The organism is Microbacterium sp. EYE_78, from assembly GCF_023149035.1.
Classification (GTDB): domain Bacteria; phylum Actinomycetota; class Actinomycetes; order Actinomycetales; family Microbacteriaceae; genus Microbacterium.
Genome location: NZ_JAHXMY010000001.1, coordinates 902809 through 1013428 on the forward strand (window position 1 = coordinate 902809; position 110620 = coordinate 1013428).

The window sequence follows — 110620 nt, forward strand, 5'->3', positions numbered from 1 at the left end:
GCGCCGGTCGGTTCGGCGGGTCAGGGGTGGCGGGCGATCGGCTCAGGGGACGCGAGTTGTCGCCCACGTGCCGAACCAGCGGCAGATCGGGTCCCCGGAGCGGGGGATGCCGGCGTTCGGGGGACGCGAATGGCCGCATCAGCCGGGTCGGCGCGACAGGATGCGTCCCTCGAACCCGGAGGCCCGCGAGCAACAAGCCCGCCGCTTGACGCGCATACCCTAGGGGGGTACCGTATCCAGCATGAACGGGTACGACGCCAACAAGGATGATCTGCAGAAGCGGCTGCGCCGCGTCGAGGGGCAGGTGCGCGGCATCGCGCGCATGGTCGACGAGGACAAGTACTGCATCGACATCCTCACGCAGGTCTCGGCCGCGACGAAGGCCCTCGAGACCGTCGCGCTGTCGCTGCTCGCCGACCACCTCAGCCACTGCGTCGCCGAAGCCAGCGCCGAGGGCGGCCAGGTCGCCGCCGACAAGATCCGCGAGGCGAACGACGCGATCGCGCGTCTCGTCCGCTCCTGAACCCGACAACCCCCGAACCCGGAGGAATGACATGACCGAACGCATCCAGCTCGGACTCACCGACGTCTCCGCGTCAGCGCAGGCCCCCGCATCCGCCGTCAACGTGGACATCCTCGTGACCGGCATGACCTGCGGGCACTGCGTCGCGAGCGTGAAGGAGGAGCTCTCCGAGGTCGACGGCGTCGAGGCCGTCTCGGTCGAGCTCGTGAAGGGCGGCGCGTCGCGGGTCACCGTGCACAGCGCGACTCCTGTCGACGACGACGCCATGACCGCCGCCGTCGAGGAGGCCGGATACACCCGGGTGCACGCATGAGCACCACCGACGTCGAGCTCGACATCTCGGGGATGACCTGCGCGTCGTGCGCCACCCGGATCGAGCGCAAGCTGAACAAGCTCCCCGGCGTCGAGGCATCCGTCAACTACGCGACCGAGAAGGCGCGCGTCCGGTCGAGCGATGTCGACACCGACCGGCTCATCGCGACGGTCGAGGCGGCCGGCTACGGAGCTGCCGTCCCAGCGCCCGAGGTCGCCGTCGACGATGCGGATGCCGACGAGACCCGCCCGCTGCGTGATCGCCTCATCATCAGCGCGGCCCTCGCCCTGCCGGTCGCGGTGCTCTCGATGGTTCCAGCCCTGCAGTTCGAGTACTGGCAGTGGCTCGCGCTCACCCTCACCGCGCCCGTCGCGGTCTGGGGCGCCTGGCCGTTCCACCGCGCCGCCGCGATCAACCTCCGACACGGCGCCGCGACGATGGACACGCTCATCAGCCTGGGCGTCGTCGCCGCGTTCGGCTGGTCGCTGTACGCGCTCTTCTTCGGCGGAGCGGGCATGCCCGGCATGACCATGACGTTCACGCTCGTCGGCGCGCCCCGGTCGGGCGGACACGAGATCTACCTCGAAGTCGCCGCGCTGGTGACGGTGTTCATCCTCGCGGGCCGCTACATCGAGGCCCGCGCGAAGCGGGCGTCGTCCGAGGCGATGCGCGCGCTGCTCGAACTCGGGGCGACGGATGCCGCGAAGCTGCAGGACGGCGTGGAGGTCCGGGTGCCGGTCGCCCAGCTCGTCGTCGGCGACACGGTCGTCGTGCGCTCCGGGGAGAAGATCCCCTCGGACGGGCTCGTCGTGTCGGGGATGAGCAGCGTGGATGCGAGCATGCTGACCGGCGAGTCCATGCCCGTGGAGGTCGTGGAAGGGTCCCGCGTCGTCGGCGCGACGGTCAATGTCGGCGGTCGACTCGAGGTCGAGATCACCCGCGTCGGCGCCGACACCGAGCTCGCGCGGATGCGGCGGCTCATGGAAGAGGCGCAGACCGGCAAGGCGCAGGTGCAGCGTCTCGCCGACCGCGTCTCGGGCATCTTCGTGCCCGTCGTCATCGTGCTCGCGATCGCCGCCCTCGTCGGCTGGAGCCTCGCGGGTGCCCCGTGGGAGCTCGCCTTCACCGCGGCCGTCGCGACCCTCATCATCGCCTGCCCCTGCGCCCTCGGCCTCGCCACCCCGACCGCTCTGCTGGTCGGCACCGGGCGCGGGTCGCAGCTCGGCATCCTCATCCGCGGTCCGCAGGTACTCGAGCAGACCCGCACGGTCGACACGATCGTGCTCGACAAGACCGGCACGGTCACCACGGGACGCATGAGCGTCACCGACGTCCGCCCGGCGCCAGGCGTCGACCGCGATGCGCTGTTGGCGGTCGCCGCCGCCGTCGAATCGGGGTCGGAGCACCCCGTCGCCCGCGCGATCGTCGCGGCGTCGGCTCCGGGGAGTGTCGAGTCGTTCCAGTCGCACGCCGGGTTCGGTGTGCAGGGCGTCGTCGACGGCGCGGCCGTGGTCGCCGGTCGGCCTTCGTGGCTCGCCGAGGAGTGGGCCGTCGCGATGCCCGCCGACCTGCCGGACGGAACGGTCGTGGCCGTCGCGCGGAACGGCGACTACCTCGGCGCGATCGTCGTCGCCGACACGGTGAAGCCGTCGAGCAGCGCGGCGATCGCGCGGTTGCGTGAGCTCGGTCTCGAGCCGATCCTGCTGACGGGCGACACCGAGTCGGCGGCTCGAGGCGTCGCCGCCGCCGTCGGCGTCGAGCGGGTCGAGGCCGGCGTCACACCCGCGGGAAAGCTCGACGCGATCCGCCGACTGCAGGCGGATGGCCGCGTCGTCGCGATGGTGGGCGACGGCGTCAACGACGCCGCAGCGCTCGCCGCCGCCGACCTCGGCATCGCGATGGGTGGCGGGACGGATGCGGCGATCGCGGCATCCGACATCACCGTCGTCTCCGGGGATCCGATGGTCGTCGTCGACGCGGTGCGCCTGTCGCGGCGGACCCTCGGGATCATCAAGGGCAACCTGTTCTGGGCCTTCGCCTACAACGTCGCCGCCATCCCGCTCGCGATGGCGGCGCTGCTGAACCCGCTCGTCGCCGCCGCGGCCATGGCGCTGTCGTCGGTGTTCGTGGTGACGAACAGCCTGCGGCTGCGCGGATTCCGCCCTACGGTGAGGTGATGTTCACCGTCACCGAGTCCGTCCGCATCGACCGCCGGGTGGACGAGGTGTTCGACTTCTTCACCGAGGGTCGCGCCCGCTGGGACGAGTCGGTCATCTCGGAGGAGCTCACCTCACCGCCCCCGGTCGGTGTCGGGTCCACCCTGCACACACGGATGCGGGCGATGGGACGCGAAGTCGACTTCGACTGGCGCGTCACCGCGTACGAGACCGGCTCGCGGATGGCGGTCACCAGCACGAGCGGGATCATGGCGACCAGCTCGGATCTGCAGTTCGCCGACGCGGGCGGGGGCACGCTGGTGGCCGTCCGCATCGACGCGGAGCCCACCGGGATGATGCGACTCGCCGAGCCGATGATCGCCGAGTCGATCCGCTCGACGCTCGCGTCGTCGCTCGGGCGGGCGAAGCGGATGCTCGAAGAGCGCTGACCTACTTCACGAGCGGCCGCACCGCGGTGAACCCGCCGTCGACGGGGATGATCTGCCCGGTGACGCGCGAGGCATCCGTCGACAGCAGCCAGTCCATGACGGCTGCGACCTCGTCTGCGGACTGCACACCGCCGAGGGGATACTGCTTCTCGGCGCCCTCGCGCAGCATCGGCGCTTTCAGCATCCCGGCCGTCAGCGGCGTGTCGGTCATGCCGGGGGCGACCGCGTTGACCCGGATGCCGCGGCTCGCATACGTCGCGGCGGCGCTGCGCACGAGCGCCTCGACCCCGCCCTTCGCGGCGGCGATCGCCTCGTGGTTCGCCACACCGATCCGCGCAACCACCGAGCTCGCGAAGACGGCGGCGCCCGGCTCCTTGCCGATCGCCTCGATCCACGCCTGCAGGATCCAAATGCTGCTCTCGAGGTTGACGCGCAGGATGTCGCGCGCGGCGTCGGCCTTCGTCCGATGCAGCGGGGTGATGAGCGTGCTACCGACCGCGTGCGCGAGCCACGCCGGTGCGTCACCCAGCTCGGACCGGCAGCCCTCGAGCGCCGCGGCGGCACCCTCGGGCGTCGTCACGTCGGCTTCGATGTGCGCGTCCGCATCGACGGAGGCGAGGGATGCGGCATCCCGCCCCACCGCGGCGACGCGCAGACCGCGCGCCCGCAGCCGTGCGACGAGGGCGCTTCCGACACCGCCACGGGCGCCGGTCACGAGGGCGATGTCGGTCGAGGTCATGATGCTCTCCTTGCTCAGGTGTGCGGAACCGCGATGTCGCCGCGCCGGAGCGCGTCGGCGCGCTCACGGATGCCGGTGATCTCGTCGTCGTCGAGGCGCGACACGTTCTTCACCTGCAGCGCCATGCGGTGGTTGGCGGCGAGGGGCTCCTCGTGGCGGATGAGGTAGTCCCAGTACAGAGTGGTGAACGGACAGGCGTCCTCACCGACGCGCTTCGCGGGGTCGAACGGGCACATCCGGCAGTACGGACTCATCCGCTGGATGTACTTGCCCGTCGCGGCATAGGGCTTGCTGCCCATCAGGCCGCCGTCGGCGTACTGGCTCATGCCGAGGGTGTTGGGCAGCTCCGCCCATTCGACCGCGTCGACGTAGACCGCGAGGTACCAGGCGTGCACCTCCTTCGGGTCGACCCCGAGCAGCATCGCGTAGAGGCCGGTGACCATGAGGCGCTGGATGTGGTGCGCGTACCCGTTCTCGAAGGTGGTGTCGATCGCGTCCTTCAGGCACGCCATCGGGACGTCGCCGGTCCAGTACCAGTCCGGCAGCGGCTCGAACGCCTCGAACGCGTTGCGCTCGAGGTATCCCGGCATCTGCGTCCAGTAGATCCCGCGGACGTACTCCCGCCACCCCAGGATCTGGCGGACGAAGCCCTCGACGGCCGCGATCGGCGCCTTCTTCGCACGGTAGGCCGCCTCGGCGGCCGCCACGACCTCGCGCGGCGTGAGCATCTTGAGGTTCATCGACGACGAGAGGTGCGCGTGCCAGAGCCAGGGCTCACCGGGCCACATCGCATCCTGCGTCTCGCCGAATCCCGGCAGCCGCTCCTCGATGAAGAGGTCCAGCGACTCGAGCGCCTGCGCGCGGGTCACCGGCCACGCGAACGTCTCGAGCGAGCCAGGGTGGTCGCCGAAGCGCCGCTCGACGAGCGCGAGCACGTCGCGGGTGATGTCGTCGGGCTCGAACCTCGCGCGCGGCGGGACGAGTCCCGGTCCCTCCTTCGGGAACGAGCCGCGATTGTCGGCGTCGTAGTTCCACTGTCCGCCGAGGGGCGTCCCGCGGGTCGTCATCAGCACTCCGTGCCGCTGACGCATCTCGCGGTAGAAGTACTCCATCCGCAGCGACGTCCGCCCCGCGGCGTGCTCGGCGAACTCGGCGACGGTGCAGAAGAAGTGGCGGTCCTCGCGGATGTCGAGGGGGATGCCGGCATCCTCGGCCGTCTCGCGCACGGCCTCGCGCACGCGCCACTCGCCGGGCTCGGTGACGATGAGCGCCTCGGGTGCGAGCTTCTTCACGTCCGCCGCCAGTTGCGCGGCGAGGGAGTCCTTCGTCGCCCGACCGTCGAGCTTCGCGTAGTGGAGGGGACGCCCGGCATCCGTCAGCTCCGCGGCGAAGTGGCGCATGGCGGCGAGGAAGACGGCGGTCCGCTGCTTGCTGCTCCAGACGTGTTCGGACTCACCGGTCACCTCGGCCATCCACACCGCGTCGCGGTCCGGATCGAAGTCGTCGAACGCGCTCGACTCGTGATCGAGCTGATCGCCCAGCACGATGACGAGGTGTCGCAGCATGGCGCCAGCGTAAGAACGTCATCGGAGGACCCCCACGGGTTGTGCGCGTGGCCGGTTCGCGCTAGCCCGCGTCGAGACGGCATCCTGGGGGCATGCCTGCGACCGAGGACGCCCCCGACGTCGACGTCGAGCACGTCGGCGACGGTCACCGCCGCACCCGCGTGACGCGCGTCGAGACCACCGCCGGGGACGGCGGCCGCCCGTTCGTCCTCGTCGCGGGCGTCGGCGTCGCCGCGACGTACTTCGAGTTCCTCGCGCCCTCGCTCGCCGAGCACGGCGACGTCTTCGCCCTCGATCTGCCGGGCTTCGCGGGGATGCCCCGCCCCGGCGACCAGCCGACGGCCGAGTTCTTCGCCGACCGGGTCGAAGAGGTGCTCGACCATTACGGCCTCGATGACCCTGTGGTCATCGGCCATTCCATGGGCACGCAGGTCGTGACCGAGGTGCTCGTCCGTCGCCCGCAGCTGCGTCACGCAGTGCTCGTGAGTCCCGTCGTCAACGATCAGGAGTCGTCGCTGCCGATCGTCGCGCTCCGCTTCGCGCAGTCGGCCACCCGCGAGACGTTCCACCTCGCGATGACCGCGCTGTCGGCCTACGTCCTCTGCGGGTTCGTCTACTTCGTCCAGGTCCTGCCGCACCTGCTGCGGTACCGGCTGATCGAGCGGCTGCCGCTCGTCGACGCATCCGTGCTGCTCATCCGCGGCGAGTTCGACGCGACCTCGCCGCGCCGCTTCCACTCCCGGCTCGTCGGGGCTGCGCGGCGCGCGCGACGCTGGGAGATCCGGGGTGCGGCCCACTCGATCATCAACGCCCACGCCGTCGGCGCGGCCGATCTCATCGTCAAGCACGCGAACGATTCGCTCGCACCGAAGGGACGGATGCCGGCCGAGAAGGCGGTCGTCCCGCCCCCGCCGCACGCGGGGCTCGACGTCGTGCTCAGCGCGATGCGGGAGCGGTTCGCCGAGTGGTACTGCGCCGCGCGCGGCGACGAGGCGGGCGTCGAGCGGGCCAAGGAACGGCACGCCCGCATCCTGTGGCGCGCGTACTCGCGCTCGGGCGAGGACCCGCGGCGCGAAGCGCGCTGACGCGCTCGACCTGCCGAGCCGGGCGCCCCCGGGTCACCCTGCCGCGCGGTCCGCCCACACGTCGAGCACGCGCTCGCCGGCCGCCGCCACCGCCGCGGAGACAGCACCGGTGACGACCACCTCGCCGCCGAGGGTCGAGGCGACGAGCTCGGGCGCCGGCAGGTCGAGGTCCGTGGGCAGGTAGCGGCGCGCGGCGGCGACGACCTCGTCGACGCCGTCGGCGATCGCACCGGAGACGACCACCCGCTCGGGGTCGAACATGCTGCCCAGGACGCTGACGATGCGGGCGAGGGCCATGCCGACGCGGTCGACGATGCGCAGCGCGTCGGCGTCGCCGCGCGCGGCCATCGCCAGCACCGTCCGCGCGTCGAGGTCGTCGGGCGTCATCGCTCGGAAGCCGGCCGTCGCGTCGCCCGAGCGCGCGAGGTCCGCCGCCCAGGCCGCGACCCGCGACCCGAGACCGTCCGCGCCTCGCACGCCGTCGACGTGATCGAACGCGACCATCTCGCCGACCCCGCCGTGACGTCCCCGCAGCAGGTGCCCGTCGACGACGACGCCCGCCCCGAGGCGCGAGCCCGCGAGCAGCGCGATGTAGTCGTGGCATCCGATCGCGGCACCGACCGACCCCTCCGCGACCGCGGCCAGCGACGCGTCGTTCTCGATCCGCACGATCGGCGCCCACGCCAGGACGTCTGCCAGGTCGGGGTTCATCCGTTCCCAGAAGCGGGTGGGATGCTGCGGCGATCGCCCGCTCCGATCGACCGGTGCGGGGACGCCGGCGCACACCGCCAGCACGTCGGCGCGGGATCGTCCGGCTGAGGTCAGTGCCCGGTCGACGGCGGCGACGACGACCGCTGCGCGGGCGGGCGCGTCGTCCCGGTCGAGCGCGAGGCGGGCGTCGGCATCCGCGATCCGTCGTCCGCGGAGGTCCGCCACCGCCACCGAGACGTGCTGGTGGCCCGCGTCGATCCCGACGACGACCGCAGCGTCCTCGCGCAGGGCGAAGCGCCGGGCGGGCCGGCCCTTGCGGTAGTCGCCGGCGAGGCGGGCGTTGGGCAGTTCCCGCAGCAGCCCGCGTGCGACGAGGGCGTCCGTCGCCTCGATCGCGGTCGACCGCGTCACGCCGGTGGCGCTCATCGCGTCGGTCGCGGTGAACTCGAGCGTCTGCCACGCGAACGCCAGGACGGCGTCCTGACTGGCCGGCCGGGCCGGGGTGGTGACGAGCGTCGACATCGAGTCTTGACCTTTCGGGTTGCGCCCTGCAATATTGCCTGCATCACATTGATTTGGCGACTAAATATATTCGCTCGATCACGCTGGCACCACCTTCGTCCGCAACGACGCGATCGGAATCACATGACACCCACACGCTCACGGGCCCGGCGCCTCGCCGCCGCGCTGACCGTCGCCGCTCTCGGCGGCGCGCTGCTGGCGGGCTGCTCCGCGGACGGCCGAGAGACGCTCCGCTTCACCTTCAGCAAGCGCGAGGCCCTGCCCTTCATGCAGGACGTCGTGCAGCAGTACAACGCCTCGCAGGACGACGTCACCGTCGAGATGGACACCTCGGGTGTCGACGTCGTCTCGGCGAGCTTCGTCCGCGGCAACCCGCCCGACATCATGCTCGCCAACTACAACTACGAGGTCGCCCGCTTCGTGCAGCGGTGCGCGCTCAGCGACATCGGCGACACGGATGCCGCGGCGACCGTGCGCGAGGACCTGCAGCCGCTCATGGAGCAGTACGGCAACTGCGAGGGTCGCACCAGCGCCCTGCCGTACTCCGTGATGGCCTCGTCCGTCATCTACAACACGCAGATCTTCGAGGAGACCGGCCTCGAGGTCCCGACGACCTGGGACGAGCTGATCGAGGTCTGCGACGCGCTCGAGGCCGCCGGCGTCACGCCGTTCTACGGCACGTTCAAGGACGACTGGACGGTGGCGCAGGGCTGGTACGACTACGCCGTCGGGGGCTCGATCGACGTGATCGACTTCTTCGACGGGCTCGCCGCCGAAGGGACCGACGTCGACGCCTCGTCCGACGTCTCGTTCGAGAAGGACTTCACCGGTCCCCTCGAGAAGGTGCTGCAGCTGGCGAGCGACTACACGAACGACGACGCCGACAGCCGCGGCTACGGCGACGGCAACCTCGACTTCGGCAACGGCGAGGCGGCGATGTACCTGCAGGGGCCGTGGGCGTTCAGCGAGATCGCGAAGACCGCCCCGGATGCGCCCCTCGGGACGTTCCCGTTGCCGATGACCGACGACCCGGACGACCGGGCGATCCGCGTGAACATGGACCTCGCGGCGATGATCCCCGACGCCTCCACGAAGAAGGACGCGGCCCGCGACTTCCTCGAGTACCTGTACCGGCCCGAGATCATCGAGGCGTACAACCAGTCGCAGCTCGGGTTCGCCCCGACGACGGATGCCGCTCCGCCCGATGATCCGCGCATCGAGGGCATGCAGACCTTCTACGACGAAGGCCGCATCTACCAGGGGCCGTCGGTCCTCGTCCCCAAGACCATCCCGGTCTTCAGCTACGCGCAGGCGATGGTCTTCGGCCAGGACCCCGCGCGGACCTTCGCCACCCTGGACAACGACTGGTCGCGGCTCGCGTTCCGTCAGCCCGTCCTCACCGATGACGCCGAGGAGGCAACGCGATGACCGTCACCACCGGGGCGACGACGACCCTCTTGACGGCGGGCGACCGCACCGCCCGCCGCAAGAGCACACGAGTCGAGCCGATCTACTACCTGTTCCTGCTCCCGACCGTCGTGCTCTTCACCCTGGCGATCACCGTCCCGGGCGTCATCGGCATCTTCTTCAGCCTCACCGACTCGATCGGGCTGGGGGAGTGGAACTTCATCGGGTTCACCAACTACATCGCCCTCTTCAGCGACCCGGCGATCCTGCAGAGCTACCTCTTCACGGCCGGCTTCGCGATCGCGACCGTGATCGTCGTCAACATCGCGGCGTTCCTGCTCGCCGTCGGGCTGACCGCCCGCATCCGCTTCAAGACGGGCCTCCGCACGATCTTCGTGATCCCCATGGTCATCTCGGGCATCATCATCGCCTACGTCTTCAACTTCCTGTTCTCGAACTCGCTGCCGTCGGCGGGCTCGGCGCTCGGCGTGCCGTGGCTGCAGGAGAGCCTGCTGGCGAACCCCGACCTCGCGTGGGTCGCCATCGTCATCGTCACGGCGTGGCAGGCGATCCCCGGGACGCTCCTCATCTACATCGCCGGCCTGCTCTCGGTGCCGGGCGATGTGTACGAGGCGGCGGACCTCGACGGCGCCTCGAAGCGGCAGCAGCTGCTGCGCATCACGGTGCCGCTCGTCGCGGGCTACGTCGTCATCAACGTGATCCTCGGGTTCAAGGGATTCCTGAACGCGTACGACATCATCGTCGGCCTCACGAACGGCGGCCCCGGCACCGCCACCCGCAGCGTCGCGATGACGATCATCGCCGGCTTCAACGGTGGCGACTACGCCTACCAGATGGCCAACGCGACGATCTTCTTCATCGTCGCCGTCGTGATCTCCCTCCTCCAACTCTCGCTCACGCGCGGAAGGAACCGAGTCTGATGTCCACCACACAGCCCGCGCTCGCCTTCGAACAGGCCGACGCCGTCACCGCGACGAACCGCCCCGCCGATGCCCCGCGCCGCCGGCGCCGAGCGATCGCCGAACGGCCCAGCTGGTCCACCACCGTCATCCTCTTCCTCTGCGCGATCACCGTCCTCCTGCCGCTGTACGTCACCATTTCGATGTCGCTGAAGACCACGGGGCAGGCCGTCGACGGCAACGCGTTCTCGCTGCCGGCCCCGATCAGCTTCGACGGGTTCGTGCAGGCGTGGAACCTGACGCAGTTCCCCGTCGGCGCCGCGATCTCGTTCCTCGTCACCGCCGGCACCGTCGTCGCGACGATCATCCTGGCCGCTTTCGCGTCCTACGCGATCGTCCGCAACTGGGACCGGAAGCTCTTCCGCTACTCGTTCTTCTACCTGCTCGCGGCGATGTTCATCCCGTTCCCCGTGGTCGCGCTGCCGCAGATCCAGCTGACCGGCCGGCTCGGGCTCGACAACCCGTTCGGGGTGATCCTGCTGGCGACGATGTTCCAGCTCAGCTTCAGCGTCCTGCTGTTCACCGCGTTCCTGCGCTCGATCCCGATCGAGCTCGAGGAGAGCGCCCGCATCGACGGCGCATCGACGTGGCAGACGTTCTGGAAGCTGATCTTCCCGCTGCTCGCGCCGATGAGCGCGACGGTCGGCATCTTCGCCTTCCTCTACGCGTGGAACGACTTCATGCTCCCTTCGCTGATCATCTCCGACCCGTCGATGCAGACCCTGCCCGTGCGGCAGAACCTGTTCCAGACGCAGTTCAGCAACAACTACAACGTCGCCTTCGCGTCGTACCTCATGGCCATGGCCCCCGCGATCCTCGCGTACCTCTTCACCCAGCGCTGGGTGATGGAGGGCGTGACGCAGGGCGCCGTCAAGGGCTGACCGACCACCGAACCCCGAAAGGACACCGTGACCTCCGACGTGCAGACCGCACCCGAGACCGCCGACCTCACCGACGCCGAGCTGCCCGAGTGGTGGCGCCAGGCGGTCGTCTACCAGGTGTATCCGCGCAGCTTCGCGGATGCCGACGGTGACGGCATCGGCGACCTGCGCGGCATCCGCTCGCGGGTGCCCTACCTGACGGAACTCGGCGTCGACGCGGTGTGGATGAGCCCGTTCTACCCGTCGGAGCTCGCCGACGGCGGGTACGACGTTGCGGACTACCGCGACGTCGACCCCCGCCTGGGGACGCTCGCCGACGCCGACGCGCTGATCGCGGCGCTGCACGGGGCGGGGATCAAGGTCGTCATCGACATCGTGCCGAACCACACGTCCGACCAGCACGCGTGGTTCCAGGAGGCCCTCGCTTCCGAGCGCGGCTCGGGGGCGCGGGCGCGGTACATCTTCCGCGACGGGAAGGGCGAGAACGGCGAGGAGCCGCCGGCGGACTGGCAGTCCGTGTTCGGCGGGCCGGCCTGGGAGCCGGTCGGCGACGGCCAGTGGTACTTCCACAACTTCGCCGTCGAGCAGCCGGACCTCGACTGGTCGAACCCCGAGGTGCGCGCCGACTTCGTGCGGACGCTCCGCTTCTGGTCCGACCGGGGCGTCGACGGATTCCGCATCGACGTCGCGCACATGCTGACGAAGGATCTGCCCGAGGCGCTGCCGACGCAGGCCGAGCTCGATGCGATGCCGCTGGACGGGCGGCATCCGATGATCGACCGCGACGACGTGCACGAGGTCTACGCCGAGTGGCGGGCGGTCTTCAACTCGTACGACCCTCCCCGCACCGCCGTCGCCGAGGCCTGGGTCGCGCCCGCTCGCATCCCGCTGTACGCAAGCGCCGAGAGCCTCGGGCAGGCGTTCAACTTCGACCTCCTCGAGGCCGACTTCGAGGCGTCGCAGTTCCGACGCATCGTCGCCGACAATCTCGCGCTCGCCGCGTCGTCGGGATCATCGACCACCTGGGTGCTGTCGAACCACGACGTCGTGCGCCACGCGACGCGCTACGGGCTGCCGCATCCGGCACGGGATGCCTCGGGCCGCCCCGCGCGCAAGCACGGCAACGAGTGGCTGCTCTCCGGCGGCACCGAGCCGGCGCTCGACGCCGACGGCGGCCTGCGGCGTGCGCGTGCGGCGAGCCTGTTCGTGCTGGGGCTGCCCGGTTCGGCGTACGTCTACCAGGGCGAGGAGCTCGGGCTGCAGGAGGTGGCGGACATCCCCGACGGCGCGCGGCAGGACCCGACCTACTTCCGCAGTCCGGGGGAGGACATCGGACGTGACGGATGCCGGGTGCCGATCCCGTGGTCCGAGGACGGCCCGTCGTTCGGCTTCGGAGACGGTGCCGCCCACCTGCCGCAGCCGTCGTGGTTCGGGGCGGTGTCGGTCGCGGCGCAGGAGGAGGACCCCGGGTCGACGCTGAACCTGTACCGTCGCGCGCTGCACCTGCGTCATGAGCTGCAGACGGCGGAGGAGCTCGCCTGGGTCGACACCGGGCGCGGTGACGTGCTCGCCTTCACCCGACCGAACGGCTGGACGGTCGTGACGAACTTCGGTGACGAGCCGGTCGACCTGCCCGGCGCATTCGCCTCCGGCGAGGTGCTGGTCGCGAGTGGTGAGCTCGACGGCCGCCGACTGCCGGGCGCGACGACGGTCTGGCTGCGCGCCGCGCGCTGACCGGAGCGGGGGTCCGCCACCTGCCGGGGGACCGGTGGCGGACCCCGGGGGCCGCCACGTCGTCCTGCCGCGGACCGTTCTCCGGATGGAAGCGATCTCCACGGCGTGTGGAGAGCGCCCGGGCCGCAATCGTCCGGAGAACTGACACGCGCGAGCTTCTCCGCCGTGGTCCGCACGACTCGACTGCCGGGTCGGATCACCACTCCGTCGCCGAGTCGCCACCCGGATCCGCGACGATGGATGGTGAGTCGGCACGCGGGTGGTGTTCCGGCGTAGGTGGGGCTTGAGCCGGGGGTGAGCGGATGCCGGAGGGCGACAGCGTGTTCCGGCTGCGGCAGCGGCTGGCCGCGGCATCCGTCGGTCACGGCGTCGTCGCGGGCGAGCTGCGCTCCGGCGCTGCAGCGGGCGCCCCGCTCGCGGGCGTCCGCATCCTCGCGCACGACACGCACGGCAAGCATCTGCTGACCCGGTTCGACAGCGGGCAGACGCTCCACACGCACCTTCGGATGCAGGGCAGCTGGACCGTGACGCGGCCCGGTCGTCGCATCCCCTCGCGCGAGGATCACCGGGTGCGCGTGCGGATGCGCCTCGACGACGGCTCGACGCTCTGGGGCATCGACCTGCCGGTGGTCGAGCTCGTCGCGACGACGGACGAGCCAGGGCTGCTCGGGTACCTGGGTCCCGATCCGCTGCGGGACGACTGGGATGCCGCCGAGGCCGTCCGCCGACTCGCATCACGAACCGAGCGGCCCCTCGTCGCGGCGCTGCTCGATCAGCGGAACCTCGCCGGGCTCGGCAACCTGTGGGTGGGCGAGACCGCGTTCCTCTCCGGCGTGCATCCGTTCGCGCCGATCGGGTCGGTCGACCTCGAGTCGCTCGTCGAGAGGGCGTCGCGGATGCTGCGGATTTCGGCGACCGTGCCGGGCATGTACCAGGTGACCACCGGTTCGACCTGGAAGGGCGAGTCCCACTGGGTCGTCGGCCGCGCCGGGCGGCCGTGCCTGCGATGCGGCACGCGGATCCTCGTGCGCGACGAGGTCGCGAACGACCCGGAGCGCCGTCGCACCTGGTGGTGTCCGCGGTGCCAGCCGGAACCATGAGGGTGCATGACCGCAACCCCTTCGCCGTTGCCTGCCGCTCGACGTAGCGTCACGGCATGGCTTCCACCCCTGCACCCAAGACGTGCGCCTCGTGCGGGCGCGAGATCCAGTGGCGCAAGAGGTGGGAGAACACCTGGGACGACGTGAAGTACTGCTCCGACGCGTGCCGGAAGCGCGGCATCCGTCCCGTCGACGAGAAGCTCGCCGCGTCGATCCGCGAGCTGCTCGACGCGCGTGCGGCGTCGGCCACGATCTGCCCGTCCGAGGCGGCTCGCGCCGTGGGCGGCGAGGAGTGGCGCGACCTCATGGAACCCGCCCGCCGGGCGGCGCGCCGACTGGTCGCGGCCGGCGAGGTCGAGATTACCCAGCGCGGGCAGGTCGTCGACCCGTCCACCGCGAAGGGGCCGATCCGCATCCGGAAGGCCCGGTGACGTGCAGACCTTCGTCCCCTACGACGACCTCGCCCGCGGCGTGGCGGCGCTCGACACGAAGCGGCTCGGCAAGCAACGCGTCGAGACGCTGCAGGTCATGCGGGCGCTGACGATCCCCGACTACGGCTGGCGGCACCATCCCGCGGTGAAGATGTGGCGCGGGCACCGCGCCGCGCTCATGGTCTATCAGGACGTCACGGTCGACGAGTGGATCCGCCGCGGGTTCGCCGACACGACGCGGGCCTCGACTCTGGCGACGCTCGACGAGATCCCCGAGGACGGTGCCGAGTACCGGTCGGGGACGGTGCGGATGCCGCCCTGGTTCGGCCGCGCGGACGTCCACCGCTCGCACCGCTCGAACCTGCTGCGGAAGGATCTCGAGTACTACCGCGCGCAGGGCTTCGACGATCCCGACGACCTGCCGTACGTCTGGCCGACGGCGGACGAGACCTGAGTCAGGCGGATGCCGCCCACGCCCGCACCTGCGCGATGAGGTCCGCCTTGCGCGCGGCATCCGCGAACGACGCCTCGATCGAGTTCGCGGCGAGCTGCGCCAGCTCGGCCGTGTCGAAGCCGAGTGAGGCGACGGCGGCGTAGTTGTCGCCGATGTAGCCGCCGAAGTACGACGGGTCGTCGGAGTTGATCGTCGCGACCACGCCCGCGTCGACGAGCCGCCGCAGCGGATGCGCGGCCAACTCGGGCACCGCCTGCAGGCGGACGTTCGACAGCGGGCACACGGTCAGCGGCACACGGTGCTCGGCGAGATGCGCGAGCAGGTCGGGGTCGTCGACCGAGCGGATGCCGTGGTCCACCCGTTCGACCGCGAGCAGCCGCAGCGCCTCCCACACGTACGACGGGGGCGCCTCCTCGCCGGCATGGGCGACGCGGTGCAGCCCGAGCTCGGCGGCGCGGCGGAAGACGCCCTCGAAGAGGGACGGCGGGTAGCCGACCTCGGCGGAGTCCAGACCGATGCCGAGCAGCTCGTGCGCGCGGGGCGCGATCGCCTCGATGAGCGCCTCGGCCGACGCGACGGGGTGGTCGCGGACGATGCAGACGATGAGTCCGCCGGTGATCCCGAAGCGCTCGGCCGCGACCGCGAAGCCGGCCTGCAGCCCGTCGATCACGACGTCGACCGGCACGCCGTTCGTCGCGTGGACCTGCGGGTCGAAGAACATCTCGACGTGACGCACGCCGTCGGCGGCGGCCTGCTCGAAGTAGGCGACGGCGAGGTCGGTGAAGTCCCGCTCGGTGCGCAGCACCGCCATGCAGGCGTAGTAGAGGTCGAGGAACGACTGCAGGTCCTCGAAGTCGTACCGACCCCGCAGGTCGTCGACGTCGGCGAACGGCAGCGTCACGCCGTTCCGCGCAGCGAGGGCGAACGCCAGCTCGGGCTCGAGCGTGCCCTCGATGTGCAGGTGCAGCTCGGCCTTGGGGAGGGTGCGCAGATCCGTCACGGGGAGCCATCGTACGCATCCGACCCCGGGCGGGTCAGGCGGCGGCGAGCTCCGAGCGCCGCGCCGACAGCTGGTCGAACGTCGGGAACGTCTCGGCGATGGGGTTTCCGGTGAAGTGGCCGACCCAGCCGTCGTCGTCGTGGAAGAAGCGGATGCTGGTGAACTCGGGCGTCGTGCCCATGTCGAACCAGTGCGTGGTGTTCGCCGGCACCGAGACGAGGTCGCCCGCCTCGCAGTAGAGGGCGTAGACCTTCTCGTTCACGTGCAGGTAGAAGACGCCGGCGCCGCGCGCGAAGAAGCGGTCCTCGTCGTCGTCGTGTTTGTGCTCCGACAGGAAGCGCTGACGCGAGGCGTCCTTCACCTCGTCGTAGTTCTCCTGCGAGGGGGACAGGCCGACGATGTCGACCAGGGTGTAGCCCTCGCGCTGCTTCACCTCGTCGACCTCGGACGTGTACAGGTCGAGGACCTGCTCGAGGGTCGCGTCGGCGGCGAAGTCCTTGACCTCCCACCGCGAGAAGCGGGCGCCGAGCGTCGCGAGCTCGGCGCGGATCTCTTCCGCGTCGACGGTCTCGATCACGGGCGTGGACGGATCGGTGTCGTTCCAGACGGTCAACAGGGTCACGTGGGCTCCTCGGGATGCGGTCGCGTGTGCCGATTCTCGCGCGTCGGTGCTCGCGGGGCCACTCGCGCGAGCCCGTCCGTAACATTGCGCAACCCCCATTGGGGGCGCCGGCCCGCACGCTGTCACACTGCAATCCGCGCGGTGCCCCCCGGCATCCGCCCCAGCCTGTGCACCACCCGACCCGCACACCCAGAAGGGGACCGCCCGTGTCCAACCGCTCCCGCCTCCTCGCGCTCGCCGCCGCGACCGGCGCCGCCGCCCTCGTCCTCGTCGGCTGCGCCCAGCAGCCCTCGGCGCAGCCGGTCGCCTCGCAGGCGACGCCCACCGCCGACCGCCCCGCGCCCTTCGACGGCGACCCGATCGACGTCGCCCTCGTGCAGCAGTCGGGAGCCGGCGACTACTTCACGGCGTGGACCGCCGGAGCGAAGGCGCAGGCCGAGGCCGCGAACATCGACCTCACCGTCTTCGACGCGCGCAACGACAACGCCAAGCACGCGTCCGACCTCGAGCAGGCGATTGCCGCGAAGCCCGACGCGATCATCGTCGACCACGGGCAGACCGACACGATCGAGCCCCGCATCCGCGAGGCGGTGGATGCCGGCATCCCCGTCATCGTCTACGACCTGGCGCTCGAGAGCACCGACGGCGTCCTCGTGACGTCGCAGTCCGACGCCTCGATGGCCGAGGGCGTCCTCGACCAGCTCGTCGAGGACAACGGCGACGGCGCGAAGGTCGGTCTCGTCAGCGCCGAGGGCTTCGCGCCGCTCGATCGCCGCAAGGTCGTGTGGGACCAGTACCTCGGCGACCACGACCTCGACCAGCTCTTCTTCACCGGTGAGGTCACCGAGTCGACCGCGACCGACAACATTCCGCTCGTCGACGCCGCCCTCAAGTCGAACCCCGACACCCAGGCGATCTTCGCCCCGTACGACGAGATCGCGAAGGGCGTCGTGCAGGCGGTGCGCCAGAACAATCTGCAGGACCAGGTCAAGGTCTACGGCATCGACATCTCCAACGCCGACATCGAGGTCATGACCGCCGAGGGCAGCCCGTGGGTCGCCACGAGCGCGACCGACCCTGCCGCCATCGGCGCCGCCGTCGTCCGCACCCTGGCGCTGTCCCTCGCGGACGAGCTCGACGAGACCGAGGTGCAGTTCCCGGCCGTCACCGTGACCCGCGACTTCCTGCTCGAGAACGAGATCACCAACGTCGCGCAGCTGCGCGAGGCGGAGCCCACGCTGCTGCTCGACGACGTCGTGACCGCCGACTGGCTGCCCGCCGTCTCGGGATGACCTCGGACGCACGCTCCACCGCTCAGGCGGACGACCTCGCCGTCGTCCGCCTGAGCGGCGTCGGCGTGCGCTACGGCGACACCCAGGTGCTGCAGGGTGTCGACCTGGCCCTGCACCCCGGCACCATCACGGCGCTGCTCGGCACCAACGGCGCCGGCAAGTCGACGCTGATCGGCGCCGTGTCGGGGGCCAATGCGTCGTACACCGGCGAGATCGTCGTCGGGGGCGAGACGGTGCGGCTGTCGTCTCCGACGAAGGCGCGTCGCGCCGGCATCGAGACGGTGCATCAGCGCATCGCCGACGGCATCGTCCCCGACCTCTCGGTCGCCGACAACCTCGCGCTCACGGACCTCACCTCGGGTGGGCACCGCCTCGTCCGGCGTCGGGCCACCGAGCGTGCCGCGCGCGAGGCGCTGGCGCGGCTCGGCCTCGACTGGTCCGACGATGTGCTGCGGGCGGATGCCGGGCGCCTGGGCGCCTCGGATGCGCAGCTGCTGATCCTCGCCCGCGCCCTCCGCTCCACCCCGCGTCTGCTCATCCTCGACGAGCCGACCTCGGCCCTCACCGCGGCCGAGGCGGACCGCCTCTTCGACGTCCTCCGCGCACTCCGCGCGGAGGGGCTCGCGATCCTGTTCGTCAGTCACCGCTTCGGCGAGATCGAGCGGCTCGCCGAGCGCATCCTGGTCCTCCGCGACGGCCGCCTCGAGCTCGACGCCGTCCGGCCGTTCGACTGGCAGGTCGCGCTCGAGGCGATGCTCGGCGTGCCCACCGAACTGCAGCAGCACATCACCGACCCGCTCCCCGCCGGCGACGCGGTGCTCACGGTCAGCGGCGCCACCCTGCTGCCCGGCGCCGCACCGCTCGAGCTCACCGTGCACGGCGGGCAGGTCACCGGCGTCCTCGGGCTGCTCGGCGCGGGCAAGACCGAGCTCGCCGAGCTCGTCGCAGGCGTCCGCACGGATCCGGCGGCATCCCTCACACTCCGGGGGGCGGACTTCCGCCCGCAGAACCCGGTCGTCGCGATCGACGCCGGCGTCGCCCTCGTGCCGGAGGAGCGGCAGCGCCAGGGCATCCAGCCCGGCTGGTCCATCGCCCGCACGGTCGGCCTGCCCGTCCTCCGCGAGATCTCGCGGCTCGGCGTCGTCAGCCCCGCCCGTGAGCGCGCGGTCGCCGACGAGGTGATCGACGCCTTCGATGTCGTCGCGCCGTCGAACGCCGCGACCCTCGACGAGCTCTCCGGCGGCAACCAGCAGAAGGTCATCGTCGGGCGCTGGCTGCGGACGAGCCCGACGCTGGCCGTCCTCGACGAGCCGTTCCGCGGCGTCGACATCGGTGCGCGGCGTCGCATCGGCGCTGCGGCCCGCGATCGTGCCGCCGAGGGTGGGGCGGTCCTCGTCCTCTCGAGCGACGTCGACGAGATCCTCGACGTCGCCGACCGCATAGTCGTCCTCGTGGGCGGCCGCATCGTGCTCGACACCCCTGCCGGGACCCTTGATCGCGCGCGCATCGTGAACGCCCTCCTCGGCGACGCCGAGCACCCGAAGGAGACCGCATGACCGCGCTCGCCGCCGCACCGGCGTCAGCCGTCGCGTCCACCCCGTCGCGCGTCGGCGCCGTCGTCGCCGGCGTGATCGCGAAGTGGGGCTTCGTCGCCGTCACCGTGCTGCTGTTCCTGTTCTTCCTCGTCACCGAGCCCGCCTTCGGGACCCCGGAGAACATCTTCGGGATGCTGAAGTTCATCGCCCCGGTCGGCATCGCCGGCCTCGGGGTCACCCTCGCGATGACCGTCGGCGGGCTCGACCTGTCCGTCGGGGCGAATGCGGGCTTCGCCGTGTCGATCGCCGCGTGGACCCTCGTGATCGCCGGTCAGGTCGGCGGGGTCGCCGTCGGCGTCGTCCTGCTCTCGGGCGCACTCATCGGAGCGCTGAACGCAGCCCTCATCGTGTTCGCCCGCATCCCCGACCTGCTCGCGACGCTCGCGACGATGTTCGCGGTCGTCGGGCTGAAGCTGATCATCGTCGACGGCAAGTCGATCTCGTCGCAGATGACCCTCGCCGACGGGTCGACCGCGCCGGGGCGGTTCACCGAGGACTTCCTCTGGTTCGACCGCGGCACGGTCGGCCCGGTGTCGGTGCCCGTCATCCTGTTCCTCGGGCTGACCCTCCTGCTGTGGTTCGTGCTCGACCGCACCCGGTGGGGGAGGGCGCTCTCGGCGGTCGGCTCGAACGCCGAGGCCGCGCGCCTGGCCGGCGTGCGGGTGCGGGTCTACCGTGCCGCCGCGTACATCGGGTGCGGCGTCCTCGCCTCGATCGCGGGGCTCATCCTCGCCGCACGCATCGGGCAGGGCGACGTCTCGGCCGGCAACTCGCTGCTGCTCGACGCCGTCGCCGTCGCCCTCGTGGGCGTCTCGGTGCTCGGCATCGGCCGGCCGAACGCCTGGGGGACGGCGCTCGGGGCGGTCCTCATCGCCGTGATGGTGACGGGGTTCTCGATGATGAACCTGCCGTACTACATCCAGGACTTCGGCAAGGGCGTCATCCTCCTCATCGCGCTGCTGTTCAGCTTCACCTTCCGCCGCCGCAAGACCACGATCATCGCCGGGAGCACGACCGCATCATGACCGACATCGCCGCCCCCGCCGCCGTCGACGAGCTGCTCCGCGTCGACACCGTCCCCGCCTACCTGCGGGCCCGGCCGAACCTCGCGGGCCCCGTCGACCCCCACGCCATCGAATCGGTGGTCGAGGTGGGCGACGGCAACCTCAACCTGGTCTTCATCGTGCGGGATGCCGCGGGCCGCGGCGTCGTCGTCAAGCAGTCGCTCCCGCATGTCAGGGTCGACCCGACGTGGCCGCTCACCCGCTCGCGGACCAAGCGCGAAGCGGTGGTGCTCGCCGCGCACGAGCAGGTGGACCCCGCGCACGTCCCCGCGCTGTACGGGTTCGACGAGGCATCCCTCGCCCTGTCGATCGAGGACCTCAGCGATCACGCGGTGTGGCGAGGCGAGCTGAACGCGGGACGCATCCACCCGTACGCTGCGGCCCAGCTCGGCACCTACGTCGGCGCCGTCGCCTTCGCCTCGAGCGTGTTCGGCACCCCCGGGCCCGAGCGGCGTCGCGCGATCGCCGAGGCGACGAACCCCGAGCTGAGCGAGATCACCGAGGATCTCGTCTTCACCGAGCCCTACGTCGATCACGAGCACAACGGCTGGCTGCCCGCCAACGACGACGACGTGCGCGAGCTGCGTGCCGATCTGCCGTTCGTCCGCGAGATCGGCCTCGCGAAGCAGCGGTTCCAGGAGAGCGCGCAGAGCCTGCTGCACGGCGACCTGCACACCGGGTCGGTGTTCGTGCGCGCCGAGGGCGAGTCGGTGAAGGCGTTCGATTCGGAGTTCGGCACGTTCGGTCCGACCGGTTTCGACCTGGGCGCGGTGTGGGCGAACCTGCTCATCGCGGCCTCGCGGGCACGCGTGCTCGGTCGGGACGGCGACGCCGAGCAGCTGCTGCGATTGCCGGTCGAGCTGCTCGCGGCCTTCGAGCTCGAGTTCACCCGTCGCTGGCCCGGCCGCGTCGACCCCCGTGTCTTCGGCGATGACGTCCTCGCCGCGACGGTGCAGCAGATCCGTTCGGATGCGGCGATCTACGCGGCGGCGAAGGCGGTGCGCCGCATCGTCGGGTTCTCGAAGGTCGCCGACATCCAGACGCTGCCCGAGCCGGAGCGCGCCGTCGCCGCCCGTCTCGTGCTGCGCGGGGCGCGGGAGCTCGGGACGGGGCGGCTGCGCGACGCGGATCCGCGTCGCCTCGCGGATGCGACCGTCGCCGTCGTCCTCGGCTGATCCGGCGCCGATCCGAGCCGCGGATAGCGGAAAGCGCCTGCCGCCGACAAGGTGTTCCGTCCGCGGGTCGTCCCCGGCACGATGGTGCCGGCGCAACCGCTCCGCGCCGCTTCGCGATCCGCTCGTCACCTGGAGGAACCGATGACCTACGCACCGCCCCCGCAACCGCCCTCGCGCCCCGGCCCCTCGATGGGCCACGCCGGCGAGGCGCCCATCTCGTGGCCGCTCTACGGCGCATCCTTCGCCCAGGCGTTCGGCCGGTACTGGAAGAAGTACGCGACGTTCACCGGTCGCGCGAGCCTCAGCGAGTTCTGGTGGTGGCGCCTGGCCAACCTCCTGATCATCCTGGCGATCTTCGCCATCATGATCGGCGGCGCGCTCGTGGGCGTCACGGTCGACCCGGTGACCGGCCGCACCGAGCCAGGTCCGCTCATCCTGGTCGGCGTGTTCCTCTTCATCGGGTTCGCCCTCGCGACGATCGTCCCGGAGCTCGCGATCACGTGGCGTCGCCTGCACGACGCGAACCTGCCGGGGCCGCTGTTCTTCCTCAGCTTCGTCCCCGGGGTCGGCAACGTCATCCTCGCGGTGCTGTGCCTGCTGCCCACCAACCCTGCGGGACAGCGATTCGACCACTGATGCGCGGGCATCGGCCAGCCGGGGTGCGCGTCAGCGCGTGGCGACCTGGAACCGCAGCAGCCACTCGGTGATCTCGAGGTGCCGGCGGGCGGCCGCGGCATCCTCTCCCCAGGCGTACATGCCGTGGTTCGCCACGATCAGCGCCGGCACCTCGGGCACCTCCGCCGTCGCGGGCGCGTAGACCTCGTCGAACCGCGCCGCTTCGACCGTCATGTCCTGGTCGTTCTCGATGACGGGCACCACGACGGTCTCGTCGTGCGCCCGGTGGCCGATCCCCTTCAGCATCTCCATGTCGCGGATGGCGACGCCGCCCGGCCAGCGGTGCCCCGCCACGACGGCGTCGAAGGCGTGCACGTGGAAGATCGCGTTCGCGCCCGTGCGGGCGGCGATGTGGGCGTGCAGGCCCGCTTCGGCGGACGGCGGCCGGGCATCGGTCGGATCGATGCCGAGGCCGTCCGCCCCGATGAGGACGACGTCGCGGTCGGTCAGCTCGGACTTCTCGAGACCCGAGGCGGTCACCGCCAGCACGAGCGGGTCGCGGCCGACGACGACCGACAGATTGCCCGACGTGCCCCGCATCCAGCCATAGCCCGAGAACCGGCTCGCCTCTGCGGCGAGGACGGCGCCGGCCGCGCGGATCTGCTCCGAGGCGGGGAGGCTCATCGGGTCACCTCGATGTCGGCGAACGTCGACACCGACGGCGCGGCGAACGAGGCGCCGTGCCAGGGCTCGCCGTCGCGGTCGAGTGCCACCACATTCCACCCCGCCGCGAGGGCCGCGCTCACCTCGTCGGGGTGATCGGTGAGGAACAGGATGCGTCCCGCCGGTGCGCCGACGGCGTCAGCGATCGTGCGATACGAGTCGGCGTCCTTCTTCGGTCCGGCGCTGACGGTGTCGAACCACTGCTCGACGAGCGGCGTGAGATCGCCCTGCGGCGCATGGCGGTACCAGGGCACCTGCGACGCGACCGAGCCTGAGGAGTACGACACCAGGCGGATGCCGGCGTCACGCCACGCGTGCAACCTCGGCGGGACGTCGTCGAAGAACTGCGACGTGATCTCGCCCGCGGCGAAGCCTTCGGCCCACAGGATGCCCTGCAGGGTCTTCAGCGGCGTCGACTTCACGTCCGAGGCCATGAGCGCGCGCAGGGCGTCGGCGACCTCGGCGTCGGTCGCGTCCGCTGCCAGTCCCGTCTCGGCGATCGCGTCGGCGCGAGCCGCGCGCACGGTGTCGTCGTCCCGGCCGAGAACCTCGTCGAGGCGGGGCCGGGCGTAGTCGTACAGGTCGCCGAGGATGAACCCGGCGGCGCTCGTGGTGCCCTCGATGTCGAGGACGATCACATCGGCGGAGACGGTGACGGTCATGCGGGTCCTTGCTGTGAGGTGGTGAAGTGGTCGCGGACCCCGGCCGGGGTGAATGCGCCGCGACTCGTGGCGATGCGGGTCACGAGGTGGGGCGGTGTCACGTCGAAGGCGGGGTACCAGGCGTCGGTCACGAGGGGGCTTGCGGTGCGCCGGCCGAGGACCTCGAGCACCTCGGTCGGGTCGCGGTCCTCGATGACGATGTCGGCGGAGGTCGGCGCGGACGGGTCCGGCGCTTCGACCATGGCGTAGAACGGGATGCCGAAGGCCGCCGCAGCGGCGGCGTGGGCGAGCGTGCCGACCTTGTTCACGACGGCACCGTCGAGCGAGACCCGGTCGGCCGCGGTGACGACCGCGTCGATGGGCCCGGTGCCGACGCCGCGCGGTGAGGACAGCGCCGCGGCGGCCATGCCGTCGGTGATGAGGGTGACGCGCTGCCCGAGCTCCCGCAGCGAGTGCGCGGTGAGGCGCGCGCCCTGCAGGTAAGGGCGGGTCTCGGTCGCGACCCACTCGATCTCGCGGCCCGCCTCACGGGCGGCGCCGACGAGGCCGAAGAGGTAGGCGTCGGCCCAGCAGTGCGTCAAGATGCGGGGGTGCTCCGGAAGGAGCGACAGCGCCGACCTGCCGATCGCCGCGCTCGCCTCGCGGTAGTCCCGATCGACGGCGCGGGCTGTCCCGATCGTCGCCTCGACGAGCGCCGTCGTCGATGAGGCATCCGCTCCCGCGCGGAGGATCCGCGCCACCGCGTCACGAGGATGGGCGTTCGTCGGCCTGGCCGAGGCGAGGGCGGCCCCCGCTGCGGCGATCGCGGCGTGCGCCGCGTCGAGGCGGAGCTCGCGCGCCTGCAGCGCCGCGAGCGCCATCCCGGCGGTGGCGGCGTAGAGCGGACCCGAGCTCTGGGTGACCATGTCGCGGATCGCTCGGGCGACGGCATCCGGCGTCTCGGCCGTGACCCATTCCACACGCGCGGGGAAGACGCGTCGGTCCAGGATGCGGACGAGACCCGCGCCCTCATCCAGCACGACGGAGTGCTCGAGGGTCGCGACCCGGGCGGCGGTCATCGGGTTCCTTCCGTGGGTGCGCTCGGGCGCGGGCGTTCGGGGTGCCTCCGCCAGCGTAGGAACTGCGAGCGCAGACGCCGCATCGGACGATACCTGGCGCAACAATCCCGCCGGTACCGCCGCCGCGGTGCCCGATACCCTGGAGGCATGACGATCACGGCCCGCTACCGCCTCGAGCGCGCGCTGCCGTCGGCGATCGGCATCCGCACCCTCAGCGCGCCGCAGCATCCGGGAACGAACGGCTGGGTGAGCGAGTGGGGGACGAACGCGCACGGCGAGATCGCCGGCTGCCCGCCGTCGCGCCGCTGACGCGCGCCGACCCGTCGGTGCGCCCTCAGCGACCCCTCTCACCGACGCCGGAAAGCGATCCGTCATGTCCTCATCCTCCCCTTCCCGCATCGCGCCGCACGAGCTGTGGCGCGGCATCCGTCAGACCGTCCGCACCGACGCGTTCGGCGGTCTGCTCCTGCTCGTCGCGACCGTCGCGGCGCTCGTGCTCGCCAACTCGCCCGCGGCCGGGTGGTACACCGGGCTCCGCGGGACGTCCTTCGGGCCTGAGTTCCTCCACCTGAACCTGAGCGTCGGCCACTGGACCGCCGACGGCCTGCTCGCGATCTTCTTCTTCGTCGTCGGACTCGAGCTGAAGGAGGAGATCGTCGCCGGCCGTCTCCGCTCGCCGAGGATCGCGGCGGTCCCCGTCATCGGCGCGCTCGGCGGCGTCATCGTGCCGGCGCTCATCTTCGTCGCCTTCACCGCGTCGGCGCCCGGTGACGCGGTGCACGGCTGGGCGATCCCGACCGCCACCGACATCGCCTTCGCGATCGCCGTGTTCGCCGTCGTCGCGAAGGGGCTGCCGCCGGCGCTCCGCGTCTTCCTGCTGACCCTCGCCGTGGTCGACGACCTCTTCGCGATCTCGATCATCGCGACGGTCTACACCGATGACCTGCAGCCGCTCTGGCTGCTCGCGGCGCTCGTGCCGCTCGCCCTGTTCGGCGTCGCCGTCCGGTTCGGCGTGCGGCACTGGGCGATCCTCCTGCCGCTCGCCGTCGTCACGTGGGCGCTCGTGCACGCGTCGGGCGTGCACGCGACGATCGCGGGCGTCCTGCTCGCGTTCACCGTCCCCGCGACCGTGACGCGTCGAGCGCGGGTGCAGGTGGCGACGGATGCCGACGGTGCCCCGGTCTTCGACCCGCTCACCGCCCACTTCGCCGACCGCTTCGGCTCGATCTCGACGCTCGTCGCGATCCCGGTGTTCGCGTTCTTCGCGGCGGGGGTGACCGTCGGCGGGTGGGACGGACTCGTGTCGGCCTTCGCCGACCCGGTGACCCTCGGCATCCTGTTCGGCCTCGTGGTGGGCAAGCCCGTCGGCATCCTGCTCGCGGTGTTCCTGCTGACTCGAGTGCCGGCCGTCCGGCGGACCTTCGAGCTGCGCTGGCTCGACCTGATCGGCGTCGGCTTCCTCGCCGGGATCGGATTCACCGTCGCCCTGCTGGTCGGCGAGCTGTCGTTCGGCGAGGGTTCGCTCGCGGATGATCACGCCAAGATCGGCATCCTCACCGGGTCGGTCATCGCGGCGGTCCTCGGAGGGACGATGCTCGCGATCCTGTCGCGGCGGGATCGGCGAGACTAGAGCGGACTCGATGTGCACGGAGGACAACAGTGAGCCGCACGCAGCAGACGCCCGCAATGTATCAGCGGAATGCGCTGGCTCCGAGCCTGCTCGCGGCGGCCGTGCTGTTCGTCGCGCCTGCGCTGCTCGAGAGCGACTGGTTCCTCGCCGTGCGATTCGTCGCGACGATCCTCGGCCTCATCATCGGCTGGTTCGCGGTGCAGGCGAGGCACTGGTGGTGGGTGCCGGTGTTCCTCGCGATCGCGGTGATCTGGAATCCGGTGTTCCCGTTCGAGTTCGCAGGCCCGATCTGGAGCGGCGCCCAGGTCGCCGCCGCATTCGTGTTCCTCGCCGCCGGCGCGACCATCAAGGTCCGCCGAGAGGGCTGAGTCAGCGCAGCTCGAGCCGTACGTCGGGGTGGCCGGCGAAGACCTCGAGCACGAGGTCGAAGTAGGTCGGGCCGGTGCCTGCGAGCACCTCGTCGAGCTGACGACGGATGGTCGCCGAGTCGAAGGTGCCCGGCTGCGCGAGCTTCGCGCGCAGCCACCGCTCGGTCTCGGCCTGACCGAGCGCGTCGCGGCTGTGCGCGGCATCCCACCACACGACGCGCACCGCCTCGTCGCCCGACAGTGCACCGAACCCGCCGTAGAGCAGATCGTCGAGGGCGTCCAGGCTCGCGCCGAGTCGCCAGTCCTCGCTTGCCATGAACAGGCTGTTCAGCTGGGCGTACAGATCAGGGATGCCGGCGATCCGCGCCCCGTCGATGACGTAGTCGGCCACCCGGGTCAGGGAACCTTGTGTCCCGCGGCGGCGATGAGGGAGTACCACTCCGCGCGGGTGAGGGGGATGTCCGAGCCCGCTGCGGCATCGGCCACGCGCTGGGGATTGGTCGTCCCGAGCACGACCTGCATGTGCGCGGGATGCCGGGTGATCCACGCCGTGGCGAGGGCGGTCGGCGTGACGTCGTACTTCGTCGCGAGCCGGCCGAGCAGCTCGTTGAGCTCGGGGTACTCCGGAGCGTCGAAGATCACGCCGTCGAAGAACCCCTTCTGGAAGGGCGACCAGGCCTGCAGCGTGATGCGGTTGATGCGCGAGTAGTCGACGAGTCCGCCGCCGTCGCGGGTGATGGAGTCCTCCTCGCCGATCATGTTGGCGGCGAGGCCCTGCGCGACGATCGTCGAGTGGGTGATCGACAGCTGCACCTGGTTGGCGACGATGGGCTGGGTCACGGCGGTCTTCAGCAGGTCGATCTGGCGCGGCGTGTGGTTCGAGACGCCGAAGGCGCGCACCTTGCCCGAGGACTCGAGGTGGTCGAAGGCGCGGGCGACCTCGTCGGGCTCGACGAGCGCATCGGGGCGGTGCAGTAGGAGCACGTCGATGCGGTCGGTGCCGAGGGCCTGGAGCGACTCCTCCGCCGAGGTGACGATGTGCTCGTACGAGTGGTCGAAGTGCCAATCGCCCGGCACGATGCCCGTCTTGGTCTGCAGCGTGATCTCATCGCGCTCCGCGGGAGCGAGGTTCAAAGCTTCGGCGAAGCGACGTTCGCAGCCGTGCCGCGTGCTGCCGTACAGGTCGGCGTGGTCGAAGAAGTCGACGCCCGCGGAGCGGCACGCGTCGTACAGCTCGCGGATCGCCTCATCGGACATCTCCTCGATCCGCATCATCCCGGCGACCACGTTGGGGACGTGGTGGTCGGTGGGCCCAAGGGGGACGAGGCGCATGGTGCTCCGTTCTGCGCCGATGCGGCGCGATCGAGCTTCCAGCATGACCGAACCGGATACGGGCCTGTCAACCGGGCTGGCTACGCGCGACCGGCCACCGCAGCGGCCACCACGACGTTGTTCACGATCGTGGCGGCGACCGTGCGTGCGACGGCCTGCGCCGCGGCATCCGCTCCCCAGTTGCCCTGCTCGAGCTCCTTCGCGCGAGTGATGACGGCGCTGTTCCAGCCGATCTCGCGGTCGAACTGCGGGAGCGTCCCGCTGCCGGACAGCAGTGCGGCCAGCGCGGCGGTGCGGGCGTCGGGCTGCGCGCCGTCGACGAGCACCGCGCGGACGCCGGCCATCAGCTCGTCGCGCCGGCCGCTCGGGCCGGGTGCGAGCGAGGTGGTGTCGATCAGGCCGAGGAGCTTCCGGGAGGTGCGGGCGATGTCGCCGCGGTCCTCGAGGCGCTCGAGGACGGGCGAGCGGAGTGCGGGCCCGACGGCGGCGAGCACGGTCTGGACGCCGCGCGGCTTGTCGGTGACGTAGTCCCAGGCGGGGCGGAGCAGCGGGTCACCGGGCGGGTGGTCGGCGACGGCGCGGATGCGGAGTGCGCCGGTGGCGCCGGCGGTGTCGGTCTCGACGTTGCCGTCGAGGCCGACCTCGGCGAGGACGGCGCCGGCGAGGACGTAGAAGAGGGTGCCTTCGCCGGCGATCGTGCCGTGGCGCGGCTGGAAGAGGAGGAGGAGCAGGTCCTCGGCGAGCGTGGGTGCGCCGGGATCGGTGTTCGTCGTCATCATGTGCTCAGTCGACACCCTGTTCCCGGAACAGGGTCAAGCGCCGGAGGCGGTCTCGTCGGGTGCGGATGCCTGCGCGGCGGCGATCTGCTCGGTCGCGAGGTGGCTCGCCAGTGCGAGCACGCGGATCTGTGCGGGGTTGTACAGCTCCTGCAGCGCCTCGACGAAGGTCTCCTGGCTCACCCGCTCGCCTCGGGGGAGATGATCGCCCGGATCGCTCAGCCACGGGTAGTCGCGCAGGCTCTGCTCGATCGAAGGTGCCAGCGCGCGTGCGAGGCGGAGCACGGTCTCGTCGCCGGCGTCCGCCGCGAGGGCGTCGATCTCGGCGCGGACCTCGGGCGGGCTCGCGTCCTCGCCGACCATCTTCCGGACGTCGGCCATCGCCTCGTCGTCGTACAGGCGGCCGAAGACGTGGATCAGTGAGCTGTCCGCATCCGAGAGCGTGTCGGCGTACGGCTCGAAGCCCGACGGGCCCGACGCGGGCGCATGCCCGTGTCGGATGGCGGCGAGGTCTGCGCGGGCGCGCTGCAGTCGTTCGATGCCGGCCTGCAGCTCGGCGTCGAGGTCGTCGAGCTCGCGCTCACCGGCGGTGCCGCCGTCGATGAGGTCGGGGACCCGCGAGAGCGGGACGCCCAGGTCGACCAGACGCCGGATCCGCAGCAGGCGCACGAGGTCGGCCGCCGTGTACTGCTTGTAGCCGTTGTACCGCCGGTCCGGCTCGGCCATGAGGCCGAGCCGGTGGTAGTGGCGGACCGTGTTGACCGTCGTGCCGGCGAGCTCAGCCAGTTCCCGCGTGCTCCACGCCATGCGCTCCTCCTCGCCGCGTCACTGTATCCAGGGGATGCCGCGATGTCACCATCCGAGGACGGTGACGAGCCCTGTGGCGGCCGCGGCGACGGCACCGGTCCACAGCACGATGGCGATGATCTGCCAGAGCATGACCCAGCCCTTGCGCACGCCCGAGGCGACGAAGAACGCGGCGGTCAGCTGGGTCGGCAGGGCGAGCGGGGCGAGCAGGCTCGCTCCGGGGACGCCGAAACGCACGAGCCAGCGGCGGAGCTTCGTCTGCCCCTTCGTGCGGCGGGTGGGCTTGTCGTCCGTGGTGGCCTGCTCGTCGACGGTCGCGACCGTCAGCGCTCCGGTCGAGGCGCCGGCGCTGGCGGGCGCGGCGGTCTGCGTCGCTGCGGCCCGCCGCGCGACGACGGATTCCCGGACGCGCGAGCCGAGCAGGACGACGAGCAGGAGCGAGAGGATGTTGCCCGTCGCGCCGGCGATCGCGGCGACGATCGGGTTGATGCCGACGATGATGCCGAGGGTCGCGGAGCCCTCGCCCTCGACGTAGGGGATGGCGCCGGCGAGGGCGACCATCAGGGGCTGGACGAGTTCGGGAAGGCCGGCGACGACATCCTGGAGGCCTTCGTAGGGGCTGGACATGGGGTGCTCACGCTCCGTTTCGATGGGTGAGCACCCATCACAGACCGTGTTCTCACCACAGGGTCAAGCGGTCGTGTCAGCCGTGTCGGCGGCGGTCGTGTCGAGCATCCTCCGGGCGAGCAGCGTCGAGCCTGCGACGGCTGCGGGCATGGCGACGACGGCGCCGAGCGGGATGAGGAAGCAGAGCTGCGTGGCCACGCCGAACCCCAGCACCCGCGCGCGGTGTCCGCGTCGCACGCGGCGGCGGGCGCCGGCATCCAGCCGCCGCGCGGTCAGCGCGCGCGAGGTGAGCTCGTCGGCGAGCAGCCAGCCCGTGAGGAACGCGGCCGTCACGGCACCCAGGACGCCGCCGACGGCGGGGATCAGTCCGACCAGGCCGGCGACGATCGCGGCGAGGAGGCCGCGGAGGATGAGGCTGACGCTGTCACCCACCGAACGCCAGAAGCCGTACTCCGACTCGGGTGCGGGGTCGCCCAGGTCGGTCTCGACGGCCCGCCAGATGCGCTCGTAGAACGGGTCGCCGACGAGCAGGGTGAGCGCGGTGAACGAGACGACTGCGAGGACGACGGCGCCGCCGAGGATCGCCGCGCCGATGCCGAACCGCACGAGATCGGCGCCGAGCGGCGCCCAGGTGTCGGCGAATCCGGTGAGCCCGTCGACGAGGTCGCGGAGCAACACGGCCAGCGTGATGAGGCCCGCCAGCAGCACCAGTCCGACGATCGCGGCGGGGATGATCCCGAGCGCCATCGCCCTCGGCAGTCTGCCCCAGTATCCGAAGCCCCGGAGGAGGTCGCCGACGCCCGAGAAGAACGAGCGGATGCGGCCGGACGGAACGGAGGCGGTCATGCCGTCCATCCTCTCCTGCCGAGTCGTCTGACCGCCGGCATCCGCCCTACACCGCTTCGCCCCGTTCGAGAAGCGGCACCGTCGGGGGTTGCACGATCCATATCGACCCGCTGAAGTGGTGCGATGGCACACGACACGACGGCGGCCCCCGCCGAGAACCAGACCGGCCTGAAGCGGGCAGTCGGCACCTGGTTGCTGTTCGCCTTCATCGTGGGTGACACCCTCGGCGCCGGCATCTACACACTGGTCGGCACGATGGCGACCGACGTCGGCGGGGTCATCTGGCTGCCGCTGCTCATCGCCCTGGTCGTCGCTCTGCTCACCGCGGGCACGTACGCGGAGCTCATCACGAAATACCCGCACGCGGGCGGTGCCGCGAGGTACGTCGACAAGGCGTTCGGGATCCCGTTCCTGTCGTTCATCGTCGGGTTCCTCATGATGGCCTCGGGCATCACGACGGCCGCGGCGCTCGCCAACGCGTTCGCGGGCGACTACTTCGCGTCGCTCATCGACATCCCGCCGGTGCCCGTCGCGATCGCCTTCATCGCGATCCTCACCCTCATCAACCTCCGCGGCGTCAAGGAGTCCCTTGCGACCAACATGGTCGCGTCGATGATCGAGGTCACCGGACTCGTCATCGTCATCGTCGTCGCGGCCGTCGTCTTCGGCAGCGGCGGCGGCGAGCCGTCGCGCATCTTCGAGTTCGCGCCCGATGTGCCCCCGCTCGAGGGCGCCTTCGCGGCATCCATCGTCGCGTTCTTCTCCTTCCTCGGCTTCGAGGCGGCGGCGAACATGGCCGAAGAGGTGAAGAACCCGTCGCGCGCGTACCCGCGGGCGCTGTTCGGCGCGATCCTGACGGCCGCCGTCGTGTACCTGCTCATCGCCCTCGGCGCCGTGATCGTGGTGGAGCCGACGACGCTCGCCGACTCGACGGGTCCGCTGCTCGAGGTCATCACCGCGAGTGGGCTCGCGGTGCCCGGATGGCTGTTCGCCCTCATCGCGCTCGTCGCGATCGCGAACGGGGCCTTGCTGTTCATGGTGATGGCCAGCCGCGTCGGCTACGGGCTGGCCGAGTCGGGGCTGCTGCCGCACGCCTTCGGCAAGGTGCTGCCGAAGCGCCGCACCCCTTGGGTCTCGATCGTCGTCGTCGCCGGCGCGACCATGCTGCTGACGGTCGTCGGTGACATCTCGACGCTCGCCAACACGACGGTGCTCCTGCTGCTGCTGGTGTTCCTGACCGCGAATGTCAGCGTCCTGGTGCTGAAGAAGGACAAGGTCGACCACAAGCACTTCTCGGTGCCGCGCATCGTCCCGATCCTGGCGATCATCGCGAGCATCGTCCTGCTCACGCAGCAGGACTGGCCGGTCTGGGCGGCCACCGGGGGATACATCGTCGTCGGGTCGGTCCTCTTCTTCGTCGCCCGCTTCGGACGCCGGCGCGGCGACCGCAAGATCGCCGAGCGGACGGGCGCCATCGACACCGTGTGAGCGCGGTCGAGAAGTGATGGAGGACGAGCACGAGCACTGACCGTGCCCCCCGCAAGGGGTCGCCGGGGTGCCGGGCCTCGCCCCTAGGCTGGCTCGCATGAGCGACGCTGCAGGAGAGAACTGGTCTCGCAACATCCGCTATTCGGCCGATCGGATCGTCGCGCCGCGGACTCTCGACGAGCTGCGGGACGTGGTCGCGGCATCCGACTCTGTGAAGGCCCTCGGGTCGCGACACTCGTTCACGCGCATCGCCGACACCACCGGCACGCTCGTCTCGACCGCTGAGCTCGACGTCCCGGTGCAGGTGGATGCCGGGCGTCGGCGCGTCCGCGTCGGGGGCGGCGTGCGCTACGGGGAGCTGGCGCAGGCGCTCGAGAAGCAGGGGTGGGCGCTGGCGAACCTCGCGTCGCTGCCGCACATCTCCGTCGCGGGTGCGGTCAGCACCGGCACGCACGGGTCGGGTGTGGCGAACCGTTCGCTCGCCGCGGCGGTCACCGGGCTCGATCTGGTGACCTCGACGGGTGAGCTGGTCCGCTTCACGGAGCAGGACGACACGCTCGCGGGTGCCGTCGTCGGCCTCGGCGCGCTCGGCGTGGTCGCGAGCGTCGAGCTGGCGATCGAGCCGAGCTATGAGATCGAGCAGACCGTCTACGACGACGTCCCGCTCGAGGCGGTGCGGAAGTCGTTCGACGTCATCGCCGGATCGGCCTACAGCGTCTCGTTCTTCACGACGTTCCAGCAGGACGCGTACGTCGATCAGGTGTGGCGCAAGCAGCGAACGGATGCTCCGCCGCTGCCGATCCCGGCGGCGCTGCGCGATCGCGAGGCAAGCGGCCCCCGGCATCCGCTTCCCGGGGTGTCTGCGGCGGCCTGCACCGTGCAAAGAGGTGAGGCGGGCGCGTGGCTGGACCGCTTGCCGCACTTCCGCCTCGAGTTCACGCCGTCGAACGGGGAGGAGCTGCAGTCGGAGTTCCTGCTGCCGATCGAGGATGCGGCGGACGCCTTCGACGCGATCCGGGCGCTGTCGCCGAAGCTGGCTCCCGTGTTGCAGGTGTGCGAGATCCGCACGGTCGCGGGCGATGACCTGTGGCTGTCGCCGAGTTCTGGGCGCGATTCGGTGGCTTTCCACTTCACCTGGCGGTCGGACGAGGAGGGTGTCGCCGCCGCGCTGCCGGCGCTGGAGGGCGCGCTCGCCGAATTCGGGGCGCGGCCGCACTGGGGCAAGGTGTTCACCCCGCGCGATCCCGCGGAGCTGTACCCGCGCTGGGCGGACTTCGTGACGCTGCAGCGGGAACTCGACCCCCGCGGCGCGTTCGTCAACGAGTATCTGCGGGCGCTGGGTCTGTGAGCGTGTGAGTCCATGGCGCTCGCGCGACGGGCGGGGGTGGCCGCGGGCCTCTGTGCGGCGGTCGTCCTTCTCGGCGGATGCACGCAGGGCGTGTCGGGGAGCCGAGCATTCATCTACGAGTCGCTCGACGAGCTGGTGGGCAGTTCGGATCTGATCATCGAGGCGACCGTCGGTGGGACATCGCGTCCCGGCGGTGGGGACGACCCGACCGGCGTCGTCGCGGACGTCGTCACGCAGTACCTCCCCGAGAATCTCGGCACGGCGCCCGTGGATGACGCGCACCCTTCGGACCCGTTGGGCCCGCTCACGACGTCGACGGTGGAGGTCCTGCAGTATGGCGCGGGGTCACCAGGTCAGCCCCCCAGGCTCGAGGACGGCGAGACGTACCTGCTGTTCCTGAACCGGTCGATGCTGTGAGGGGACCTCGCGGATGCCTTCTTCGTCACGGGCGCGGTGGCCGGGATTTGCACGGCGGGGCCGGGCGGGGTGTTCGAGCGAGTGAGCACGGAAGATCCCGGGCTGCCGGCTGAGATCTACGCGGCCGACCTCTCCGCTTGGCGGAGCGTCGCGCCGGGGTGACCGACAGTCGCCGGATGCCGCCGCGCGGGTGCGACGGCATCGGGAAGGGAGTGCGGCTCGGTGGCGCAGCCGGGCTCGTATGGAGCTGCCGCGACCGTCATCGTCAGAACGGTGTGAAGCCGTCCCGGAACGGCCGGTTTCCACACCCTGGAGATGAGACTTCCCTCACCCGGGGGGGGCGGCAGAGGTCACCGAATGCGGAGGAGCGCGCCGGATTCGGACCAGGACGGCCCCCCGCATCCGAATCCGGCGACATTCTCCGAATCCGACGCACGGCGCCCGGCACGCGAGGACCCACGCCCCGCGCACGGCGTCCGGCTTCGGCACATGGGCTGAAACCCGACCCGCCCGACCCCCCATCCCACACCTCACGTGCGGCGGAGCATCACGACCCGTCGGTCTCCACCTCGCCGCTCGCGATGGCGTCGGCGTACTTGCGCAGGTCGGGGCCGGGCTCCCAGTCGATGAACTTGTCCTTCAGCCTGCTCGTGAGTTCGGCGAACGCCTCGTCGGAGGTCATCTCGTTTCCCGAGCCGGCCAGTTCGACGACGGCGTCGCGGAGCACCCGGTCGGCGTCGTCGAGGATCTTCGTGCGTGCTTCGTCGTTCCAGCGGATCTCTGAGCTCTTCATGCCGGGACGCTAACCGCGGGCCCGCCCGGCGGTCCTGGGCTTGCGCTCCGCCCCGCGATGCGCTTGCGTCCCGACCCGCAACGACGCGCGATCAGCCCCGACCCGCAACGACGCGCGATCAGTCCCGACCCGCACCGACCCTTCCGCCCGTACTGCATCGCCCGCGGACTGGCAAGCGGATGTCCGCGCCGCCGCGCCCGGCGAAGGATGGCCCTCCGGAGCGCTCGACTCCGACGGAGGCCCCCGGCATCCGGTCGGGCCCCGCGGGAGGAGTCCGACGTGAGCAGCACCACATCCCGAGGCGTCGCCGTCGTCACCGGCGGCAGCGCCGGCCTCGGCCGGTCGATCGTCCGTGAGCTGGCGGACCGCGGCTGGGATGTCGCCGTCCTCGCCCGCGGCAGGGACGGGGTGGATGCCGCAGTCGCCGAGGTCCGCGCGAAGGGTCGCCGCGCGCACGGCGTCTCCGTCGACGTCGCCGACAACGCGGCGGTCGAAGCCGCCGCCGCCGAGGTGGAGTCGCAGCTCGGCGAGATCGACCTGTGGGTGAACAACGTCATGTCCGGGTCGATCGCTCCGTTCCTCGACACGACACCCGAGGACTACGACCGTGCGACGCAGGTCACGTACCTCGGCACGGTGAACGGCACGCGCGCCGCACTGCAGCGGATGCGGCAGCGCGACCGGGGCCACATCATCCAGATCGGATCGGCGCTGGCTCATCGGGGCATCCCTCTGCAGGCGGCGTACTGCGGGTCGAAGCATGCCGTGCACGGCTTCACCGACTCCGTCGTCTCCGAGCTCACCCACGAGGGGAGCGCCGTCGCGGTCTCCATCGTCGACATGCCGGCGCTCAACACGACCCAGTTCGGCTGGGTGAAGTCGCCGTTCTCGAAGCACCCTCAGCCGGTCCCGCCGATCTACCAGCCCGAGGTCGGCGCGCGCGCCGTGGGGGACGTCGCCGACAGGCCCCGCCGCCGCACCTGGGTGGGCGAGTCGACCGTGGGTCTGGTCCTCGGCACCCGGGTGGCGGGTCGCTTCATGGACTGGTACCTCGCCAAGAACGCCTGGGAGGGGCAATTCGCCGACGACAAGGGGACGTCGACGACCCCGCCCAACCTCTACGAGCCGGTCCCCGGCGATCACGGCGCCCACGGCGCATTCGACGACCGCGCGCGCGGCGAGAGCATCCAGACCCGCGCGCTGCGCCACCGGCGCGGGCTGTACGGCGCGGCATCCGTTCTCGGCGCACTCGGGATCGCGGGGGCGGTCAAGCTCCTGCGACGCTGACACCCGCGCCCGGATCCGCCTGCCGGAAGCGGCACGGGTAGCATCCGTACTCGTGCCCTACTTCGATCGCATCGCTTCTGAACGGACGGATGCGACCAGGTTCCGTCCGACGAGTCTCACCGGGGGAGCCTGGAACGTCGCGGAGCAGCACGTCGCCCCGCCGATCGGCCTGCTCGCCCACGCGATCGAGGTCGACCATACGACGCGCAGCCCGCAGCCGATGCAGCTGTCACGGCTCTCGGTCGACATCCTCGGCGTGATCCCGATCGACGAGGTCGAGGTCACCTGCCGCGTGCTGCGGCCGGGACGCAGCATCGAGCTCGTCGAGGCCACGCTCGCGCACACCGGGCGGCCCGCACTCGTCGCGCGCGCCTGGCTCATGCACACCCGAGACACCGACGCGGTGGCCGGCTCGGCGCATCCGTCGATGCCGCCGCGCGACGCGCTCGAACGCGTCGACCCGTCGTCCGCGTGGCCGGGCGAGTTCATCGCCACGGTCGGCGAGGTGCGTCGTCAGCAGCAGGAGCCCGGCCGCGGCTGGACCTGGATCCTCCCCGTTGTGCCCCTGCTCGACGGCGAGCCGGTGTCGACCACCGCCCGCCTCGTCTCGCTCGTCGACATCGCCAACGGCATCACTCCCCGGGCGGACCCGCGCGAGGTCGCGTTCCCGAATCTCGACCTCACCCTGCACCTCGTGCGCGAGCCCGAGGACGGCTGGATCGGCTTCGACACGACCGTCACCTTCGGCGCCTCGGGGCTCGGCATGACCCAGACCGTCCTCCACGACGAGCGGGGCGTCGTCGGCTCGGTCGTCCAGTCCCTCACCGTCCGGCCCGGCCGATGACCCTCCCGCTCGCGGGCAGGACCGCACTCGTGACCGGCGTCTCGCGCCGCCGGGGCATCGGCTTCGCCGTGGCGTCGCGCCTGGCGGCCCTCGGCGCGAGCGTGTTCGTGCAGCACTGGCGGCCGCACGACCTCGACCAGCCGTGGGGCGGCGACGATCTCGACGAGGTGCGGCACGGCATCCGCTCGGCACTCGTCGACGGTGGGGCCTTCGGCGACGCGGAGGCCGACCTGACGGATGCCGCGGCGATCCCGCGCCTGATCGACGCCGCCTCCGGCCTCACCGGACGCCTCGACATCCTCGTCTGCAACCACGCGAAGAGCGGCGGCGACGGCAGCATCCTCGACATGACCGGCGACCGACTCGACGCGTTCTGGAGCACCAATGCCAGGTCGACCCTGCTGCTCACCGCGGAGTTCGCGCGCCGTCTCGCGCCCCCGCAGTCGGGGCGTCGCCGCCCGGGCGACACGATCGAAGGCGAGAAGCCGTACGCCGAGCCGACCGGGCGCGTCTTCTGGATGACGTCCGGGCAGGGGCACGGCGCGATGCGCGGTGAGATCGGCTACGCCACGAGCAAGGCGGCGCTCGCCGGGATCACCCGCAGTGTCGCGGCCGAGCTGCTCGAACTCGGCATCGTGCTGAACACCGTCAACCCCGGTCCCGTGAACACCGGCTACATGGACCACGACACCGCCGACCGCGACGTCGACGGCCTCGACGAATGGATCCGCGCGACGCCGTTCGGGCGGGTCGGTGTGCCGAGCGACCCCGCGGCGCTCATCGGCTGGTTGTCGACCGCCGAGGGCGCGTGGATCGTCGGGCAGGTGCTCACGAGCGACGGCGGCTTCAGCCTGTAGCGACGCCGTGCAGCGCGAGGCCCCCTGCGCGCCCATCCGCACGCCCCACGCACGCCCGTGATCGCACATGTCCGCGGATCGTGCGATGATCCGAGCGTGAGCGAGGATCCAACCCGAGTGCCGGTGCGGTCGAAGGACCTGCTCGAACAGTGGGTCGCCGAGTTCATGGCCACCTGGCACAGCAACGCGACGACCATCAAAGTCGCCGTGCAGGACGGTTCGGACGGACGGGACACCGGCCTCGTGGTCGTGCACCTCGTCAACGCCAACGCCGACATCTACATGGAGCCGGTCGGCATCGACAGGGCCGAGTGGGCGACGACCCTCACCGCCCGGCCGTCGGACGCGACACTCTCGCCGTACTCCCTCGTCGCCCTCGGCGCCGAGGTGACGATGGCCGGCAACCTCTGCATGTTCCTGCAGTTCAAGTCCCTCGAGTGGGACCGTATGACCGGGATGCACTGAGTGACGACGGATGCCGCGGACGCGATCGTCGTCGGCGCGGGACTGGCCGGGCTGGTCGCCGCATCCGAACTCCTCGACGCCGGCAAGCGGGTGCTCATCGTCGAGCAGGAGCCCGAGGCAAGTTTCGGCGGGCAGGCCTGGTGGTCCTTCGGCGGCCTCTTCCTCGTCGACTCACCGGAGCAGCGCCGGCTCGGTGTGAAGGACTCGCTCGAGCTCGCCCGGCAGGACTGGCTCGGTTCCGCCGGCTTCGACCGGCCCGAGGATCGCTGGCCGCGCGCCTGGGCGGAGGCGTACCTCGAGTTCGCAGCGGGTGAGAAGCGCGCCTGGCTGCGCGAGCGCGGCATCCGCTTCTTCCCGGTCGTGGGATGGGCCGAGCGCGGCGGCGACCGCGCCACGTCGCACGGCAACTCCGTGCCGCGATTCCACATCACGTGGGGTACCGGCCCCGGCGTGCTCGAGCCGTTCGTCCGCCGCGTGCTCGAGGGTGCCGCGGCGGGCCGCGCGCACATCGCATTCCGCCATCGCGTCGACCGCGTCGACGTCGCCGGCGGACGGGTCGTCGGTGTCAGCGGCGCCGTCCTCGCCCCCGACGACGCGGAGCGCGGCGCCCCGAGCAATCGCGACGAGACGCGCGAGTTCACCTTCCGCGCTGGGGCCGTGCTCGTCTCGAGCGGCGGCATCGGCGGCAACCACGACCTCGTCCGGGCGCAGTGGCCCGCGCGGATGGGCCCCGCGCCCGAGTCGATGCTCTCCGGTGTACCGGCCCACGTCGACGGACGGATGCTGGGCGTCGCGGCCGAGGCGGGTGCGCGTCTCATCAACGGCGACCGCATGTGGCACTACGTCGAAGGCATCCGGAACCACGATCCGGTGTGGCCGCGCCACGGCATCCGGATCCTTCCCGGACCGTCGTCGCTGTGGTTGGATGCCACCGGTCACCGCCTGCCCACGCCGCTGTTCCCGGGGTTCGACACGATCGGCACCCTCGAGCACATCGTCCGCGCCGGCCACGACCACAGCTGGTTCGTGCTCAACCAGGCGATCCTGCAGAAGGAGTTCGCCCTGTCGGGCAGCGAACAGAATCCCGACCTCACCGGGAAGGACGTCCGGCTGCTCGCACAGCGCCTGCAGCGCGGGCGCGCGACAGCTCCGGTCGAGGCCTTCAAGGCACGCGGCGCGGACTTCGTCGTCGCCCGCACGGTGCCGGAACTCCTCGAGCGGATGCGGGAGGCATCCCCTCTGCTCGACGTCAACCGTGTGCGGCTCGAACTCGACGCGCGCGACCGCGAGATGACGAACCCGTTCACGAAGGACGCGCAGGTCACCGCCGTCCGGCAGGCGCGGCGGTATCGCGGCGACAAGCTGTTGCGGGTCGCGACGCCCGGCCCGATCGCCGACCCGAAGGCGGGGCCGCTGATCGCGGTGCGGCTGCACGTGATCACGCGCAAGAGCCTCGGGGGCATCGAGACCGACCTGTCCGGGCGGGCCCTCGCCGCGTCGGGGGAACCGGTGCCGGGTCTGTACGCTGCAGGTGAGGCGAGCGGCTTCGGCGGCGGCGGCGTGCACGGCTACCGCGCGCTCGAGGGCACGTTCCTCGGCGGCTGCATCTTCTCCGGTCGCGTCGCGGGCCGCGCGATGGCCGCCGCCGTCTGAGCTCGCACGGCGCGACCGTCGGGGCGCGCCGGCAGAGGGACGTCGCTACGCGACGGCTTCGGTCGGCGGAACCTGCGCCAGGGGCGCGCGGGGGAGCGGCACGGGCGCGGTCGGCGGGCGCATCGCCGCGCGCAACCGTTCGAGGGCGGAGCGCGTCCGCGACTTGACGGTGCCGAGCGGGTCGCCCGTCAGGGCTGCGATCTCGGACTGGCTGTATCCGCCGAAGTAGGCGAGTGCGATCACACGCTGCTGCTCGACGGTGAGGTCGGCGAGGTGGAGCCGCAGGGCGGCGGCCTCCACGCGCAGGTGGACGTCGTCGGCGATGTCGCCGCCGGTCGCGGCGACCGCCCGCATCCCGTCGGATCGGTCGCGCTCGCTCGCAGCCCGCACCGCGCGGACGCAGTCGACGGCGCGGCGATGGACGTGCATGAGCACCCAGGTCCGCGGCCGCCCGCGTTCGACATCGAAGCGCCCGGCGTGGTGCCACACGTGGACGTAGGCCTCCTGCAGCACCTCCTCGGCGAGGTGGTGATGACCCGTCACACGCACGGCGAGGGCGTAGGCCGCGCCGCAGGTCAGGTCGTACAGGCGGGTGAACGCGGCGACGTCCTGCGACGCCGTCCGGGCGATGAGGCCCGTGAGCTCATCGTCCGTCACCGGAGGGGATGTTTCCGACATGTCTGCATCCTGCGCCCCGCGCCCCGCGCATCGCAGCGCTTGCCGAGCGGCCCCGATGGTGCTAGCCGATTTCCACTCATCTGAATGCATCGTCGGCGGCAACACCGACCCACCTCGAAGGGACCCGTCATGACGCACGTCGTCGGCGACACCGCCACACTCCTCGGCCGGTCGCTCCGGCACGTCCTCCGCAGCCCCGACACGATCGTCACCACCGCAGTGACGCCGATCGCCCTCATGCTGCTGTTCGTGTTCGTCTTCGGCGGCGCGATCGACACCGGAGCCGAGGCCTCCGTGGACTACATGCTCCCCGGCATCCTGCTCATCACGATCGCCTCGGGCGTGGCCTACACCGCCTACCGGCTGTTCCTCGATCTGCAGGGCGGCATCGTGGAACGGTTCCAGTCGATGCCCATCGCCCGGTCCGCGGTGCTCTGGGCGCACGTGCTGACCTCGCTCGTGGCGAACCTCGTGTCGCTCGCGCTCGTCGTCGGTGTCGCGTTCGTCGCCGGCTTCCGCCCGGCGGCGGGTCCGCTCGGCTGGCTGGCGGTCGTCGGCATCCTGGTCGTGTACATCGTGGCGCTGACATGGATCGCGGTCATCGCCGGGCTCTCGGCCAAGACGGTCGACGGGGCGAGCGCGTTCTCGTATCCGCTCATCTTCCTCCCGTTCATCAGTTCGGCGTTCGTGCCGACCGCGACGATGCCCGGCCCCGTGCGATGGTTCGCCGAGCACCAGCCGACCACCTCGATCGTGAACGCGTTGCGCGACCTCCTCACCGCACGCCCGGTCGGCTCGGACGTCTGGGTCGCCCTGGCGTGGTGCGTCGGCATCCTCCTCGCGGCCGCCGTCATCGCGGTCGTGACGTACGGGCGCCGCGTGCGCTGAGCGGCGGGCGCGCGGCTTCGTTGCCCCGCCCCGCTGCCCCGCCCCGCGCCGCCCCTGTCCACATCATGTGCTCTCGCCGACATCACATGTCCTGTACCGCGCACGACGTGTGTACTGGTTGCCAGTACATGATGTGGATGCTTAGGGGTGACCCCCGGCCCGACCGTTGCCGCATCCGGCGCGCCGCGTCAAGGCGTGCGATGGCGGCGGATGCCGGTGCCAAGGTGGACGCCATGACCACCGTTCCCACTCTCTCCCTCAATGACGGACACAGCATCCCCCAGCTCGGCTTCGGCGTCTTCCAGGTCGACCCGGCGGAGGCCGAGCGCATCGTGAGCGTCGCGCTCGAAGCCGGCTACCGTCACATCGACACGGCCGCCGCGTACCGGAACGAGGAGGGTGTCGGCCGAGCGATCGCCGCCTCCGGCATCCCGCGTGACGAGCTGTTCATCACGACGAAGCTCTGGAACTCCGAGCAGGGCCGGGACACGGCCCGGCCCGCCATCGAGGCGAGCCTCGAGAAGCTCGGGCTCGACCACGTCGACCTCTACCTCATCCACTGGCCGCGGCCCGACAAGGACGTCTACGTCGAGACGTGGCAGCAGCTCGAGGCGTTCAAGAGCGAGGGCCTGTCGCGCTCGATCGGCGTCTCGAACTTCCACCAGCAGCATCTGCAGCGTCTGTTCGACGAAACCGACACGGTGCCGGCGATCAATCAGATCGAGCTGCACCCCGCGTTCGCGCAGCGCGAGCTGCGTGCGTTCCAGGAGCCGAAGGGCATCCGCACCGAGGCCTGGGGCCCGCTCGGTCAGGGCAAGTACGACCTGTTCGGTGAGCAGGCCGTGGCCGACGCCGCGGAGGCGCACGGCGTGAGCCCTGCGCAGGTCGTCATCCGCTGGCACCTGCAGGAGGGCCTCATCGTCTTCCCGAAGTCCTCGACGCCCGAGCGCATCGCGACGAACATCGACGTGTTCGGGTTCGAGCTCACGGACGACGAGGTCGCCGCCATCAACGGACTCGACCGCGGACTGCGCGTGGGCTCCAACCCGGAGACCGCGACCTTCTGATCCACTCCGGAACGGGGGCGTCGCGCGAGCGGCGCCCCCGTTTCCGTGCGCGCACTCTTCCGTTGTCCAGGAATGCTTCGATACACTCGAGTGTCTCTCCGAATCGATTCGAAAGCTGCGTTGAATCCGATTCCGGTCCTCCTCCGAACCCCTCGAAAGCTCGAATGGCCACCTCGCTCACGACGGGCCGCCCTTGGCGTGTCATCCTCCTGTTCACCGTGCCGCTGATGATCGGCAATGTGGTGCAGCAGCTGTACCACTTCGCCGACACGATCGTCGTGGGACGCCTCCTCGGCGTCGACGCGCTCGCCGCGGTCGGCGCCACGGGCAGCCTCCTCTTCCTGCTCCTCGGCTTCGCGTGGGGCCTCACCTCCGGCTTCGCCATTCCCACGGCGCAGGCCTACGGGGCGCAGGATGCCGCGGCCGTCCGCCGGTCCGTGGCCACCGGTGCCGTCCTCAGCGCGATCACGACGGTGCTGCTGACGGTCGGCGCACCGCTGCTGGCCGAGCCGGCGCTCGTCGCCCTGCGAACCCCGCCCGAGCTGCTCGCCGACGCGACGATCTTCACGCAGATCAGCTTCCTCGGCGCCGGCGCGCTGATGTTCTTCAACTTCCTCTCCGCGGTCATCCGCGCCATCGGGGACTCGCGCACACCGCTCGTCTTCCTCGTGATCTCGTGCGCGCTCAACGTGGTGCTCGTCATCGCCGCCGTCGCCTGGCTCGGTCTCGGCGTCGCCGGCGCAGCCCTCGCGACCGTCCTCGCCCAGGCGGTGTCGGTGCTCCTCTGCCTCGAGTTCGTGCGCCGTCGCATCCCCGAGCTGCACCTGCGCCGCGACGACTGGCGCATCACCCGCGACGACGTGGTCTCGCACCTGCGTCTCGGACTGCCGATGGGGTTCCAGGCGTCGATCATCGCGATCGGGGCGCTCATCGTGCAGGTGGCGCTCAACTCGATCGGCGCCGACGCGGTCGCGGCCTACACCGCGGCATCGCGTGTCGACGGTCTCGCCGTCGCCCTGCTGCAGTCGATGTCGCTCGCGGTCTCGATGTACGTGGCGCAGAACTACGGCGCCGGCCGGCCCGACCGCATCCGCAAGGGCGTCGTGCAGGCGACGTGGATGGCCGTCGGCGGGGCGGTGGCCCTCGGCATCCTGCTCATCTCCTTCGGTGCGCCCATCGTGCGGGTCTTCATCGGCGACGGTGCGGACGACGTGGTGCACATGGCGGTGTCGATGCTCGTCATCAACGGCGTGAGCTATACCGCGCTCGGCGTGCTCTTCGTCACCCGCGGCGCCCTGCAGGGACTCGGCAACGCCGTGATCCCGACCGTCACGGGCGTCGTCGAGCTCTTCGCGCGCGCTGCGGCCGCGATCGTGCTGGGCGCGACGATGGGGTTCGTGGGCGTCGCCTGGTCGAACCCGCTCGCCTGGTTCGGCGCGGCGGTCATCCTGATCCCCGCGTACGTTCGCGCGCACCGGATGCTCGCGACCATGCCGAGCGCGCCGATGACCATCACGCCGACGACGCCGATCGCAGTCCTCGGTCCCGTCGACGGCTCGATGACGGTCGAGACGGTCGTGACCCAGCCGGTGCGGCTGCCGCAGCCGACCTCGCGGATGCACCGCGCCCTGCGTCGTCGCCCCGGCGCGTCGCGGCGTCTCGCGCGCAGGCGCTGACGGTCTGAGCCCTCGTACGCAAGGCCCGCGTCACGATGCGTGCGGAGGGCCTGGTCGGGTGCACAATCGGGGCATGTCCTCTCCCTTCCCCGCGCTCACCGAGATCCCCGACCCGCGGTTCGTGATGGTCGGCGACGGCTACCGGGTCGCGACGTACGAGTGGGGCGAGCCGGATGCCACGACCGTGCTGCTCGTGCACGGGTTCGCGTCGAGCGCGCGCGACAACTGGGTCAACACCGGCTGGGTGCGCGACCTGCTGCGAGCCGGCTACCGGGTGCTCGCCGTCGACCAGCGCGGCCACGGCGCCAGCGACAAGCCGCACGAGTCCGCGGCCTATGCGCTCCGCACGATGGTGGCCGATGTCGAAGCGGTCCTCGACACCTACCTCGTCGACGAGGCGCTGTACGTCGGGTACTCGCTCGGCGCCCGTGTCGGCTGGGAGGTCGCGCGCGATCTCGAGCCGCGCATCGACCGCGTGGTGCTCGGCGGTGTGCCCGACGGGGTGCCGCTCGGCCGGTTGGACCTCGACCAGGTGCAGGCCTACGTCGACGAGGGGACCCCGGTGACGGATGCCGTGACCGGCAACTACATCGCCCTCACCGAACGCGTGCCGGGCAACGATCTGCGCGCGCTGCTCGCGATCGCCCGCGGCATGCGCGCGACCGGCACGGTCGACCCCGACCCGAGCCGCGCGCCCGGCCAGCCCGTGCTGTTCGCCACCGGGTCGAAGGACGGCATCATCGAGGGCTCGAAAGCCCTGGCATCCGCGACCCCGCAGGGCCGCTTCGTCGAGATCCCCGACCGCCATCACTTCAACGCGCCGGGATCCCGCGCGTTCCGCGAGGCCGCGCTGGCGTTCCTCGCCGAGGGGTCGCCCGTGCGCTGACGAGGTCCCACTCCGGCCGGGAATCGCCGCACCGTACCCGGCCGTATCGGGACCTCGCCCGGCGGTACGCTCGCGCCATGACCGATCTGCCGTCCTGGGGCGTCGCGTCGGACTCCCCGACCGCCGAGCACTACCGCACGTTCGGTGCGCTCGAAGCACGCGGATCGTCGGCGACCTACGAGGAGTGGGCTCTCGGGGTCGCCGATGACGCCGAGGTGCTGGCGCTGCTGGGCGAGCTGCCGCGCGAGAAGCGGCAGGCGAACCTCGTGTTCGCGGCGGCCCGGGTCGCCGGGGTTCCGGTCGCCCCCTGGCCGCTGGCGCGCGCCGAGGTGATCGCGCGATGGCCCGCCATCCGCCGGACAGCGATGACCCGCGCGACGCAGACCAACGAGGCCGCGCGCTGCGCCGTGCTGCTGCCGCAGCTGAGCGACATCCCGGGCCCCCTCGCCCTGCTCGAGGTCGGCGCCTCGGCGGGACTGTGCCTGCACCCCGACCGCTACGCGTACCGCTACACCGACGCCGCAGGCACCGTCACCGTGCTGGACCCCCAGGGTGGCAGCGGTGTGCGCATCGACTGCGCGATCGCGGATGCCGCGACCCCGATGCACCTGCCGGAGGTCGTGTGGCGGGCGGGCATCGATCTGCACCCGCTCGATCCGGCAGATCCCGACACCCTCGCGTGGCTCGACGCCCTCATCTGGCCGGAGCACGAGGACCGGCGTGAACGGCTGCGGGCCGCGGCGGCCGTCGCGGCAGCCGACCCTGTGCAGATCCGCGCCGGCGACCTGAACGACCTGATCGCGGATGCCGCGGCATCCGCCCCCGCCGGTGCGACGCTCGTCGTCTTCCACACCGCGGTGCTCGCCTACCTGACGCCGGAGGACCGTGCGCGATTCCGCCGGACCATGGCGGACACGGATGCCGTGTGGCTCTCGAACGAGGGCGTCGGCGTCTTCCCCGAATTCGATCGCGTCGCCCCGCCGGAGGAGCGGCACCGCTTCATCCTCGCGAGGGACGGCGAGCCCGTCGCGCTCACGCATCCGCACGGCCGCAGCTACCGCGCGCTCTGACCCGTCCCGGGGAGGCAATCGGTCGCGTCCGTAGCCTGCGGCGACACTTCGCGTCCCCTGAACGCTGCCGGCCCCGCTCCGGGGACCCGATGCGCCGCCATGCTGTCCGCCCGACGACGATTCGCGTCCCTCCGACGGCTCGGCGCCGGCCGCCCCCTCGCCCGACGCCCTCGCGGGTGGCACGATCGGCATGAGACCGGAAGGAATCACCATGGCAGGCAAGACCAGCGAGGGCGTCGGCTTCAGCGACGCCGAGAAGGCGGCGATGCAGCAGCGCGCCGAGGAGCTGAAGGCGATGAAGGGGCTGAAGGGCCTCGCGAAGATCGAGAAGGAGAACCAGGCCTGCCTCGACGCGATCGCAGCGCTCGAGGGCACCGACCGCATCATCGCCGAGCGCGTCCACGTCATCGTCCTCGAAGAGGCGCCGCACTTGAACCCCAAGACGTTCTACGGCTTCCCGGCCTATGCGAAGGACGGCAAGGTCGTCGTCTTCTGGCAGCCGGCGTCGAAGTTCAAGACCCGCTACGGCACGGTCAGCTTCGACGAGACCGCGCAGCTCGACGACGGCCCGATGTGGCCCGTCTCGTTCGCCGTGATCGAGATGACGGATGTCGTCGAGCAGCGCATCCGCGAACAGGTCAGGCGCGCGGCACCGCGAGACTGACGATCCGGTCGTCGCCGTCCCGCGGCGAGCCGCGCCCGTCCGTGTTGTTCGTGAGGACGAAGAGGGTGCCGTCGGGACCGGCGACGACGTCGCGGAGGCGACCGTACTCGCCGGAGAGGTCCGTCGAGGTCGAGGGATCGGCCACGGGCACGGCGCGCAGCACTTCGCCCCGGAGGTTCGCGATGAGGATCGTGTCATTCACGATCGCGATGCCGCTGGGGCTCGCCGCATCCGTCGACCAGGTCTGGACGGGGTCGATGAACCCGTCGCCTTCGCCTCCGGTGCCTTCGACGTAGGGCCAGCCGTAATTGCCGCCCGGCTCGATGATGTTGAGCTCGTCGCGGTAGTTCCGACCGAACTCGCTCGCGAACATCGTGCCGTCGGTCGCCCACGCGAACCCCTGCACGTTGCGGTGGCCGAGGCTGTACACCGGCGAGCCCGCCACGGGGTTGTCCCGGGGGACCGAGCCGTCGGGGCCGATCCGCAGGATCTTGCCCGCGAGCGAATCAGGGTTCTGCGATGCCGGCTCGTCGCTCGTGTCGCCATTCGCGATGTAGAGCATGCCGTCGGGTCCGAACGCGATGCGACCGCCGTTGTGGTGGGTGCCCGCCGGCATCCCGTCGATCACCGACGTCGGTGCGCCGAGCCGGTACGACCCCGGCTCACCCGACAGCGCATAGCGCTGCACGCGGTTGCCGCTGCGCGCGGTCGAATACACGTAGAGCGCGTCGCCGTCCGTGGCCAGACCCAGCAGGCCGCCCTCGTCGCTGTGCACGACGCCCTCGACCGTGACCAGCTCGCGGGTGTCGCCGGCGGGGGAGGTCTCGAGGATGCGGGCGCTGTCGCGCTCGCTCACGAAGACGGTCTCGCCCAGCACCGCCATCGACCACGGAGCGTCCAGTCCGCTCACGACCGTGCGCGGCGTCTCGGGCACGGGCGTCGGGGTCGGCGTCGGCGTCGAGGTCTGCGTCCGGGTCGGCGTGGGGGTGGGGGTCGGGGTCGCCGTCGCTCCGGGGGACGCCGCCTCGGGCTCGTCCGGTGCCGCGCAGCCCGTCAGCGCGAGCGCTGCGGCGAGGCCCAGACCGGCGGCGGAACGGACGGATCGGCGGCGGGAGGACATGCGCCAAGTCAACCGCATCCGGCTCACGCGCAGGCCGTGAGCAGGCTGACGACCTAAACTGGAGGCATCCCGTCCCTCTCCGTGAGAAGCATCCGCATGCCCGAGACCGCCCCCCGCTCCTTCGAGGTGCGCCACCTGCAGATGGCGCGCGCCTTCTTCGCGGCGATCGCGGCGGTCATGATCACGTTCTCGATCGATCACTCGGCCGCAGTCGGCACGTCCGTCTTCAGCGGCTTCGGCGTGGCGACCGCCCTCGTGCTGCTGCTGTCGGCGTGGCTCGTGTTCCCGGCCGGTGAGCGGTGGCAGGCGGTCCTTCTCGGCATCCTGACGCTGATCCCGGCGATGATCGCGACGCTGCCCGCGCTGCGCACGACCGATGGATTCTTCTGGGTCGTGCTCGTCTGGGCCCTGGTGACGGGCGTCGCCGAACTGATCATCGGCCTCGTCGGGCGACGCCGCGGCACCGAAGGTTCGCGCGAAGCGGTGTTCGTCGGCATCCTCACGACCATCCTCGGGATCGCCCTCGTCGTCATCCCGCGCACGTACTCCCTCGACTACTTCGTCGACGAGGCGGAGCGCTCCTTCACCCTCACCGGAACCACCATCGGCGTCGGTGTGTTCGGGGGCTACGCCGCCATCGTGGCCGTCTACCTCGGGATCGCGGCGTTCTCGCCGCGGCCCGCCGCAGCCGCTGAGCCGGTCGAATCGGATGCCGCTGGAGGCCGCGCATGAGCGAGAAGAACCCCACCCGTCGCGACCTGATGCGTCCTGTGCAGCTGCTCGGCTTCGCCCTGATCGCGGCGGTCTTCGCGGGCATCGTGACCCTGGTGTCGATGGGCGTCCTGCAGGAGGGACGTCCCGGTCAGGACGTCGACCAGCAGCTGCGAGCCTGGGCGGTGGGCGGCATCGTCGCGGGCATCACCTTCATCGCGACGCTCGTCATCATGGCGCTGCTGCTCCTGGTCATCGACCCGGCGCAGGTCGCCAAGCCCGTCGACCGCGGCCTGCTCCTCGACCCCGAGGACGACGCCGACGCCCGCCCCGAGGGCGACGGCGACCGCGGGGCGGCTCCGCCCCGCGGGCACTGACCGCAGGCACGGCGCAGCGCGCCGGCGCCGGTCAGCGCAGCAGGTCGACGAGCCGGTCGGCGAGGCCTGCGTAGCCGGCGGGCGTCAGGGCGAGCAGACGCTGCTTCGCGGCATCCCCGATGTCGAGACCGTTCACGAACTCGGCGAGTTGGGGTGCGCCGACGCGCCGCCCACGGGTCAGGTCCTTCAGCAACGCGTACGGATCGGTGATCTGCGAGCGACCCGCGACGATCTCGGCGCGGACGACGGTCTGGATCGCCTCGGCGAGGACCTCCCAGTTCGCGTCGAGGTCGGCGAGCAGCACATCGCGCGACAGCGAGATCTCGGTGAGGCCGCGCTGCAGGTTGTCGAGCGCGAGCAGCGAGTGGCCGAAGGCGACGCCGATGTTGCGCTGCGTGGTCGAGTCGGTGAGGTCGCGCTGCTGGCGCGAGGTCACGAGGGTCTGCGCGAGCGTGCTCAGCAGGCCGCCGGCGATCTCGAGGTTCGCCTCGGCGTTCTCGAACCGGATCGGGTTGATCTTGTGCGGCATCGTCGACGAGCCGGTCGCGCCCGCGACGGGGATCTGCGCGAAGAAGCCCATGGAGATGTAGGTCCACACGTCGGTGGCGAGGTTGTGGAGGATGCCGCCGGCGTGCCGCACGCGGTCGTAGAGCTCGACCTGCCAGTCGTGCGATTCGATCTGCGTCGTCAGCTCGTTGAAGCCGATGCCGAGCCCCTCGATGAAGCCGCGGGAGAGCGCGGGCCAGTCGACGTCCGGCTCGGCGACGAGGTGCGCCGACCAGGTGCCGGTCGCGCCCGAGAACTTCGCGAGGTACTCGCCGCCGGCGATCTGCGCGGCGACGCGCTGCAGGCGCCAGGCGAAGACGGCGAGCTCCTTGCCCATGGTCGAGGGCGTGGCCGGCTGACCGTGCGTGCGCGAGAGCATGACGGCATCCCGGTGCTCTTCGGCCAACTGCGTCAGCGAGGCGATGACGGCCTGCAGCTTCGGCAGCCAGACGCGCTCGACGGCGCGCTGGACGGTGAGGGCGTACGAGGCGGAGTTGATGTCCTCGCTCGTGCAGGCGAAGTGCGTGAGCTCGGCGATCGCGTCGAGCCCGAGGGACGAGAGCCGGTCGCGCACGAGGTACTCGATCGCCTTGACGTCGTGACGGGTGACGGCTTCCTTCTCGGCGAGCCAGCCGATCTCATCGGCGCCGAAGTCGCGGTAGAGGGCGCGGAGCGACTCCTTCTGCGCGTCCGTGAGGGCCGACGAGCCGAACAGGCCGCGGTCGGTGAGCGTGATGATCCACTCCACCTCGACTTCGACGCGGGCCCGGTTGAGCCCAGCCTCCGAGAGGAACTCGGTCAGCGGCGCGACCGCGGGGGCGTAGCGTCCGTCGAGGGGACTCAGGGACATCGAGGGCAGGGAGGACACGCGACTCCGTTCGGTGGGGGTGCGCTCACCGGCGAAGCGCGGGTTCGAGCTGCCGGAAGAGCGCCCGGCTCGCGCTCTCGATCATACCGAGCACGTCATCGAACATCTGGGGGCCGCCGTAGTACGGGTCGGGCACATCCAGCACGCCGTCGCGGCGCGCGTCGAAGCTCAGCAGCAGCGAGAGCTTGTCGGCGTCCGCGGGGCTCCGCGCCCACTCCGAGAGGATCCGCTCGTGCGAGCGGTCGAGCGCGATGACGAGGTCGTTGCGATCGAAGTCATCGGGGCTGAACTGGCGAGCCCGGTGCCGGGTGCCGTCGTAGCCGCGACGGTCGAGCGCCTCGAGCGTGCGCTCGTCGGCGCGCTCACCCACGTGCCATTCACCGGTGCCGGCGCTGGTCGAGATCACGCGGTCGCCGAACCCCGCCTGGTCCACGAACCAGCGGAAGACGACGTCGGCCATGGGCGACCGGCAGATGTTGCCCGTGCACACGAACACGACGCGGAAGGCATCCTCGGGCGCAGACACCCCTCCATTGTGCTGACCGACGCGCCTTCTGCACAGGCCGAACATCGGATGCGGCATCCACGTCGCGCGGCGCACGGCGCCGACGGGCGGATGCCGGGGGCGAGAGTCTCGGCATGTCGCACCCGGCCACGCCCTCGCCGTACCTGTGGGGAGCCCCGCTCGAAGAGCGTCTCGCCGCGCTCGACGCCGCGATCGCCCTCCTCCGGCAGGCGGACGACCAGGCGCTGCAGCTGCTCGGCGCCGTCCGACGGCTCGCCCACCTCGTCGATTGGCGGGCCTCCGCCGCCGATGCGTTCCGCAGCGCCGTCTCCGCGTGGGAGGGCGAGGCGCTTCGACTGTCGATGTCGATCCAGTCGACGCTCGCGCAGGTACAGTCCGACCGCAGCTGGCTGCAGGCGACCGGCTGATGGGCGACATCGAGATCCGCGGCGGTCGCGTCGTCGCAGTCGACACCGACACGCTTCGCCACGCGGCTGCGCAGGCGAGCCTGGCCGCCGCCGACGCCGAGACGCTGCGTGAGACGCTCGCGGCCGCCGACCGCATGCTGCGCGGCGTGCTCATCGGCGGGGCGGGGGCCGCGCACCCCGCCGCCACGGCCGAGACCGTCCGCGACCAGGGTGGCCACCTCGTCACCGCGCTCCGCGACACGGCCACCGCGTACGAGCTCGTCGAGCTGCAGGCGCGCCAGACGATGATGCGTGGCGACGACGCACATGATCGCCGGGATGCCGCGCTCATCGCCCGGCGGATCGACGAACTCGGGGCATCCTCGCCGGCGGCCGCGGAGATCGCCGAGCGGGCGATCGCCGAGGCGCCGAACCCCTTCGCGACGGTGGGGGCGCAGCTGTACTGGGGCACGATCGGCACCGGTGTCACACCGCTGCTGATGACAGCGTTCGTGCTGGGGGCGGGGACCGTCCGCAGGGCCGGACTGGGAACGATCCCCGAGGGCAGCAGGCTCATCGGCTCGGGCCCGGCACCGACCGTCTCGCTCGTACAGGCCCGGCAGGGCACCGCCCCGACCTCCATGGCGGCCATCGCCCGTCGGCTGCCGTCGACGGAGGGTGTGGGCGCCATCCGGGTCGAGCGGTACACGATGCCGGACGGCGGCAGACGGTTCGCCCTCTACCTCACAGGCACACGGATGCAGGGGGACGTGGGGGCCTTCGGGATGTCGTCGAACACCCCGCTGTACGCCGGGATGGCGTCACCCTCATACGAGTCCGCGCGGACCGCGCTGCAGAAGGCCGGGGCACGGCCGGGTGACTCGGTGATGGTGAGCGGCCACTCCCAGGGCGCGATGGTCGCGAGTCGCCTCGCGCTCGAGAAGGAGTACGACGTGCCGATGCTCGTCGGCTTCGGCAACCCGGTCCAGGCGGATGTGGGTGCCGGGACCACGCAGATCGACTTCCGCCACAGCGATGACCCGGTGCCCCTGTTGGCGGCGGGAGGTCACGATGCCTCGATCGGCGCGGCGGGCAGCATGGTGGTCGAGCGTAACGCCGATCCGCTGCCCTCCTTGGGTGACCTCCGGGTCGTCGCCCATCAGATGGACGCCTACACCGAGACCGCGCAGCTGCTCGACGCGTCGTCGGATCCGCGGATGGATGCCGTGCGCGACCGCTTGGCGGAGTTCCAGGCGGCCGAGTCGGTCGAGGTCTTCGTCTACGAGGCGCAGGAGGGCGTCACTCCCGCGTCTGCGGACGCAGGATGATCCCGAACACGAAGTTGATGATCGAGATGACGAGCGCGGCGACCACGCCGAGCCAGAACGACTCGACGGTCAGACCCCAGCCCCACCACTCGGTGAACCATCCGGTCAGCCAGAACAGGAAGCCGTTGATCACGAGGGAGATGAGGCCGAGCGTGAGGATGTAGAGCGGGAAGGCGAGAATCTTCAGCACGGTCCCGATGACCGTGTTGACGATCGCGAAGACGGCGGCGACGGCGAGCAGTGAGAGGACGAGCTGCAGGGTCTCGCCCGGTGCGAACGGGGTCACCTCGACTCGGAGCGGTTCGATGAGGGTCACGACCCAGATCGCGAACGCGTTGATCACGACACGGATGATGAAGCGCATGAGCGAAGTCTGGCATGCGCGATACCCGGCGACGACGGGGCATGCCGGGCACCTGCGCGCGGGCCCGCGCTCGTAGACTCATCCCGTGACCGACATGCCCGTCCGCGTTCGCCCCGAGATCGCCGCGCTGCCCGCGTACAAGCAGGGGAAGCAGGCGGGGCCGGCCGCCTACAAGCTCTCCAGCAACGAGAACCCGTTCGATCCCCTGCCGGGCGTCGTCTCGGCGGTGCGCGACGCGGTCACCTTCAACCGGTACCCCGACGCGCTCGCCGCCCGCCTGCGCAGCCGGCTCGCCGACCGCTTCGGCGTGGCGGACGACCGCATCCACATCGCGGCAGGATCGGTGTCGATCCTGTACCAGCTGGCGCAGGCAGCGGCATCCGTCGGCGACGAGATCGTCGTGCCGTGGCGCTCGTTCGAGGCGTACCCGGGGATCGTGACCGTGACCGGTGCGACCCCGGTGATGGTGCCGTTGACGGATGCCGCCGCGAACGACCTGCCCACGATCGCCGCCGCCGTGACCGACCGGACGCGGATGGTGCTGGTGTGCACGCCGAACAATCCGACCGGTGCGGTCGTCTCGCAGCAGGACTTCGACGCGTTCGTCGCCGCCGTGCCGAGCGACGTGCTGATCGTGCTCGACGAGGCCTACGCCGAGTTCGTCACCGATCCCGCCGCCGTCAACGGCGAGACGGTCGTCGCCGCGGGTCACGACAACGTCGTGCTGCTGCGCACGTTCTCGAAGGCGTACGGCCTCGCGGGGCTCCGCATCGGCTACGCGGTCGGGCACCCCCGCATCCTCGACGCCGCGCGGAGCGCCGGCATCCCGCTCTCCGTCACGGCCCAGGCCGAGGCGGCGGCCCTTGCGAGCCTCGACGCCGAGGACGAGCTCCGCGAGCGCGTCGCCGTCGTGGCCGAGCGGCGCGACCGGCTCGTCGCGCGCCTGCGCGAGATCGGCTGGGACGTCCCGATCGCGCAGGGCAACTTCGTCTGGCTGCCGGCGGGCGACCGGTCGCTCGAGGTCGCCGCGGCGTTCGAGGCCGCCGACCTCGTCGTCCGCCCGTTCGCAGGCGACGGCGTGCGGATCTCGGTGGGCGAAGAGGAGTCCCTCGACCGCGTGGTCGAGGTCGCGGCAACCGTTCGCGGCTGACCTGCTGATGCTCCGGGGACCCGGTCTGTCGCCCGGGTGCCCGACGCTCGACGATTCGCGTCCCCCGAAGCCGCGCGGGCTGACGCTCCGGGGACCGCAGGTCAGCGTCCTGCGCGCTCCTTGGGCTTCCGGACGAAGAGCGTCTCGGTCTGCTCGAGCTCCATGCCCTTCGTCTCGGGCACGCGCCAGGCGACGTAGACGAATGACAGGGCCGCGAACAGGGCGTACATGCCGTACGTCAGCGGGAGCGACCATCCCGACATCGCCGGGAACGACACCGTGATGAGGAAGTTCGCGATCCACTGGGCGCCGGCGGCGACGCCGAGGGCCTTGCCGCGGATGCGGCTCGGGAAGATCTCGCCGAGGAGCACCCAGACCAGCGGTCCCCACGATGCGCCGAAGCCGACGACGAACAGGTTCGCCGCGACGAGCGCGATCGGGCCCCAGGCGCCGGGGAGCGACACCTCGCCGTCGACGGTGACGGCGAACGCGAATGCGATCGCCATGGTCGCGAGCGACAGGGTCATGAGCACCGAGCCCGTGAGCAGGATCGGCTTGCGGCCGACGCGGTCGACGAGCCAGATCGCGATCAGGGTGACGACGACGTTCGTGACCGAGGTGATGACGCTGATGAGCAGCGAGTTGCTCTCGTCGAAGCCGACCGCCTTCCACAGCGTGGTCGAGTAGTAGAAGATCACGTTGATCCCGACGAACTGCTGGAACGTCGACAGGATGATGCCCACCCAGACGATGCCCTGCAGGCCGAGGACCGGTCCGCGCAGCGAGGCGCCCTTGCTCTTGCGGTCGTCCTCGATCGCGTTCCGGATCTCGTTGACCGACTTGTCGAGGTCCGCCTGCGGCACCAGCCGCGCGAAGATCTCGCGGGCCTCGTCGGTGCGGCCCTTCGCGAGCAGGTAGCGCGGTGACTCGGGCATCGTGAAGGCGAGGATGCCGTAGACCGCCGCCGGGACGATGCCCACCAGGAACATCCATCGCCACGCCTCGAGTCCCAGCCACAGCTGCTCCGAGGCGCCGCCCGCTGAGTTCGCGAGCATCGCGTCGGACAGGAGGGCGGCGAAGATGCCGAGCGTGATCGCGAGCTGCTGCAGCGACGCGAGGCTGCCGCGGATCTGGCGCGGTGCGATCTCGGCGATGTAGGCGGGTGCCACGACCGAGGCGATGCCGATCCCGATGCCACCGATGATGCGCCAGACGATGAGGTCGGGGACGCTGAAGGTGAGCCCGGACCCGATCGACGAGACCAGGAACATCACGGCGCCGAGCATCATCGTCTTCAGGCGGCCCCAGCGGTCCGAGAGACCGCCTGCGAGGACGGCACCCGCGGCACATCCGAGGAGCGCGACGGCGACGACGAAGCCGGTGAGGACGCTGTTCAGCTCGAAGTTCTGCTCGATCGAGTCGACGGCGCCGTTGATGACGGACGAGTCGAAGCCGAAGAGGAACCCGCCGACCGCCGCGGCGACCGAGAGGCCGATCGCTCGGCGCCCGTAGGGGCTCTTCATCGAGAACGCGTCGGCAGGAATGGTCCCGGTAGTGCTCATGAGCGGTCACGGTACTCCGGCACAGGCGCGCCGCGCCTGGTCTTGCGCGCGCGCCGAAAACCGATACGGACGAAGGATGCCCCTGCCGGCGGAGCCGTCGTCGACGGAGCTCTCGCCGACGCCCGGCGACCCCGAACCCGCGCGTCACGCCCGAGAGGAGCCGCAACCGTCGCGACTCGTGCGCCTGTGGCGTCGCCCCGGGGTCCGGCCGGCGCTGTGGATCGCCTCCGTCGTCATCGGTGCCGTCATCGGCGCGGGTGCGGCGTACGGCGCCGCGGTGATCACCCCCGTGCCGAGCTCTGCCGGCGTGCGGCAGACGACCACCTTGCGACCGAGCACCGGTGTCGTGGTGCCGGTGGGGTTCTTCGGGCGGACGGAGGGCGCTCCGGTCTTCGAGTACGAGGGGCTCACGCTCTTCGTCTCGAGGCTCGAGTTCGGCGAGGGCGAGCGGGTCGAGTGTCTCGACGTCCTGCCGACCGAGCTCGTCCCTTCGCCGCGGGAGTTCGACCCCGCCGCCGGCGTCGAGGGCCCGCTTTCGAGCGACTGTTCCACGGGCGTCTTCCCGGCCACGGTCGTCTTCCGACTCGACGACGACCAAGCGGCGCAGTACGAGGATCTCCCCGAGGGGCGCGCGGTCCAGTTCGTCCTGCGCGGCGATCGCGTCGGCGTCTTCCTGGATCGCGGCTGACCCGTTCGCCTGTTGCGATGTGCGGTGCCCCGCGGCGTGTTGCGACAGGGGGAGGGGATGCCCCTGGCCGGGGACCCCGCCTCGCGCCTCAGGCCGCGGTGAAGCCGAGCTTGTCGGCGCCGCGGGCGATCCACGGATGCCGCGAGAAGGCATCCCACACCAGTGTCGACCCGAGCGCCGCAGCGCCCAACAGCGCCGTCGCCCCCTTGTTGAGGCCGTACCGCGGCTCGGCGTACCAGGGTTCGTCGCCCTCGAGGTTCACGCCGTCGGTCGCACCCCACTCGTTCCACGCGCCGGGGTGCTCGTCGCGCAGCACGCGGAGCGCCGGCGCGACCGCCTCGGGCGCGAGCGGCAGCGCCCCGAAGAGCGACACCGGCGGGATCGTCCCGTCGCCTCGCGGCTCGTGCGCCGCCGGCCGGGCGCCGTTCACCACGTAGCCGCCGGGACCGAGCCCCGCGGCCGGCCCCCACAGCCCGGAGGCGAAGGTCCGCCACGTCCCGGCCTGGTCGGCGCACCACGCCTTCGACGCGAGCGATGCCTCGCGCGAGTTCGCCCACCAGTCCCGCCCGTCCCGGTCGCGCACCCGCTGGAACGGGTAGAACGCCAGCGGGAAGTGGTAGGTGAACAGCGTCCCGCCCGGCTCGTACACGCACTCGTGCCCGCCGTACGAACCGACCGGCTTGTCGAAGCCGTCCCAGAGCGCCTGCGCGTGCTCGGCGGTCACGTCCGGGTGCCCCGCCGCGAGCAGGTACATCGTCAGCTGCTCGGCCGTCATGCTCCACGCGCTCACGAAGCCCGCGTCGTCCGCACCCTCGGCGTAGTCGTCGCCGGCGGAGCCCACCCACGCCATGCGCAGTACGGTCCGCCCGTCGGGCCCGGTGGCCGACAGCCAGTTCCAGTCGATGCGCGCCAGCATCCGGTCCACTGCGGCCGACACGTCGGCGTCGTCGAAGAAGGATGCCGCGACCACCGCGCCGCACAGCGCGAGGGACGTGTCGATCGTCGAGTACTCCGACCGGCCTTGGCGCTCGCCGGTGGCGGCATCGACGAAGTGCGCGAGGAAGCCGTTCTTCTCCGGCACCGTCTGCTCGAGGGTTCGCATCGTGCCGCGCACGCGCTCGAGGACCTCCGCCCGATCGAGGATGCCCCGCTCGACGCCCACGCACCACGCGGCGAGCGCGAACCCGGTCGCCGCGACGGTGGCGACGTCCGGCAGGTCGTCGCGGTCGAGGACGAGGCCGCAGCCGGGCCCCGACGGCGTCGAGAACCGCCAGAGCCAGCGGATCGAGGCATCCACCTCCTGCTCGGTCAGCTCGCGGATGTCTGCGGGCAGGGTCTCCACGGCGGGGGGCGTCATGCGGCGGACCTCTTCTCGAAGGGGTTGGGGATGGCGTCCAGCAGCTGCCGGGTGTACTCGGCCTGCGGGTTCTCGATCACCTGCTCGGCCGGGCCGGACTCGATGAGCGCACCGTCCTTCAGCACGAGGGCGTGGTTCGCGAGGCTCTTGGCCGAGAGCAGATCGTGGGTGATGTACAGCATCCCGACGCCGTGGTCGGCCACGAGCGACTGCAGCACCTCGAGGATCTCGGCGCGGATCGACACGTCGAGGCTCGCGATCGGCTCGTCCGCGATCACGAGGCGCGGCTCGGCGGCGAGCGCGCGGGCGATGACGACGCGCTGGCGCTGACCGCCCGACAGCTCGTGCGGCAGGCGCCCGATGAACCGGCCCGCCGGGGTGAGCCCCACGGTCTCGAGCAGACTCGCCGACCGCTCGATCGCCTCGCGCCGCCCGACGTGCAGGAAGTTCACGAGCGGACGCGCCAGCGAGTAGCCGACCGTCAGCGTCGGGTTGAGCGCGGCGTACGGGTCCTGGAACACGTACTGCACGTTGCGGCGGTACTCCCGCGCGATCTTCCCGCGGAGCGACGCGATGTCGTGCATCTGCCCATCCGCCTTCGCGGCGTAGCGCACCGAGCCGGAGGTCGGCACGTCGATGCGGGTGAGGATGCGGGCGATCGTCGATTTGCCCGAACCGGACTGCCCGACCAGCGCGGTGACCTCGCCCTCGCGCAGGGTGAACGAGACGTCCTTCACCGCGTCCACGTGCTCGGTCTTGAGCCCTTGCCGCTTCGCGAACCGGCGGCCGAGGTCCTCGACCTCGAGCACCGTCCTGCCCTGGATCGGCGACTCCTGCGAGACCTCGTCGGGCTCCTCGAGCTCCGCCCCGGTGTATCCCGCGACATCCTCGCCGAGCAGTTCGGCGTACGACCCGACCAGGTGGATGGAGTACGGATGCTTCGGGCCCTGGCTCACGGCATCCGACGCCGTCATGTCCTCGACGATCTCGCCCTCGTACATGACCGCGACGCGGTCCGAGAAGTCGAGCAGCGTGCCCATGTCGTGCGTGATGAGCACCGCGCCGAAGCGCTCCCGCTCCTGCAGCTCGCGGATCTTGTCGAGGATCGACTTCTGGACGACGACGTCGAGGCCGGTGGTCGGCTCGTCGAAGAGCACCAGCTGCGGCTGCAGCGCGAGGGCGAGGGCGAGGTTGACGCGCTGGCGCATCCCGCCCGACAGCTCGTGCGGGTACATCCCGAGGAACCGTTCGTCGACGCTCACGAGGTCGAACAGCTCGCCGCAGCGCTCGCGGATCTGCTGATCGCTGAGGTCGGTGTGCTCGTGCATGACGTCCTCGAACATGCGCCGCACGCGGACGACGGGGTTCAGCGAGTTCATGCTCGACTGGAACACCGTCGAGACGTACGACCAGCGGTACGGGCGCAGATCGTCGCCCGAGAGGTCGGTGACGTCCTGGTCGCCCCAGCGGATCGTCCCGCCGGTGATGCGTCCGGGACTGCGCAGCAGCTTCAGCACTGCCTGCGCGAAGGTCGTCTTGCCCGAGCCGGACTCGCCCGCGAGCCCGACGAACTCACCCGGCGCGACCTGCAGCGAGGCGTTCTTGACGGCGTCGACGGTCGCGCCGACCTTGGGCCGGTACTGCACCGACAGGTTCTCGACCGAGAGTACGGATGCCGCAGTGTCCATCACTTCTCCTCCTCTTCGCGCAGGTGGGGGTTGCTCAGCATGTCGACGCCGAAGTTCACGAATGTCAGCGACGTCATGAGGAGCGCGAGCATGACACCGGGGGCCACGAGCCAGACCCACAGGCCCTGCACGAGGGCGCCGTTGGCGTTGGCCTGGGCGAGCATCTGCCCCCAGCTGACGGTGTTCGGGTCGCCGAAGCCCATGAACGACAAGCCGGCTTCGGCTGCGATGGCGGCGGTCGCCGCCCCGATGAAGCCCGAGACGATCAGGGACGACATGTTGGGCATGATCTCCCGGAACACGATGCGCAGCATCCCGTCGCCGCCGAACCGCGCCGCCGTCACGTAGTCGCGGTTGCGCATCGAGATGATGAGCGCGCGCATCTCCCGGGATGCCCCGGCCCAGCTCGTGATCGCGACGACGAACACCAGCAGGGCCAGGCCCCGGGTCTCGCTGTACGCGACGATGACCATCATCAGCGGTAGGACCGGAATGACGAGCGCCAGGTTGGTCGCGAACGACAGCACGTCGTCGAGCGCGCTGCCCTCGCGGTACCCGGCGAGGAGCCCCACCACGATCGCGATCACGATGGTGGCGAGTCCGCCGAGCACGCCGATCGCGAAGGAGAGTCTCGTGCCGTGGACGAGCTGCGTGCCGATGTCGTAGCCGAGGGTGTTGGTGCCCAGCCAGTGGGCCGCGCTCGGATCCTGCGACGGGGCGAACGACGCGTCGGTGGGGCTGTACGGCGTCAGGATGTCGGCCAGGATCGCCACGAGGGCGAAGACCGCGAGCATCACGAGGCCGACACGCGCCTTCCGGCTGGACCAGATGACCTGGTACCAGCGCGGCGGTCGCACGACCGCGACGACCTCTCGCGTCGAGGCATCCGCCTCGGTGATGCGGCGTCGGAACGTCCGCACCGGCTCGGTGCGATCGGGCAGCACGCCGCCCGCGGGCTGCGGCATCGCTGCCGGCTGCGGGAGGGGGGTCTCTTCAGGAGCCATGATTCGTCACCCGACTTTCAGACCGACGCCTTGCGGGCGCGGGGGTCGATGAGCGGATAGATGAGGTCGACGATGAAGTTCGCCGTGAGGACGATGACGATCGTCGCGAGCAGGATCGCCTGCATGAGCGGGAAGTCGCGGTTGCTCGTCGCCTCGCCCATCAGCCGGCCCATGCCGGGGTAGTCGAAGACGGTCTCGATGAGGATCGATCCGCCCATGAGGACGCCGAGCGAGAGCGCGAACCCGGTGATCACCGGCAGCAGGGCGTTGCGGGCGGCGTAGCCGAGCGCGAGCGTCCGCTCCTTGAGGCCGGCGGCCGAGGCCAGGCGGATGTAGTCCTCGCCGAGCACCTGGACCATCGTGTTGCGCATCGACAGGATGAACCCGATCGGCGCGGTGACCATCAGCGTGAGCGCCGGCAGGAAGCCGTGCGCGATGACGTCGGCAGCGTGCTCAGGCGTGCCCGGATCGGTGTAGCCGTAACCGCCCGTGGCCGGGAACCAGCCCAGCGAGTAGGCGAACAGGAACACCACGATGAGGGCGATCCACACCGACTGCAGGTTGCCGACGAAGGTCGAACCTACCGAGATGGTCGTGTCGAACCGGCTGTTGCGGCGCCACGCGGCGATCGCTCCGAGGAGCGTCCCGAGCAGGAACGACAGGATCTGCGTGATGCCGACGAGCACGAGCGTCCACGGGAGCGCCTTGCCGAGCACCTCGAGCACGGGTGCGGGGAAGTACGTGAACGAGATGCCGAGGTCGCCGGCGAACAGCTGCTGCAGGTACTGCCAGTACGCGACGAACACGTTGTCGTCGCCGTAGCCGAGCATCGTCCGGATCGCCGCGACCTGGGCCGGGTCGACCTCACCGCGACCGGTGAGCTGGGTCACCATGATCTCGGCGGGGTCGCCCGGCTGCAGGCGCGGGATGATGAAGTTCAGCGTGATCGCCGCCCACAGCGTGAGCAGGAAGTACCCGGTCTTGCGTGCGTAGTAGACCACGGCTCAGTCCTCCCCGGATGCCGCGGCGTCGCCGGCGGGGCGCAGCTCGGTCGCGAGCCGGATCACCTGATCGATCGGATACGGGTCCTCTTCGCTGGGCCACCCGACCGCGTTCTCGGTGCGGTAGATGAGACGGCTGGGTGCGTACTGCAGGGCGATGTAGGGGAACTCCGTCATGAAGACGTCGATGATCTCCTCTTCGATCTCCTGTGCACGGCCCTCGTCGGTGACGTTGGCCCACTCGTCGACGAGCGCGTCGACCTCGGGGCTCGAGTACCGCGCCCGGTTGAGCAGCAGGTCCTTGTCCTTCGAGATCTGCGACGACTGCAGGCGACCGCCGAGGTCTCGTGCCCGCTGGCATCCGCCGCCGACGAAGTCGACGACCATGTCGAAGTCGCCCGATCGCTGCATGCCGTCGACGGCGTTCGGATCGGTGGTGACCATCTTCACCTGCACCCCGACGTCTTTCGCGTTCCGGACGATCACGTCGGCCATCGCGATGATGTCCATCCAGCCGGCCTGCACGCTGAAGACGAACGACAGCGGCTTGCCCTCGTCGTCCACACGCCACCCGTCGGCGTTCTTCTCGTACCCGGCGGCGTCGAGCTTCTCGTTCGCCTGGTCGGGGTCGTAGGGGATGTACGCCTTGTCGCCGCTCCACTTCTCGGGGATGTCCTGCTCCTGGTAGGGCAGGAGCAGCATCGTCTGGCTGGCGGGCTCCATGATGCCGAAGCTCGCGCGCTCTGTGATCGCCTCGCGGTCGATCGCGTAGGCGAAGGCCTCGCGGAACTTGGGGTCGTTCAGCACCGGGCGCTCGTTGTTGATCGCGAGGACGGTGGTGGCGTCCGGCGGGTAGAAGAAGTGCGCGTTCTCGGGATCGGGCGCGACGACCGACCGGTTCGGATTCGGGATGTCGCCCCGGTACATGTCGAGCGCACCGCCGCGCAGCTTCAGCGCGCCGGAGTTCGCGTCGTACTGCCCCTCGAGCGAGATCTGCTGGATCTTCACGTCCTCGGCGGCCCAGTAGTTCGGATTGCGCTCCATCACGAGCCGGCGGCCGTTGTAGTCCTTCGGCACGAACGGTCCCGTCCCGACGCCGACCTCGTCGACGTAGAGGGTCGGGTCGCCCTGCTCGGCGTAGATGTGCTCGGGCAGGATCCGCATCGTCGAGAGGATCGCGTCGGTCTTCGGCACGGCGGCGCCGGCGAACTGGATCTCGACCGTGTGGTCGTCGAGCGCCGTCACGGTCTCTGCCGCGGCCCCGAAGAACTCGCCCCACAGGCCCGCGCGGTCTGCCGCGGGGAACTCCTTGCCGACCATGAAGGAGTAGACGACGTCATCGGCGGTGAACGCCTCGCCGTCGCTCCACTCGACACCCTGCCGCAGGTCGATGACCATGCGATCCGGCGTCGTCCACTCGTACGACGTGGCCAGCCACGGGATCGCCTCGCAGGTGAACCGGTCCCGGATCATGAGCGGCTCGAACAGCCACGTCTGCACGGTGGCGTTGGGCGAGAGCCAGTTGTAGTTCAGGATGCCCTGCACCGAGCCGGCGGCCTCGGACGGCATCCGGATCTCGGCGATCATGCCCTCTTCTGCGGGCGGCGCCGGCTCGAGCCCGATGTTCGCGCAGGCGGACGTCGCCAGCAGTGCGGACACCAGCGCGGCGCTCGCCGCGATTCTCGTGCGTGGTCTCATCGGAACCTCCTCGTTCCATTTCGGGTGCGGGCGCGCAGCGCCCCGTCGTCAGTCCTGCGGGTCTCCGGTCGCCGAGCCGGTCGACGTGCTGCAGCCGCACGACTCGCGGACGACCAAGCGGGTCGGCAGCAGCGTGCGGTCGTCGAGGTCGTCGCCGAGGGCTCCCGCAGCGGCGCGTGCGCCCAGCTCGGTGACGGGTTGGTGCACGGTGGTCAGGCGGGGCGAGGCGATCTCAGCCAGCGACTGGTCGTCGAATCCGGTGATGGCGACATCGCCGGGGATGCGGTGGCCGAGGCCCGGCAGCGTCGCGAGCAGCCCGATGGCGAGCTCGTCATTCGCGCACACGAGGGCCTCGGGCAGGCCGTTCTCGTCGACCTGGCGGGCCGCGAGCGCACCGCTGCGGACATCCAGTCCGTATCGCAGCGGCTCGTCCGCCTCGACGAGGCCCGCTCCGGCGAGCGCGTCCCGGAAGCCGTCGTATCGAAGGCTCGTGTCGGGCGAGCCGGTCGGCTCGCCGACGAACTGCAGTCTCGTGTGCCCGTGCACCTCGATGAGGTGACGGGTGAGTTCGGATGCCGCGGCCCGTCCGTCGGTGAGGACCGCCGGCGCCTCGGCGCTCTCTCCCGCGACGACGACGACTCGACCCATCTGCGCAAGCCGGGCGATCTCCTCGTCGGGCACCGTGCCGCCGGCGACAATCAGGCCGTCGGTGCGGGCTGCGAGCTGGCGGACGGATGCGACGGCATCGGGGCGGAGGTGCGTTCCCAGCACATTGATCGCGACGCCGCGCTCGACGGCGATGGACTCGGCGCCTTCGATGAGTGCGGCGAAGTAGGGGCCGCCGAGGCCGGGGAGGACGATGCCCAGGGTGTTGGTGCGCTGGTACGACAGCGCGCGACCGAGGGAGGACGGCGTGTACCCGAGGCGGTCGATCGCCTCGCGCACGCGCTCCTTCGTCTCGCCCGTCACCCGCGGATCGTCGTGGGTGACCCGCGACACGGTGGCGACCGAGACGCCGACCTCGCGCGCGATGTCGCGGATGGTGGGTCGTGCGCCGCCGTGGGCGCGACCGCGGGGCCGGGTGCTGTGACCGTCGGACGCCGTCATGATCGCTCGCCACCTCCTCGTGATGCGGGCTCCGGCCCACATGTAACCGGATACATCGCAGGACTGTAGCGGAAGGTAACCGGTTACATCAAGACCTTGTCCGCAGCGGTGATCACGAGGACAGTCGGCGGAGGGCGTCTCCGAGCCACCGGTCGTACGCCGGCCACGGGTCACCGAACCGGTCCCGCACCTCGTCCACGTGCGCCGCCAGCGGTCCGGTCAGCGTGAACCACTCCCCGCCCTCGCGGAGCTCCGCGAACTCGCGGTGGCGGCGCTGCTCGACGGTCCGGTCGCCGGGCTCGAAGGCCAGCACCTCGTCGTGCATGATCGCGGTCAGTCGCCGACGGGGCGTCGCGGACGTGCCGATCTTCACGCGGTCCCGGTATCGCAGGTAGTACACGACGTCGACGCGGGGGAGCGGCAGATCGGCGTCCGGTGCGTCGCCGAGCCGCCAGCCGCAGCGCGCGCAGTGCCAGACGTCGTCCTGGCGCGTGCCCGTGTCCCCGCCGCAGACGCGGCACGGCGTGGGGAGCGGCTCGGGCACGATGCCATCCTCCCGCCGGCCCCCGACATCCGTCCCGTCGGCAGAATGAGAGGGTGTCCACGCTGATCGTGATCGCCCACCCCGACCCGTCCTCGCTGACCCACCACGTCGCCGCACGACTCGCCGCCGCACTCCCCCCGGGCGACGCCGAGATCGCCGATCTCACCGCCGAGGGGTTCGACCCCCGGTTCGCCATGGGCGATCGGCATTCCTACCGCGTCGCGGGCGAGTACCCCGAGGATGTGGCATCCGAGATCGCCCGCCTCGAGCGAGCGGAGCATCTCGTGCTCGTCTTCCCCGTGTTCTGGTGGTCGATGCCCGGCATCCTGAAGGGCTGGATCGACCGCGTGTTCGTGAACGGCTGGGCTTTCGGCGTGGGTGAGGGCGGCGGCATCCGTCCCGGTCTGCAGTGGCTGACGACGCATCTCGTGCCCATCGCCGGATCCGACGAGGCGCTGTACGAGCGCCGCGGCTACGACCGCTCGTTCTCGACCCAGATCGAGACCGGCATCGTGGACTACTGCGGCAGTCCGCGGGGTCTGACCGAGTTCCTGTACGACGCGGATGCCGGTGGCGCGGCGGCGGACGTGGACGCCGCCGTCGACCGCCTCGTCGCAGCGATCACGGGCTGAGGTCGCGCGCAAGGCCCCGGATCGGAGCCGACGGGGGGACGACTCGACGACCCGGGGCCCGGATGCGTCGCCATGACCTGGGGAGACGGATCCCGCGCGGACAACCCGGGGGCCTGGGATGCCGGCGACGATACGCCGCTCACGGGCGAGGCGACACCCCTTGTGCGGAACCCGGCTGGAGTGGGGTCGCCCCCAGGCCCCAGCCGGGTCCTGAATGCTGTAGCGAAAGCCCGCACGCGGGTACGCCTGGAATCCCCCAAAGACCAGACGGGTTGCGGGCTACCCAGCTCCCCATCTGTTGGTCTACAGCACTTGGAGAATACGCCGATGGTCTCTCATTTTGTCCCCCTTTCGGGGGACATCGCGGCTGTGGTACCAATGACGCCCACTTTTTCCGCAGGCGTTGGATGTAACCGGATACATGGGGTACGGTCTCGGAGGTAACCGGTTACATCACCCCGCAGCGCGATGCCGCGCGGCGACCGACCGGGCCCGGCAACGACGCAGGAGGATCGCCATGACCGTCTCGACGCTCGCCGACCGCCTCGACCGTGCCGTGCTGTACCAGGTCTATCCGCAGAGCTTCGCGGATGCCGACGGTGACGGCATCGGCGATCTCGACGGTCTCGCGGGTCGGCTCGACCACCTGTCGTGGCTCGGCGTCGACGCGGTGTGGATCAACCCGTGCTTCGTCTCACCGATGCGCGACGCGGGCTACGACGTCGCCGACTTCGACCACGTCGATCCGCGGTACGGCGGCGACGCGGCCCTCGATCGCCTGGTCGCGGAGGCGGATCGCCGCGGCATCGCCGTGCTCCTCGACCTCGTGGCCGGGCACACGTCCGACGAGCACCCCTGGTTCCGCACCGCGGTCTCCGACCCCGACGACGGCCGCTACGTGTTCTCCGAGCGGGCTGCGGAGGGGTTCGAGCCGGTCCCCGGCTCGCGCGGCGGCTTCTACAAGCCGAACTTCTTCGCCTTCCAGCCCGCGCTGAACTTCGGCTACGCCAGGACCCACCCGGACGAGCCGTGGCGGCAGCCGGTCGACGCCGAGGGGCCGCGGCGCAACCGCGACGCGCTCGTCGACATCATCCGCCGCTGGTACGACCGCGGCGTGCAGGGGTTCCGGGTCGACATGGCGGCCTCGCTCGTCAAGGACGACCCCGGCCACGTCGAGACCGCGAAGCTCTGGAACGACATCCGCTCGCGCCTCGACGCGACGCATCCCGGCCGCATCCTCATCTCCGAGTGGGGCGATCCCGCGCGGGCGATCCCGGCGGGCTTCCACAGCGACTTCTTCCTGCAGTTCGGCGGCGACAGCGACGGCTGGCCGCTGAAGTCGCTGTTCAACGACAACGCCGGCACCGTCCACGAGGCGTGGAACCAGACCGAGGTCTGGGCCGGAGCGGACGGCACCGGCGACGCGGCGGACTTCGTCGCCGCCTGGCGGGAGGCCTCGGGCGCCATCGCCCGCGACGGCCGGGGCGGCGTCGTCGGGCTGCCGACGGCGAACCACGACTTCACGCGTCTGGTCAGCGGTCCCCGCGATGCCGCGCAGGCCCGTGCGGCGCTGCTGCTCGTGCTCACCTGGCCGGCGATGCCGTCGATCTACTACGGCGACGAGATCGGGATGCGGTACGTCCCCGGGCTCGGCCCGCTGGAGGGGTCCTCGCTCGGTCCCCGCTACGAGCGAGCCGGGTCGCGGACGCCGATGCAGTGGGGAGCGGTGGGCGACGGCATCCACCCCTCGCAGTACCTGCCCGAGGACCCCGATCCCGAGCGGCCGACCGTCGCCGATCAACGGGGCGACCCCGGCTCGCTCCTGACCTTCGTCCGCGACGCGATCGCGCTCCGGCGCAGCGACCCGCGGCTGTCCGCGTCGGCGGACGTCGAGGTCCGCACCACGGCGTATCCCTTCACCTACGTGCGGGGCGGGTCGCTCCTCGTGGCGCTGAACCCCTCGCGCACGCCGCGGACGGTCCCGGATGCCGCCGGCCGCCTCGTCCACGGATACGCCGCGCGACTCGACGGCGACACCCTCCACCTCGACGCGTTCGGCTGCGCCGTCGTCGAGCTCGACCAGACCACGGCCGCGGCACCCGCGGCATCCGATGAAAGGAACCCCGCATGACGACGCACACCGGACCGACGACCCCCGCGCCCGAGGGATTCCTCTGGGGCGCCGCGACGGCCGCGCACCAGATCGAGGGCGGCAACGTCAACACCGCGCACTGGGAGTTCGAGCACGCCGCCGACACCACCGTCGAGCAGCCCTCGGGCGACGCGTGCGACTCGTACCACCGCTACCCCGAGGACATCCGCCTGCTCGCCGAGGCGGGCCTCGGCACCTACCGCTTCTCGATCGAGTGGGCGCGCATCGAGCCCGAGAAGGGCGTGATCTCGCGGGCGCAGCTCGACCACTACCGCCGCATGATCGACACCTGCCGGGATGCCGGCATCGCCCCGTTCGTGACGCTGCACCACTTCACGGTGCCGCGCTGGCAGGGCCGCGACGGCGGCTGGTACGCCGACGACGTCGTCGACCGGTTCCGCCGCTACACCGAGACCGCGACCAGCATCCTCGACGACGTCGAGCACGTGGTCACGATCAACGAGCCCAACATGATGGTCAACCAGACCGAGGCGAAGATCGACACCGAGCAGGGCGTCAACTTCCCGGGGCCCTCGCCGCACGTCGCGCAGGTGATCGCCGAGGCCCACCACGCGTCGCGGGAGGTGCTGTCGGGCCTCGGACACGTGAAGAGCGGGTGGTCCGTCGCGAACCAGGTGTATCAGGCGGTGCCCGGGTACGAGAAGGAGCGCGACGAGTGGGGCTACTGGCGCGAGGACTACTACCTCGAGCAGGCGCGCGACGACGACTTCATCGGCGTGCAGTCCTACCTGCGCACGATCATCGGCCCCGACGGCCCGGTGCCCTTCCCCGACGACGTCGAGCGCACGCTCACGGGCTGGGAGTACTACCCCGAGGCCCTGGGGCACGCGCTGCGCCACACCCACGAGGTGACCGGCGGCATCCCCATGATCGTCACCGAGAACGGGATGGCGACGGCCGACGACACCCGGCGCATCGACTACACGACCGGCGCCCTCCAGGGTGTGTCGGCGGCGCTCCGCGACGGCCTCGACGTGCGCGGCTACCTGCACTGGTCGCTGCTCGACAACTACGAGTGGGGCTCGTACCGGCCGACGTTCGGGCTCATCCACGTCGACCACGAGACCTTCGCGCGGACGCCCAAGCCGAGCCTCGCCTGGCTCGGCGACCTCGCGCAGCGCGGGGTGATCCCGACCGCCTGACCCGGTGCGCGCGGCTGCCCGCGACGGCGCTTCGCGGTGCTGATCTAGTCGCTTCGCGGTGCTGATCCAGTCGCTTCGCGAGGAGATGTCGCGTCCAGCGGTCGGATTCCGCGCCATTCCTCCTCGGGAAGCGTCATCTCCTCGCGAAGCGCTGCGCCGCTGAGTCGGCGGGACGCGCGCAGGCGCGGATCCCGAAGGACCCGCGCCTGGAGCGAGGAGGATGCCGCGTTGCGGCATCCGGTCAGTCGTCGAGTTCGGTCGTGATGACGGTGCCCGACGCGTCGAGGGTGACCTCGACGATCTGGCGGTCGCCGGTGAGGATCGAGACGTCGAACGGCGAGCGGTTGTCGTCGTCGGCGTCGATGTCGATGATCCGACCCGGCTGCTCGGCCAGCGCGGCGTCGACCATGGTCGCCAGGGTGCGCGCGTCGAGGACGTTCTGCGGCGCCCGGTCGTCGCCGTCCGCCGCCTCGGTCTCGCGGACGACCGCCTGACCGTCCGAGCCCACGAGGACCTCGGTCTCGGAGCCGTCGGCGCCGCGCAGGGTCACGTCCCAGCTGCCGTCGCGGTTCGCGTCGATCGCCGTGACCTCGCCGTCGGCGACGCCCTTCGCCGCCTGGCCGATGGTGTCCAGCTCGTCGGCCGTCGCCGCGCCGAAGTCGCCGGCGGCCGCGGTCGGGGCGTCCGACGGGCCGTCGTCGTCCTGCGCGTCGTCATCGGCATCGACCCCGCCGCCGGTGCCCTGATCGGCGGTGCCCTGGCCGGCGGTGCCCTGGCCGTTCGCGCCCTGGTCGGTCCCGCCCTGATCGGCGTCCGTCTGCTGACCGGTGACGACACCGCCGAGGCGGTCGTCGTCGTCCTCGTCGGCGACCGTGGCGCCGATGGCAGCGCCGCCGCCGACGAGCAGGATCGCGCCGAGCGCGGCTCCGCCGGCGATGAGGGCGGTCTTGCCGCGGCGCTTCGCGGGCTTCTGGGTGGGCGCCTCGGCGACGGGCGCGTACTGCTGGGTGGGTGCCGTCGCGTTCGCGTCGGCGGCGGGCGTGTGGTCGGGGGTGCTGGTGTTCTCGCTCATGCCCTCAGGATGCCGAGGGGGCACTGAAGCCTTCCTGAAGCAGCCTGAAGCCGTCTTCAGGAAGCGGTGATGACATGATCGACGGATGCCCGAGAACCCTCCCGTCGCTGCCGCCTTCCCGCTCGACCGAGACGCCGCCGAACGCATGTGGGCCGCCTACGCCGAGGCCCACCCCGAGGCTGCGGCAGCGGGATCCGAGTACACGATCGAGCACTTCGGCGACAGTCCGCGCCTCGCCGATCAGCTGCTCGAGGTCGTGCTGACGGGGGCGAAGCGGGCGACCTCCGAGCTCGTCGCCGAGTACCTCCTCGACGGCGGCGCCGTGCCGCGGATCGGCTCGCACTGGATCGCCTGCGACGGCGCCGGCGCGCCCCGCGTGATCATCCGGAGCATCGAGCTCCGCATCGGCTCGTTCGCGAGCGTCGACGCCGCCTTCGCCGCCGACGAGGGGGAGGACGACCTGTCACTCGGGAGCTGGCAGCGCGAACACCGCCGGTACTTCACCCGTGTCAGCGCGGCCCGCGGTGCGACCTGGACGGAGGACGACGAGATCGTCTTCGAGCGCTTCCGCGTGGTCTGGCCGCCCGAGCACGCTGACTGAGTCTCAATCGGATGCGGCCGGCAGCCGCACCTCGAAGCGGGCGCCCCCGAGCGGGGAGTCCGTGACGGCGACCGTACCGCCCGACGCGCGCACCACGCCCGCGACGATCGCGAGGCCGAGGCCGCTGCCCCCGGCATCCCGAGCCCGCCCCTCGTCGAGGCGCACGAAGCGCTCGAACACGCGCTCCCGCTCGGCCTCGGGGACGCCTGTGCCGTCGTCGTCGACGGTGAGCACCGCCTGCGCTCCGTCGACCCGGACGCCGAACGCGACCCTGGATGCCGCGTGCCGCGCCGCGTTGTCGGCGAGGTTGCGGACGACGCGGCCGAGCAGCCGCTCGTCTCCCGCCACCTGCGCCGCGCCGACCTTGGTCGCGTCGACCGCCACGCCGGCCGCCCGCAGTCGTGACGCCTCGGCGAGGGCGAGGTCGTCGAGGTCGACGGTGCCGCGGCGTTGCAATGCCGTCTCGTCGAGGCGGGTCAGGACGAGCAGGCTGTCGACGAGGTCCTGCATGCGCAGGCCCTCGTCGCTCACCACGTCGGCCAGGTCGTCGAGGGTCGTCGCATCGGGGTGGGCGCGCGCGAGCTCGGCGTGCTGGCGCATGGTCGCGAGCGGCGAACGCAGCTCGTGGGAGGCGTCCGAGACGAACCGCCGCTGCGCGGTAGCCGAGGCGTCGAGGCGCTCGAGCATCCGATTCATCGTCGTCGCGAGCGCCGCGATCTCGTCACCCGATGCCGGCTCGGCGACGCGCCGGTCGAGCCGGTCCGCGGTGATGTCGTCGACCTCCCGCCGGATGCGTTCGACCGGACGCAGCGCCCGCCCGACGACCCACCAGGTCACGCCCGCGACGACCACGAAGACGAGGAGACTGGATGCCGCCAGCAGCCACCCCGTGGTCGCGAGCGTCGCGTCATCGTCCTCCACGGGGACGGCGAGGACGATGACGCCCTCCCGCGACGGTCCGTCGTCGTCATCGTCGTCGTCTTGCCCGCGACCGTCGTCGTCGAGGTCCTGCGTGACGACGAGCACGCGCTCGCCGTCGTACGACACGATCTCGCCGCCGCGGTCGGAGGGGAGCGGCCCGGCATCCGCGTCGTCCGACGCCGCCGCCACGCGCCCGGAGGCGTCGACGACCTGCGCGATGTCGTCGTCCAGGTCGCCGACGGCGTCGGCGCCGAACTCGTCGACGCGGAGGGCGATCTCCTGGGCGCGGGTCTCGGCGGCTCGCATCGTGGCGTCGCGCACCTCGGCACTCAGCACGGCGGCGAAGGCGATCGACATGAGCACCATGACGACGCCGACGATGAGGGCGGCCGCCGCCGTGATGCGCGCGCGGAGCGACTGCGGCATCCGACCCTTCCGCGGCTCAGCCACCGTTCGCCGCCAGCCGGTACCCGGCGCCGCGCACCGTCTCGATCGCGCTGCGACCGAACGGCCGGTCGAGCTTGCGCCGCAAGTGCCCGACGTACACCTCGACGATGTTCGGATCGCCCTCGAAGTCGTCGTCCCAGACGCCCTCGATCAGGTCGCGCTTCGAGATGACCTGTCCCTTGTGGCGGATGAGGTGCAGCAGCACCGCGAATTCCCGCGAGGTGAGCTCGACGGGCGTGTCGCCGCGGTGCACGCGCCGCGACGCGGGGTCGACCCGCAGGTCGCCGGCGTCGAGGGCCACGGGACGCTCGACGCCGCCGCGCCGGATCAGGGCGCGCAGCCGCGCGACGAGGACGGGATAGGAGAAGGGCTTCGTGACGTAGTCGTCGGCACCGGCGTCGAGGGCGTCGACCTGGTCCCATTCGCCGTCCTTCGCCGTCAGCATCAGCACCGGTGTCCAGTTCTCCTCGGCGCGCAGCGCCTCGCACACCTTCCACCCGCTCATGCCCGGCATCATCAGGTCGAGCACGATCGCGTCGTACCGGTTCTCGCGCGCACGCCACAGCCCGTCGACGCCGTTGTGCGCGACGTCGACGGCGAACCCCTCGGCCTCGAGTCCGCGCCGCACGCCGTCGGCGAGGCGCACTTCGTCGTCGACCACCAGAACACGCATGCGCCCAGTGTGACGTGCGCGTCCTGAAGCGGCGCTGAAGCGCGGCATCCGTTGTCCTTCCCGCACGGCGAATCGCGGCATCCGTTGTCGACCTCATGCAGAACCCGTCATACGGCGGGGTCTAGCGTGGGAGGGTGACCCCCTCGTTCGAGGCTCCGGCCGAAGCATCCGACGTCGTCCGCGTCCTCGCCGCCGACGGTTCGTACGCCCCCTCGCCGATCGCGGAGCGGTATCTGCCCGTGATCGACGCCCTCACCGACGCAGAGCTCGAGACGTTCTACCGCGACATGGTCGTGGTGCGCGCCTTCGACCGGCAGGCGACCAACCTGCAGCGCCAGGGGCAGCTCGCCCTGTGGCCGCCGTCCTTCGGGCAGGAGGCCGCGCAGGTCGGCTCGGTGCGCGCGGCCCGCGCGCACGACCACGTCTTCCCGTCGTACCGCGAGCACGTCGTCGTCACGACGCGCGGCGTCGACCCGATCGACATCATCCGCCTCATGCGCGGCCTCACCCACGGCGGCTGGAACCCGGCCGCGCACCAGAACACGCACATCTACACGCTCGTCCTCGGGGCACAGACGCTGCACGCGACGGGCCTCGGCATGGGCCTCGTCTTCGACGGCCGCACCGGCACCGGCGACCCCGAGAAGGACGAGGCGGTCATCGTCTACTACGGCGACGGCGCATCGAGCCAGGGCGACGTCCACGAGGCGATGGTCTTCACGGCCAGTTACCAGACGCCGCAGGTGTTCTTCCTGCAGAACAACCACTGGGCGATCTCGGTCCCCGTCTCGACGCAGTCCCGCGTGCCGCTCGTCCGGCGCGGCGAGGGCTACGGCATCCCATCGGTGCGGGTCGACGGCAACGACGTCCTCGCCAGCTACGCCGTCAGCAAGCTCGCCCTCGACGAGGCGCGCGCCGGCGGCGGCCCCCGCGCGATCGAGGCGCTCACGTACCGGATGGGCGCGCACACGACGAGCGACGACCCGACGAAGTACCGCACGAGCGACGAGGAGCAGTCGTGGGCGGAGCGCGACCCGATCGCGCGCATGCGGGCGTTCCTGCAGGCGCGGGGCGCGTCGGCATCCTTCTTCGACGAGGTGGATGCCACGGCCGCCGCCTACGCCGACGACGTGCGCGTGCGCACCAACGCGCTCGGCGACATCCCGACGGGCATCATGTTCGACCACGTCTACGGGGACGTCCACCCGCTCGTGCAGGAGCAGCAGCGCTGGCTCGCCGAGTACGAGGCATCCTTCGAGGAGGGGAACGCGTGAGCGACATCCAGACCCTGCCGTTCGCGAAGGCGCTGAACGCGGGCCTGCGCGCGGCGATGACGGCGGACGACCACGTCCTGCTGATGGGCGAGGACATCGGTCCGCTCGGGGGCGTCTTCCGCGTGACCGAGGGGCTCCACGCCGAGTTCGGCTCGCAGCGCGTCCTCGACACCCCGCTCGCCGAGTCCGGCATCGTCGGCACCGCGATCGGCCTCGCCATGGCCGGGTTCCGTCCCGTGATCGAGATCCAGTTCGACGGCTTCGTCTTCCCCGCCTTCGACCAGATCACCTCGCAGCTCGCCAAGCTGACGAACCGCCACGAGGGCACCGCGAACTTCCCCGTCGTCATCCGCATCCCGTACGGCGGGCACATCGGCGCCGTCGAGCACCACCAGGAGAGCCCCGAGGCGTACTTCGCGCACACCCCGGGGCTGCGGGTCGTGTCGCCGTCGACGCCGAACGACGCGTACTGGATGATCCAGGACGCGATCGCGTCGCCCGACCCCGTCATCTTCCTCGAGCCCAAGGCGAAATACTGGATGAAGGGCGAGGTCGACGTCGCCGAGCGCGCGCTCCCGCTGCACGCCTCTCGCGTCGTCCGCAAGGGCACCGATGTGACGCTCGTCGGCCACGGCGCGATGGTCACGACGCTGCTGCAGGCGGCCGCGCTCGCCGAGGGCGAGGGCACCTCGTGCGAGGTCATCGACATCCGCTCGCTCGCCCCGATCGACTACGAGCCGATCATCGAGTCCGTCCGCCGCACCGGCCGGATGGTCTACGCGCAGGAGGCGCCCGGCAACGTGTCGGTCGGCTCCGAGGTCGCCGCGACCGTCATGGAGAAGGCGTTCTTCGCGCTCGAGGCGCCGGTCCTCCGGGTCTCGGGCTTCGACGTCCCCTTCCCGCCCGCGAAGCTCGAGGGCCAGTACCTCCCCGACGCGGACCGCATCCTCGAGGCCGTCGACCGCGCCCTCGCCTACTGACCCCCGCCGATGCCTCCCGTACCCGCGACCCCCTCACGTCCGCGAGACTGCACGTGTGCGTCGAGACTGCGGCGTCACGCCGCTGTCTCGACGCGCGGATGCAGTCTCGCGGGGATGGAGATGACATGAGCACGCAGACCTTCCACCTGCCGGACGTCGGCGAGGGCCTCACCGAGGCTGAGATCGTCCAGTGGCGTGTGGCGCCCGGCGACACCGTCGACGTCAACGACGTCCTCGTCGAGATCGAGACGGCCAAGTCGCTCGTCGAGCTGCCGTCGCCGTTCAGCGGCACGGTCGGCGACATCCTCGCAGGCGAGGGCACGACGGTCGAGGTCGGCGCGGCCATCATCACGATCGCCGGTGGTGAAGGGCAGCCGGATGCCGACATCGGCCGCTCCGAGCACGGTGAGAAGCCGGCCGAGGAGTCCGGTGGCTCGGTGCTCGTCGGCTACGGCACCGGCGGCGAGGTGAAGTCGCGCCGCCGCAAGCCCGCCGAGAAGCCCGTGACCAAGGCGGTGGGCGTCGTCGCGAAGCCGCCGATCCGCAAGCTCGCCCGCGACCTCGGCGTCGATCTGGCCGACGTGTCCCCGAGCGGCGCGGCCGGCGAGGTGACCCGCGAGGACGTCGTCCGTCACGCCGAGCAGGCGTCGGTCTTCCGCAACATTGCGACGCCGGCGATCCCCGAGGAGCGCGAGCGGTCGATTCCCGTCGCGGCACCTTCGGCATCCGTCTCCGCTCCGGCCGCGCCGCCCGTCGACGCCCGTGAAGAGGCGATCACCGTCAAGGGCGTCCGCAAGGCGACCGCCAATGCGATGACGTCGAGCGCCTACACGGCGCCGCACGTCTCGGTCTGGACCGACGTCGACGCGACCCGCACGATGGAGCTCGTCAAGCGGCTGAAAGCCTCGCCGGACTTCGCCGACGTGAAGATCTCGCCGCTCCTGATTTTCTCGCGGGCCGTCATCTGGGCGCTCCGGCGCACCCCGATGATCAACGCGGCATGGGTCGAGACCGAGAACGGCGCCGAGATCCGGATGCGGCACTACGTGAACCTCGGCATCGCCGCCGCGACGCCGCGCGGCCTGCTCGTCCCGAACGTGAAGGACGCGCAGGACCTCAACATGCGCGGCCTCGCTCGGGCCCTCGAGAAGCTGACGATCACGGCGCGGGACGGCAAGACGACGCCCGCCGATCAGCAGGGCGGCACGTTCACGATTACGAACATCGGCGTCTTCGGGATGGATGCCGGGACCCCGATCATCAATCCGGGTGAGTCCGGCATCATCGCGATGGGCACGATCCGGCAGAAGCCGTGGGTCGTCGACGGCGAGGTGCGCCCCCGCTTCGTGACCACGGTGTCGGGGTCGTTCGACCACCGCGTCATCGACGGCGACGGCATCAGCCGGTTCATCGCCGACGTCGCCTCGGTGCTCGAGGAGCCCGCGCTCCTGCTCGACTGAGCGGGTCAGCTCCCGCCGCGCACGTCGGAGAGCTGCTCGGCCACGAGGCGGATGCGGGAGAAGCGGGCGACCGCGGTCTCGCCCGTCGGCGCCTGCGACATGATTCCGACCCGCAGCCGGTTCGGGGCGTCGAGCCGGAACTGGCGGACGAAGTGCCACGTCTCCCCGTCGAGCGAGTAGTGGTAGGCGTACGCTTCGCCGATGCTCGCCACCCGCAGCCACACCTCGCCGGCGGTGATGATCGGGCCGTTCGCGTCGTCCGAATACGTGTCGGTCACGACGCTGACGACCATCTCCTCGCCCTGAGGCGAGCACTCGAAGCAGAGCTTCGCCCAGTGGTCGGCGTCGCTCCACAGGGTCAGGGCGGCCGCGTCGAACGTGGTCCGCGGGCCGTCGACCGAGACGAGCGCCGAGAACTGGAACGGATGCGGGGGCACCACCGACAGGCTGGTGGAGGTCTGGTGCGGGGTCGCGCCCGCGGCGTCGTTCGTCCAGTCCACGCCGGCGTCGGCGACGAGGATGACGTCAGCACCCTCCACGCGCAGGTGACCCTCGCCGTGGGTCCATTCGGCGCCGGGCAGTCCCGGTACGTCTGTCGACATGGTCGCTCCTGTCGCCTCTCCGCCGATCGGTCAGTCGCGTCCGGCGCCCGCCCGATCGCGGAACCAGCCACCGAGCGCGTCGGCCGACTCGCGGGTCGAACGCGCATCGGCCGGGCCTTGGAGGGCGTCGATCGCGGCGTCGGTGTCGCCGCCCTCGGGTGTCGGCTCGTAGCCCATCGACCACGTCGAGAAGGTGCGCTCGGTGACCTGCTCGTCGAGGAGCACGCGGACGTCGGTGTGGCGAGGATCCCGCCCGATGCGCTCGAGCAAGGCGCGGACCGCGGCATCCGGGCCCTCGAGCATCTGAATGAAGTCCGGGTGACGGTAGACGAGCATGCCGGTGATGTCGTCGCGCGCGTTGTTCGTGCGGCTCTCGGTCAGCAGTTCGACGAGACGGTCGTGATCGAACGGCTCGGCCGCGGTGCTCGCGTAGACGATGAAGGTCAGCGGCTCGGTCATGCGGGGACTCCCGGAAGGTGAACGCCGGGGGTGCGGGTGCCGCCCGGTGCGATGACCATAACACCCGGTCGAACCCGGTTCCGCGCTCTTGCGCAACCCCGTGGCGCGCCGGTACGGCGGCCACGACACTCGCGGGATGAGCGATGACGATCAGCAGCAGGTGAAGAAGGACTTCGATGATGCGGTCAACATGACGGCGAGCGAGATCGAGCACTGGCTCGACACCGACGAGTCGAAGTCGGTGGGACAGAAGTCGGGTGGTGGTGAGTCCACGGGGCATGCCTCGGGCCGGAAGATCGTCGGCATCCTGGGGAAGAAGAAGGACGACCTGACGGATGCCGACTACGCCCACATGAAGAAGGTGCACGGGTACGTCGCGCGCCACACGAAGCAGCGGCCAAAGGGCGACGTCGAGGACACCGATTGGCGGTACTCGTTGATGAACTGGGGTCACGACCCGCTGAAATGAGACGCGGGAAGCGTCCGATTTGAGAACGATTATCAACACCGCGTAGAATCGGCGGCATGACCTCCCGTGTGCCCGCCCTCCTCGCCCTGACGGCCGGGTCCGTCCTCGTCCTCGCCGGCTGCGCGACGGCGACCGGGGCAGCCTCGACGAGCGGCGACGACCGCCTGCAGGTCGTCGCCTCGACCAATGTCTACGGCTCGCTCGCCGCCGCGGTGGGCGGCGACGACGTCGAGGTCACCTCGATCATCGACTCGCTCTCGCAGGACCCGCACTCCTACGAGGCGTCGGCCCGCGACCAGCTGACCGTCTCGCAGGCAGACCTCGTCATCGAGAACGGCGGCGGGTACGACTCCTTCCTCGACGGCCTCGTCGACGCGACCGGGACCGACGCTCCGGTGCTCACCGCCGTCGAGTTCTCGCACGACTTCCCCGGCAACGAGGGCCACGCCGGGGACGAGCACGCCGAGGAGGATCACGCCGAGGGCGAGGACCACGCCGAGGAGGATCACGCCGAGGGCGAGGACCACGCGCACGAGGAGGCGGGTCACGACCACATCGAGGGCTTCAACGAGCACATCTGGTACGACCCGCACACCGTCGAGCACCTGGTCGAGGACATCGCCCACGAGCTGAGCGAGTTGGATGCCGCGAACGCCGAGACCTACGAGGCCAACGCGAAGACCCTGATCGATGACATCGCGGGGCTCGAGGCATCCCTCGAGGACATCAAGACCGGCCACGCCGGCGAGAAGATCTTCGTGACCGAGCCGGTGCCGCTCTACCTGACGGCAGCCGCAGGGCTCGAGAACGCGACGCCCGAGGCCTTCAGCGAGGCCGTCGAAGAGGGTCAGGACGTGCCGCCGGCGACGTTGCTCGAGGCGACGAAGATCCTCGACTCGGGCGAGGTCCGGACGGTCATCGTCAACGCGCAAACCGGCGGCGCCGAGACCACCGAGGTGCAGAACCTGGCCGAGCAGAACGACATCCCGGTCCTCGAGTTCACCGAGCTCCTGCCCGACGGCCTCACCTACGTCGAGTGGATGCAGCAGAACATCGACGAGCTGGCCGGTAGCCTGACTCGGTGACCCGGCCCGACGTCCCGCCCCTGCAGATCAGGGGTGCAGCGCTCCGCCGTGGCGGGCGCGAGCTGTGGAGCGGGCTCGACCTGGACGTGCAGCCGGGCGAGCTCATCGCGGTCCTCGGGCCGAGCGGCTCGGGGAAGACGACGCTGCTCCGCGCCATCCTCGGGCTCGAGCACCTCAGCGAGGGGTCGATCTTGGTCGCGGGCGCGCCGGTCCGGCGGGCCGGAAACCGCGGGGTCGGCTATCTGCCGCAGACCCGACCGTTGCCTCGAGACACCGCGCTCCGGGGCCGCGACCTCGTCGCCCTGGGTGTCAGCGGGCACCGGTTCGGTCCGCCGATCCCGCGCCGCAAGGATCGCGAGCGCGTCGACGAGCTCATCGCGGCGGTCGGCGCAGAAGCATTCGCGGACCAGCCCGTGGGCATCCTGTCCGGCGGTGAACAGCAGCGTCTGCGCGTCGGTCAGGCACTCGCCGACGACCCTCGCCTGCTGCTGTGCGACGAGCCGCTCACGAGCCTCGATCTCGCCAACCAGCAGGCCGTCGTGAAGCTCATCGACGAGCACCGCCGCGGCGGCGCCGCCGTGCTCCTCGTCACCCACGACATCAATCCGCTCCTCGGCAAGGTCGACCGCATCCTCTACATCGCGAACGGCCGCTTCACCCTCGGCAAGCCGAAGGACGTCCTCACCTCTCCGGTGCTCACCGATCTGTACGGCGCCCCGGTCTTCGTGCTCCGCGCGGGTGACCGCCTCGTCGTCGTGGGGGCGCCGGACGCGGAGGCATCCCACCACCATCACGAGGACCACGCATGAACTGGGACGACGTCGCCGACGCCATGTTCGGCGGGATGCCGGTCTACGGCGAGATCCTCGTTCTCGTGCAGAACTCGGTGTGGGCGGGTGCCGTGCTCGGCCTCGTCGGCGGGCTCATCGGCGTCTTCGTCCTGCAGCGGGACATGGCGTTCGCGGTCCACGGCATCAGCGAGCTCTCGTTCGCCGGGGCCGCTGCGGCGCTCCTCATCGGTGCCGACGTCGTGACGGGGTCGATCGTCGGCTCGATCGTCGCCGCCGCGCTGATCGGGTGGCTCGGCTCTCGCGCGCGCGACCGCAACTCGATCATCGGCGTGCTCATGCCGTTCGGTCTGGGACTCGGCATCCTGTTCCTGGCGCTCTACGACGGACGCAGCGCCAACCGGTTCAGCCTGCTGACCGGGCAGATCGTGTCGGTGCAGTCCGGCCAGCTCACCTGGCTGATCGTGATCGCGGCGATCGTGCTCGTCGCGCTGCTGCTGATCTGGCGACCGCTGCGCTTCGACTCGCTCGATCCGCAGTCCGCCGCCGCGCGGGGCGTGCCGACCGTCGGCGTCTCGCTCGCGTTCATGCTGCTCTTGGGGCTCACCGTGGCGGTCGCCGTCCACATCATCGGCGCGCTGCTGGTCATGGCGCTGCTGGTCACCCCGGCTGCTGCGGCGGTCCGGGTCGCGACCGGTCCGGTGGCGGTGCCGCTGCTCGCGGCGGGCTTCGGATTCGTGTCGGCCGTCGGCGGCATCCTGCTCGCCGTCGCAGGCACGCTCCCCGTCAGCCCGTACATCACCACCATCTCGTTCGCGATCTACCTCGTCTGCCGCATCGTCGGCTCACGGCGGGGTCGCGTGCAGCGGGCGGATGCCCCCGGTCGCCGCGTCCGCCCCGGCGGCGCCCAGCGCGCGGCCAACCTGCACGGGTAACATCCCGGTCATGGCCCAGCGCAACACCTGGCAGCGCGAGCGCGTCCGCTCGGCGCTGTCCGACGCCCCCGGGTTCGTCAGCGCCCAGGATCTGCATGCGGCGCTGCGCGACGAGAACACCGGCATCGGCCTGGCGACCGTCTACCGCGCGCTCGCGACGCTCGCCGCCTCCGGCGAGGCCGACCAACTGCAGTCGCCCGAGGGCGAGGCCATCTATCGGGCCTGCGCCAGCACCGGCCACCACCACCACCTCATCTGCCGGGTGTGCGGCAAGGCCGTCGAGATCCAGGCCGACGAGGTCGAGACGTGGGCGCAGCGCACCGCGGCGTCGCACGGCTTCACCCAGGCCGAGCACGTCGTCGACATCTTCGGCACCTGCGCCGAGTGCACCGCCGTGCAGGCGGCCGCCGGGGCCCGTGCGGACTGAGGTCCGCCCCGCGGCATCCCGCCCCGCGTCGACCCCCGAGCGGGGGTCGACGCTCCGTGCGACCGTCGCCCTCGCGATCGCGGCGCTCGCCGCGCTCGCGCTCGTCGGTGTCGCCGTCTGGAGCCCGTCGCCCGAACTGCCGACGCGTGCACAGGACGGGCTGACCCTCTCGCTGAGCGTGCTCATCGAGTCGCTGCCGTTCGTCGTGCTCGGGGTCGTGCTGTCGATCGTCGTGCAGGTGTGGGTGCCGCCGGGGGTCATCGAACGCTGGATGCCGCGGAACGCCTGGGCCCGCCGCGCGGTCCTGTCGTTGCTCGGCATGCTGATTCCGGTGTGCGAGTGCGGCAACGTCCCGTTCGCGCGGGGCCTCATGATGCGCGGCTTCTCGGTCGCCGAGACGATGACCTTCCTCATCGCGGCACCGATCGTGAACCCGATCGTGATCATCACGACGCACCAGGCGTTCGGCTTCGACGACGGCGTCCTCGTCGCCCGGCTGCTCGGCGGCTACCTCATCGCCAACGTCATCGGGTGGCTGTACAGCCGGCATCCCGACCCCGATTCCCTGCTCACGGACCGGTTCCGCGACGCGTGTCTCGCCGAGCAGGGCGCGAGCGGCGGCAAGGGGCGCCGGAGCCTCGCGCAGTTCGTCGTCGAGCTGCGGGCCGTCATGCCGGCGCTCGTCATCGGGTCGGCGCTCGCGGGCGCCGTGCAGGTGCTCATCCCGCGCGACGTGCTCCTGTCGATCGGCTCGAACCCGGCGCTGTCGATCGCGGCGATGATCCTGCTGGCGATGGTGGTCGCGATCTGCTCGAACGTCGACGCGTTCTTCGCACTGTCGTTCGCCTCGACGTTCACGCCGGGCGCGATCGTGGCGTTCCTGCTCGTGGGGCCGCTCGTCGACGTCAAGATGCTCGCGCTCCTGCGCACGACGTTCCGCACGCGGGTGCTGGGGGTGCTGGTGGTCGCCGTGATCCTCGCGGCCGCCGCGATCGGCGGGGTGGTGAACCTCCTTGCGTGACACCGTCTGGTTCCGGATGCTGGGCGTCGGTGCGGCATCCCTCATCGCCGCCGTGACCGTCGCCCTCGCCGTCACCGGCCGACTCGGCCTCTACATCAACCCCGACTCCGCGTGGTTCGCCGTCTCGATGGCCGTGCTCGCGCTGGCGGGGTCCGTCGCGAGCGTGCTGCTGCCGCTCGGCGCGGCCGAGGACCACGGGCACGACCACGGCGACGATCACGCGTCTGCGCCGGTGTCGCGGATTCGGAGATCGTCGCCGGATCCGGACCGGAACGCGCTGTCTGATCCGAATCCGTCGCACATCTCCGAATCCGGTGCGGATGCCGGGGCCCACGACGCCCACGCCCACCACGCCCACCCCCACCACGCTCCCCGCCCGCGCCGCCAGCTCGTCGGCGCGATCGCGACCGTCGCGGGCGGCGCGCTCGCGCTGGGTGTGGCGGGGACGATGCTCGTCACGCCGCCGGCGACCCTCTCGGCCGAGCTCGCCATGTCGCGCGACACGGGTGCGGCGCCGCTGTTCCAGGGCGCCGACACGGTCGCGCTCGCCATCACCGGCGACACCGGGTCGTTCGGCATCGGCGACTGGGCGAGCGTGTTCGCGACCGCGACCGACCCCGAGGCGTTCGACGGCACCGAGATCGAGCTCACCGGGTTCGTCGCGCCAGGGGAGTCGGGCTTCGACCTCACCCGGCTGATCATCACGCACTGCGTGATCGACGCGCAGCCGGCCAGCCTCCCGGTGCAGACCGACGACATCCCCGACGGCGGGCAGTGGGTCACCGTGACCGGCACCATCCGGGACGTCGGGGGCGACCTGCGCGTCGAGGCGGCCACGGTCGAGCAGATCGACGAGCCCGAGGACCCGTATGAGTTCTGACGACCGCCGGGCCCGCCGCCGCAAGCGACAGGCCCGCGGATTCTCGCTGCGCCTGGTGGCGGTCGTCGCCGTGCTGGCCGTCATCGCCGCCGTCGCCGCGATCGTCACGACGCTGCAGGGACCGCGGGTCACGTCCGTCGAGTCCGACCCGTCTGCGGCCGTCACGTCCGCGGGCGCGCGGGTCATCTTCGAGACCACCCAGTCGCTGCAGGAGGTGGATGCCTCGCAGGTCACCGTGACACCGGCGGCATCCTTCACCGTCGACACCTCGGGACGCAGCGTCGGCATCCGCTTCACCGATCCGCTCTGGGACGAGACGACCTACGCCGTCCGGATCGACGGCGTGACCGGTGTCGGGGGAGGCCCGGCATCCGTAATCGACGAGGAGTTCACGACCCCGCGGCTGCACGGCTACGTGCTGCAGCGGGGGGAGGACGACGACACCGTCTTCCGCGTCGACCTGGCCGGCGACGCCGAGCCCGTCTTCACGCACCCGCACATCGAGGACTTCCGCGCCACCGCGGGGCACCTGGTGATCTCGACGCTCGAGGACGACGTGTCGCACCTGGTCGTGACCCGCACAGACGGGTCCGCACCGCGCGAACTCGCCCTCCCCGGCGAGGGGCTCGTCACGAACCTGCAGAGCGCCGAGCGAGGCAACACGATCGGGTACACCTTCACGGATGCCGACATCTCCGCCGACGGCGGCCGCGAGAGCCTGCTGTTCACCGGGTCGACCGCCGACCCCCACGCGGACCCGGTCGAGGTCGCGCGCACCGGCGGTGACGCACGGGTCGAGGATTGGTGGTTCGTGCCGGGGACCGACAGCATCCTCATGCTCACCTTCGACGGCGCCCTCAGCCTCATCGCGGCAGACGGCTCCGACCCGGTCGAGCTCGGCAACGCGACCGGCATCGACGACATCGCCGGCACCACGGCGTTCATCGAGCGCGTCGACGGCCCGGCGGTCGTCGACCTCACCACGGGCGAGGAATCCGCCCTGCCGCCCACCGACGAAGCGCTCGGCCAGACCGGCGAGATCCTCGCGCTCGCCGACGGGTCGACCCTTCGGGCGCTGACGCCCCTCGACGGGCTGACCCCGCTGTCCACGACGCTGACGCAGGTGGATGCCGACGGTCGGGCCACACCCATCGCCGAGATCGCGCCGACCGACGGCCTGCTGCAGACGTGCGTGTCGCCGAGCGGCCGGTACGCAGCGGTGACCGTCGCACCCGACGTCGTGTCGAACACGTACGACGGCTACCTGCTCCCGCTGCCCGAGCAGATCGAGACGCGGATCTACACCCTCGACGGCTCGGAGGTCGTCGCGATCCGCGGCTTCGATCTGTCGTGGTGCCGCCGGGGGCCGAGCCTGTGACGGGCCTCGTGCCGGCGACGCGCGAGGCGCTGGCCGGTCTGCCCGCCGAGGTCGCGCCGCGCCTGCTGGGCGGCGTGCTGCGCGTCGAGGTGGGCGGCGATGTCGTCGCGGTGCGGCTCACCGAGGTCGAGGCGTACCACGGCCGCGGCACGGGACCGGTGCCCGACCCTGGATCGCACGCGCGGATGGGCCCGACCGCCCGCAACGCGACGATGTGGGGCGAACCCGGACATCTGTACGTGTACCTCAGTCACGGCATCCATTCGTGCGTCAACGTCGTGTGCGGCCCCGACGGGGTCGCGGGCGGAATCCTGCTGCGCGGCGCCGAGGTGATCGAAGGGCAGGATGCCGCGCACGCCCGCCGGCCCGCGGCGCGACTCGCGCGTGATCTGGCCCGAGGGCCGGGGCGCCTGGGTGACGCGGTGGGGCTGCGGCATCCGGTCCACGACGGCATCGACGCCGTGACGGGGGACGAGCGCGCCGGCGCGATCGCGCGACTGCACCTGCCCGCCTCGCCGCTCGTCGGTGTCGAGGCGGGGCCGCGCGTCGGTGTCGCGGGGGTGGCCGGTACGGATGCCTTCCCGTGGCGGTTCTGGATCGCTGGCGACCCGACGGTGTCGGCCTTCCGCTGGGGCCGCGGCGCGCGCGAGGCCGCGCGCTGACGCGGGGCTTCGCGAAGGCTTCGCGAGGAGATGACGGTTCCCGAGGGTCGGATGCCGTGGTTCGCTCCTCGCGACGCGGCATCCCCTCGCGAACGCACGGGAACACCCGCGCATGCCCTGACGTTCAGGACGGGGTGGGATGCCGCATCCCGCCCGACCCCGTGAGGTGATCCCCATGACCGACGCTCCGATCGACGCCGCCGCCCGGCTCGAGGCCGCCCTCGCGTCGCTCGATCCGTCGTCGCGCGTGCAGGCCGCCATGACGGCGGGGACGCACCCGCGGTCGGAGTACATCCCGGTGCTCGTGGCGCAGTGCCGGATCGAGCCGCAGTTCCTGGTTCGCGAGATGCTCACGTGGGCGCTGACCCGACATGACGCCGACGAGGTGCTCGACCTGCTGATCGGAGAGCTCCGCTCCCGCGGCGCGCAGGTGCGTGCGCAGGCGCTGCACACGATGTCGAAGATCGGCGGCTCGCGCGTTTGGCCGACGGTCACGACCGAGCTGTTGACGGATGCCGACGACACCGTCGCGCGCACCGCGTGGCGCACCGCGGCGCGGCATGTGCCGGCAGTCGAGGCATCCGCTCTGGCCGATGTCCTGGCGACGCAGTTCGCACGCGGCGAGGACGACACCCGCCGGAGCCTCAGCGAGGCGTTCGCGACGATCGGCGAGCCGGCACGCCCGCAGGTGGACTGGGCGCTCGCGACCGGCGGGCCGTACACGCGCGCGCACGCGGCGGTGACGGCGCACCTCATGGACGACCCCGAGCTCACGTTCCCCGAGGCCGTCGCCGCGGTGGCCGAGTCGGCCTGAATCAGGGCGACACGCCCGGCCGTGCTAGACTGACTCTTCGTCTGCGCGCACTCCAGCACGCAGTTCGCATCCCACCTCCAGAAGACGGCTCTCGAGCTGTGTCCGGAAGCGGGGTGCAGACAAGGGATCTTGGGTGGGGCCGTCCGGCTTCACGGTACTAAGGAGACATCACCATGGCAGCAGTGTGCCAGGTGACTGGAGCAGTTCCCGGCTTCGGTCACAACATCTCGCACTCGCACCGCCGGACGAAGCGCCGCTTCGACCCGAACGTGCAGAAGAAGACCTATTTCGTTCCTTCGCTTGGTCGCAAGATCACGCTGAACGTCTCGGCCAAGGGCATCAAGGTCATTGACGCCCGCGGCATCGAGTCGGTCGTGAAGGACCTCCTCGCGAAGGGTGTGAAGCTCTAATGGCGAAGAAGGCTCAGGACGTCCGTCCGATCATCAAGCTGCGTTCGACCGCCGGCACGGGGTACACCTACGTGACGCGCAAGAACCGCCGCAACAACCCCGACCGCATCGTGCTCAAGAAGTACGACCCGGTGATCCGCAAGCACGTCGAATTCCGAGAGGAGCGCTGATCGCATGGCCAAGAAGAGCAAGATCGCGCGCAACAAGCAGCGTGAGGTCGTCGTCGCTCGCTACGCCGAGAAGCGTGCCGAGCTGAAGAAGACCCTCGTCGACCCGAACGCGACCGACGAGGCCCGCGAGGCCGCCCGCGTCGGCCTGCAGAAGCTTCCCCGCAACGCGTCGCCGGTCCGCCTGCGCAACCGCGACGCCATCGACGGACGCCCCCGCGGCCACCTGTCGAAGTTCGGCATCTCGCGTGTCCGCTTCCGCGAGATGGCGCACCGTGGCGAGCTGCCCGGTGTCACCAAGTCGAGCTGGTAAGCGACAGCATCCGTATGAAGCCCCCGTCCTCGGACGGGGGCTTCGTCGTTCGCGGGGAGTCTCGACGACGACGCCCCGACGATGAACAATGTCCGCATGCGCGCGCAACGGGCGGTGTGGATGCCTCTGATGCTGTGCGCGCTGCTGGCGGGATGTTCCCCGGCGCAGACTGCGCCGACGGCGTCAGCCTCTGCCTCTCCGACGGCGTCCGACACCCCGGACTGGGCGGGCGGATGCGGCGACGCGCTGCGGGGCCCACTCCTCACGATGGCGGAGCACGATCAGCTTGGCCGCACCGGCGGCGACGACCCGGAGTCGGACCAGCAGCGCACCGATCGACTGCGGGACATGATCGCCCAGTGCGGGTGGCCGGGCTTCGATGACGTCGGCGAGGACGGGGAGGATGCCGCCTGGCTGATCGCGCAGCACTCCGATCTCGATCCGGACTTCCAGGCGACTGCCGTCGAGCTGCTGCGCGCAGAAGTCGAGCGCGAGAACGCCACACCCGCGAACCTCGCCTACCTCGAAGACCGCGTCCTTTCCGGTCGGGAAAAGCCTCAGGTGTACGGCACGCAGGTGTCGTGTGGACCAGACGGACTCGAGCCCGCCATCGGTCTGATCGACCCGGAGGAGGTCGACGCACGGCGCGCGGAGGTGGGGCTGGAGAGCCTCGACGAGTACTACGCCTCGTTCGGAGAGGACCCCTGCGGCGAGTGATGGGCGCGGAATCGGCATTGCGTGGACCGATCGACGCTGCGAGGCTCGCGCCATGGGAGACAGGTGCGATCAGTGTCGGAATCGGCTCCGGGGTCAGGGTCAGCAGACGGCGACCCGCACGCTCTGCGACGCGTGCTACCGCGAGTTCAGCGGTCTCGTCGCGGGGTACGTCACGGGCGGCACGGTCGAGAACGCGATCAGCCTGGCCGGGTGGGCGAAGCGCCTCGGGCGGAAGAAGGACTGACGCGCGGTCACCGCGGAGCGGCGAGCATCCTCTCGATCGCGCTCAGCACGAGAGCTCCCACCAGGCTGACGAAGCCGAGCGCCATCACGCCGACGCCCCACACCACTTGCGCGCCGCGCCGGGCCGCTTCGCCCGCGGCGTCGTCCCAGCCCGGCGATGTGTCGATGAGGCCGACGAGCAGAAGGACCAGGCCGACGGCGAAGGCGACTCCTGTGAGCCCGTAGAGGAGGCCCAGTTCCTCGCTTCGTGCGGGTGCCCGCCGCGCGTCGGGGTGGGTGGTCATGCGGTGAGGCTAGCGGAGCGTTCTCGAGCGGGCCAGGGTGCTATCCCGGCTCTCCGTGTGCGTCCTCGCGGCGCTCGCCGTCGTGCTCCGATAATGCGCCAAGAACTCGGCATTCGAGGCGAGTCGCCGTGTACATTCCGGGTCATGAGCTCACGCCGCTTCGTCGTGCCCGCGCTTGCCGTGACCGCTGTGATATTGACGGCGTGCGCGCCCGCGGAGTTCGCGAGGGAGCAGACTGCGGAGGATCGCCCGGACTCCGTTGTCGAGGGGTCTGCGGACGATGTCGACGTGGCGACGCTTCGCTACGTCGGGAAGGCCGATGCGTACGACGTCTACCTGGCCCGCGGATCCGACGATGCTGACACGCTGTGCCTGTCGCTCGTCCTCGGCGGCGTGTGGCAGGGCATTGAGTGCGAAGAAGACGCCGTGTCCATCCGGATCAGTGACAGCGCCAGCGTGGCGGCCGATCTCAGCCACCGCGGAGGGGAGGTCCGGGACATGATCTCGGAGAACGTCTGGGTCAGTCGCAAGTAGCGATACGGCGCGGGCACCTCGTCAGGTCAGGAGTCAGACGCAGAATCGGCCCTCTGGCTGCGGGCGACGGCCATCCCGACAGTCGCGGTCCCTGCGATCACCAACCCGGCACCGAGCGCGATGATGATTGCCTGCAGCCAGGTTCCGGCGATCGGCGAGTCGTGGGTCGTCCCGATCGTCGCGGCTGCGATCACGAACGCACCGAACACGGCGGCGACGACACCGAGAAGCAGGGCAAGGGTGTTCTTTCTGGTCATGCCGCATCGTTGCACGGGCTGGCTTGGCGGCTGCGGTCGAGTGGATCGAGTGAGGTGGAGCCGGCCCCTGCCTCGACGCGCGAGCTGGGTGGCTATCCTCGAACGATCGGAGGGAGCCGCATGCCACTCGACCCGTTCTTCCGCGAACGGCTGCGCACGCACCGTCGGTACCTCGCGAAGAAGGCGTCGACCGAGCTGACCGCGCGGTTCCGATCCGCGCCGGCTGCGGCCCCGGCATCCGCCCCGGGGAAGAAGGCCGCGACGCCGCTCTCCCCGCGCGAGCGACACCGCCGCGCGGCACTCAACTGGGACCGCATGGAGCTGCGCACCGCAGGCACCCCGGGCCCCGACATGCAGACGAGCGAGCACACCATCGCCGTCCCGGGGCACCCCGACGTCCGCGTCCGCGTCTACCGCCCCGCGACCGCGCAGACTCCGGCACCCGCGTGCCTGGTGATCGGCGGCGGAGCGTTCCGCATCGGGGGCATCGACTACCCGACGGCGGATGCCTCGTGCCGCCGTCGCGCCGACCGTTCCGGCGTCGTGCTCGTCTCGGTCGGGTACTCGCTCGCGCCTGAACACCGGTACCCGACGCAGATCGAGCAGGTGCACGCGGCGTGGACGTGGCTGCACGCGCACGCGGATGAGCTCGGCATCGATCCGAGCCGGATCGGCCTGAACGGTGCGTCGGCGGGCGGATGCCTCGCGGCATCCCTCACACTCATGAACCGCGACCGCGGCACGAGGCAGCCCGAGCTGCAGATCCTCGAGGTCCCGGTCACCGACCTGACCGGCCGGTGGATCGACCTGCGGGCCACGTATGCGCTGGGCGTCCCCGCTGCAATCGCGCTGCGCGAACTGCGTTCGGTCGCCACCACCTACCTCGGCGACCGGCGACGCGCGCACGATCCATACGCGTCGCCGATGCGCGCGTCGTCGCACGCCGACCTGCCGCCTGCGGTCATCCTCACCGCCGAGTACGACCCCCTCCGCCGGGATGGCGCGACCTACGCCGCGAAGCTCCGCGCCGCCGGCGTCGACGCCAGCGCGACGCGCTATCTCGGGGTCACCCACGACACCCCGCTCTATGTCGGTGCCCTCCCGGCCGCGCGCCGCTGGGAGGACGAGGTCGTCGCCGCCCTGCGCCGCCTCTGACAGCGCTGGTCGCGGTCGGTCCGGCTGGTAGCGTGCCCGACGTGCACCCGCCGATCGAACCCCACGCCTCGGGCATGCTCGACCGCCCGGACCGTGCCCGCCTGCACTGGGAGGTGTCGGGCGCCGATTCCGGCCGCGCCGCCCTCTATCTGCACGGCGGTCCCGGCGGCAGCCTCGGCAAGGGCGGCTACCGACGGGTGTTCGATCCGGAGCAGTACCGGATCGTCGGTCTCGACCAGCGCGGATGCGGCGGCAGCACGCCGTGGGCGATCGACGATCTCGCGCACCTCGACGCCAACACCACACCCGCTCTGATCGCCGACATCGAGGCGCTCCGCGAGCACCTCGGCATCGACCGCTGGCTCATGTACGGCGTCTCGTGGGGCTCGGCCCTCGCCCTCGCGTACGCCCAGGAGCACCCCGAACGCGTGAGCGAGGTCATCCTGCTCGCCGTCACCTCGGGCGCGCGCGACGAGATCGACTGGATCAGCGACGGCGTCGGACGCATCTTCCCGGAGGCCCGCGAACGGCTGGGCCAGCTCGTCCCGCCCGGCGAACGCGTGATCGAGGCGTACGCACGGATGCTGCGCGACCCCGACCCGGCGGTCCGCACCCGCGCGGCCGACGCGTGGGATGCGTGGGAGTCGGCGCACATCGCCCTGTCGCCCTGGGTGGGCCCCGGCCCGCTGCACGACGATCCCCGAGTCCGCGAGAACTTCGCGACGCTGGTCACCCATTACTGGTCGCACGACTGCTTCCTCGAGGTCCCCATCCTCGAGCGGATGGAGCGGCTCGCGGGCATCCCCGGCGTGCTCATCCACGGTCGACGCGATGTCAGCGGTCCGGCGATCACCCCGTGGCGTCTGCATCGCGCCTGGCCGGGCAGTCGGCTGCACGTCCTCGAGGACGAGGGCCACGGCGGGTCCGCATCCGTGCAGCTCGCCTGCGACGCCGCCGACGGGTTCGCACGCCGCTGAGGCCCGTTCTCCGGTCGGACGGGGCGGCGACGCGGTGCGCGGGCGGCTGCGGTGGCATCCATCCGGAGAACGGTCCGCGAACGCAACCCCCTCCGCGGAATTCCGCGGAATCCGGCCGATTTGACCTCAGGAGCCCCAAAAACCACATCTGACACGCGACACGCCGGGGCAATCTGCTTCGAGACGCCATGAATCCGCGGAATTCCGCGGTTCGTGGGTATATTCGGGACCGGTCGCATCGACCAGCCGGCGGTCACCCCGTCGGTCCGAGTAACTGAAGACGGCGATCCGCCGTCTGGAGGAGCACCATGGCCATCACCAAGACCGAACTCGTTGCCAGCATCGCCAGCGCCACCGGCGAGAGCCAGGCCACCGTCTCGCGCGTCGTCGACGGCCTGTTCTCGTCCGTCTCCGAGGCTGTCGCCAAGGGCGAGAAGGTCTCGATCCCGGGCTGGATCGCGTTCGAGCAGGTCGAGACCTCCGCTCGCACGGGCCGCAACCCGCAGACGGGTGCCGAGATCAACATCCCCGCCGGCAAGCGCGTCAAGGTCAGCGCCGGCTCGAAGCTGAAGGCTGCCGTCAAGTAAGTCGCTGCAGACGTACGAAGGGGGATGCCGCGAGGCATCCCCCTTCGGCGTTCCCCCACCTGCTCGCGCGTAGGCTTGACGGGTGAACCCGCGCGCCCTCCGCCTCGCCGGGCCTGCGATCCTCGTGGGCACGGCGCTGCTCGCGCTCATCGCCGGGCTCGCCTTCGGCGGCGGATCCGCGCCGCTCGTCATCGGCGATCCGGGGCCGCTCGTGCGGTGGGGGCTGCCCCTCGCCGAGCTGGTCGTCAACCTGTCGGCCGCGCTGCTCGTCGGCTCGCTCGTGCTCGCCCTCTTCGCCCTCGTCGCGGGGACCCGCGAGTTCGACCTGGCGCTGGATGCCGCCTCCGCCGGCGCAGCGATCCTCACCCTCGCTGCGGGGACCACGGCGTATCTCACGTTCCAGAACTCCTTCCCGACCCAGGTCAGCGCCGACGCCGCCTTCGGTGCCCAGCTGGGGCGGTTCCTCGTGGACACCGAGCCGGGGCGCGCGTGGCTGCTTACCACCATCGCCGCCGCGGTGCTCACCGTGCTCACCTTCGCGGTGCGCGGCTGGCTGCCGACCCTCCTGGTCGGGCTGCTCGCGGTCGCTGCGATGGTGCCGATGGCCACCGCCGGACACACCGGCAGCGAGGCCAACCACAACACCGCGGTCACCTCGCTGGCGCTGCACATCATCGCCGCCGCGGCCTGGCTCGGCGGCCTGCTGCTGATCGTGCTCCTGCGCCCGGTGCTCGGCCGCGACCGCCTCGCCGACGTGCTGGGCCGCTACTCGAGCATCGCGCTCGCCGCCTTCGTCGTCGTGACCCTGTCGGGCATCGCACGCGCCGTCGTCGGGATCGTGACCTTCGAGCACCTCTTCTCGCCGTACGGCGCACTCCTCATGGTCAAGGTCGCGGCCCTCATCGCGATGGGCGTGCTCGGTGCGTTCTACCGGCGCCGGCTGATCTCCCGCATCCGGGATGCCGCGACCGCCGCGCGCTTCTGGCTGCTGGTCGGCGTGGAGGTCGCCTTCATGGGCATCGCCTCTGGCGCCGCCGTCGCCCTGTCGGTCACACCGCCCCCGGTCGACACCGCCCTGCCGACTGACTCGACCCCGGCGGAAGTGCTGACGGGATCGGTCCTGCCGCCCGAGCTGACCCTCACCCGCTACGTCACCCAATGGGACGTCGACCTCCTCTGGGCGTTCGCCGTCGGCTTCGGGCTGTTCTTCTACCTCGCGGGCGTCCGCCGCCTCGCGGCGCGCGGCGACCGCTGGCCGGTGTGGCGCACCGTGCTGTGGGTCTTCGGGCTCCTGCTGCTGCTGTACGTGACGTGCGGACCCGTCAACGCCTACCAGGACTACCTCTTCAGCATGCACATGGTGGGCCACATGCTGCTGTCGATGGCGATCCCCATGTGCCTCGTCTTCGGAGCGCCCGTGACGCTCGCCTCACGGGCGATCCGCAAACGCGACGACGGCACGCGCGGCGGCCGCGAGTGGATCCTCTGGGCGGTCCACAGCCCGTACGCCCGCGTCATCACGCACCCGCTCGTGGCGGCGGCCCTGTTCATCGTGTCGCTGTGGGCCTTCTACTACACCGACCTCTTCAGATGGACGCTCTACGAGCACCTCGGACACGAGTGGATGATCGTCCACTTCCTGACCACGGGATACCTCTTCGTCCTCTCGCTCGTCGGCATCGATCCGGTGCCGTACCGCCTGCCGCACGCCGGACGCCTGCTCACCCTCATCGGCGTCATGGCGATGCACGCCTTCTTCGGCATCGCCATCATGATGTCGTCCGGGCTGTTCGTCGCCGAGTGGTTCGGCTCGATGGGGCGCACGTGGGGCCTCGACCCGCTCGCCGACCAGTACCTCGGCGGCGGCATCGCGTGGTCGATCGGAGAGATCCCCACCCTCATCCTCGCGATCGTCGTCGCGGTGCAGTGGAGCCGGTCGGACGAGCGGCGACAGCGATCCGCCGATCGTCACGCCGAGCGCACCGGCGACGCGGAGCTCGCCGAGTACAACGCCCGCCTGGCGAAGATCGCCGAGCGCGACGCCCGCGACGCCGCACGTCGCTGACCCGGGCCGCTCAGTCCGCTGCGGAGACGGCGATCGAGGCGGTGCCGTCGGGGAGGATCGTGATCGTCCCCGTCAAGAAGAACGGGACGAGCTCGGTCACGTCGTAGACCGAGCCGTCGAAGATCGACTGGATCTGCACATCGATCTTCGCGACGGCCTGCGTGCGGGTGATGGCCCACCCCGCGCCGTCGGGCTCAAGGGTCACGACCGGGTTCTCCTCGATCGACCAGGACGGCGGCTCGACGATGCGGTTGCGGACGTAGTAGCCGAAGGGGCATCCGGTGGGCTGCAGCACCTGCTGGGTCGCGCAGTCGGCGAGGAAGGCATCCACCTCCTTCTGCACCACCTCGATGAAGTCCTTCGTCGGCTCGGCCTGGAACGACACAGGGATGTCGGCGAGCGGGGTGTCGGACAGGACCGCGACCCCTGGACTGGTGGTCGCGGCGGTGTCGACGGTGATCGAGTACAGCCCGGGCGAGAAGGCAAGCAGCGGGATCGGCTCGAGCGGATCGGCGTCGACGCCGTCGGGCGACACCTGGCGCTTGTCGATCTCGAAGCCGTTGACGTCGAACTGCATCGACCCGCGCACGGCGAGCTCGATGACGGCGAGCGGACTCTCCGCGAAGCGCCAGCGCGGCAGGATGCCGTCCTCGCCGTCGCGCTCGACCTCGAACGTGGTCTCGCCCGCGTGGCCGGCGGCGCGGTAGGAGACCGTCACCCGAGTCACGCCGTCGTCGCCGGTCGTCTCCGACACCGCCTCGACGTCCGACAGCGGGGTGAGCGTGTCGCTGCGCAGCAGCGCTCCGCTCGCGTCGCCGGGCAGGTCGGCTGCGGCCAGCGTGGACGCGGTCGCCGACACCCCGGGGACGAGGAGCGCGTCGGTGGCACGACCGTCCGCGAGCAGGTCCAGGTAGTCGAGGACGAACGCCGTCGGGCTGTAGAGCTGCCGGTACAGCACCCCCGCCGTCGCGCCCAGCGCGCCGATGAGCAGGACGCCCACCACGCCGAGGACCGTCAGATCGAACGCCAGGCGCCTGCGACGACGCGGCCCCTTGACGGTCTCGGTGCGCGTTGGGACACCCGCGGCATCCTGCACCGCGGCATCCACCCCGCCCCCGACGTCGTCCACCCGCTCAGTCTATGAAGCCCCGCTGGTAGCTAGCATGGTTCCGGTGAGCACGCCGCCCCTGTCTGCCGAGCAGGACGCGCTCTTCCGCCTCATCGAGGACACCCGCGAGCACGTCTTCGTGACCGGCCGTGCCGGCACCGGCAAGTCGACGCTGCTGCAGCACCTGGCCTGGAACACGCACAAGCAGATCGCCGTCTGCGCGCCCACGGGCGTCGCCGCTCTGAACGTCGACGGGCAGACGATCCACTCCCTCTTCAAGCTGCCGATCGGCCTCATCGCCGACAGCGAGCTGGAGCAGACGGATGCCACGCGCAAGATCCTGAACGCCATCGACACGCTCGTGATCGACGAGGTCTCGATGGTCAACGCCGACGTCATGGATGCGATCGACCGGTCGCTCCGGCAGGCGCGGCGTCGCCGGTCCGAGCCGTTCGGCGGCGTGCAGGTCGTCATGTTCGGGGACCCCTATCAGCTCTCGCCCGTGCCGCCCCGCGGCGACGAGCTGCGCTACATCCAGGACCACTACCGCTCGTTCTGGTTCTTCGACGCGCAGGTGTGGGCGGGTCCACGGGCGGATGCCGGTGCGATCCGCTCGGACGGCCTGCTGGATCTCGGACGGGTCGGGGCTCCTCTGCACATCGCCGAGCTGCGTGACATCCACCGCCAGTCCGACGACGCGTTCAAGGGCATGCTCAACGCAGTGCGTCACGGCGTCGTCACGGCCGACATCGCCGGAGCGCTGAACGCCGCGGGGTCGCGCACCCCGCCCGAGCCCGTCGAGGGCGAGGTGCCGATCATCACCCTCGCGACGCGCAACGACATCGTCACACGCATCAACCAGCGGCACCTCGACGCGCTGCCGGGCCCGGTCCAGACCGCCCGCGCCGAGATCAGCGGTGACTTCGGCCGCGGCGATGCGTCGTACCCGGCGGACCAGGAGCTGCAGCTGAAGGTCGGCGCGCAGGTGATGTTCCTGCGCAACGACATCGGCGGCTTCGGTGGCGACGGGCCGCGGTGGGTGAACGGCTCCATCGGCACGGTCACGCGCATCGCGGGGGCGAGCGTGCGGGTCGAGCTCGACGGTGAGGAGCACGACGTCGAGCCGACGGTGTGGGAGAAGTTCCGTTACGCCTACGATCCCGCCACCCGCAAGCTCACGCGCGAGATCGTCGCGGAGTACACGCAGTTCCCGCTGCGGCTCGCGTGGGCGGTCACCATCCACAAGTCGCAGGGCAAGACGTACGACCGAGCCATCGTCGATCTCGGGAACGGGGCCTTCGCCCCCGGGCAGACGTACGTCGCCCTCTCGCGGCTCACCTCGCTCGAGGGCCTGTACCTCTCGCGTCCGCTCCGCCCCGCCGACATCCTCGTCGACCGCGACGTGCGCAGATTCATGGCCGGGGTGCGCGCGGCGGCACAGGCCGCCGGCTGACGCCCGGCATCCGTCCGTTCAGGCCGCGGCGGCCTTCTTCGCGGCGGCGAGGTCGACAAAGAGTTCGGTGTTGCAGCGGTAGGCGAGCAGGACCTCGGCGATGACACGCTCGCGCTCATCGGCGTCCCATGGTGCGGCGTCGAGCTGCTCGCGGTAGACGTCCTTGAAGGCGGCGGGGTCTGCGATCTCGTCGAAGAGGTAGAAGCCGATGCCGTTCGTCTCGAAGCCGAACTGCCGCGACAGCACACGTCCGATGAACTGCCCGCCCGACAGGTCGCCGAGGTAGCGCGTGTAGTGGTGGGCGACGAAGCCGCCCGGCCACGCCGTGCCCACCTCGGTGATGCGCGCGACGTACCTCGTAGTGGCGGGCAGTGGCGCGATCCGGCTACGCCAGTCGGGCCCGATGAGGAACTCGAGGTCGGCTTCGAGGGCGGGCAGGCGGGTCAGCTTGTCGCTGACGAAGGCGGATGCCACCGGATCGTCCGCCATGCGGGCCGCCGCAGCCTCGAGTGCCTCGTAGATGAACCAGTGCTGCGCGACGAGGGCGACGTAGTCCTCGCGCGTGCCCTTGCCCCGCATGAGGTCGGTCATGAAGTCCGCCCCCTCGCTGGACGAGTGCGCTCCGGATGAGCGTTCGCGGACGACGGCCGAGAAGGCGACGGGTTCGGGCATGGCCCCGAGCGTACAGTAAGGGTCAGCTAACCTGAAGGTCTGATTTTCATCGACTGCGGGTCAGTGCGGACGCGGTTCGACGCCCAACCGGTCGCAGGCCGCGTCGTAGAGCGCGACGATCTCGCGCCGCACCTCGGGTCGCTCGGTGATGGTCCCGCCCGGCCAGGGGATCCGGACGACCTCCTCGGCACCGTCGGCGCCGATGACGTGCCACTGCCCGCCGGCGCCGTCGAAGGTCGTCATCGTCGAGGCGACGACGTCGGGGACCGGCGAGAACGCGCGGGCGATGAGGACGTTGTCGTCGCGGTGGTCGTCGTTCATGTGGTGCAGGACGGCGCGGACGACCGCGTCGTCGAAGACATGGGCCATGCGGGTCAGCCTAGGCACAGGCGGCACGGCCCTGCCGGGCCGGGGCGGAGGCCTCCGTGTGCTTCAATCGAGAGAGGTTCAAGACGGGGGTGATCTGGCGCGTGAGAGGTCGTGTGTCGAGGCGGGTGATCGCTGCCGTCGCAGCCCTCGGCCTCGCCGTGGGTCTCGCCGCCTGTTCGCCCGAGGTCGAGACCGTCGAGCTCGGCATCGACCAGGTCGACGGGGCACTCCCCGACGACGCCGTCGCGCAGATGCAGGGACTCGTCGAGACGGCCATGACCGGTGCCGGCGCGAGCGGGGGCATCGTGAGCGTCTCCGTCCCGTGGGCAGGGCAGTGGATCGCCGGCCTCGGTTCGTCGACGCCCGACGGCGGCACCGTCGACCCATCGATGACCTTCAAGGCGACGAGCATCACACGGTCCATGACGTGCGACGTCCTCTACGGGATGGCCGCCGAGGGCACCGTCGCACTCGACGACACCGTCGGCGAGTGGCTCGACACCTACCCGGGTGAGAGCGACCTGACCCTCGAGCAGCTCTGCGACAGCACCAGCGGACTGCATCCCTACCTCGACGAGATCTTCCCTCGGCTGCTGACGACACCGGACCGCGTCTGGAATCCCCGCGAACTGGTCGCCTACGGCCTCGGACAGGGACCGGTGTTCCGCGCGGGGTCGCGCTTCGGTGATTCCGACACGGGCTACACACTGCTCGGGATCGTCCTCGAACGCGCCGCGCAGCGACCGCTCGCCGAGCTGTACGACCGGTACGTGTTCGAACCGCTCGGCATGACGCACAGTTCCTTCCCCGCCGGCGTCGGTTCGATGGCCGACCGGCTCGCGGGTCTGTACTCGGCGAACACCGACGGTGCGGTGGACTGCGCCGCCCCCCGGGACCTCACCGATCTCACGTCCAGCGCCGGCGCTGCCGCGGCGGGTGCCGTGTCGACCGTGTCCGACCTCGCGACCTACGTCCGCGCGCTCGCCGTCGGAGCTCGGAGCTACGACTCAGAGCAGCGCTTCGCCGACCCGCGCCCGACGGGAACCTCGCAGGCATCCTGGTTCACCGCCGACGGCGGTGCGTACCAGGCGGGCTCCCTCGTCGGGCAGTACGGCTCCCTCCCCGGCTACATGACGGCGGCCTTCGCCGACCGTGAGACGGGCATGTCGGTCGTCGTGGTGCTCAACAACTCCCGCGCGTCCGCCACCGTCGCTCGCGTGCTCGCGTGGCAGCTGGCGGCCGTCGCGTCGAAGACCCCCGCAGCCGAAGGGCGAGAGACGCCGCAGGTCGGCCTGCCCTGGACGGCCGAGAGTCTCGCAGCGCAGATGGCCGATCTCGCCGTCTGCGGCGAGTGAGCGCGCGGCCGGTCCCGACGACCGCCGTCGGCCTCGTCGTCGCCGGGCTGTGCTGCCAAGAGGTCGGCGCCTCGCTCGCGGTGCTGCTGTTCCCCGAGGTCGGCCCGCTCGGCATGGTCATGCTGCGCCTGGTGTTCTCGGCGATCATCCTCTGGCTCATCGCGCGCCCCTCCCTGCGTGGCCACAGCCGATCGGCGTGGGTGGCCGTCGTGCAGCTGGGAGTTGCGCTCGCCGTCATGAACGGGTTCTTCTACCTGGCCCTCGAGCGGCTCGCGCTCGGGGTGACGGTGACGATCGAGGTGCTCGGCCCACTCGCTTTGTCGATCATCGCGAGCAGGCGTGCGTCAGCGTGGCTCTGGGCGGGTCTCGCGCTCGCGGGCGTCCTCGCCCTCGGCGGCGGTGGATTCGACCGCCTCGACGCGCTCGGCGTCGTCTTCGCGCTCGGGGCCGCAGTGAGCTGGGCGTTCTACATCCTCGCGTCCGCCAGGGTCGGCGCAGCGTTCCCGAAGCTCGACGGGCTGGCACTCGCGATGGCGGTGGGCGCCGTGCTGTTGCTGCCGTTCGGCGTCGCGAACGCGGGTGATGCGCTGCTGCGTCTCGACCTCGTCGCGCTCGGCGCGGCGGTCGCCCTGCTGTCGTCGACGATTCCGTACACGCTGGAACTCATCGCCCTGCGGAGGCTGCCGGCAGCGGCGTTCTCGATCCTGATGGCGCTCGCGCCGGCGACGGCGGCACTCGCGGGCGTCCTGCTGCTCGGCCAGCACCTCGCCCTGCTCGAGGTCGTCGGCATCGGCCTCGTCATCGCCGCGTCGATCGGCGCCGTCCGCGCAGGGGGCCGCCGCGCGGACGACATCGCCGAGCCGACCGGCTGACGCTGCGCTTGACTGGGCGCATGACCGTCGTCGTCTGCGGGCCCGCCGCGTGGAATCACCTCATCCTGCTCGATCGCCTCCCCGAGCCCGTCCCGCACATGCAGTTCGCCTCCGCGTCGGTGCGAACCGTGGGAGGCACGTCGGCCGGAAAGGCGGTGCATCTGGCGGATGCCGGCGTGACCGTTCGACTGCACGCCCAGCTCGGCGAGGACGCCGAGGGCGCGGCGGTCGCCGAGGCGCTGCAGCGCGCCGGCGTCGACGTGGTACCTCACCCGAGCGGGGTCACCGAGCAGCACGTGAACCTGATGACCGCGGCGGGCGCTCGGGTGTCGCTGTACGTCGCCACGCCGTCGCCCGCTGAGGAGTCCGCCGTCGCTGCGGCACTCGCCGACCTGGCGACCGCCGAGGTCGCGGTCGTCGATCTCGGCGTCTTCGGGGCCGAGCTGATCCGGCGTGGCCCGGGCGCCCCGGTCTGGACCGACCTGCACGACTACGACGGGTCCTCGGCATTCCACGAGCCGTTCCTGCGCGCCGCCGAGGTCGTCTTCATGAACGACGACGCGGTCGGCGACCCGTGGGCGCTGCTGCGATCGTGCGTCGACCGCGGCCCTCGCTTGGCGGTCTGCACGCGCGGTGCGGACGGGGCGATCGCGCTGGGCGCGGACGGCACGCGATACGCCGTCGCCGCGGCATCCGTCGACCTCGTCGACACCAACGGCGCGGGCGACGCCTTCTTCGCCGGATTCCTCGCCGCCCATCTGGCGGGCGCCGACGTGGACGGATGCCTCGCGGCGGGCGCGCTGCAGGCGGTCGTCGCGCTGGAGTCCGCTCATCTGCACCCCGCGCTCGGCTGAGCGCGCGCCGCACCCGTCGCCGAGCGCGCTGGTTCGTGCCGGGCGCGTCCTCGGATGCCGCGCAGCGCGCAGCGCGCTCGGCGCGAAGGGGCGCTTTCGCGGGGGTCGGCTCGCCGCGCGGCGGCGGGTCAGGTGATGCGGCTCAGGCGGCGCGGGCGAGGGTGTCGGCGGCGGCGAGGTAGCGTTCCGCGACGATGCGGGCGACCGCGTCGTCGGGAGCCAGCGGCGCGGTGACGACGTCGGCTCCGCCACGGGCGATGACGTCGGCGAAGTGGCCCGGCGCGAGGACGTAGCTGGCCGCGACGACGCGGCGGGCACCGGCGGCGCGCGCCTGCGCGACGGCGTCGCCGATGCGGATGCCGGCGCCCGCCGCGAAGGCGACCGAGACGGACGCGTCGAGGTGGTGCCGCAGCAGGTCGGCCATGCCGGCGACGTCGACGGATGCCGCGGGGTCGCTCGATCCCGCGGCCGCGAGCACGACGGCGTCGCCCGCCGACAGCCCCACCTCGTGCAGGCGGGTCGCGAGCAGCTCGGCCAGCAAGGGGTGCGGTCCGAGCGCCGCGGTCGCCGTCGCGCGGCCCCCGGCATCCGTCACCGCGCGGGCGATGTCGACCTTCGTGTGGAACCCGGTCGACAGGAGCAGGGGCACGACGACGGCGGGTCGAGGCGAGACGGCGCGGACGACGTCGTCGATCTCGGGCTGCTGCACGTCGACGAAGGCCTCTTCGACCGAGACGTCCGGCAGCAGCAGGCGCACCTTCTCGACGGTGGCGGAGATGGCGGCGCGGCCGTCCGGCGAGCTGGTCCCGTGCGAGCAGGCGATGAGGACGGGGGTCATGCGAGGCCTTCCGGGGAGGCGACGTCGAGCCGGTACCCGCGCTTGACGACGGTGCGGATGAGGGTCGGGATGCCGAGCGCGTCGCGCGTGCGGCCGATCGCCACGTCGACGGCATGGGCGCTGTCGGAGGGCGCGCCACCCGACCGAGGGAGGGCTGCGGCGAGGTCGGCACGGGCGACGACACCACCGCGGGCGTCGAACAGCGCCCGGAGGAGCGAGAGCGACGCGCGCGAGAGGGGGAGCACCTGCCCGTCGAGCACGGCGGCGGTGCTGCGGAGCTCCAGGCGGCCGGCGGCCGTGTCGAGTGAGGGCGCGGAGCCGCCGCCGAAGTGGGTGACGACCGCGCGGACGAGCGACCCGAGGCGTCCGCGTTCGGCGATGAGGGGGTCCGCGCCCGCGTCGAGGACCGGCCCCGCGGTGATCGGTCCGACGGCGGCGAGCAGGAGGCGCCGATCGGCGGCGCGGTCGACGATCGCCTCGAGCGCGCCCTCGCGCCGTGCGGTCGCCAGCCATTCGGCCGCGCCGGGCGCCGACGTGAAGAGCACCGCATCCACCTCGCCCTGCGCCGTCTGCGCGACGGACCGGGCGACCGCGGCGGCGTCGGGCGGCGGGCCCCAGCGGTAGACCGTCAGACTCACGACGTCCGCGCCGGCGTCGGCGAACAGTTCGTCGAGGCCATCGGCGCCCGACCCGTGGTGCTGGACCGCGACCCGGCGGCCCGCGACGCCCTCGGCGAGCAGGAACGACCCGAGCTCCTCGCTCGTCTCCGATTCGGCCACCCAGTCGGCGGTCAACCCCGCCTGCTGGATCGCGCCGCGCGCCTTGGGGCCTCTCGCGACGATCTGCGCACCTGACAGGGCGTCGTGCAGCTCGGCCTGCAGGCCCGCCTCGTCGGCCGCCTCCATCCACCCGCGGAACCCGACCCCCGTCGTCGCGACGACGACGTCCGGCGGCGCATCGATCAGCTGCCGCGTCGCCTCGACGAGGGACTCGTCGTCGATGTGCGACACGATCGTCAGGGCGGGCGCGTGCCGGACCGTCGCGCCGTGCCGCTCCAGCGCCGTCGCGAGCTCGGCTGACCGACGATCGACGGCGATGACGATCGTGCAGCCGCCGAGCGCGGCGGACAGGGCGGGGCGGACGGCGGAGTTCACCGGGACGGGTCCCCCGATCCGGCGATCACGGCGGCATCGGGGAGCAGGAGCCCGGCGGCGGCGACGTCGCCGATGACGATGACGGCGGGGTTGCTGACGCCGGCCGATGCGGCATCCGTCACCGCATTCGCGAGCGTCGTCCGGGTCGTCCGCTGCGTCGGGGTGTGCCCGCGCTCGATGATCGCGACCGGTCGGTCGGCGGGGGCGCCGGCGCCGAGCGCCGCGGCGACGAGCTTGGGCAGTGCGGCGACGCCCATGAGGACGACGGTGGTGATGGTCGCGTCCGCCAGTGCCGCCCGCGTCGCGGGGGAGACGGGACCCTGGCCGATGGTGACGTGCAGCCCCGCGGCGGTGCCGCGGTGGGTGACGGGGATGCCGGCCGCCTGGGGCACGGAGACGACGCTCGTCAGCCCGGGCACGACCTCGACGGGGATGCCGGCGGCCAGGCACGCGGCGACCTCTTCGCCGCCGCGCCCGAAGACGAACGGGTCGCCGCCTTTCAGCCGGACGACGCGCTTGCCGGCCTTGGCGTGCGCAACCAGCAGGGCGTTGATCTCCTCCTGCGGCACGGGGTGGTGGCCGGGCGCCTTCCCGACGTCGATGATCTCGACGTCGGGGTCGAGATCGCTCAGCACATCGATGGGCCCGAGTCGGTCGGCCACGACGACGTCGGCCTCGGCGAGCAGGCGCCGGCCGCGGATCGTCATGAGGTCGGCCGGGCCTGGCCCGCCGCCGACCAGGTCGACGCGTCCGGCGGCCCTGCGCCGTCGTCGCAGGGGCAGCGTCCCGTCGCGCAGCGCCGCGCCGATCGCGTCGCGCAGGCGCGCGGAGCGGCGCGGGTCGACCCCGGCGTCCGAGGCGACGGCGACGATGACGTCGCCCGAGCGGGTCTCCGCCGTGAGCCGCGCCGTGCCGTGTGCACCGTCGGACGCGTTGACGCAGAACACCCGCGCGCGCTCGCACCACGCGGCGACGGCCGCGTCGACGGATGCGACGGCCGTCGCGGCGTGGACGAACCACGCATCCGTCACATCCGCCTCGCGGATGCCGCGGGCAACCCAGGTCACGCGGCCCGCGTCGACGTGCGCGCGCATCGCGTCGCCGAGCGCGGGGGCGACGACGGTCACGAGCGCGCCCTCGTCGAGGAAGCGGCCCACGCGGCGGGCGGCGACCGCTCCGCCGCCGGCGAAGACGACCCGACGGCCGGTGAGCGAGAGCCCGAGGGTGGTGGTCATGACTGCTCCCGTCGGACGTAGACGATGCCGCCCTCGACGGCCGCGGGCCAGACCCGCAGCGTCTTCGGATCTTTGCCCTGCGTCTCGAGGCAGACGCCGGTGCGCAGGTCGAACACCTGCTTGAACATGGGGGACGCCACGGTCGGCACATCGGCCCGGGTGCCGACGATGCCCCGCGAGATGACGTGCGCGCCGCTGTACGGGTCGAGGTTCTGCACGGCGTGCACCCGGCCGACGTGCGTGAGGAACAGCGCGATCTGCTCACCGTCGTCGAGGAGCGCCGCCCGCCCGCGCTCGACCTCGAGGTCGCCGAGCGCGCAGACCGCGGTCCAGCCGGCGGGCACCGCGGCATCCGTCTCGTGGGCCACCATCGTCATCGCCGCACCTCCAGCGTCGTGCCCGCGATGAGGACGCTGCCGTCCTCGCGCTCCTCCGCTGTGGCAGGGCGAGCCTGGCCGCGCTCGGTCGTGTACGCGAGCGAGGGGTCGGGGGTGGTGGGGGCGTTCACGAACGAGGCGAAGCGGCGGAGCTTCTCGGGGTCCTCGAGGGTCGCCTTCCACTCGTCCTCGTAGTTGTCGAGGTGTCGGGCCATTGCGGCATCCAGGTCGTCGCAGATGCCGAGCGAGTCGTCGAAGATGACGCGGCGCAGCTCGTCGATGCCGCCCTCCAGCGCCTCGAACCAGGGGGCGGTCCGCTGCAGCCGGTCGGCGGTGAAGACGTAGTACATGAGGAATCGGTCGATCGCCTGCAGCAGCCCCGCGTCGTCGAGCCCTTCGGCGAGCAGCACCGCGTGGCGCGGCGTGAACCCGCCGTTGCCGCCGACGTACATGTTCCAGCCTGCCTCGGTCGCGATGACGCCCACGTCTTTGCCCCGGGCCTCTGCGCACTCGCGCGCGCAGCCCGAGACGCCGAGCTTGATCTTGTGCGGCGAGCGGAGCCCGCGGTACCGCAGCTCGAGCTGGACCGCCATGCCCACCGAGTCCTGCACGCCGTACCGGCACCACGTCGATCCGACGCACGACTTCACGGTGCGCAGCGACTTGCCGTAGGCGTGCCCCGATTCGAACCCGGCGTCGACGAGGCGCTGCCAGATGTCGGGCAGCTGCTCGAGGCGGGCCCCGAACATGTCGATCCGCTGGCCACCGGTGATTTTCGTGTACAGCCCGAAGTCCTGCGCGACCTGCCCGATGACGACGAGGCCCTCGGGGGTGATCTCGCCGCCCGGGATGCGCGGGACGACGGAGTAGCTGCCGTCCTTCTGCATGTTCGCCATGACGTGGTCGTTGGTGTCCTGCAGGGTGGCGTTCTCGCCGTCGAGGACGTGGCGGCCGGTGAGCGTGGAGAGGATGCTGGCGAGCGCGGGCTTGCAGATGTCGCAGCCGCGGCCGGTGCCGAAGCGTTCGATGACGGCGCTGAAGGTCTGCAGACCAGACACGCGGACGGCGTCGAAGAGCTGGCGGCGCGACATCGCGAAGTGCTCGCAGAGTGCCGTGCTGAGCGTCGCACCGGTCTTCGCGAGCTCGGACCCGAGGATCTTCGTGATCATCCCGACGCACGATCCGCACGCTGCTCCCGCCTTCGTGCAGGCCTTGATGCCCTTCACATCGGTGCAGCCCTCGTCGTGGACGGCCGAGCGGATGCCGCCGGCTGTCACGCTGTTGCACGAGCACACGAGGGCGTCGTCCGGCAGCTCGCCCGAGGGCGCCGCGACGCCGTCCTGCGGCATCAGGTAGGCGACCGGGTCGCCGCCGAGGGCGCTGCCGACGAGGGGACGAAGCGATCCGTACGCCGAGGCGTCGCCGACGAGGATGCCGCCGAGCAGCGTCTTCGCGTCGTCCGAGACGACGAGCTTCTTGTAGACGCCCGCGACCGGGTCGGCGTAGACGACGTCGAGTGCGCCGGGGGTCTCGGCGAACGCGTCGCCGAAACTCGCGACGTCGACTCCCGAGAGCTTCAGCTTCGTGGACTCGTCGAAGCCGCCGAATGCGGCCTCGAGGCCCAGGAGCCGCGCCGCGGCGACCTCGGCCATCGCGTAGCCGGGTGCGACGAGGCCGACGCAGCGTCCGTCGAAGCTCGCGACCTCGCCGATGGCGAGGATGCGCGGGTCGGAGGTGTCGCACCCCGCGTCGATGACCACGCCGCCGCGCGGATCGACGGTCAGGCCGGCGCTGCGGGCGAGCTCGTCGCGCGGGCGGACGCCGACGGTGAAGACCACGACGTCGCTCTGCTCCCACGTGCCGTCCCGGAACTCCAGGCCGACGACCTGGCCGCTGCGGTCGGCGTCCAGACGCGTGGTCAGCGACGACGTGCGCACGCCGATGCCCCGTGCCTCGATGAGGCGGCGCAGCGCGTCACCGGCGGGGAGATCCAGCTGCGCGGACATGAGGCGGTCGGAGGACTGCACGACCGTGCAGTCGACGTCGAGTCCCTGCAGGGCGCCGGCCGCCTCGAGCCCCAGCAGGCCCCCGCCGATGACCGTGCCGACGAGCCGCCGGCCGAGTTCGGCCGAGCGGCGCTGCACGAATCGCTCCAGCGCCTCGACGTCGTCGAGCGTGCGGTAGACGAAGCATCCGTCGTGGTCGTAGCCGTCCACCGCGAGCCGCGCGGCGTACGAGCCGGTGGCGAGGACGAGCCGGTCGTAGCCGATGCGCTCGCCGCGATCGGTGCGCACCTCGGCGGCGTCGCGGTCGATGCGCGTCACGGTCGCGCCGCGGAGGAAGCGCACCCGCTCATCCGAGAGTGGTGCCGCGTCGAGCGCGAGGTCGTCAGCCGACGCGCCTGCGAAGAACGAGGTGAGTCCGACGCGGTCGTACGGATGCCGGGGCTCTTCGCCGATGACGGTGATGCGCCACGGTTCGTCGGTGCGGCTGAGCAGGCTCTCGACGAAGCGGTGGGCGACCATCCCCGCCCCGACCACCACGACGTGGGGTGGGGTGGGGCCGGTGGAGCTCATGCCGTGACCGTACGCGGGAGACGTTGCGGCGGCGTTCGCGGAGTGTTGCGGGCTGTTTACGGTGCGCGCCATGGCTCGCGCCCCTTCCTGGTCGAGCAACAGGTTGCTGGTGGTCGAGAGGTGCCCCGCCCGATGGGCGGAGCACCTCTCGCGGAGACGACGCGGACGTCAGCGCGCGGCGCCGACCTCCACCGGGGCCGGCGCCGCCGCGGCGGCGGCCTTGTCGCGGCGCGAGGCGCGCACCCGGCGGGGCGCCGAGGGGCGACCGTAGGTGAGGTAGATCGGCAGTCCGACGAACAGCAGGCCGCCGACCAGGTTGCCGAGCACGGTCGGGATCTCGTTCCAGATCAGGTAGTCGACGATCGTGAAGTCGCCGCCGAGCAGCAGGCCGGACGGGAAGAGGAACATGTTCACGATCGAGTGCTCGAAGCCCATGAAGAAGAAGAGCATGATCGGCATCCACATCGCGAAGATCTTTCCGATGACGTCCTTCGACACCATCGCGAGGACGACGCCGGTGGCCACCATCGCGTTGCAGAGGACCGCCCGCACGAACAGCGTCAGCATCCCGTTGGCGCCGTACTCGGCGTAACCGACCGTGCGACCCTCGCCGATGTGGCCGATGGCCTCGCCGACGGCGTTCGGGGCGGTTGCGAAGCCGTTGGTGAACACGATCGCCATCAGCACCGCGATCGCGAACGCGCCGATGAAGTTGCCGAGGAAGACGAGTCCCCAGTTGCGGAGGATGCCGCCGAGGGTGACCCCGGGGCGCTTCGCGAGCCACGCGAGCGGAGCGAGGACGAACACGCCGGTCAGCAGGTCGTAGCCGAGCAGGTACAGCATGATGAACCCGATCGGGAACAGCACGGCCCCGAGGAGCGGGCTGCCGGTGGTCACGCTGATGGTGACGGCGAAGGCGGCGGCGATCGTGAGGACCGCCCCGCCCATGATGGCGCGGACGAGCGTGTCGCGGGTGGAGAGCAGTACCTTCGACGCGCCGGCGTCGAAGATGTTCTGGGCGAGGTCGGTGGGGGTGACGTAGGTCATCGCGGGTCCCTTCGGTCGTGGAGCCGGGGTGTGTGGGCTCGACGCTAAAGGGCGGGTGTTTCGCGCGGCGTCACCGGGATCGACCGCTTTGGTTACCTCTTCCTCTCAATCGGAGAGGACGCGATGTGAGGTCAGTCCGTGGATTCCTCATGTCCGACCGAGCGGGCCTCGAGGTACGCGCACAGCTCGGCGGCCACCGCCAGTTCATGCGCCATGGCCTGCAGCTGGTGGCTGCTGAGGATCGTCGTTTCGGGCTGCGGCTCGATGGTGATCCGCCAGTGGGCGTCGCCGACTTCGAGCGGTTCCATGAAGACCGAGACGGTGTTGTCGGCCAGCGGCACGACGACGAGTCCGGTGTCGCCGCCGTCGGATCCGTCCTGGACGACGACTTTGATCAGGTCGCCGGCCTTGCGGGCGGCGTGGAACTCATCGACCCAGCGCTCGAGGGTCTCTTTGCTGCGGAACGGCATGGGGGATCCCTTCGTGGCGATCGGCGAGGGTAGCGGATGCCGGGACACGGCGCCACAGCCCCGGAGCGGGCCCCTCGCTTCGATTATGGTCGATGGGTCGGCGTATTCGGCGCCTGATCGGAGTGAATGTGGCGGACGTCGGCGCGCAGGCTGCAGAGGGTTCGACGGCGTCCGTCGGGTACTGGTACGACGAGGCGCCCGGTCAGCGCGATCGTGCCCGCCGCGTGCTCGAGGCGCTGCGCACCTACCGCGCCGCCGAATCGGCGATGCGACGTCGCACACGGGACTCGATGGCGATGGGCGAGAACGAGCTGCTCGCGCTGCGCTACCTGCTCCGGCAGCCGGATCACTCTGCGCGTCCGTCGGAGCTCGTGAAGTACCTGGGCGTCACGTCGGCATCGGTGACCACGATGCTCGACCGTCTCGAGAAGACGGGGCGCGTGACCCGTGCCGCCAACCCCAACGACCGCCGCAGCATCTTCGTCACCGCGACCCTGCACGCGAACGAAGAGGTGCGCGAGACCCTCGGCCGCATGCACGACCTCATGTACGGCGTCGCAGTGGGCATGTCGCCCGACGCACAGGAGCACGTCGTGTCGTTCCTGCAGCAGATGGCCGACGCCGTCGACGGCGTCGAACCCGCCCCCGCTGTCGCGGACTGAGGCCGGTCGGCGGCGCCCTATCCGCCATGGCGCCCGAGCGCAACGCCTCGCGAGAATCCGATCGAGACCGCATGGTGGTCGGATGAGATGCATCACGTACGCCGGCGAGACCGTGGTCACGACCGATGACGTCGCGGAGGCTCTCGTCGAGCTGACCGCGGCGGTGGCCGAGCTCGGCAGGGCGGATGCCGTGACCATCCCCATCATCTTCGAGAAGAACCACCAGCGGGGTGAGGCATCCCTCGTCATCGGTGTCGGCAACGACGTCCTGTCGGTCGCCACCGACTGGGAGGGCGAAGAGCCGGACTTCTCGTTCGCCGCGGCGCAGCTGCGCCGGCACCCGCACTACCCGCGCGAGGAGGCCGGATCGGGCGAGGCCGCCTACGAGGACGGGCCGGAGATGTTCTGGGACCCCGACCTCGACGGGTTCGGACGAGCCTGACCGGAATGATGTCGGAGGTCCCGGGTAGAACGGACTGATGCGCCCGGCATCCGCTCTCCTCGACGTGCGTCGCATCTACGCGGAGCCCGCGGCGGCCGCGTCTGCCCGTGGGCTCGAGATCCTGGCGCGGTGGCCCGACGCGACGGTCGTGCCGATCGCCTCGCACTGGCAGATCCCCGAGGTGCACGGCGATGAGCGCAACGTCGCGCGGTGGGTGCGCATCAAGACCGAGGCCCTCGTCCTCGGCGAGAAGAAGAGCGTCGCGACGCGGGTCAACGGACGGTCGGCCGACTTCATCGCGCCGTCGACGGCGAACGGCTGCGCGATGGCGTGCGCCTATTGCTACGTGCCGCGCCGGAAGGGATACAGCAATCCCGTCACCGTCTTCACGAACATCGAGCGCATCACCTCGCACCTCGCGCGCCACGTGCAGACGCAGGGCGCGAAGGTCGAGCCGAATCAGTGCGATCCCGACGCCTGGGTGTACGACATCGGCGAGAACAGCGACTGCTCGGTCGACGCGATGATCAGCGACAACGTCCGGGACCTCTGCGATCTGTTCCGGATGCTGCCGACCGCCAAGGCGTCGTTCGCGACGAAATACGTCAATCGCGACCTGCTGGAGTGGGACCCGATGGGGCGCACCCGCATCCGCTTCTCGCTCATGCCGCACGAGACGGCGAAGGTGACCGACATCCGCACGTCGCCGATCGCCGAGCGGATCGCGGCGATCGATGACTTCGTGGCGGCCGGCTACGAGGTGCACCTGAACTTCTCGCCGATCATCCTGACGCCGACGTGGGTGCGGGACTGGTCGCAGCTGCTGCAGCACCTGGCCGACGTCCTCACACCTGCGACGAAGGCCCAGCTCGCCGCCGAGGTGATCTTCCTGACGCACAACGAGCAACTGCACGAGGTGAACCTCGGCTGGCATCCGAAGGCCGAGGAGCTGCTGTGGACCCCCGCGCTCCAGGAAGCGAAGGTGTCGCAGAACGGCGCGGTGAACGTCCGCTACCGGGCGCAGGCGAAGGCCGCGCACATCGAGACGTTCCGCGGACTCGTCGCCCGGTACCTGCCGGAGTGCCGCATCCGCTACGCGTTCTGACGCTCAGTCGTTGCCGCTGGCGGGCGGCTCCCCGAGCGCGTCGACCGCGTCGAAGAACGCGTCGGGGACCTCGGCGTCG

The 110620-nt window shown here is 71.2% G+C and carries 120 protein-coding genes (1 of these 120 cut by a window edge); 74 read left to right on the forward strand and 46 right to left on the reverse strand.

The genetic code is table 11. From position 1 onward, the window contains the following. The first annotated feature begins 241 nt into the window (after window positions 1-241). The 4 genes from KZX17_RS04325 to KZX17_RS04340 are packed head-to-tail and all read left to right on the forward strand — an operon-like array spanning window position 242 to window position 3441. Window positions 242-523, forward strand: a complete 282-nt coding sequence (locus KZX17_RS04325) for a metal-sensitive transcriptional regulator (protein ID WP_064002763.1) — start codon at window positions 242-244, stop codon at window positions 521-523. 31 nt (window positions 524-554) lie between these two features. Continuing rightward, on the forward strand, window positions 555-836 hold the full coding sequence (locus KZX17_RS04330) for a heavy-metal-associated domain-containing protein (protein WP_248170559.1): 282 nt from the start codon (window positions 555-557) through the stop codon (window positions 834-836). After that, window positions 833-3013, forward strand: coding sequence for a cation-translocating P-type ATPase (locus KZX17_RS04335; protein ID WP_248170557.1), 2181 nt, complete (start codon window positions 833-835; stop codon window positions 3011-3013). The genes KZX17_RS04330 and KZX17_RS04335 overlap by 4 nt, the downstream gene beginning before the upstream one ends. Then, window positions 3013-3441: an SRPBCC family protein gene (locus tag KZX17_RS04340; RefSeq protein ID WP_248170555.1), complete on the forward strand. Its 429-nt coding sequence runs from the start codon at window positions 3013-3015 to the stop codon at window positions 3439-3441. Before KZX17_RS04335 ends, KZX17_RS04340 begins: the two co-directional genes overlap by 1 nt. A gap of 1 nt (window position 3442) precedes the next feature. Here KZX17_RS04340 and KZX17_RS04345 read toward each other — a convergent pair whose 3' ends face one another. Beyond that, window positions 3443-4180 carry an SDR family NAD(P)-dependent oxidoreductase gene (locus KZX17_RS04345; protein ID WP_248170553.1) on the reverse strand — a complete coding sequence of 246 codons (738 nt, stop codon included), beginning with the start codon at window positions 4178-4180 and terminating at the stop codon, window positions 3443-3445. 14 nt (window positions 4181-4194) lie between these two features. After that, complete coding sequence (locus KZX17_RS04350; RefSeq protein WP_248170551.1) at window positions 4195-5745, reverse strand: cryptochrome/photolyase family protein; 1551 nt, start codon at window positions 5743-5745, stop codon at window positions 4195-4197. 92 nt (window positions 5746-5837) lie between these two features. Here KZX17_RS04350 and KZX17_RS04355 point away from each other — a divergent pair, with 92 nt between their 5' ends. Continuing rightward, entirely contained in the window at window positions 5838-6830 is a 993-nt protein-coding gene (locus tag KZX17_RS04355; protein WP_248170549.1) for an alpha/beta fold hydrolase, read from the forward strand. A 33-nt stretch (window positions 6831-6863) separates the two neighbouring features. Here KZX17_RS04355 and KZX17_RS04360 read toward each other — a convergent pair whose 3' ends face one another. Then, the gene (locus KZX17_RS04360) at window positions 6864-8063 is read right to left on the reverse strand and encodes an ROK family protein (protein ID WP_248170547.1); all 1200 of its coding nucleotides are present in this window, start codon (window positions 8061-8063) and stop codon (window positions 6864-6866) included. Between the two features lie 123 nt (window positions 8064-8186). Here KZX17_RS04360 and KZX17_RS04365 point away from each other — a divergent pair, with 123 nt between their 5' ends. The 7 genes from KZX17_RS04365 (at window position 8187) to KZX17_RS04395 (ending at window position 15050) form a co-directional block, all read left to right on the forward strand. Continuing rightward, window positions 8187-9491, forward strand: a complete 1305-nt coding sequence (locus tag KZX17_RS04365) for an ABC transporter substrate-binding protein (RefSeq protein WP_248170545.1) — start codon at window positions 8187-8189, stop codon at window positions 9489-9491. Next, a complete protein-coding gene (locus KZX17_RS04370) occupies window positions 9488-10411 on the forward strand; it encodes a carbohydrate ABC transporter permease (RefSeq protein WP_248170544.1) in 924 nt (307 codons plus the stop codon). Before KZX17_RS04365 ends, KZX17_RS04370 begins: the two co-directional genes overlap by 4 nt. Then, entirely contained in the window at window positions 10411-11331 is a 921-nt protein-coding gene (locus KZX17_RS04375; protein WP_248170543.1) for a carbohydrate ABC transporter permease, read from the forward strand. Before KZX17_RS04370 ends, KZX17_RS04375 begins: the two co-directional genes overlap by 1 nt. Window positions 11332-11358: 27 nt before the next feature. Further along, complete coding sequence (locus KZX17_RS04380) at window positions 11359-13065, forward strand: glycoside hydrolase family 13 protein (RefSeq protein WP_374107900.1); 1707 nt, start codon at window positions 11359-11361, stop codon at window positions 13063-13065. A 302-nt stretch (window positions 13066-13367) separates the two neighbouring features. Continuing rightward, window positions 13368-14165 carry a DNA-formamidopyrimidine glycosylase family protein gene (locus KZX17_RS04385; protein ID WP_248170542.1) on the forward strand — a complete coding sequence of 266 codons (798 nt, stop codon included), beginning with the start codon at window positions 13368-13370 and terminating at the stop codon, window positions 14163-14165. Window positions 14166-14221: 56 nt separating this feature from the next. Beyond that, window positions 14222-14596: a DUF2256 and DUF3253 domain-containing protein gene (locus tag KZX17_RS04390; RefSeq protein ID WP_248170541.1), complete on the forward strand. Its 375-nt coding sequence runs from the start codon at window positions 14222-14224 to the stop codon at window positions 14594-14596. 1 nt (window position 14597) lies between these two features. Continuing rightward, the gene (locus KZX17_RS04395) at window positions 14598-15050 is read left to right on the forward strand and encodes an MSMEG_6728 family protein (protein WP_248170539.1); all 453 of its coding nucleotides are present in this window, start codon (window positions 14598-14600) and stop codon (window positions 15048-15050) included. 1 nt (window position 15051) lies between these two features. Here the strand turns inward: KZX17_RS04395 and KZX17_RS04400 are convergent, their stop codons facing one another. Both KZX17_RS04400 and KZX17_RS04405 read right to left on the reverse strand, forming a co-directional pair. Further along, window positions 15052-16050, reverse strand: coding sequence for an adenosine deaminase (locus KZX17_RS04400; protein ID WP_248170537.1), 999 nt, complete (start codon window positions 16048-16050; stop codon window positions 15052-15054). Between the two features lie 34 nt (window positions 16051-16084). Beyond that, window positions 16085-16672, reverse strand: coding sequence for a cupin (locus KZX17_RS04405; RefSeq protein ID WP_248170536.1), 588 nt, complete (start codon window positions 16670-16672; stop codon window positions 16085-16087). Between the two features lie 206 nt (window positions 16673-16878). On the opposite strand from KZX17_RS04405, the gene KZX17_RS04410 reads away from it, so the two are divergent. From KZX17_RS04410 to KZX17_RS04430, 5 genes are all read left to right on the forward strand, one after another. Further along, on the forward strand, window positions 16879-17964 hold the full coding sequence (locus KZX17_RS04410) for a substrate-binding domain-containing protein (RefSeq protein WP_248170534.1): 1086 nt from the start codon (window positions 16879-16881) through the stop codon (window positions 17962-17964). Then, window positions 17961-19520: a sugar ABC transporter ATP-binding protein gene (locus tag KZX17_RS04415; RefSeq protein WP_248170533.1), complete on the forward strand. Its 1560-nt coding sequence runs from the start codon at window positions 17961-17963 to the stop codon at window positions 19518-19520. Before KZX17_RS04410 ends, KZX17_RS04415 begins: the two co-directional genes overlap by 4 nt. After that, complete coding sequence (locus KZX17_RS04420) at window positions 19517-20584, forward strand: ABC transporter permease (protein ID WP_248170532.1); 1068 nt, start codon at window positions 19517-19519, stop codon at window positions 20582-20584. The genes KZX17_RS04415 and KZX17_RS04420 overlap by 4 nt, the downstream gene beginning before the upstream one ends. Next, window positions 20581-21798 carry an S-methyl-5-thioribose kinase gene (gene mtnK / locus KZX17_RS04425; RefSeq protein ID WP_248170531.1) on the forward strand — a complete coding sequence of 406 codons (1218 nt, stop codon included), beginning with the start codon at window positions 20581-20583 and terminating at the stop codon, window positions 21796-21798. The genes KZX17_RS04420 and mtnK overlap by 4 nt, the downstream gene beginning before the upstream one ends. Before the next feature lie 141 nt (window positions 21799-21939). Continuing rightward, entirely contained in the window at window positions 21940-22434 is a 495-nt protein-coding gene (locus tag KZX17_RS04430; RefSeq protein ID WP_248170530.1) for a DUF805 domain-containing protein, read from the forward strand. 30 nt (window positions 22435-22464) lie between these two features. On the opposite strand, the gene mtnB is transcribed toward KZX17_RS04430, so the two are convergent. The 3 genes from mtnB to KZX17_RS04445 are packed head-to-tail and all read right to left on the reverse strand — an operon-like array spanning window position 22465 to window position 24856. Beyond that, window positions 22465-23097 (reverse strand): methylthioribulose 1-phosphate dehydratase, encoded by a 633-nt coding sequence (gene mtnB, locus KZX17_RS04435; RefSeq protein ID WP_248170529.1) that lies wholly within the window; start codon window positions 23095-23097, stop codon window positions 22465-22467. Continuing rightward, a complete protein-coding gene (mtnC, locus tag KZX17_RS04440) occupies window positions 23094-23798 on the reverse strand; it encodes an acireductone synthase (RefSeq protein ID WP_248170528.1) in 705 nt (234 codons plus the stop codon). The genes mtnB and mtnC overlap by 4 nt, the downstream gene beginning before the upstream one ends. Next, window positions 23795-24856 carry a hypothetical protein gene (locus KZX17_RS04445; RefSeq protein WP_248170526.1) on the reverse strand — a complete coding sequence of 354 codons (1062 nt, stop codon included), beginning with the start codon at window positions 24854-24856 and terminating at the stop codon, window positions 23795-23797. Before KZX17_RS04445 ends, mtnC begins: the two co-directional genes overlap by 4 nt. 147 nt (window positions 24857-25003) lie before the next feature. On the opposite strand from KZX17_RS04445, the gene KZX17_RS04450 reads away from it, so the two are divergent. The 3 genes from KZX17_RS04450 to KZX17_RS04460 all read left to right on the forward strand — a co-directional run bounded on the left by KZX17_RS04450 (window position 25004) and on the right by KZX17_RS04460 (window position 26854). Continuing rightward, window positions 25004-25165: a hypothetical protein gene (locus KZX17_RS04450; protein ID WP_248170524.1), complete on the forward strand. Its 162-nt coding sequence runs from the start codon at window positions 25004-25006 to the stop codon at window positions 25163-25165. Window positions 25166-25229: 64 nt separating this feature from the next. Next, window positions 25230-26486 carry a Na+/H+ antiporter NhaA gene (nhaA, locus tag KZX17_RS04455; protein WP_248170522.1) on the forward strand — a complete coding sequence of 419 codons (1257 nt, stop codon included), beginning with the start codon at window positions 25230-25232 and terminating at the stop codon, window positions 26484-26486. Between the two features lie 29 nt (window positions 26487-26515). Then, window positions 26516-26854 (forward strand): DUF6804 family protein, encoded by a 339-nt coding sequence (locus KZX17_RS04460; RefSeq protein ID WP_248170520.1) that lies wholly within the window; start codon window positions 26516-26518, stop codon window positions 26852-26854. Window position 26855: 1 nt separating this feature from the next. On the opposite strand, the gene KZX17_RS04465 is transcribed toward KZX17_RS04460, so the two are convergent. The 6 genes from KZX17_RS04465 to KZX17_RS04490 form a co-directional block, all read right to left on the reverse strand. Then, entirely contained in the window at window positions 26856-27245 is a 390-nt protein-coding gene (locus KZX17_RS04465; protein WP_248170519.1) for a ribonuclease inhibitor, read from the reverse strand. A gap of 5 nt (window positions 27246-27250) precedes the next feature. Further along, window positions 27251-28186, reverse strand: a complete 936-nt coding sequence (locus tag KZX17_RS04470; protein WP_248170518.1) for an aldo/keto reductase family oxidoreductase — start codon at window positions 28184-28186, stop codon at window positions 27251-27253. 80 nt (window positions 28187-28266) lie between these two features. After that, complete coding sequence (locus KZX17_RS04475; protein ID WP_248170517.1) at window positions 28267-28965, reverse strand: GPP34 family phosphoprotein; 699 nt, start codon at window positions 28963-28965, stop codon at window positions 28267-28269. 33 nt (window positions 28966-28998) lie between these two features. Continuing rightward, entirely contained in the window at window positions 28999-29769 is a 771-nt protein-coding gene (locus KZX17_RS04480) for a MerR family transcriptional regulator (protein WP_248170516.1), read from the reverse strand. Between the two features lie 45 nt (window positions 29770-29814). Next, window positions 29815-30396 (reverse strand): small multidrug efflux protein, encoded by a 582-nt coding sequence (locus KZX17_RS04485; RefSeq protein ID WP_248170515.1) that lies wholly within the window; start codon window positions 30394-30396, stop codon window positions 29815-29817. A gap of 63 nt (window positions 30397-30459) precedes the next feature. After that, window positions 30460-31242, reverse strand: coding sequence for an EI24 domain-containing protein (locus KZX17_RS04490; protein WP_248170514.1), 783 nt, complete (start codon window positions 31240-31242; stop codon window positions 30460-30462). A 123-nt stretch (window positions 31243-31365) separates the two neighbouring features. On the opposite strand from KZX17_RS04490, the gene KZX17_RS04495 reads away from it, so the two are divergent. The 3 genes from KZX17_RS04495 (at window position 31366) to KZX17_RS04505 (ending at window position 34495) form a co-directional block, all read left to right on the forward strand. Beyond that, complete coding sequence (locus KZX17_RS04495; RefSeq protein WP_248170513.1) at window positions 31366-32730, forward strand: APC family permease; 1365 nt, start codon at window positions 31366-31368, stop codon at window positions 32728-32730. A gap of 97 nt (window positions 32731-32827) precedes the next feature. Further along, a complete protein-coding gene (locus KZX17_RS04500) occupies window positions 32828-34078 on the forward strand; it encodes an FAD-binding protein (RefSeq protein ID WP_248170512.1) in 1251 nt (416 codons plus the stop codon). Between the two features lie 12 nt (window positions 34079-34090). Next, complete coding sequence (locus KZX17_RS04505) at window positions 34091-34495, forward strand: hypothetical protein (protein WP_248170511.1); 405 nt, start codon at window positions 34091-34093, stop codon at window positions 34493-34495. Between the two features lie 547 nt (window positions 34496-35042). On the opposite strand, the gene KZX17_RS04510 is transcribed toward KZX17_RS04505, so the two are convergent. Further along, window positions 35043-35288, reverse strand: coding sequence for a hypothetical protein (locus tag KZX17_RS04510; RefSeq protein WP_248170510.1), 246 nt, complete (start codon window positions 35286-35288; stop codon window positions 35043-35045). Between the two features lie 279 nt (window positions 35289-35567). On the opposite strand from KZX17_RS04510, the gene KZX17_RS04515 reads away from it, so the two are divergent. The 5 genes from KZX17_RS04515 to KZX17_RS04535 all read left to right on the forward strand — a co-directional run bounded on the left by KZX17_RS04515 (window position 35568) and on the right by KZX17_RS04535 (window position 40394). Next, window positions 35568-36575 (forward strand): SDR family oxidoreductase, encoded by a 1008-nt coding sequence (locus KZX17_RS04515; RefSeq protein ID WP_248170509.1) that lies wholly within the window; start codon window positions 35568-35570, stop codon window positions 36573-36575. A gap of 52 nt (window positions 36576-36627) precedes the next feature. After that, a complete protein-coding gene (locus KZX17_RS04520; RefSeq protein ID WP_248170507.1) occupies window positions 36628-37419 on the forward strand; it encodes a thioesterase family protein in 792 nt (263 codons plus the stop codon). Beyond that, window positions 37416-38276 carry an SDR family oxidoreductase gene (locus tag KZX17_RS04525; RefSeq protein WP_248170505.1) on the forward strand — a complete coding sequence of 287 codons (861 nt, stop codon included), beginning with the start codon at window positions 37416-37418 and terminating at the stop codon, window positions 38274-38276. The genes KZX17_RS04520 and KZX17_RS04525 overlap by 4 nt, the downstream gene beginning before the upstream one ends. Before the next feature lie 96 nt (window positions 38277-38372). Then, window positions 38373-38741, forward strand: a complete 369-nt coding sequence (locus KZX17_RS04530; protein WP_248170503.1) for a hypothetical protein — start codon at window positions 38373-38375, stop codon at window positions 38739-38741. Next, on the forward strand, window positions 38742-40394 hold the full coding sequence (locus KZX17_RS04535; RefSeq protein ID WP_248170501.1) for an FAD-binding dehydrogenase: 1653 nt from the start codon (window positions 38742-38744) through the stop codon (window positions 40392-40394). Window positions 40395-40439: 45 nt separating this feature from the next. On the opposite strand, the gene KZX17_RS04540 is transcribed toward KZX17_RS04535, so the two are convergent. Further along, window positions 40440-41072, reverse strand: coding sequence for a sigma-70 family RNA polymerase sigma factor (locus KZX17_RS04540; protein WP_248170499.1), 633 nt, complete (start codon window positions 41070-41072; stop codon window positions 40440-40442). Between the two features lie 129 nt (window positions 41073-41201). Between KZX17_RS04540 and KZX17_RS04545 the strand changes: the two genes are divergently transcribed. The 6 genes from KZX17_RS04545 (at window position 41202) to KZX17_RS04570 (ending at window position 47323) form a co-directional block, all read left to right on the forward strand. After that, window positions 41202-41960 carry an ABC transporter permease gene (locus KZX17_RS04545; RefSeq protein ID WP_248170497.1) on the forward strand — a complete coding sequence of 253 codons (759 nt, stop codon included), beginning with the start codon at window positions 41202-41204 and terminating at the stop codon, window positions 41958-41960. A gap of 233 nt (window positions 41961-42193) precedes the next feature. Further along, a complete protein-coding gene (locus KZX17_RS04550) occupies window positions 42194-43027 on the forward strand; it encodes an aldo/keto reductase (RefSeq protein ID WP_248170496.1) in 834 nt (277 codons plus the stop codon). Window positions 43028-43191: 164 nt separating this feature from the next. Further along, window positions 43192-44703: an MATE family efflux transporter gene (locus KZX17_RS04555; RefSeq protein ID WP_248170494.1), complete on the forward strand. Its 1512-nt coding sequence runs from the start codon at window positions 43192-43194 to the stop codon at window positions 44701-44703. Between the two features lie 73 nt (window positions 44704-44776). Further along, the gene (locus KZX17_RS04560; RefSeq protein ID WP_248170492.1) at window positions 44777-45589 is read left to right on the forward strand and encodes an alpha/beta fold hydrolase; all 813 of its coding nucleotides are present in this window, start codon (window positions 44777-44779) and stop codon (window positions 45587-45589) included. A gap of 77 nt (window positions 45590-45666) precedes the next feature. Next, window positions 45667-46659, forward strand: a complete 993-nt coding sequence (locus KZX17_RS04565; RefSeq protein ID WP_248170490.1) for a DUF2332 domain-containing protein — start codon at window positions 45667-45669, stop codon at window positions 46657-46659. 211 nt (window positions 46660-46870) lie between these two features. Beyond that, window positions 46871-47323 carry a hypothetical protein gene (locus tag KZX17_RS04570; RefSeq protein WP_248170489.1) on the forward strand — a complete coding sequence of 151 codons (453 nt, stop codon included), beginning with the start codon at window positions 46871-46873 and terminating at the stop codon, window positions 47321-47323. On the opposite strand, the gene KZX17_RS04575 is transcribed toward KZX17_RS04570, so the two are convergent. Then, window positions 47298-48443 carry a sorbosone dehydrogenase family protein gene (locus KZX17_RS04575; protein WP_248170488.1) on the reverse strand — a complete coding sequence of 382 codons (1146 nt, stop codon included), beginning with the start codon at window positions 48441-48443 and terminating at the stop codon, window positions 47298-47300. The genes KZX17_RS04570 and KZX17_RS04575 overlap by 26 nt on opposite strands. 96 nt (window positions 48444-48539) lie before the next feature. On the opposite strand from KZX17_RS04575, the gene KZX17_RS04580 reads away from it, so the two are divergent. Next, the gene (locus tag KZX17_RS04580) at window positions 48540-49175 is read left to right on the forward strand and encodes an acyl-CoA synthetase (RefSeq protein WP_248170487.1); all 636 of its coding nucleotides are present in this window, start codon (window positions 48540-48542) and stop codon (window positions 49173-49175) included. Further along, window positions 49172-49531 (forward strand): hypothetical protein, encoded by a 360-nt coding sequence (locus KZX17_RS04585; protein ID WP_248170486.1) that lies wholly within the window; start codon window positions 49172-49174, stop codon window positions 49529-49531. The genes KZX17_RS04580 and KZX17_RS04585 overlap by 4 nt, the downstream gene beginning before the upstream one ends. A gap of 31 nt (window positions 49532-49562) precedes the next feature. Here the strand turns inward: KZX17_RS04585 and purB are convergent, their stop codons facing one another. Together purB and KZX17_RS04595 are read right to left on the reverse strand one after the other, a co-directional pair. Further along, window positions 49563-50927, reverse strand: a complete 1365-nt coding sequence (gene purB / locus KZX17_RS04590; RefSeq protein WP_248170485.1) for an adenylosuccinate lyase — start codon at window positions 50925-50927, stop codon at window positions 49563-49565. Window positions 50928-50970: 43 nt separating this feature from the next. After that, window positions 50971-51405: a low molecular weight protein-tyrosine-phosphatase gene (locus KZX17_RS04595; protein ID WP_248171654.1), complete on the reverse strand. Its 435-nt coding sequence runs from the start codon at window positions 51403-51405 to the stop codon at window positions 50971-50973. 179 nt (window positions 51406-51584) lie between these two features. Between KZX17_RS04595 and KZX17_RS04600 the strand changes: the two genes are divergently transcribed. Together KZX17_RS04600 and KZX17_RS04605 are read left to right on the forward strand one after the other, a co-directional pair. Next, entirely contained in the window at window positions 51585-51878 is a 294-nt protein-coding gene (locus tag KZX17_RS04600; RefSeq protein ID WP_248170483.1) for a hypothetical protein, read from the forward strand. After that, entirely contained in the window at window positions 51878-53185 is a 1308-nt protein-coding gene (locus KZX17_RS04605; RefSeq protein ID WP_248170481.1) for a hypothetical protein, read from the forward strand. Before KZX17_RS04600 ends, KZX17_RS04605 begins: the two co-directional genes overlap by 1 nt. Here KZX17_RS04605 and KZX17_RS04610 read toward each other — a convergent pair. Next, the gene (locus KZX17_RS04610; protein WP_248170479.1) at window positions 53157-53549 is read right to left on the reverse strand and encodes a phage holin family protein; all 393 of its coding nucleotides are present in this window, start codon (window positions 53547-53549) and stop codon (window positions 53157-53159) included. The two genes, KZX17_RS04605 and KZX17_RS04610, sit on opposite strands and share 29 nt — an antisense overlap. Window positions 53550-53634: 85 nt before the next feature. Between KZX17_RS04610 and KZX17_RS04615 the strand changes: the two genes are divergently transcribed. Continuing rightward, window positions 53635-54699: a histidinol-phosphate transaminase gene (locus tag KZX17_RS04615; protein WP_248170477.1), complete on the forward strand. Its 1065-nt coding sequence runs from the start codon at window positions 53635-53637 to the stop codon at window positions 54697-54699. A gap of 101 nt (window positions 54700-54800) precedes the next feature. On the opposite strand, the gene KZX17_RS04620 is transcribed toward KZX17_RS04615, so the two are convergent. Next, the gene (locus KZX17_RS04620; RefSeq protein WP_248170475.1) at window positions 54801-56261 is read right to left on the reverse strand and encodes a sugar porter family MFS transporter; all 1461 of its coding nucleotides are present in this window, start codon (window positions 56259-56261) and stop codon (window positions 54801-54803) included. A 76-nt stretch (window positions 56262-56337) separates the two neighbouring features. Here KZX17_RS04620 and KZX17_RS04625 point away from each other — a divergent pair, with 76 nt between their 5' ends. Then, entirely contained in the window at window positions 56338-56949 is a 612-nt protein-coding gene (locus tag KZX17_RS04625; protein ID WP_248170474.1) for a hypothetical protein, read from the forward strand. An 88-nt stretch (window positions 56950-57037) separates the two neighbouring features. On the opposite strand, the gene KZX17_RS04630 is transcribed toward KZX17_RS04625, so the two are convergent. The 7 genes from KZX17_RS04630 to KZX17_RS15165 form a co-directional block, all read right to left on the reverse strand. Further along, window positions 57038-58306 (reverse strand): glucoamylase family protein, encoded by a 1269-nt coding sequence (locus tag KZX17_RS04630; protein ID WP_248170472.1) that lies wholly within the window; start codon window positions 58304-58306, stop codon window positions 57038-57040. Then, a complete protein-coding gene (locus KZX17_RS04635) occupies window positions 58303-59994 on the reverse strand; it encodes an ABC transporter ATP-binding protein (RefSeq protein ID WP_248170471.1) in 1692 nt (563 codons plus the stop codon). The genes KZX17_RS04630 and KZX17_RS04635 overlap by 4 nt, the downstream gene beginning before the upstream one ends. Then, complete coding sequence (locus KZX17_RS04640) at window positions 59994-60998, reverse strand: ABC transporter permease (RefSeq protein ID WP_248170470.1); 1005 nt, start codon at window positions 60996-60998, stop codon at window positions 59994-59996. Before KZX17_RS04640 ends, KZX17_RS04635 begins: the two co-directional genes overlap by 1 nt. Before the next feature lie 17 nt (window positions 60999-61015). Further along, a complete protein-coding gene (locus KZX17_RS04645; protein ID WP_248170469.1) occupies window positions 61016-61999 on the reverse strand; it encodes an ABC transporter permease in 984 nt (327 codons plus the stop codon). 3 nt (window positions 62000-62002) lie between these two features. After that, on the reverse strand, window positions 62003-63697 hold the full coding sequence (locus KZX17_RS04650) for an ABC transporter substrate-binding protein (protein WP_248170468.1): 1695 nt from the start codon (window positions 63695-63697) through the stop codon (window positions 62003-62005). A 48-nt stretch (window positions 63698-63745) separates the two neighbouring features. Beyond that, the gene (locus tag KZX17_RS04655) at window positions 63746-64804 is read right to left on the reverse strand and encodes a LacI family DNA-binding transcriptional regulator (protein WP_248170466.1); all 1059 of its coding nucleotides are present in this window, start codon (window positions 64802-64804) and stop codon (window positions 63746-63748) included. Window positions 64805-64916: 112 nt separating this feature from the next. Beyond that, window positions 64917-65348: a GIY-YIG nuclease family protein gene (locus KZX17_RS15165; RefSeq protein WP_248170464.1), complete on the reverse strand. Its 432-nt coding sequence runs from the start codon at window positions 65346-65348 to the stop codon at window positions 64917-64919. 53 nt (window positions 65349-65401) lie between these two features. Here KZX17_RS15165 and KZX17_RS04665 point away from each other — a divergent pair, with 53 nt between their 5' ends. The 3 genes from KZX17_RS04665 to KZX17_RS04675 all read left to right on the forward strand — a co-directional run bounded on the left by KZX17_RS04665 (window position 65402) and on the right by KZX17_RS04675 (window position 69295). Beyond that, entirely contained in the window at window positions 65402-65980 is a 579-nt protein-coding gene (locus KZX17_RS04665; protein WP_248170463.1) for an NAD(P)H-dependent oxidoreductase, read from the forward strand. A 517-nt stretch (window positions 65981-66497) separates the two neighbouring features. Then, window positions 66498-68111 (forward strand): alpha-amylase family glycosyl hydrolase, encoded by a 1614-nt coding sequence (locus KZX17_RS04670; RefSeq protein ID WP_248170461.1) that lies wholly within the window; start codon window positions 66498-66500, stop codon window positions 68109-68111. Further along, window positions 68108-69295, forward strand: coding sequence for a glycoside hydrolase family 1 protein (locus tag KZX17_RS04675; RefSeq protein ID WP_248170459.1), 1188 nt, complete (start codon window positions 68108-68110; stop codon window positions 69293-69295). The genes KZX17_RS04670 and KZX17_RS04675 overlap by 4 nt, the downstream gene beginning before the upstream one ends. Window positions 69296-69536: 241 nt before the next feature. Here KZX17_RS04675 and KZX17_RS04680 read toward each other — a convergent pair whose 3' ends face one another. Next, the gene (locus KZX17_RS04680; protein WP_248170457.1) at window positions 69537-70367 is read right to left on the reverse strand and encodes a hypothetical protein; all 831 of its coding nucleotides are present in this window, start codon (window positions 70365-70367) and stop codon (window positions 69537-69539) included. Between the two features lie 85 nt (window positions 70368-70452). Between KZX17_RS04680 and KZX17_RS04685 the strand changes: the two genes are divergently transcribed. Further along, entirely contained in the window at window positions 70453-70968 is a 516-nt protein-coding gene (locus KZX17_RS04685) for an ASCH domain-containing protein (RefSeq protein WP_248170455.1), read from the forward strand. A 3-nt stretch (window positions 70969-70971) separates the two neighbouring features. Here the strand turns inward: KZX17_RS04685 and KZX17_RS04690 are convergent, their stop codons facing one another. Both KZX17_RS04690 and KZX17_RS04695 read right to left on the reverse strand, forming a co-directional pair. Next, entirely contained in the window at window positions 70972-72339 is a 1368-nt protein-coding gene (locus KZX17_RS04690; RefSeq protein ID WP_248170453.1) for a HAMP domain-containing sensor histidine kinase, read from the reverse strand. Continuing rightward, the gene (locus tag KZX17_RS04695) at window positions 72332-73009 is read right to left on the reverse strand and encodes a response regulator transcription factor (protein WP_248170451.1); all 678 of its coding nucleotides are present in this window, start codon (window positions 73007-73009) and stop codon (window positions 72332-72334) included. The genes KZX17_RS04690 and KZX17_RS04695 overlap by 8 nt, the downstream gene beginning before the upstream one ends. Before the next feature lie 134 nt (window positions 73010-73143). On the opposite strand from KZX17_RS04695, the gene KZX17_RS04700 reads away from it, so the two are divergent. From KZX17_RS04700 to KZX17_RS04710, 3 genes are all read left to right on the forward strand, one after another. Then, the gene (locus KZX17_RS04700) at window positions 73144-74283 is read left to right on the forward strand and encodes a thiamine pyrophosphate-dependent enzyme (protein ID WP_248170449.1); all 1140 of its coding nucleotides are present in this window, start codon (window positions 73144-73146) and stop codon (window positions 74281-74283) included. A gap of 56 nt (window positions 74284-74339) precedes the next feature. Then, on the forward strand, window positions 74340-75263 hold the full coding sequence (locus KZX17_RS04705) for an alpha-ketoacid dehydrogenase subunit beta (protein ID WP_248171653.1): 924 nt from the start codon (window positions 74340-74342) through the stop codon (window positions 75261-75263). Window positions 75264-75388: 125 nt separating this feature from the next. Continuing rightward, window positions 75389-76723, forward strand: a complete 1335-nt coding sequence (locus tag KZX17_RS04710) for a dihydrolipoamide acetyltransferase family protein (RefSeq protein ID WP_248170447.1) — start codon at window positions 75389-75391, stop codon at window positions 76721-76723. Window positions 76724-76728: 5 nt separating this feature from the next. Here the strand turns inward: KZX17_RS04710 and KZX17_RS04715 are convergent, their stop codons facing one another. After that, window positions 76729-77325: a DUF1349 domain-containing protein gene (locus KZX17_RS04715; protein ID WP_248170445.1), complete on the reverse strand. Its 597-nt coding sequence runs from the start codon at window positions 77323-77325 to the stop codon at window positions 76729-76731. A gap of 30 nt (window positions 77326-77355) precedes the next feature. Continuing rightward, window positions 77356-77784, reverse strand: a complete 429-nt coding sequence (locus tag KZX17_RS04720) for a BLUF domain-containing protein (protein ID WP_248170443.1) — start codon at window positions 77782-77784, stop codon at window positions 77356-77358. A 136-nt stretch (window positions 77785-77920) separates the two neighbouring features. Here KZX17_RS04720 and KZX17_RS04725 point away from each other — a divergent pair, with 136 nt between their 5' ends. From KZX17_RS04725 to KZX17_RS04795, 15 genes are all read left to right on the forward strand, one after another. Further along, a complete protein-coding gene (locus KZX17_RS04725) occupies window positions 77921-78253 on the forward strand; it encodes a DUF3140 domain-containing protein (RefSeq protein WP_248170441.1) in 333 nt (110 codons plus the stop codon). A 56-nt stretch (window positions 78254-78309) separates the two neighbouring features. Further along, on the forward strand, window positions 78310-79338 hold the full coding sequence (locus KZX17_RS04730) for a metal ABC transporter solute-binding protein, Zn/Mn family (protein WP_248170439.1): 1029 nt from the start codon (window positions 78310-78312) through the stop codon (window positions 79336-79338). After that, window positions 79335-80147, forward strand: a complete 813-nt coding sequence (locus tag KZX17_RS04735) for a metal ABC transporter ATP-binding protein (RefSeq protein WP_248170437.1) — start codon at window positions 79335-79337, stop codon at window positions 80145-80147. Before KZX17_RS04730 ends, KZX17_RS04735 begins: the two co-directional genes overlap by 4 nt. Continuing rightward, a complete protein-coding gene (locus KZX17_RS04740; protein WP_248170435.1) occupies window positions 80144-81061 on the forward strand; it encodes a metal ABC transporter permease in 918 nt (305 codons plus the stop codon). The genes KZX17_RS04735 and KZX17_RS04740 overlap by 4 nt, the downstream gene beginning before the upstream one ends. A gap of 10 nt (window positions 81062-81071) precedes the next feature. Continuing rightward, the gene (locus KZX17_RS04745; protein WP_248170433.1) at window positions 81072-81488 is read left to right on the forward strand and encodes a Fur family transcriptional regulator; all 417 of its coding nucleotides are present in this window, start codon (window positions 81072-81074) and stop codon (window positions 81486-81488) included. Then, a complete protein-coding gene (locus KZX17_RS04750) occupies window positions 81478-82509 on the forward strand; it encodes a permease (RefSeq protein WP_248170431.1) in 1032 nt (343 codons plus the stop codon). The genes KZX17_RS04745 and KZX17_RS04750 overlap by 11 nt, the downstream gene beginning before the upstream one ends. Window positions 82510-82525: 16 nt before the next feature. Next, window positions 82526-83389 (forward strand): DUF1980 domain-containing protein, encoded by an 864-nt coding sequence (locus KZX17_RS04755; protein WP_248171652.1) that lies wholly within the window; start codon window positions 82526-82528, stop codon window positions 83387-83389. Beyond that, complete coding sequence (locus KZX17_RS04760) at window positions 83379-84767, forward strand: hypothetical protein (RefSeq protein ID WP_248170429.1); 1389 nt, start codon at window positions 83379-83381, stop codon at window positions 84765-84767. Before KZX17_RS04755 ends, KZX17_RS04760 begins: the two co-directional genes overlap by 11 nt. Beyond that, window positions 84764-85429 carry a DNA-3-methyladenine glycosylase gene (locus KZX17_RS04765; protein WP_248170427.1) on the forward strand — a complete coding sequence of 222 codons (666 nt, stop codon included), beginning with the start codon at window positions 84764-84766 and terminating at the stop codon, window positions 85427-85429. Before KZX17_RS04760 ends, KZX17_RS04765 begins: the two co-directional genes overlap by 4 nt. 175 nt (window positions 85430-85604) lie before the next feature. After that, window positions 85605-86243, forward strand: coding sequence for a HEAT repeat domain-containing protein (locus KZX17_RS04770; RefSeq protein ID WP_248170425.1), 639 nt, complete (start codon window positions 85605-85607; stop codon window positions 86241-86243). A gap of 173 nt (window positions 86244-86416) precedes the next feature. Then, a complete protein-coding gene (gene rpmB, locus KZX17_RS04775) occupies window positions 86417-86653 on the forward strand; it encodes a 50S ribosomal protein L28 (RefSeq protein WP_018187658.1) in 237 nt (78 codons plus the stop codon). Continuing rightward, a complete protein-coding gene (gene rpmG / locus KZX17_RS04780; protein WP_005051772.1) occupies window positions 86653-86823 on the forward strand; it encodes a 50S ribosomal protein L33 in 171 nt (56 codons plus the stop codon). Before rpmB ends, rpmG begins: the two co-directional genes overlap by 1 nt. Window positions 86824-86827: 4 nt before the next feature. Continuing rightward, on the forward strand, window positions 86828-87133 hold the full coding sequence (rpsN, locus tag KZX17_RS04785; RefSeq protein ID WP_064002676.1) for a 30S ribosomal protein S14: 306 nt from the start codon (window positions 86828-86830) through the stop codon (window positions 87131-87133). A 96-nt stretch (window positions 87134-87229) separates the two neighbouring features. After that, window positions 87230-87850, forward strand: coding sequence for a DUF6624 domain-containing protein (locus tag KZX17_RS04790; RefSeq protein ID WP_248170423.1), 621 nt, complete (start codon window positions 87230-87232; stop codon window positions 87848-87850). Window positions 87851-87902: 52 nt separating this feature from the next. Continuing rightward, on the forward strand, window positions 87903-88094 hold the full coding sequence (locus KZX17_RS04795) for a hypothetical protein (RefSeq protein WP_248170421.1): 192 nt from the start codon (window positions 87903-87905) through the stop codon (window positions 88092-88094). Between the two features lie 7 nt (window positions 88095-88101). Here KZX17_RS04795 and KZX17_RS04800 read toward each other — a convergent pair whose 3' ends face one another. Further along, a complete protein-coding gene (locus tag KZX17_RS04800) occupies window positions 88102-88377 on the reverse strand; it encodes a hypothetical protein (protein WP_248170419.1) in 276 nt (91 codons plus the stop codon). Between the two features lie 288 nt (window positions 88378-88665). On the opposite strand from KZX17_RS04800, the gene KZX17_RS04805 reads away from it, so the two are divergent. After that, a complete protein-coding gene (locus KZX17_RS04805) occupies window positions 88666-88911 on the forward strand; it encodes a hypothetical protein (RefSeq protein WP_248170417.1) in 246 nt (81 codons plus the stop codon). A gap of 26 nt (window positions 88912-88937) precedes the next feature. Here KZX17_RS04805 and KZX17_RS04810 read toward each other — a convergent pair whose 3' ends face one another. After that, entirely contained in the window at window positions 88938-89168 is a 231-nt protein-coding gene (locus KZX17_RS04810; protein ID WP_248170415.1) for a hypothetical protein, read from the reverse strand. 120 nt (window positions 89169-89288) lie between these two features. Between KZX17_RS04810 and KZX17_RS04815 the strand changes: the two genes are divergently transcribed. The 4 genes from KZX17_RS04815 to KZX17_RS04830 all read left to right on the forward strand — a co-directional run bounded on the left by KZX17_RS04815 (window position 89289) and on the right by KZX17_RS04830 (window position 93952). Continuing rightward, window positions 89289-90323 (forward strand): alpha/beta hydrolase, encoded by a 1035-nt coding sequence (locus KZX17_RS04815; RefSeq protein ID WP_248170414.1) that lies wholly within the window; start codon window positions 89289-89291, stop codon window positions 90321-90323. Window positions 90324-90364: 41 nt separating this feature from the next. After that, window positions 90365-91300, forward strand: a complete 936-nt coding sequence (locus KZX17_RS04820) for an alpha/beta fold hydrolase (RefSeq protein WP_248170412.1) — start codon at window positions 90365-90367, stop codon at window positions 91298-91300. A gap of 308 nt (window positions 91301-91608) precedes the next feature. After that, window positions 91609-91887, forward strand: a complete 279-nt coding sequence (locus KZX17_RS04825; RefSeq protein WP_064002669.1) for an HU family DNA-binding protein — start codon at window positions 91609-91611, stop codon at window positions 91885-91887. Window positions 91888-91969: 82 nt separating this feature from the next. Next, the gene (locus tag KZX17_RS04830) at window positions 91970-93952 is read left to right on the forward strand and encodes a cytochrome c oxidase assembly protein (protein WP_248170410.1); all 1983 of its coding nucleotides are present in this window, start codon (window positions 91970-91972) and stop codon (window positions 93950-93952) included. A 10-nt stretch (window positions 93953-93962) separates the two neighbouring features. On the opposite strand, the gene KZX17_RS04835 is transcribed toward KZX17_RS04830, so the two are convergent. Then, entirely contained in the window at window positions 93963-95081 is a 1119-nt protein-coding gene (locus KZX17_RS04835; RefSeq protein ID WP_248170407.1) for a hypothetical protein, read from the reverse strand. A 34-nt stretch (window positions 95082-95115) separates the two neighbouring features. On the opposite strand from KZX17_RS04835, the gene KZX17_RS04840 reads away from it, so the two are divergent. After that, window positions 95116-96513, forward strand: coding sequence for an ATP-dependent RecD-like DNA helicase (locus KZX17_RS04840; RefSeq protein ID WP_248170405.1), 1398 nt, complete (start codon window positions 95116-95118; stop codon window positions 96511-96513). Between the two features lie 18 nt (window positions 96514-96531). On the opposite strand, the gene KZX17_RS04845 is transcribed toward KZX17_RS04840, so the two are convergent. Both KZX17_RS04845 and KZX17_RS04850 read right to left on the reverse strand, forming a co-directional pair. Continuing rightward, the gene (locus KZX17_RS04845; RefSeq protein ID WP_248170403.1) at window positions 96532-97185 is read right to left on the reverse strand and encodes a heme oxygenase (biliverdin-producing); all 654 of its coding nucleotides are present in this window, start codon (window positions 97183-97185) and stop codon (window positions 96532-96534) included. A gap of 60 nt (window positions 97186-97245) precedes the next feature. Continuing rightward, a complete protein-coding gene (locus KZX17_RS04850; protein WP_248170401.1) occupies window positions 97246-97554 on the reverse strand; it encodes a DUF2470 domain-containing protein in 309 nt (102 codons plus the stop codon). A gap of 125 nt (window positions 97555-97679) precedes the next feature. Between KZX17_RS04850 and KZX17_RS04855 the strand changes: the two genes are divergently transcribed. From KZX17_RS04855 to KZX17_RS04865, 3 genes are read left to right on the forward strand one after another with little or no spacing between them, the layout of a single operon-like run. After that, on the forward strand, window positions 97680-98909 hold the full coding sequence (locus KZX17_RS04855) for a serine hydrolase domain-containing protein (protein WP_248170400.1): 1230 nt from the start codon (window positions 97680-97682) through the stop codon (window positions 98907-98909). Next, window positions 98906-99781 (forward strand): DMT family transporter, encoded by an 876-nt coding sequence (locus tag KZX17_RS04860; protein ID WP_248170399.1) that lies wholly within the window; start codon window positions 98906-98908, stop codon window positions 99779-99781. The genes KZX17_RS04855 and KZX17_RS04860 overlap by 4 nt, the downstream gene beginning before the upstream one ends. A 20-nt stretch (window positions 99782-99801) precedes the next feature. Continuing rightward, the gene (locus KZX17_RS04865) at window positions 99802-100635 is read left to right on the forward strand and encodes a carbohydrate kinase family protein (RefSeq protein WP_248170398.1); all 834 of its coding nucleotides are present in this window, start codon (window positions 99802-99804) and stop codon (window positions 100633-100635) included. A 142-nt stretch (window positions 100636-100777) separates the two neighbouring features. Here KZX17_RS04865 and KZX17_RS04870 read toward each other — a convergent pair whose 3' ends face one another. From KZX17_RS04870 to KZX17_RS04900, 7 genes are all read right to left on the reverse strand, one after another. After that, window positions 100778-101473, reverse strand: coding sequence for a sirohydrochlorin chelatase (locus KZX17_RS04870; RefSeq protein ID WP_248170397.1), 696 nt, complete (start codon window positions 101471-101473; stop codon window positions 100778-100780). After that, window positions 101470-102627 (reverse strand): uroporphyrinogen-III synthase, encoded by a 1158-nt coding sequence (locus tag KZX17_RS04875; RefSeq protein WP_248170396.1) that lies wholly within the window; start codon window positions 102625-102627, stop codon window positions 101470-101472. The genes KZX17_RS04870 and KZX17_RS04875 overlap by 4 nt, the downstream gene beginning before the upstream one ends. Next, entirely contained in the window at window positions 102624-103862 is a 1239-nt protein-coding gene (cobA, locus tag KZX17_RS04880; RefSeq protein WP_248170395.1) for a uroporphyrinogen-III C-methyltransferase, read from the reverse strand. Before cobA ends, KZX17_RS04875 begins: the two co-directional genes overlap by 4 nt. Beyond that, the gene (gene nirD, locus KZX17_RS04885; RefSeq protein ID WP_248170394.1) at window positions 103859-104239 is read right to left on the reverse strand and encodes a nitrite reductase small subunit NirD; all 381 of its coding nucleotides are present in this window, start codon (window positions 104237-104239) and stop codon (window positions 103859-103861) included. The genes cobA and nirD overlap by 4 nt, the downstream gene beginning before the upstream one ends. Continuing rightward, window positions 104236-106815, reverse strand: coding sequence for a nitrite reductase large subunit NirB (nirB, locus tag KZX17_RS04890; RefSeq protein ID WP_248170393.1), 2580 nt, complete (start codon window positions 106813-106815; stop codon window positions 104236-104238). The genes nirD and nirB overlap by 4 nt, the downstream gene beginning before the upstream one ends. A gap of 168 nt (window positions 106816-106983) precedes the next feature. Then, complete coding sequence (locus KZX17_RS04895) at window positions 106984-107862, reverse strand: formate/nitrite transporter family protein (protein WP_248170392.1); 879 nt, start codon at window positions 107860-107862, stop codon at window positions 106984-106986. A 131-nt stretch (window positions 107863-107993) separates the two neighbouring features. Further along, window positions 107994-108332 (reverse strand): hypothetical protein, encoded by a 339-nt coding sequence (locus tag KZX17_RS04900; protein WP_248170391.1) that lies wholly within the window; start codon window positions 108330-108332, stop codon window positions 107994-107996. A 128-nt stretch (window positions 108333-108460) separates the two neighbouring features. Between KZX17_RS04900 and KZX17_RS04905 the strand changes: the two genes are divergently transcribed. The 3 genes from KZX17_RS04905 to KZX17_RS04915 all read left to right on the forward strand — a co-directional run bounded on the left by KZX17_RS04905 (window position 108461) and on the right by KZX17_RS04915 (window position 110541). After that, window positions 108461-108994 carry a MarR family transcriptional regulator gene (locus KZX17_RS04905; protein ID WP_248170390.1) on the forward strand — a complete coding sequence of 178 codons (534 nt, stop codon included), beginning with the start codon at window positions 108461-108463 and terminating at the stop codon, window positions 108992-108994. Window positions 108995-109076: 82 nt separating this feature from the next. Further along, complete coding sequence (locus KZX17_RS04910; protein ID WP_248170389.1) at window positions 109077-109436, forward strand: hypothetical protein; 360 nt, start codon at window positions 109077-109079, stop codon at window positions 109434-109436. 37 nt (window positions 109437-109473) lie between these two features. Further along, window positions 109474-110541, forward strand: coding sequence for a spore photoproduct lyase family protein (locus KZX17_RS04915; RefSeq protein WP_248170388.1), 1068 nt, complete (start codon window positions 109474-109476; stop codon window positions 110539-110541). A 3-nt stretch (window positions 110542-110544) separates the two neighbouring features. Here KZX17_RS04915 and KZX17_RS04920 read toward each other — a convergent pair whose 3' ends face one another. After that, window positions 110545-110620, reverse strand: partial view of an aldo/keto reductase gene (locus KZX17_RS04920; RefSeq protein WP_248170387.1) — the end only. 803 nt of this gene lie beyond the right edge of the window; 76 of the gene's 879 nt are visible here — the last part of the coding sequence; its start codon lies beyond the right edge, outside the window; the stop codon is at window positions 110545-110547.

Bases quoted from the DNA above. Each gene is read 5' to 3' on its own strand.
- KZX17_RS04325 (WP_064002763.1), top strand. From the start codon at position 242: ATGAACGGGTACGACGCCAACAAGGATGATCTGCAGAAGCGGCTGCGC.
- KZX17_RS04330 (WP_248170559.1), top strand. From the start codon at position 555: ATGACCGAACGCATCCAGCTCGGACTCACCGACGTCTCCGCGTCAGCG.
- KZX17_RS04335 (WP_248170557.1), top strand. From the start codon at position 833: ATGAGCACCACCGACGTCGAGCTCGACATCTCGGGGATGACCTGCGCG.
- KZX17_RS04340 (WP_248170555.1), top strand. From the start codon at position 3,013: ATGTTCACCGTCACCGAGTCCGTCCGCATCGACCGCCGGGTGGACGAG.
- KZX17_RS04345 (WP_248170553.1), bottom strand. From the start codon at position 4,180: ATGACCTCGACCGACATCGCCCTCGTGACCGGCGCCCGTGGCGGTGTC.
- KZX17_RS04350 (WP_248170551.1), bottom strand. From the start codon at position 5,745: ATGCTGCGACACCTCGTCATCGTGCTGGGCGATCAGCTCGATCACGAG.
- KZX17_RS04355 (WP_248170549.1), top strand. From the start codon at position 5,838: ATGCCTGCGACCGAGGACGCCCCCGACGTCGACGTCGAGCACGTCGGC.
- KZX17_RS04360 (WP_248170547.1), bottom strand. From the start codon at position 8,063: ATGTCGACGCTCGTCACCACCCCGGCCCGGCCGGCCAGTCAGGACGCC.
- KZX17_RS04365 (WP_248170545.1), top strand. From the start codon at position 8,187: ATGACACCCACACGCTCACGGGCCCGGCGCCTCGCCGCCGCGCTGACC.
- KZX17_RS04370 (WP_248170544.1), top strand. From the start codon at position 9,488: ATGACCGTCACCACCGGGGCGACGACGACCCTCTTGACGGCGGGCGAC.
- KZX17_RS04375 (WP_248170543.1), top strand. From the start codon at position 10,411: ATGTCCACCACACAGCCCGCGCTCGCCTTCGAACAGGCCGACGCCGTC.
- KZX17_RS04385 (WP_248170542.1), top strand. From the start codon at position 13,368: ATGCCGGAGGGCGACAGCGTGTTCCGGCTGCGGCAGCGGCTGGCCGCG.
- KZX17_RS04390 (WP_248170541.1), top strand. From the start codon at position 14,222: ATGGCTTCCACCCCTGCACCCAAGACGTGCGCCTCGTGCGGGCGCGAG.
- KZX17_RS04415 (WP_248170533.1), top strand. From the start codon at position 17,961: ATGACCTCGGACGCACGCTCCACCGCTCAGGCGGACGACCTCGCCGTC.
- KZX17_RS04420 (WP_248170532.1), top strand. From the start codon at position 19,517: ATGACCGCGCTCGCCGCCGCACCGGCGTCAGCCGTCGCGTCCACCCCG.
- mtnK (WP_248170531.1), top strand. From the start codon at position 20,581: ATGACCGACATCGCCGCCCCCGCCGCCGTCGACGAGCTGCTCCGCGTC.
- KZX17_RS04430 (WP_248170530.1), top strand. From the start codon at position 21,940: ATGACCTACGCACCGCCCCCGCAACCGCCCTCGCGCCCCGGCCCCTCG.
- mtnB (WP_248170529.1), bottom strand. From the start codon at position 23,097: ATGAGCCTCCCCGCCTCGGAGCAGATCCGCGCGGCCGGCGCCGTCCTC.
- mtnC (WP_248170528.1), bottom strand. From the start codon at position 23,798: ATGACCGTCACCGTCTCCGCCGATGTGATCGTCCTCGACATCGAGGGC.
- KZX17_RS04445 (WP_248170526.1), bottom strand. From the start codon at position 24,856: ATGACCGCCGCCCGGGTCGCGACCCTCGAGCACTCCGTCGTGCTGGAT.
- KZX17_RS04450 (WP_248170524.1), top strand. From the start codon at position 25,004: ATGACGATCACGGCCCGCTACCGCCTCGAGCGCGCGCTGCCGTCGGCG.
- nhaA (WP_248170522.1), top strand. From the start codon at position 25,230: ATGTCCTCATCCTCCCCTTCCCGCATCGCGCCGCACGAGCTGTGGCGC.
- KZX17_RS04470 (WP_248170518.1), bottom strand. From the start codon at position 28,186: ATGCGCCTCGTCCCCCTTGGGCCCACCGACCACCACGTCCCCAACGTG.
- KZX17_RS04475 (WP_248170517.1), bottom strand. From the start codon at position 28,965: ATGATGACGACGAACACCGATCCCGGCGCACCCACGCTCGCCGAGGAC.
- KZX17_RS04480 (WP_248170516.1), bottom strand. From the start codon at position 29,769: ATGGCGTGGAGCACGCGGGAACTGGCTGAGCTCGCCGGCACGACGGTC.
- KZX17_RS04485 (WP_248170515.1), bottom strand. From the start codon at position 30,396: ATGTCCAGCCCCTACGAAGGCCTCCAGGATGTCGTCGCCGGCCTTCCC.
- KZX17_RS04490 (WP_248170514.1), bottom strand. From the start codon at position 31,242: ATGACCGCCTCCGTTCCGTCCGGCCGCATCCGCTCGTTCTTCTCGGGC.
- KZX17_RS04495 (WP_248170513.1), top strand. From the start codon at position 31,366: ATGGCACACGACACGACGGCGGCCCCCGCCGAGAACCAGACCGGCCTG.
- KZX17_RS04500 (WP_248170512.1), top strand. From the start codon at position 32,828: ATGAGCGACGCTGCAGGAGAGAACTGGTCTCGCAACATCCGCTATTCG.
- KZX17_RS04505 (WP_248170511.1), top strand. From the start codon at position 34,091: ATGGCGCTCGCGCGACGGGCGGGGGTGGCCGCGGGCCTCTGTGCGGCG.
- KZX17_RS04510 (WP_248170510.1), bottom strand. From the start codon at position 35,288: ATGAAGAGCTCAGAGATCCGCTGGAACGACGAAGCACGCACGAAGATC.
- KZX17_RS04525 (WP_248170505.1), top strand. From the start codon at position 37,416: ATGACCCTCCCGCTCGCGGGCAGGACCGCACTCGTGACCGGCGTCTCG.
- KZX17_RS04540 (WP_248170499.1), bottom strand. From the start codon at position 41,072: ATGTCGGAAACATCCCCTCCGGTGACGGACGATGAGCTCACGGGCCTC.
- KZX17_RS04545 (WP_248170497.1), top strand. From the start codon at position 41,202: ATGACGCACGTCGTCGGCGACACCGCCACACTCCTCGGCCGGTCGCTC.
- KZX17_RS04550 (WP_248170496.1), top strand. From the start codon at position 42,194: ATGACCACCGTTCCCACTCTCTCCCTCAATGACGGACACAGCATCCCC.
- KZX17_RS04555 (WP_248170494.1), top strand. From the start codon at position 43,192: ATGGCCACCTCGCTCACGACGGGCCGCCCTTGGCGTGTCATCCTCCTG.
- KZX17_RS04560 (WP_248170492.1), top strand. From the start codon at position 44,777: ATGTCCTCTCCCTTCCCCGCGCTCACCGAGATCCCCGACCCGCGGTTC.
- KZX17_RS04565 (WP_248170490.1), top strand. From the start codon at position 45,667: ATGACCGATCTGCCGTCCTGGGGCGTCGCGTCGGACTCCCCGACCGCC.
- KZX17_RS04570 (WP_248170489.1), top strand. From the start codon at position 46,871: ATGGCAGGCAAGACCAGCGAGGGCGTCGGCTTCAGCGACGCCGAGAAG.
- KZX17_RS04575 (WP_248170488.1), bottom strand. From the start codon at position 48,443: ATGTCCTCCCGCCGCCGATCCGTCCGTTCCGCCGCCGGTCTGGGCCTC.
- KZX17_RS04580 (WP_248170487.1), top strand. From the start codon at position 48,540: ATGCCCGAGACCGCCCCCCGCTCCTTCGAGGTGCGCCACCTGCAGATG.
- KZX17_RS04585 (WP_248170486.1), top strand. From the start codon at position 49,172: ATGAGCGAGAAGAACCCCACCCGTCGCGACCTGATGCGTCCTGTGCAG.
- purB (WP_248170485.1), bottom strand. From the start codon at position 50,927: ATGTCCCTGAGTCCCCTCGACGGACGCTACGCCCCCGCGGTCGCGCCG.
- KZX17_RS04595 (WP_248171654.1), bottom strand. From the start codon at position 51,405: ATGGCCGACGTCGTCTTCCGCTGGTTCGTGGACCAGGCGGGGTTCGGC.
- KZX17_RS04600 (WP_248170483.1), top strand. From the start codon at position 51,585: ATGTCGCACCCGGCCACGCCCTCGCCGTACCTGTGGGGAGCCCCGCTC.
- KZX17_RS04605 (WP_248170481.1), top strand. From the start codon at position 51,878: ATGGGCGACATCGAGATCCGCGGCGGTCGCGTCGTCGCAGTCGACACC.
- KZX17_RS04610 (WP_248170479.1), bottom strand. From the start codon at position 53,549: ATGCGCTTCATCATCCGTGTCGTGATCAACGCGTTCGCGATCTGGGTC.
- KZX17_RS04620 (WP_248170475.1), bottom strand. From the start codon at position 56,261: ATGAGCACTACCGGGACCATTCCTGCCGACGCGTTCTCGATGAAGAGC.
- KZX17_RS04625 (WP_248170474.1), top strand. From the start codon at position 56,338: ATGCCCCTGCCGGCGGAGCCGTCGTCGACGGAGCTCTCGCCGACGCCC.
- KZX17_RS04630 (WP_248170472.1), bottom strand. From the start codon at position 58,306: ATGACGCCCCCCGCCGTGGAGACCCTGCCCGCAGACATCCGCGAGCTG.
- KZX17_RS04635 (WP_248170471.1), bottom strand. From the start codon at position 59,994: ATGGACACTGCGGCATCCGTACTCTCGGTCGAGAACCTGTCGGTGCAG.
- KZX17_RS04640 (WP_248170470.1), bottom strand. From the start codon at position 60,998: ATGGCTCCTGAAGAGACCCCCCTCCCGCAGCCGGCAGCGATGCCGCAG.
- KZX17_RS04650 (WP_248170468.1), bottom strand. From the start codon at position 63,697: ATGAGACCACGCACGAGAATCGCGGCGAGCGCCGCGCTGGTGTCCGCA.
- KZX17_RS04655 (WP_248170466.1), bottom strand. From the start codon at position 64,804: ATGACGGCGTCCGACGGTCACAGCACCCGGCCCCGCGGTCGCGCCCAC.
- KZX17_RS04670 (WP_248170461.1), top strand. From the start codon at position 66,498: ATGACCGTCTCGACGCTCGCCGACCGCCTCGACCGTGCCGTGCTGTAC.
- KZX17_RS04675 (WP_248170459.1), top strand. From the start codon at position 68,108: ATGACGACGCACACCGGACCGACGACCCCCGCGCCCGAGGGATTCCTC.
- KZX17_RS04680 (WP_248170457.1), bottom strand. From the start codon at position 70,367: ATGAGCGAGAACACCAGCACCCCCGACCACACGCCCGCCGCCGACGCG.
- KZX17_RS04685 (WP_248170455.1), top strand. From the start codon at position 70,453: ATGCCCGAGAACCCTCCCGTCGCTGCCGCCTTCCCGCTCGACCGAGAC.
- KZX17_RS04695 (WP_248170451.1), bottom strand. From the start codon at position 73,009: ATGCGTGTTCTGGTGGTCGACGACGAAGTGCGCCTCGCCGACGGCGTG.
- KZX17_RS04705 (WP_248171653.1), top strand. From the start codon at position 74,340: ATGACGGCGGACGACCACGTCCTGCTGATGGGCGAGGACATCGGTCCG.
- KZX17_RS04710 (WP_248170447.1), top strand. From the start codon at position 75,389: ATGAGCACGCAGACCTTCCACCTGCCGGACGTCGGCGAGGGCCTCACC.
- KZX17_RS04715 (WP_248170445.1), bottom strand. From the start codon at position 77,325: ATGTCGACAGACGTACCGGGACTGCCCGGCGCCGAATGGACCCACGGC.
- KZX17_RS04720 (WP_248170443.1), bottom strand. From the start codon at position 77,784: ATGACCGAGCCGCTGACCTTCATCGTCTACGCGAGCACCGCGGCCGAG.
- KZX17_RS04725 (WP_248170441.1), top strand. From the start codon at position 77,921: ATGAGCGATGACGATCAGCAGCAGGTGAAGAAGGACTTCGATGATGCG.
- KZX17_RS04730 (WP_248170439.1), top strand. From the start codon at position 78,310: ATGACCTCCCGTGTGCCCGCCCTCCTCGCCCTGACGGCCGGGTCCGTC.
- KZX17_RS04740 (WP_248170435.1), top strand. From the start codon at position 80,144: ATGAACTGGGACGACGTCGCCGACGCCATGTTCGGCGGGATGCCGGTC.
- KZX17_RS04745 (WP_248170433.1), top strand. From the start codon at position 81,072: ATGGCCCAGCGCAACACCTGGCAGCGCGAGCGCGTCCGCTCGGCGCTG.
- KZX17_RS04755 (WP_248171652.1), top strand. From the start codon at position 82,526: ATGCTGGGCGTCGGTGCGGCATCCCTCATCGCCGCCGTGACCGTCGCC.
- KZX17_RS04760 (WP_248170429.1), top strand. From the start codon at position 83,379: ATGAGTTCTGACGACCGCCGGGCCCGCCGCCGCAAGCGACAGGCCCGC.
- KZX17_RS04770 (WP_248170425.1), top strand. From the start codon at position 85,605: ATGACCGACGCTCCGATCGACGCCGCCGCCCGGCTCGAGGCCGCCCTC.
- rpmB (WP_018187658.1), top strand. From the start codon at position 86,417: ATGGCAGCAGTGTGCCAGGTGACTGGAGCAGTTCCCGGCTTCGGTCAC.
- rpmG (WP_005051772.1), top strand. From the start codon at position 86,653: ATGGCGAAGAAGGCTCAGGACGTCCGTCCGATCATCAAGCTGCGTTCG.
- rpsN (WP_064002676.1), top strand. From the start codon at position 86,828: ATGGCCAAGAAGAGCAAGATCGCGCGCAACAAGCAGCGTGAGGTCGTC.
- KZX17_RS04790 (WP_248170423.1), top strand. From the start codon at position 87,230: ATGCGCGCGCAACGGGCGGTGTGGATGCCTCTGATGCTGTGCGCGCTG.
- KZX17_RS04795 (WP_248170421.1), top strand. From the start codon at position 87,903: ATGGGAGACAGGTGCGATCAGTGTCGGAATCGGCTCCGGGGTCAGGGT.
- KZX17_RS04800 (WP_248170419.1), bottom strand. From the start codon at position 88,377: ATGACCACCCACCCCGACGCGCGGCGGGCACCCGCACGAAGCGAGGAA.
- KZX17_RS04810 (WP_248170415.1), bottom strand. From the start codon at position 89,168: ATGACCAGAAAGAACACCCTTGCCCTGCTTCTCGGTGTCGTCGCCGCC.
- KZX17_RS04815 (WP_248170414.1), top strand. From the start codon at position 89,289: ATGCCACTCGACCCGTTCTTCCGCGAACGGCTGCGCACGCACCGTCGG.
- KZX17_RS04825 (WP_064002669.1), top strand. From the start codon at position 91,609: ATGGCCATCACCAAGACCGAACTCGTTGCCAGCATCGCCAGCGCCACC.
- KZX17_RS04840 (WP_248170405.1), top strand. From the start codon at position 95,116: ATGGTTCCGGTGAGCACGCCGCCCCTGTCTGCCGAGCAGGACGCGCTC.
- KZX17_RS04845 (WP_248170403.1), bottom strand. From the start codon at position 97,185: ATGCCCGAACCCGTCGCCTTCTCGGCCGTCGTCCGCGAACGCTCATCC.
- KZX17_RS04850 (WP_248170401.1), bottom strand. From the start codon at position 97,554: ATGGCCCATGTCTTCGACGACGCGGTCGTCCGCGCCGTCCTGCACCAC.
- KZX17_RS04865 (WP_248170398.1), top strand. From the start codon at position 99,802: ATGACCGTCGTCGTCTGCGGGCCCGCCGCGTGGAATCACCTCATCCTG.
- KZX17_RS04870 (WP_248170397.1), bottom strand. From the start codon at position 101,473: ATGACCCCCGTCCTCATCGCCTGCTCGCACGGGACCAGCTCGCCGGAC.
- cobA (WP_248170395.1), bottom strand. From the start codon at position 103,862: ATGACCACCACCCTCGGGCTCTCGCTCACCGGCCGTCGGGTCGTCTTC.
- nirD (WP_248170394.1), bottom strand. From the start codon at position 104,239: ATGACGATGGTGGCCCACGAGACGGATGCCGCGGTGCCCGCCGGCTGG.
- nirB (WP_248170393.1), bottom strand. From the start codon at position 106,815: ATGAGCTCCACCGGCCCCACCCCACCCCACGTCGTGGTGGTCGGGGCG.
- KZX17_RS04895 (WP_248170392.1), bottom strand. From the start codon at position 107,862: ATGACCTACGTCACCCCCACCGACCTCGCCCAGAACATCTTCGACGCC.
- KZX17_RS04900 (WP_248170391.1), bottom strand. From the start codon at position 108,332: ATGCCGTTCCGCAGCAAAGAGACCCTCGAGCGCTGGGTCGATGAGTTC.
- KZX17_RS04910 (WP_248170389.1), top strand. From the start codon at position 109,077: ATGAGATGCATCACGTACGCCGGCGAGACCGTGGTCACGACCGATGAC.
- KZX17_RS04915 (WP_248170388.1), top strand. From the start codon at position 109,474: ATGCGCCCGGCATCCGCTCTCCTCGACGTGCGTCGCATCTACGCGGAG.